Source organism: Streptomyces thermocarboxydus, assembly GCF_024760485.1.
Lineage (GTDB): Bacteria > Actinomycetota > Actinomycetes > Streptomycetales > Streptomycetaceae > Streptomyces > Streptomyces cellulosae.
On record NZ_CP058273.1, the window covers coordinates 1,797,004 to 1,910,849 of the forward strand.

101 protein-coding genes, 3 pseudogenes and 2 riboswitches (1 of these 106 running past the window's edge) are annotated in these 113,846 nt (G+C 72.5%); of the genes and pseudogenes, 36 read left to right on the top strand and 68 right to left on the bottom strand.

Annotation, left to right across the window (positions count from 1 at the left end):
• Nucleotides 1-10: 10 nt before the first annotated feature.
• The 4 genes from AY578_RS08415 to AY578_RS08430 all read right to left on the bottom strand — a co-directional run bounded on the left by AY578_RS08415 (nucleotide 11) and on the right by AY578_RS08430 (nucleotide 3,006).
• Complete coding sequence (locus AY578_RS08415; protein WP_028960767.1) at nucleotides 11-478, bottom strand: GNAT family N-acetyltransferase; 468 nt, start codon at nucleotides 476-478, stop codon at nucleotides 11-13.
• Nucleotides 475-1,419, bottom strand: coding sequence for an RluA family pseudouridine synthase (locus AY578_RS08420; RefSeq protein ID WP_136237761.1), 945 nt, complete (start codon nucleotides 1,417-1,419; stop codon nucleotides 475-477). The genes AY578_RS08415 and AY578_RS08420 overlap by 4 nt, the downstream gene beginning before the upstream one ends.
• A gap of 76 nt (nucleotides 1,420-1,495) precedes the next feature.
• Nucleotides 1,496-2,137, bottom strand: coding sequence for a signal peptidase II (lspA, locus tag AY578_RS08425; protein ID WP_028960769.1), 642 nt, complete (start codon nucleotides 2,135-2,137; stop codon nucleotides 1,496-1,498).
• 65 nt (nucleotides 2,138-2,202) lie between these two features.
• Entirely contained in the window at nucleotides 2,203-3,006 is an 804-nt protein-coding gene (locus AY578_RS08430) for a TraR/DksA family transcriptional regulator (protein WP_258902221.1), read from the bottom strand.
• A gap of 586 nt (nucleotides 3,007-3,592) precedes the next feature.
• Between AY578_RS08430 and ileS the strand changes: the two genes are divergently transcribed.
• Entirely contained in the window at nucleotides 3,593-6,769 is a 3,177-nt protein-coding gene (gene ileS / locus AY578_RS08435) for an isoleucine--tRNA ligase (protein WP_258902222.1), read from the top strand.
• 228 nt (nucleotides 6,770-6,997) lie between these two features.
• Here the strand turns inward: ileS and AY578_RS08440 are convergent, their stop codons facing one another.
• The 16 genes from AY578_RS08440 to rsmH form a co-directional block, all read right to left on the bottom strand.
• Nucleotides 6,998-8,143 carry a DivIVA domain-containing protein gene (locus AY578_RS08440; RefSeq protein ID WP_019521940.1) on the bottom strand — a complete coding sequence of 382 codons (1,146 nt, stop codon included), beginning with the start codon at nucleotides 8,141-8,143 and terminating at the stop codon, nucleotides 6,998-7,000.
• A gap of 55 nt (nucleotides 8,144-8,198) precedes the next feature.
• Nucleotides 8,199-8,486, bottom strand: a complete 288-nt coding sequence (locus AY578_RS08445; protein ID WP_019521941.1) for a YggT family protein — start codon at nucleotides 8,484-8,486, stop codon at nucleotides 8,199-8,201.
• A gap of 48 nt (nucleotides 8,487-8,534) precedes the next feature.
• A complete protein-coding gene (locus tag AY578_RS08450) occupies nucleotides 8,535-9,176 on the bottom strand; it encodes a cell division protein SepF (RefSeq protein ID WP_019521942.1) in 642 nt (213 codons plus the stop codon).
• A 128-nt stretch (nucleotides 9,177-9,304) separates the two neighbouring features.
• Complete coding sequence (locus tag AY578_RS08455) at nucleotides 9,305-10,024, bottom strand: YggS family pyridoxal phosphate-dependent enzyme (RefSeq protein ID WP_019521943.1); 720 nt, start codon at nucleotides 10,022-10,024, stop codon at nucleotides 9,305-9,307.
• Nucleotides 10,021-10,758 (bottom strand): peptidoglycan editing factor PgeF, encoded by a 738-nt coding sequence (gene pgeF, locus AY578_RS08460; RefSeq protein ID WP_161231722.1) that lies wholly within the window; start codon nucleotides 10,756-10,758, stop codon nucleotides 10,021-10,023. The genes AY578_RS08455 and pgeF overlap by 4 nt, the downstream gene beginning before the upstream one ends.
• Nucleotides 10,755-11,951 (bottom strand): cell division protein FtsZ, encoded by a 1,197-nt coding sequence (ftsZ, locus tag AY578_RS08465; RefSeq protein WP_019521945.1) that lies wholly within the window; start codon nucleotides 11,949-11,951, stop codon nucleotides 10,755-10,757. The genes pgeF and ftsZ overlap by 4 nt, the downstream gene beginning before the upstream one ends.
• Nucleotides 11,952-12,240: 289 nt before the next feature.
• Complete coding sequence (locus tag AY578_RS08470; RefSeq protein WP_028960773.1) at nucleotides 12,241-13,035, bottom strand: cell division protein FtsQ/DivIB; 795 nt, start codon at nucleotides 13,033-13,035, stop codon at nucleotides 12,241-12,243.
• A gap of 25 nt (nucleotides 13,036-13,060) precedes the next feature.
• Entirely contained in the window at nucleotides 13,061-14,155 is a 1,095-nt protein-coding gene (gene murG / locus AY578_RS08475) for an undecaprenyldiphospho-muramoylpentapeptide beta-N-acetylglucosaminyltransferase (RefSeq protein ID WP_019521947.1), read from the bottom strand.
• A 6-nt stretch (nucleotides 14,156-14,161) separates the two neighbouring features.
• Nucleotides 14,162-15,514, bottom strand: coding sequence for a putative lipid II flippase FtsW (ftsW, locus tag AY578_RS08480; RefSeq protein ID WP_019521948.1), 1,353 nt, complete (start codon nucleotides 15,512-15,514; stop codon nucleotides 14,162-14,164).
• Between the two features lie 86 nt (nucleotides 15,515-15,600).
• Nucleotides 15,601-17,043 carry a UDP-N-acetylmuramoyl-L-alanine--D-glutamate ligase gene (gene murD / locus AY578_RS08485; RefSeq protein WP_037778113.1) on the bottom strand — a complete coding sequence of 481 codons (1,443 nt, stop codon included), beginning with the start codon at nucleotides 17,041-17,043 and terminating at the stop codon, nucleotides 15,601-15,603.
• Nucleotides 17,025-18,095 carry a phospho-N-acetylmuramoyl-pentapeptide-transferase gene (gene mraY / locus AY578_RS08490; protein WP_006131287.1) on the bottom strand — a complete coding sequence of 357 codons (1,071 nt, stop codon included), beginning with the start codon at nucleotides 18,093-18,095 and terminating at the stop codon, nucleotides 17,025-17,027. The genes murD and mraY overlap by 19 nt, the downstream gene beginning before the upstream one ends.
• The gene (locus tag AY578_RS08495) at nucleotides 18,095-19,510 is read right to left on the bottom strand and encodes a UDP-N-acetylmuramoyl-tripeptide--D-alanyl-D-alanine ligase (protein WP_019521951.1); all 1,416 of its coding nucleotides are present in this window, start codon (nucleotides 19,508-19,510) and stop codon (nucleotides 18,095-18,097) included. The genes mraY and AY578_RS08495 overlap by 1 nt, the downstream gene beginning before the upstream one ends.
• Before the next feature lie 4 nt (nucleotides 19,511-19,514).
• A complete protein-coding gene (locus tag AY578_RS08500) occupies nucleotides 19,515-21,035 on the bottom strand; it encodes a UDP-N-acetylmuramoyl-L-alanyl-D-glutamate--2,6-diaminopimelate ligase (protein ID WP_019521952.1) in 1,521 nt (506 codons plus the stop codon).
• A 171-nt stretch (nucleotides 21,036-21,206) separates the two neighbouring features.
• Entirely contained in the window at nucleotides 21,207-22,994 is a 1,788-nt protein-coding gene (locus AY578_RS08505; protein WP_258902223.1) for a peptidoglycan D,D-transpeptidase FtsI family protein, read from the bottom strand.
• Nucleotides 22,976-23,638, bottom strand: coding sequence for a cell division protein FtsL (ftsL, locus tag AY578_RS08510; RefSeq protein ID WP_258907280.1), 663 nt, complete (start codon nucleotides 23,636-23,638; stop codon nucleotides 22,976-22,978). Before ftsL ends, AY578_RS08505 begins: the two co-directional genes overlap by 19 nt.
• A 103-nt stretch (nucleotides 23,639-23,741) precedes the next feature.
• On the bottom strand, nucleotides 23,742-24,698 hold the full coding sequence (rsmH, locus tag AY578_RS08515) for a 16S rRNA (cytosine(1402)-N(4))-methyltransferase RsmH (protein WP_026243384.1): 957 nt from the start codon (nucleotides 24,696-24,698) through the stop codon (nucleotides 23,742-23,744).
• Nucleotides 24,699-25,110: 412 nt separating this feature from the next.
• On the opposite strand from rsmH, the gene AY578_RS08520 reads away from it, so the two are divergent.
• The 4 genes from AY578_RS08520 to AY578_RS08535 all read left to right on the top strand — a co-directional run bounded on the left by AY578_RS08520 (nucleotide 25,111) and on the right by AY578_RS08535 (nucleotide 30,734).
• A complete protein-coding gene (locus AY578_RS08520; protein ID WP_026243385.1) occupies nucleotides 25,111-25,653 on the top strand; it encodes a beta-class carbonic anhydrase in 543 nt (180 codons plus the stop codon).
• A 259-nt stretch (nucleotides 25,654-25,912) separates the two neighbouring features.
• Nucleotides 25,913-26,980 (top strand): AAA family ATPase, encoded by a 1,068-nt coding sequence (locus tag AY578_RS08525; RefSeq protein ID WP_037778117.1) that lies wholly within the window; start codon nucleotides 25,913-25,915, stop codon nucleotides 26,978-26,980.
• On the top strand, nucleotides 26,980-28,344 hold the full coding sequence (locus AY578_RS08530) for a DUF58 domain-containing protein (RefSeq protein WP_136237767.1): 1,365 nt from the start codon (nucleotides 26,980-26,982) through the stop codon (nucleotides 28,342-28,344). The genes AY578_RS08525 and AY578_RS08530 overlap by 1 nt, the downstream gene beginning before the upstream one ends.
• Nucleotides 28,341-30,734, top strand: coding sequence for a transglutaminaseTgpA domain-containing protein (locus tag AY578_RS08535; protein ID WP_019521959.1), 2,394 nt, complete (start codon nucleotides 28,341-28,343; stop codon nucleotides 30,732-30,734). The genes AY578_RS08530 and AY578_RS08535 overlap by 4 nt, the downstream gene beginning before the upstream one ends.
• Before the next feature lie 320 nt (nucleotides 30,735-31,054).
• Here AY578_RS08535 and AY578_RS08540 read toward each other — a convergent pair whose 3' ends face one another.
• The 3 genes from AY578_RS08540 to AY578_RS08550 form a co-directional block, all read right to left on the bottom strand.
• Nucleotides 31,055-31,459 carry an SCO2097 family morphological protein gene (locus AY578_RS08540; RefSeq protein ID WP_026243386.1) on the bottom strand — a complete coding sequence of 135 codons (405 nt, stop codon included), beginning with the start codon at nucleotides 31,457-31,459 and terminating at the stop codon, nucleotides 31,055-31,057.
• A 287-nt stretch (nucleotides 31,460-31,746) separates the two neighbouring features.
• Nucleotides 31,747-32,517 carry a methyltransferase gene (locus AY578_RS08545; RefSeq protein WP_019521961.1) on the bottom strand — a complete coding sequence of 257 codons (771 nt, stop codon included), beginning with the start codon at nucleotides 32,515-32,517 and terminating at the stop codon, nucleotides 31,747-31,749.
• Nucleotides 32,518-32,630: 113 nt separating this feature from the next.
• Complete coding sequence (locus AY578_RS08550) at nucleotides 32,631-33,197, bottom strand: SAV_6107 family HEPN domain-containing protein (RefSeq protein WP_019521962.1); 567 nt, start codon at nucleotides 33,195-33,197, stop codon at nucleotides 32,631-32,633.
• Nucleotides 33,198-33,265: 68 nt separating this feature from the next.
• On the opposite strand from AY578_RS08550, the pseudogene AY578_RS08555 reads away from it, so the two are divergent.
• The 4 genes and pseudogenes from AY578_RS08555 to AY578_RS08570 all read left to right on the top strand — a co-directional run.
• Nucleotides 33,266-33,886, top strand: a pseudogene (locus AY578_RS08555) (ATP-binding cassette domain-containing protein); the annotation flags it as partial.
• 518 nt (nucleotides 33,887-34,404) lie between these two features.
• The gene (locus AY578_RS08560) at nucleotides 34,405-36,489 is read left to right on the top strand and encodes a YhgE/Pip family protein (RefSeq protein WP_019521964.1); all 2,085 of its coding nucleotides are present in this window, start codon (nucleotides 34,405-34,407) and stop codon (nucleotides 36,487-36,489) included.
• Nucleotides 36,490-36,524: 35 nt separating this feature from the next.
• Nucleotides 36,525-37,154, top strand: coding sequence for a TetR/AcrR family transcriptional regulator (locus tag AY578_RS08565; RefSeq protein ID WP_019521965.1), 630 nt, complete (start codon nucleotides 36,525-36,527; stop codon nucleotides 37,152-37,154).
• A 452-nt stretch (nucleotides 37,155-37,606) separates the two neighbouring features.
• Nucleotides 37,607-39,091, top strand: coding sequence for a phytoene desaturase family protein (locus AY578_RS08570; RefSeq protein WP_136237772.1), 1,485 nt, complete (start codon nucleotides 37,607-37,609; stop codon nucleotides 39,089-39,091).
• 51 nt (nucleotides 39,092-39,142) lie between these two features.
• Here the strand turns inward: AY578_RS08570 and AY578_RS08575 are convergent, their stop codons facing one another.
• The 5 genes from AY578_RS08575 to AY578_RS08595 all read right to left on the bottom strand — a co-directional run bounded on the left by AY578_RS08575 (nucleotide 39,143) and on the right by AY578_RS08595 (nucleotide 43,869).
• Complete coding sequence (locus AY578_RS08575; protein ID WP_019521967.1) at nucleotides 39,143-40,090, bottom strand: SCO2102 family sporulation regulator; 948 nt, start codon at nucleotides 40,088-40,090, stop codon at nucleotides 39,143-39,145.
• Between the two features lie 56 nt (nucleotides 40,091-40,146).
• Nucleotides 40,147-41,070, bottom strand: a complete 924-nt coding sequence (gene metF, locus AY578_RS08580) for a methylenetetrahydrofolate reductase [NAD(P)H] (protein WP_051101571.1) — start codon at nucleotides 41,068-41,070, stop codon at nucleotides 40,147-40,149.
• 126 nt (nucleotides 41,071-41,196) lie between these two features.
• On the bottom strand, nucleotides 41,197-41,856 hold the full coding sequence (thiE, locus tag AY578_RS08585) for a thiamine phosphate synthase (RefSeq protein WP_136237773.1): 660 nt from the start codon (nucleotides 41,854-41,856) through the stop codon (nucleotides 41,197-41,199).
• A 344-nt stretch (nucleotides 41,857-42,200) separates the two neighbouring features.
• Nucleotides 42,201-42,566, bottom strand: coding sequence for an Rv2175c family DNA-binding protein (locus AY578_RS08590; protein WP_019521970.1), 366 nt, complete (start codon nucleotides 42,564-42,566; stop codon nucleotides 42,201-42,203).
• Nucleotides 42,567-42,633: 67 nt separating this feature from the next.
• Nucleotides 42,634-43,869 carry an NAD(P)/FAD-dependent oxidoreductase gene (locus AY578_RS08595; protein ID WP_136237774.1) on the bottom strand — a complete coding sequence of 412 codons (1,236 nt, stop codon included), beginning with the start codon at nucleotides 43,867-43,869 and terminating at the stop codon, nucleotides 42,634-42,636.
• A 95-nt stretch (nucleotides 43,870-43,964) separates the two neighbouring features.
• Nucleotides 43,965-44,076: riboswitch (TPP riboswitch) on the top strand.
• Between AY578_RS08595 and thiO the strand changes: the two genes are divergently transcribed.
• From thiO to AY578_RS08620, 5 genes are all read left to right on the top strand, one after another.
• Nucleotides 44,074-45,240 (top strand): glycine oxidase ThiO, encoded by a 1,167-nt coding sequence (gene thiO, locus AY578_RS08600; protein ID WP_019521972.1) that lies wholly within the window; start codon nucleotides 44,074-44,076, stop codon nucleotides 45,238-45,240. (Overlaps the previous riboswitch by 3 nt.)
• Entirely contained in the window at nucleotides 45,237-45,458 is a 222-nt protein-coding gene (gene thiS, locus AY578_RS08605) for a sulfur carrier protein ThiS (RefSeq protein ID WP_093767983.1), read from the top strand. The genes thiO and thiS overlap by 4 nt, the downstream gene beginning before the upstream one ends.
• A gap of 2 nt (nucleotides 45,459-45,460) precedes the next feature.
• On the top strand, nucleotides 45,461-46,255 hold the full coding sequence (locus AY578_RS08610) for a thiazole synthase (RefSeq protein ID WP_019521974.1): 795 nt from the start codon (nucleotides 45,461-45,463) through the stop codon (nucleotides 46,253-46,255).
• Between the two features lie 131 nt (nucleotides 46,256-46,386).
• Nucleotides 46,387-48,312: a Stk1 family PASTA domain-containing Ser/Thr kinase gene (gene pknB / locus AY578_RS08615; protein WP_019521975.1), complete on the top strand. Its 1,926-nt coding sequence runs from the start codon at nucleotides 46,387-46,389 to the stop codon at nucleotides 48,310-48,312.
• 49 nt (nucleotides 48,313-48,361) lie between these two features.
• Nucleotides 48,362-49,240: a deoxyribonuclease IV gene (locus AY578_RS08620; RefSeq protein ID WP_210634360.1), complete on the top strand. Its 879-nt coding sequence runs from the start codon at nucleotides 48,362-48,364 to the stop codon at nucleotides 49,238-49,240.
• Nucleotides 49,241-49,252: 12 nt separating this feature from the next.
• Here the strand turns inward: AY578_RS08620 and AY578_RS08625 are convergent, their stop codons facing one another.
• On the bottom strand, nucleotides 49,253-49,900 hold the full coding sequence (locus tag AY578_RS08625) for a sulfite oxidase-like oxidoreductase (RefSeq protein ID WP_258902226.1): 648 nt from the start codon (nucleotides 49,898-49,900) through the stop codon (nucleotides 49,253-49,255).
• Nucleotides 49,901-50,085: 185 nt separating this feature from the next.
• Here AY578_RS08625 and bfr point away from each other — a divergent pair, with 185 nt between their 5' ends.
• Nucleotides 50,086-50,604: a bacterioferritin gene (bfr, locus tag AY578_RS08630; protein ID WP_019521978.1), complete on the top strand. Its 519-nt coding sequence runs from the start codon at nucleotides 50,086-50,088 to the stop codon at nucleotides 50,602-50,604.
• Nucleotides 50,605-50,631: 27 nt separating this feature from the next.
• On the opposite strand, the gene AY578_RS08635 is transcribed toward bfr, so the two are convergent.
• Both AY578_RS08635 and AY578_RS08640 read right to left on the bottom strand, forming a co-directional pair.
• A complete protein-coding gene (locus AY578_RS08635) occupies nucleotides 50,632-50,871 on the bottom strand; it encodes a (2Fe-2S)-binding protein (protein WP_019521979.1) in 240 nt (79 codons plus the stop codon).
• A 154-nt stretch (nucleotides 50,872-51,025) separates the two neighbouring features.
• On the bottom strand, nucleotides 51,026-52,381 hold the full coding sequence (locus AY578_RS08640) for a class II 3-deoxy-7-phosphoheptulonate synthase (protein ID WP_026243387.1): 1,356 nt from the start codon (nucleotides 52,379-52,381) through the stop codon (nucleotides 51,026-51,028).
• A gap of 179 nt (nucleotides 52,382-52,560) precedes the next feature.
• On the opposite strand from AY578_RS08640, the gene AY578_RS34030 reads away from it, so the two are divergent.
• Entirely contained in the window at nucleotides 52,561-52,617 is a 57-nt protein-coding gene (locus AY578_RS34030) for a trp operon leader peptide (RefSeq protein WP_078493144.1), read from the top strand.
• Nucleotides 52,618-52,724: 107 nt separating this feature from the next.
• A pseudogene (locus AY578_RS08645) lies at nucleotides 52,725-54,607 on the top strand (phenazine-specific anthranilate synthase component I).
• On the opposite strand, the gene AY578_RS08650 reads toward AY578_RS08645, so the two are convergent.
• From AY578_RS08650 to AY578_RS08670, 5 genes are all read right to left on the bottom strand, one after another.
• Nucleotides 54,559-55,554, bottom strand: coding sequence for a 2-hydroxyacid dehydrogenase (locus AY578_RS08650; protein ID WP_019521982.1), 996 nt, complete (start codon nucleotides 55,552-55,554; stop codon nucleotides 54,559-54,561). The pseudogene AY578_RS08645 and the gene AY578_RS08650 sit on opposite strands and share 49 nt — an antisense overlap.
• Before the next feature lie 441 nt (nucleotides 55,555-55,995).
• Complete coding sequence (locus tag AY578_RS08655) at nucleotides 55,996-57,024, bottom strand: 6-phosphofructokinase (RefSeq protein ID WP_137206993.1); 1,029 nt, start codon at nucleotides 57,022-57,024, stop codon at nucleotides 55,996-55,998.
• A 128-nt stretch (nucleotides 57,025-57,152) separates the two neighbouring features.
• Entirely contained in the window at nucleotides 57,153-57,830 is a 678-nt protein-coding gene (locus AY578_RS08660; RefSeq protein WP_019521984.1) for a response regulator, read from the bottom strand.
• Entirely contained in the window at nucleotides 57,827-59,065 is a 1,239-nt protein-coding gene (macS, locus tag AY578_RS08665) for a MacS family sensor histidine kinase (protein ID WP_161107013.1), read from the bottom strand. Before macS ends, AY578_RS08660 begins: the two co-directional genes overlap by 4 nt.
• Before the next feature lie 37 nt (nucleotides 59,066-59,102).
• On the bottom strand, nucleotides 59,103-59,927 hold the full coding sequence (locus tag AY578_RS08670) for a lysophospholipid acyltransferase family protein (protein ID WP_026243388.1): 825 nt from the start codon (nucleotides 59,925-59,927) through the stop codon (nucleotides 59,103-59,105).
• A gap of 219 nt (nucleotides 59,928-60,146) precedes the next feature.
• Between AY578_RS08670 and AY578_RS08675 the strand changes: the two genes are divergently transcribed.
• Entirely contained in the window at nucleotides 60,147-60,944 is a 798-nt protein-coding gene (locus AY578_RS08675; protein WP_019521987.1) for an alpha/beta hydrolase, read from the top strand.
• Entirely contained in the window at nucleotides 60,937-61,539 is a 603-nt protein-coding gene (locus AY578_RS08680; protein ID WP_019521988.1) for a hypothetical protein, read from the top strand. The genes AY578_RS08675 and AY578_RS08680 overlap by 8 nt, the downstream gene beginning before the upstream one ends.
• Before the next feature lie 72 nt (nucleotides 61,540-61,611).
• On the opposite strand, the gene AY578_RS08685 is transcribed toward AY578_RS08680, so the two are convergent.
• From AY578_RS08685 to AY578_RS08710, 6 genes are all read right to left on the bottom strand, one after another.
• The gene (locus AY578_RS08685) at nucleotides 61,612-62,370 is read right to left on the bottom strand and encodes an endonuclease/exonuclease/phosphatase family protein (protein WP_136237783.1); all 759 of its coding nucleotides are present in this window, start codon (nucleotides 62,368-62,370) and stop codon (nucleotides 61,612-61,614) included.
• Between the two features lie 96 nt (nucleotides 62,371-62,466).
• Entirely contained in the window at nucleotides 62,467-63,420 is a 954-nt protein-coding gene (locus AY578_RS08690; protein ID WP_019521990.1) for an ROK family glucokinase, read from the bottom strand.
• Between the two features lie 115 nt (nucleotides 63,421-63,535).
• A complete protein-coding gene (locus tag AY578_RS08695; RefSeq protein ID WP_028960791.1) occupies nucleotides 63,536-64,120 on the bottom strand; it encodes a DUF5304 domain-containing protein in 585 nt (194 codons plus the stop codon).
• Nucleotides 64,121-64,178: 58 nt separating this feature from the next.
• A complete protein-coding gene (locus tag AY578_RS08700) occupies nucleotides 64,179-65,333 on the bottom strand; it encodes an ArsA family ATPase (protein WP_258902228.1) in 1,155 nt (384 codons plus the stop codon).
• A 98-nt stretch (nucleotides 65,334-65,431) separates the two neighbouring features.
• A complete protein-coding gene (locus tag AY578_RS08705; RefSeq protein ID WP_019521993.1) occupies nucleotides 65,432-65,875 on the bottom strand; it encodes an SRPBCC family protein in 444 nt (147 codons plus the stop codon).
• Nucleotides 65,876-66,017: 142 nt separating this feature from the next.
• The gene (locus tag AY578_RS08710; protein ID WP_026243389.1) at nucleotides 66,018-66,815 is read right to left on the bottom strand and encodes a metallophosphoesterase family protein; all 798 of its coding nucleotides are present in this window, start codon (nucleotides 66,813-66,815) and stop codon (nucleotides 66,018-66,020) included.
• Nucleotides 66,816-67,111: 296 nt separating this feature from the next.
• On the opposite strand from AY578_RS08710, the gene AY578_RS08715 reads away from it, so the two are divergent.
• A complete protein-coding gene (locus AY578_RS08715; RefSeq protein ID WP_258902229.1) occupies nucleotides 67,112-68,908 on the top strand; it encodes an AMP-dependent synthetase/ligase in 1,797 nt (598 codons plus the stop codon).
• 114 nt (nucleotides 68,909-69,022) lie between these two features.
• Here AY578_RS08715 and AY578_RS08720 read toward each other — a convergent pair whose 3' ends face one another.
• Complete coding sequence (locus AY578_RS08720; RefSeq protein ID WP_258902230.1) at nucleotides 69,023-70,165, bottom strand: glycosyltransferase family 4 protein; 1,143 nt, start codon at nucleotides 70,163-70,165, stop codon at nucleotides 69,023-69,025.
• A 121-nt stretch (nucleotides 70,166-70,286) separates the two neighbouring features.
• Here AY578_RS08720 and AY578_RS08725 point away from each other — a divergent pair, with 121 nt between their 5' ends.
• Nucleotides 70,287-71,522: a glycosyltransferase 87 family protein gene (locus AY578_RS08725; RefSeq protein ID WP_258902231.1), complete on the top strand. Its 1,236-nt coding sequence runs from the start codon at nucleotides 70,287-70,289 to the stop codon at nucleotides 71,520-71,522.
• A 492-nt stretch (nucleotides 71,523-72,014) separates the two neighbouring features.
• Here the strand turns inward: AY578_RS08725 and AY578_RS08730 are convergent, their stop codons facing one another.
• The 5 genes from AY578_RS08730 to AY578_RS08750 all read right to left on the bottom strand — a co-directional run bounded on the left by AY578_RS08730 (nucleotide 72,015) and on the right by AY578_RS08750 (nucleotide 77,391).
• The gene (locus tag AY578_RS08730) at nucleotides 72,015-73,208 is read right to left on the bottom strand and encodes a lipoprotein (protein WP_037954014.1); all 1,194 of its coding nucleotides are present in this window, start codon (nucleotides 73,206-73,208) and stop codon (nucleotides 72,015-72,017) included.
• Between the two features lie 33 nt (nucleotides 73,209-73,241).
• On the bottom strand, nucleotides 73,242-74,255 hold the full coding sequence (locus AY578_RS08735; protein ID WP_019521999.1) for a C40 family peptidase: 1,014 nt from the start codon (nucleotides 74,253-74,255) through the stop codon (nucleotides 73,242-73,244).
• Nucleotides 74,256-74,467: 212 nt separating this feature from the next.
• Nucleotides 74,468-75,508 (bottom strand): C40 family peptidase, encoded by a 1,041-nt coding sequence (locus AY578_RS08740; RefSeq protein WP_028960797.1) that lies wholly within the window; start codon nucleotides 75,506-75,508, stop codon nucleotides 74,468-74,470.
• A 232-nt stretch (nucleotides 75,509-75,740) separates the two neighbouring features.
• Nucleotides 75,741-77,084, bottom strand: a complete 1,344-nt coding sequence (locus tag AY578_RS08745) for an NYN domain-containing protein (RefSeq protein ID WP_019522001.1) — start codon at nucleotides 77,082-77,084, stop codon at nucleotides 75,741-75,743.
• A 67-nt stretch (nucleotides 77,085-77,151) separates the two neighbouring features.
• A complete protein-coding gene (locus AY578_RS08750) occupies nucleotides 77,152-77,391 on the bottom strand; it encodes a hypothetical protein (RefSeq protein WP_019522002.1) in 240 nt (79 codons plus the stop codon).
• Nucleotides 77,392-77,546: 155 nt separating this feature from the next.
• On the opposite strand from AY578_RS08750, the gene AY578_RS08755 reads away from it, so the two are divergent.
• Nucleotides 77,547-78,284, top strand: a complete 738-nt coding sequence (locus AY578_RS08755) for a rhomboid family intramembrane serine protease (protein ID WP_258902232.1) — start codon at nucleotides 77,547-77,549, stop codon at nucleotides 78,282-78,284.
• Nucleotides 78,281-78,562 (top strand): Lrp/AsnC family transcriptional regulator, encoded by a 282-nt coding sequence (locus AY578_RS08760; protein WP_019522004.1) that lies wholly within the window; start codon nucleotides 78,281-78,283, stop codon nucleotides 78,560-78,562. The genes AY578_RS08755 and AY578_RS08760 overlap by 4 nt, the downstream gene beginning before the upstream one ends.
• 94 nt (nucleotides 78,563-78,656) lie before the next feature.
• Here the strand turns inward: AY578_RS08760 and AY578_RS08765 are convergent, their stop codons facing one another.
• From AY578_RS08765 to ctaE, 6 genes are all read right to left on the bottom strand, one after another.
• On the bottom strand, nucleotides 78,657-80,045 hold the full coding sequence (locus AY578_RS08765; protein ID WP_028960799.1) for an aminotransferase class V-fold PLP-dependent enzyme: 1,389 nt from the start codon (nucleotides 80,043-80,045) through the stop codon (nucleotides 78,657-78,659).
• A gap of 175 nt (nucleotides 80,046-80,220) precedes the next feature.
• A riboswitch (SAM riboswitch) is annotated at nucleotides 80,221-80,337 on the bottom strand.
• Between the two features lie 72 nt (nucleotides 80,338-80,409).
• Entirely contained in the window at nucleotides 80,410-81,474 is a 1,065-nt protein-coding gene (trpD, locus tag AY578_RS08770) for an anthranilate phosphoribosyltransferase (RefSeq protein ID WP_019522006.1), read from the bottom strand.
• Nucleotides 81,475-81,622: 148 nt separating this feature from the next.
• Complete coding sequence (qcrB, locus tag AY578_RS08775) at nucleotides 81,623-83,260, bottom strand: cytochrome bc1 complex cytochrome b subunit (RefSeq protein WP_019522007.1); 1,638 nt, start codon at nucleotides 83,258-83,260, stop codon at nucleotides 81,623-81,625.
• Nucleotides 83,257-84,315: a cytochrome bc1 complex Rieske iron-sulfur subunit gene (qcrA, locus tag AY578_RS08780; RefSeq protein ID WP_026243390.1), complete on the bottom strand. Its 1,059-nt coding sequence runs from the start codon at nucleotides 84,313-84,315 to the stop codon at nucleotides 83,257-83,259. Before qcrA ends, qcrB begins: the two co-directional genes overlap by 4 nt.
• Complete coding sequence (gene qcrC, locus AY578_RS08785) at nucleotides 84,312-85,124, bottom strand: cytochrome bc1 complex diheme cytochrome c subunit (protein ID WP_028960800.1); 813 nt, start codon at nucleotides 85,122-85,124, stop codon at nucleotides 84,312-84,314. Before qcrC ends, qcrA begins: the two co-directional genes overlap by 4 nt.
• 81 nt (nucleotides 85,125-85,205) lie before the next feature.
• Complete coding sequence (gene ctaE, locus AY578_RS08790; protein WP_026243391.1) at nucleotides 85,206-85,817, bottom strand: aa3-type cytochrome oxidase subunit III; 612 nt, start codon at nucleotides 85,815-85,817, stop codon at nucleotides 85,206-85,208.
• Between the two features lie 217 nt (nucleotides 85,818-86,034).
• Between ctaE and AY578_RS08795 the strand changes: the two genes are divergently transcribed.
• Nucleotides 86,035-86,436 carry a response regulator gene (locus AY578_RS08795; protein ID WP_019522011.1) on the top strand — a complete coding sequence of 134 codons (402 nt, stop codon included), beginning with the start codon at nucleotides 86,035-86,037 and terminating at the stop codon, nucleotides 86,434-86,436.
• 74 nt (nucleotides 86,437-86,510) lie between these two features.
• Here AY578_RS08795 and AY578_RS08800 read toward each other — a convergent pair whose 3' ends face one another.
• The 4 genes from AY578_RS08800 to ctaC all read right to left on the bottom strand — a co-directional run bounded on the left by AY578_RS08800 (nucleotide 86,511) and on the right by ctaC (nucleotide 91,048).
• Nucleotides 86,511-87,797, bottom strand: a complete 1,287-nt coding sequence (locus tag AY578_RS08800) for a L,D-transpeptidase (protein ID WP_215048371.1) — start codon at nucleotides 87,795-87,797, stop codon at nucleotides 86,511-86,513.
• A gap of 130 nt (nucleotides 87,798-87,927) precedes the next feature.
• Nucleotides 87,928-88,326: a cytochrome c oxidase subunit 4 gene (locus AY578_RS08805; protein ID WP_019522013.1), complete on the bottom strand. Its 399-nt coding sequence runs from the start codon at nucleotides 88,324-88,326 to the stop codon at nucleotides 87,928-87,930.
• Nucleotides 88,323-90,059 carry an aa3-type cytochrome oxidase subunit I gene (gene ctaD / locus AY578_RS08810; protein WP_006136606.1) on the bottom strand — a complete coding sequence of 579 codons (1,737 nt, stop codon included), beginning with the start codon at nucleotides 90,057-90,059 and terminating at the stop codon, nucleotides 88,323-88,325. Before ctaD ends, AY578_RS08805 begins: the two co-directional genes overlap by 4 nt.
• A complete protein-coding gene (gene ctaC, locus AY578_RS08815) occupies nucleotides 90,056-91,048 on the bottom strand; it encodes an aa3-type cytochrome oxidase subunit II (protein ID WP_019522014.1) in 993 nt (330 codons plus the stop codon). Before ctaC ends, ctaD begins: the two co-directional genes overlap by 4 nt.
• A 275-nt stretch (nucleotides 91,049-91,323) precedes the next feature.
• Here ctaC and AY578_RS08820 point away from each other — a divergent pair, with 275 nt between their 5' ends.
• Entirely contained in the window at nucleotides 91,324-92,712 is a 1,389-nt protein-coding gene (locus AY578_RS08820; RefSeq protein ID WP_161231490.1) for a cysteine desulfurase/sulfurtransferase TusA family protein, read from the top strand.
• Between the two features lie 13 nt (nucleotides 92,713-92,725).
• Here AY578_RS08820 and AY578_RS08825 read toward each other — a convergent pair whose 3' ends face one another.
• Nucleotides 92,726-93,700, bottom strand: a complete 975-nt coding sequence (locus AY578_RS08825; RefSeq protein ID WP_019522016.1) for a carbohydrate kinase family protein — start codon at nucleotides 93,698-93,700, stop codon at nucleotides 92,726-92,728.
• Nucleotides 93,701-93,830: 130 nt separating this feature from the next.
• Here AY578_RS08825 and AY578_RS08830 point away from each other — a divergent pair, with 130 nt between their 5' ends.
• Together AY578_RS08830 and AY578_RS08835 are read left to right on the top strand one after the other, a co-directional pair.
• Nucleotides 93,831-94,040 carry a hypothetical protein gene (locus AY578_RS08830; protein ID WP_019522017.1) on the top strand — a complete coding sequence of 70 codons (210 nt, stop codon included), beginning with the start codon at nucleotides 93,831-93,833 and terminating at the stop codon, nucleotides 94,038-94,040.
• A 143-nt stretch (nucleotides 94,041-94,183) separates the two neighbouring features.
• A complete protein-coding gene (locus tag AY578_RS08835; protein WP_215048369.1) occupies nucleotides 94,184-96,043 on the top strand; it encodes a hypothetical protein in 1,860 nt (619 codons plus the stop codon).
• A 340-nt stretch (nucleotides 96,044-96,383) separates the two neighbouring features.
• Here the strand turns inward: AY578_RS08835 and erpA are convergent, their stop codons facing one another.
• Entirely contained in the window at nucleotides 96,384-96,740 is a 357-nt protein-coding gene (gene erpA / locus AY578_RS08840) for an iron-sulfur cluster insertion protein ErpA (protein ID WP_019522019.1), read from the bottom strand.
• A gap of 296 nt (nucleotides 96,741-97,036) precedes the next feature.
• Between erpA and nadA the strand changes: the two genes are divergently transcribed.
• The 3 genes and pseudogenes from nadA (at nucleotide 97,037) to AY578_RS34035 (ending at nucleotide 99,019) form a co-directional block, all read left to right on the top strand.
• A complete protein-coding gene (gene nadA, locus AY578_RS08845) occupies nucleotides 97,037-98,221 on the top strand; it encodes a quinolinate synthase NadA (protein WP_019522020.1) in 1,185 nt (394 codons plus the stop codon).
• A gap of 187 nt (nucleotides 98,222-98,408) precedes the next feature.
• Nucleotides 98,409-98,465, top strand: a pseudogene (locus AY578_RS33815) (hypothetical protein); the annotation flags it as partial.
• A 164-nt stretch (nucleotides 98,466-98,629) separates the two neighbouring features.
• Nucleotides 98,630-99,019 carry a WD40 repeat domain-containing protein gene (locus tag AY578_RS34035; RefSeq protein WP_370879044.1) on the top strand — a complete coding sequence of 130 codons (390 nt, stop codon included), beginning with the start codon at nucleotides 98,630-98,632 and terminating at the stop codon, nucleotides 99,017-99,019.
• A gap of 65 nt (nucleotides 99,020-99,084) precedes the next feature.
• Here AY578_RS34035 and AY578_RS08855 read toward each other — a convergent pair whose 3' ends face one another.
• The 5 genes from AY578_RS08855 to AY578_RS08875 all read right to left on the bottom strand — a co-directional run bounded on the left by AY578_RS08855 (nucleotide 99,085) and on the right by AY578_RS08875 (nucleotide 105,526).
• On the bottom strand, nucleotides 99,085-102,204 hold the full coding sequence (locus AY578_RS08855) for an efflux RND transporter permease subunit (protein WP_136237793.1): 3,120 nt from the start codon (nucleotides 102,202-102,204) through the stop codon (nucleotides 99,085-99,087).
• Between the two features lie 159 nt (nucleotides 102,205-102,363).
• Nucleotides 102,364-103,053: a response regulator gene (locus AY578_RS08860; RefSeq protein WP_019522022.1), complete on the bottom strand. Its 690-nt coding sequence runs from the start codon at nucleotides 103,051-103,053 to the stop codon at nucleotides 102,364-102,366.
• A gap of 22 nt (nucleotides 103,054-103,075) precedes the next feature.
• Nucleotides 103,076-104,299: a sensor histidine kinase gene (locus AY578_RS08865; RefSeq protein ID WP_019522023.1), complete on the bottom strand. Its 1,224-nt coding sequence runs from the start codon at nucleotides 104,297-104,299 to the stop codon at nucleotides 103,076-103,078.
• 133 nt (nucleotides 104,300-104,432) lie between these two features.
• On the bottom strand, nucleotides 104,433-104,714 hold the full coding sequence (gene pspAA, locus AY578_RS08870; RefSeq protein ID WP_028960806.1) for a PspA-associated protein PspAA: 282 nt from the start codon (nucleotides 104,712-104,714) through the stop codon (nucleotides 104,433-104,435).
• Nucleotides 104,715-104,734: 20 nt separating this feature from the next.
• On the bottom strand, nucleotides 104,735-105,526 hold the full coding sequence (locus AY578_RS08875; RefSeq protein ID WP_019522025.1) for a PspA/IM30 family protein: 792 nt from the start codon (nucleotides 105,524-105,526) through the stop codon (nucleotides 104,735-104,737).
• 270 nt (nucleotides 105,527-105,796) lie between these two features.
• Here AY578_RS08875 and AY578_RS08880 point away from each other — a divergent pair, with 270 nt between their 5' ends.
• Entirely contained in the window at nucleotides 105,797-106,435 is a 639-nt protein-coding gene (locus tag AY578_RS08880; protein WP_078504466.1) for a DUF3043 domain-containing protein, read from the top strand.
• 86 nt (nucleotides 106,436-106,521) lie between these two features.
• Entirely contained in the window at nucleotides 106,522-107,199 is a 678-nt protein-coding gene (locus tag AY578_RS08885) for a methyltransferase domain-containing protein (RefSeq protein WP_258902234.1), read from the top strand.
• Between the two features lie 41 nt (nucleotides 107,200-107,240).
• On the opposite strand, the gene AY578_RS08890 is transcribed toward AY578_RS08885, so the two are convergent.
• A complete protein-coding gene (locus AY578_RS08890) occupies nucleotides 107,241-107,489 on the bottom strand; it encodes a hypothetical protein (protein ID WP_136237795.1) in 249 nt (82 codons plus the stop codon).
• A gap of 116 nt (nucleotides 107,490-107,605) precedes the next feature.
• Here AY578_RS08890 and AY578_RS08895 point away from each other — a divergent pair, with 116 nt between their 5' ends.
• On the top strand, nucleotides 107,606-108,805 hold the full coding sequence (locus AY578_RS08895; RefSeq protein WP_019522029.1) for a bifunctional adenosylcobinamide kinase/adenosylcobinamide-phosphate guanylyltransferase: 1,200 nt from the start codon (nucleotides 107,606-107,608) through the stop codon (nucleotides 108,803-108,805).
• 16 nt (nucleotides 108,806-108,821) lie between these two features.
• On the opposite strand, the gene AY578_RS08900 is transcribed toward AY578_RS08895, so the two are convergent.
• The gene (locus tag AY578_RS08900; protein ID WP_028960807.1) at nucleotides 108,822-109,871 is read right to left on the bottom strand and encodes a class I SAM-dependent methyltransferase; all 1,050 of its coding nucleotides are present in this window, start codon (nucleotides 109,869-109,871) and stop codon (nucleotides 108,822-108,824) included.
• Between the two features lie 223 nt (nucleotides 109,872-110,094).
• Between AY578_RS08900 and cobT the strand changes: the two genes are divergently transcribed.
• Nucleotides 110,095-111,159 (top strand): nicotinate-nucleotide--dimethylbenzimidazole phosphoribosyltransferase, encoded by a 1,065-nt coding sequence (cobT, locus tag AY578_RS08905; protein WP_136237797.1) that lies wholly within the window; start codon nucleotides 110,095-110,097, stop codon nucleotides 111,157-111,159.
• Between the two features lie 502 nt (nucleotides 111,160-111,661).
• Here the strand turns inward: cobT and AY578_RS08910 are convergent.
• Nucleotides 111,662-112,402: a hypothetical protein gene (locus AY578_RS08910; RefSeq protein ID WP_136237798.1), complete on the bottom strand. Its 741-nt coding sequence runs from the start codon at nucleotides 112,400-112,402 to the stop codon at nucleotides 111,662-111,664.
• 60 nt (nucleotides 112,403-112,462) lie between these two features.
• Between AY578_RS08910 and AY578_RS08915 the strand changes: the two genes are divergently transcribed.
• Nucleotides 112,463-113,272, top strand: coding sequence for an adenosylcobinamide-GDP ribazoletransferase (locus AY578_RS08915; protein WP_258902235.1), 810 nt, complete (start codon nucleotides 112,463-112,465; stop codon nucleotides 113,270-113,272).
• Between the two features lie 85 nt (nucleotides 113,273-113,357).
• Nucleotides 113,358-113,846 carry the 5' portion of an RDD family protein gene (locus AY578_RS08920; RefSeq protein ID WP_210634329.1) on the top strand. 117 nt of this gene lie beyond the right edge of the window, so only the first 489 of its 606 coding nucleotides appear in the window; the start codon lies at nucleotides 113,358-113,360; its stop codon lies beyond the right edge, outside the window.

Here is a 113,846-nt window from a genome sequence, read left to right on the forward strand (position 1 = left end):
GATGCCCCGGCTACAGTGCGCGCCGCATGGCCCGGTGCGGCATGCCCGCGTCGGGGAACTCCGGCCCGTAGGCCTCGTAGCCGAGCCGCTCGTAGAAGCCGAGGGCGTGGGTCTGGGCGTGCAGGTCGACGCCGGTGAGCCCGCGCTCCCGGGCGGCGTCCTCGACGGCCCGTACGAGCGCGGCGCCGACGCCGAGGCCGCGGGCCCGCCTCAGCACCGCGAGGCGGCCGAGGGAGCCGACGGCCGGGTCGCCGCCGTTCTTCGCCGCGGCGGCGGCGCCGTGCAGCAGCCGGGCCGTGCCGAGGGGGGTGCCGTCGGCGTCGAGGGCGAGCAGGTGCACGGCGTCCGCGTCGTGGGCGTCGTACTCGATGTCCTCGGGGACGCCCTGCTCGGCGACGAAGACCTCCTTGCGGACCGCGAAGCAGGCCTCGCGGTCGGCGGGGTCCTCCGCGGCCCGGACCGTGACGGCCGGGCTCATGCCCAGGTCTCCTCGCGGACCTGGTCGAGCGCCTGCTGGAGGTCGTCCGGGTAGTCGCAGGAGAACTCGACCCACTGCCCGTCGCCGGGGTGCTCGAAGCCGAGGCGGACGGCGTGCAGCCACTGCCGGGTGAGCTTCAGCCGCTTGGCGAGCGTGGGGTCGGCGCCGTAGGTGAGGTCGCCGACGCAGGGGTGGCGGTGGGCGGCCATGTGCACGCGGATCTGGTGCGTGCGGCCGGTCTCCAGCTTCACGTCGAGCAGGGAGGCCGCGCGGAACGCCTCGATCAGGTCGTAGTGCGTGACGGACGGCTTGCCCTCGGCGGTGACCGCCCACTTGTAGTCGTGGTGCGGGTGGCGGCCGATGGGGGCGTCGATGGTGCCGCTGGTCGGGTCCGGGTGGCCCTGGACGAGCGTGTGGTAGCGCTTGTCGACCGTGCGCTCCTTGAACTGGCGCTTCAGCGACGTGTACGCGTACTCGGACTTGGCGACGACCATCAGGCCGGAGGTGCCGACGTCGAGGCGGTGCACGATGCCCTGGCGCTCGGCGGCGCCGGAGGTCGAGATGCGGTAGCCGGCGGCGGCGAGGCCGCCGATCACGGTCGGTCCGGTCCAGCCCGGGGAGGGGTGGGCGGCGACGCCGACGGGCTTGACGATCACGACCACGTCGTCGTCGTCGTGCACGATCTCCATGCCCTCGACCGGCTCGGCGAGGACCTGCACCGGGGCGGGCGCCTGCGGCATCTCCACCTCGAGCCAGGCGCCCCCGCTGACCCGCTCGGACTTTCCGACCACCGACCCGTCGACCGTGACCTTCCCCGCGGCGGCGAGCTCGGCCGCCTTGGTACGGGAGAAGCCGAACATGCGGGAGATGGCGGCGTCGACGCGCTCGCCCTCCAGGCCGTCGGGCACGGGCAGGGTACGGATCTCGGGAATCGTGCTCACCCGTCGAGTATGCCGGACGGGTGAGTCGGTCCCGCACCGGAGTGACGGGACCCTCAGTCCTCGCGGGGCCGCGCGGTCAGTCCTTGTGGACCGTGCCGTCCGGGTCGAGACCCCGGAAGGACAGCAGCACGATCAGGATGCCGCCGCACACGATGGCCGAGTCGGCCAGGTTGAACACGGCGAAGTGCTTGGGCGCGATGAAGTCGACGACCGCGCCCTCGAAGACGCCCGGCGAACGGAAGATCCGGTCGGTGAGGTTGCCGAGGGCGCCGCCGAGGAGCAGGCCGAGGGCGATCGCCCAGGGCAGGCTGTAGAGCTTGCGGGCGAGGCGGAAGATCACCACGATGACCGCGGCCGCGATGACCGTGAAGATCACCGTGAAAGCCTCACCGAAGCCGAAGGCCGCGCCCGCGTTGCGGATCGCCTCGAAGCGCAGCCAGTCGCCGACGATCTCGATCGGCTCGTGGTGCTCCAGCTTGGCGACCACGATCATCTTGCTGACGAGGTCGAGGAGGTAGGCGAAGGCGGCGACGGCGAACAGCACGGCGATCCGCCGCCTGCCGCGGGGCCGCTCCGCCTCCTCCGTCGTACCGTCGGCGCCGGCCGGCTCCGAACCGTCCCGGTCCCGCAGGTTCCGGTCCTCGGTGTCCCGGTCCTGCCCGTCCCGGTCCGTGTCCGGGGTGTCCGGCGTACCGATGATGCGCTCCGCCTCTGCCACGTGAGTCCCTCAGCCTAGGTCCTTGACTGAGGACGAGGGTACGGCACGGTCTGCGGGGCCGCTCCTCAGTACCGGCGCTCCTGCTTCTGCTTGCACTCGACGCACAGGGTGGCCCTCGGGAAGGCCTGCATCCGGGCCTTGCCGATGGGATTGCCGCAGTTCTCGCACAGGCCGTAGGTGCCCGCGTCGAGCCGCTGGAGCGCCCGCTCGAACTGGTCGAGCATCTCGCGCGCGTTCGCCGCGAGGGCCAGTTCGTGCTCGCGGGTGATGTTCTTGGTGCCGGTGTCGGCGTCGTCGTCGCCCGCGCCGTCGCCGGAGTCCCGCATCAGGCCCGCCAGCGACCGCTCGGAGGAGCTGATCTCCTCGCGCAGCCGCAGCACCTCCGACATCAGCTCGGCCCGCGCCTCCTCCACCTCTTCGTCGGTCCACGGCTCCTCACCGGGACGCACCGCGAGCTCGCCCGGCTCCACCGCGCCGTGCCGCGCCTTGGGCACCGCGGTCGCCGCCGCCGTGGCCGGACCAGGGGTCTTCTTCGCACCCACCGTCGTCACTCCCGTCTGCGCCGCGGCCTCGGCCGCGTCCGCGTCGTCGGCCGCGCTGTGCCCGGCCCTGTCCTGAGCGGACCCGCTGGTCCTGGCCGCACCGTTCCCCTCGGGGGCGCCCCGGCGGCGGCCCGCACCCCTGCCCGCGGCGGCCTTCTTCCCGGCGGTCCCCCGTGCCGGCTTCTTGCCGGCGAGCTTCTTCGCGGTGGCCTTGCGGCCTCCGGCCTTCGCGGTGGCACCCTTCGACGCCGTCGCCCCGGACGCGGCCTCGGCCGCACCGGCCTCCGTCTCGGCGGCCTCGGCCGCCGCACCCTTCTTCGCCACCATGGCCGCGGCCCCTTCACATATTGTGATCTTGCGCGCGAATCGTGCTGGGACGATAAATCGACTCAAGGCCCGCGGCAACGGGGCGCACCGCCCGGTCACCTCGTCCCGCGCACGCCGCGCGGCGACCTGCATGCGTTGTGCCCAGCTACCCGCCGGGTATGCCGCCCGCACGCACGTCCCGGCGTTCCGGACGGGCGTACCGCTCCATTCGGGGCATTCCCGGGCGTACCGCCGCGGGAAAAGCGGTCGGCCGCCCGCGCCGCCGCGCCGTACACTGGGCGGAGCGAAAAGCGTGGATGGGGACGAGTAGCGGCGTAGGCAGCCCAGAGCGACCCGGGGACGGTGTGAGCCCGGGGGCGAGCGCGACGTGAAGATCACCCCGGAGCCGCCGGAAGAAAGCCGCAGCGAGCGCAGCGGCGAGTAGAACCGGCATCGCGACCCGAATGAGGGGGCTCACCGGAGCGCAGGGCGCACCGGGGGGCCAAGGAGGGTGGTACCGCGGGAGCGCGCCGCACACGGCGTCCACAGCAAGTGGCTCTCGTCCCTCCGGTCGGAAGGCAGCAAGTCCGCCGGAGGAAGCCCGCTGATGACAACGCCGACGTACCGCCCGGTACCCGCCCAGGTCGACCTGCCCGCGCTCGAGCACACGGTGCTCAAGTTCTGGGACGAGCAGAAGATCTTCGCCAAGAGCCTGGACCAGTCCGAGGGCCGCCCCGAGTGGGTGTTCTACGAGGGCCCGCCCACCGCCAACGGCATGCCCGGCGCCCACCACATCGAGGCCCGCGTCTTCAAGGACGTCTTCCCCCGCTTCCGCACCATGCGCGGCTACCACGTGGCCCGCAAGGCCGGCTGGGACTGCCACGGCCTCCCCGTGGAGCTGGCGGTGGAGAAGGAGCTGGGCTTCTCCGGCAAGCAGGACATCGAGGCGTACGGCATCGCCGAGTTCAACGCCAAGTGCCGCGAGTCGGTGACCCGGCACACGGACGCCTTCGCCGAGCTGACGACCCGCATGGGCTACTGGGTCGACCTCGACGACGCCTACCGCACCATGGACCCGGAGTACGTCGAGTCCGTCTGGTGGTCGCTGAAGGAGATCTTCAACAAGGGCCTGCTGGTCCAGGACCACCGCGTCGCCCCCTGGTGCCCCCGCTGCGGCACCGGCCTGTCCGACCACGAGCTGGCCCAGGGCTACGAGACGGTCGTCGACCCGTCGGTCTACGTCCGCTTCCCGCTGACCTCCGGCCCGCTGGCCGGCGAGGCCGCCCTGCTGGTGTGGACGACCACCCCGTGGACCCTGGTGTCCAACACGGCGGTCGCCGCCCACCCCGAGGTCACCTACGTCGTCGCGACGAACGGCGAGGAGAAGCTGGTCGTCGCCGAGCCGCTGGTCGAGAAGGCGCTCGGCGAGGGCTGGGAGACCACCGGGCAGACCTTCACCGGCGCCGAGATGGAGCGCTGGACCTACCGGCGCCCCTTCGAGCTGGTGGAGTTCCCGAGCGTCAGCGAGGGAACCAATGAGCACAGCCCCGCGGAAGCCCACTACGTGGTCAACGCCGAGTACGTCACCACCGAGGACGGCACGGGCCTGGTCCACCAGTCCCCCGCCTTCGGTGAGGACGACCTCAAGGTCTGCCGCTCCTACGGCCTGCCCGTGGTCAACCCGGTCCGCCCCGACGGCACCTTCGAGGAGGACCTGCCGCTGGTCGGCGGGGTCTTCTTCAAGAAGGCCGACGAACAGCTCACCGAGGACCTTCAGCAGCGCGGCCTGCTCTTCCGGCACCTGCCGTACGAGCACAGCTACCCGCACTGCTGGCGCTGCCACACCGCGCTGCTCTACTACGCGCAGCCGTCCTGGTACATCCGCACGACGGCCATCAAGGACCGGCTGCTCGAGGAGAACGAGAAGACCAACTGGTTCCCGGACTCGGTCAAGCACGGCCGGTACGGGGACTGGCTGAACAACAACATCGACTGGGCGCTGTCCCGCAACCGCTACTGGGGCACCCCGCTGCCGATCTGGCGCTGCGAGGAGAACCACCTCACCTGCGTCGGCTCGCTCACCGAGCTGACCGAGCTGACCGGCACCGACCAGTCGGGGCTCGACCCGCACCGCCCGTACATCGACGAGGTCACCTTCGGCTGCCCGCAGGACGGCTGCGGCGCCACGGCGACCCGCGTGCCCGAGGTCATCGACGCCTGGTACGACTCGGGCTCGATGCCGTTCGCGCAGTGGGGCTACCCGTACAAGAACAAGGAACTCTTCGAGTCCCGGTACCCCGCGCAGTTCATCTCCGAGGCCATCGACCAGACCCGCGGCTGGTTCTACACGCTGATGGCGGTCGGCACGCTGGTCTTCGACAAGTCGTCGTACGAGAACGTGGTCTGCCTCGGTCACATCCTCGCCGAGGACGGCCGCAAGATGTCCAAGCACCTGGGCAACATCCTGCAGCCGATCCCGCTCATGGACCAGCACGGCGCGGACGCGGTGCGCTGGTTCATGGCGGCCGGCGGCTCCCCCTGGGCGGCCCGCCGGGTGGGCCACGGCACCATCCAGGAGGTCGTCCGCAAGACGCTCCTCACGTACTGGAACACGGTCGCCTTCCAGGCCCTGTACGCCCGTACGTCGAGCTGGGCGCCGAGCGAGGCCGACCCGGCCCCGGCCGACCGCCCGGTGCTGGACCGCTGGCTGCTGTCCGAACTGCACGCCCTCACCGACCAGGTGACCCAGGCGCTGGAGAACTACGACACCCAGCGGGCCGGCAAGCTGCTGTCCGCGTTCGTCGACGACCTCTCCAACTGGTACGTCCGCCGCTCCCGCCGCCGCTTCTGGCAGGGCGACAAGGCCGCGCTGCGCACCCTGCACGAGGTCGTGGAGACGGTGACCAAGCTCATGGCCCCGCTGACCCCGTTCATCACCGAGCGGGTGTGGCAGGACCTGATCGTCCCGGTCACGCCGGGCGCGCCGGAGTCGGTGCATCTGGCGTCGTGGCCGGAGGCGGACCTGTCCGCCGTCGACCCGGAGCTGTCCCGCCAGATGGCGCTGGTGCGCCGCCTGGTGGAGCTGGGCCGCGCCACGCGCGCCGAGTCGGGCGTCAAGACGCGTCAGCCGCTGCGGCGGGCGCTGATCGCGGCGGCCGGCTTCGACGCCCTCGGCCCGGAGCTGCACGCGCAGATCACGGAGGAGCTGAACGTCGAGTCGCTGGCGCTGCTGTCCGAGGTGGGCGGCTCGCTGGTGGACACCACGGCGAAGGCCAACTTCCGCGCGCTGGGCAAGCGGTTCGGCAAGCGGGTCCAGGACGTGGCCAAGGCGGTCGCCAACGCGGACGCCGCGGCGCTGTCCCAGGCCCTGCGCGAGGGCACGGCCTCGGTGGAGGTCGACGGCGAGACGATCACCCTCTCCCCGGACGAGGTGATCATCACGGAAACGCCGCGTGAGGGCTGGTCGGTGGCGTCCGACGCGGGCGCCACGGTCGCCCTGGACCTGGAGATCACCGAGGACCTGCGCCGCGCCGGTCTGGCCCGTGACGCGATCCGGCTGATCCAGGAGGCCCGCAAGAACAGCGGCCTGGACGTGGCCGACCGGATCGCCCTGCGCTGGACGTCGGACGACGCCGCCACGACGGCCGCGCTGACCGAGCACGCGGAGCTGATCTCCGACGAGGTGCTCGCCACGGACTTCGCCCAGGGCGAGGCGGACGACACCTACGGCGCCCCGTTCACGGACGAGGGCCTGTCCCTGACGTTCCGTCTGCGCAAGGCGTAGCCGGCGTCACACGCCGAAGGCCCGGTCCCCCGGAGGGCGTTCTCCGGGGGACCGGGCCTTCGGCGTTGCGTGCGTCGGACATGTCCGCCGCATCCGAACAAACGGAGCGAACCATCGGGAACCGGTGGGAACACGCGTAGCACAAGGGCGGGGCCCCGGGTTGGTGTACCCGGGGCCCCGCCCTGAACGCTGCCGACTGCTACGCCGTACTCATGACCGCGAGGGCCGTCAGTTGTCGTCCTCGTCGATCAGGAAGCCACGCATCGGCGAGGGCGCCTGACCCATCGGCGACGGGCCCTGCGGACGGACCGGAGCCATGGGCTGGGTCATCGCCGGCTGCATCTGCTGCTGACCGCCGTACGACGGGCCGGACTGGCCGGGGCCGCCGCCCATCGTCTGGTTGCCGCCGTAGGACGGGGCACCCGCGCCGGCCGGAGCCATCGAGGGCGCCGGGGACGGCGGCAGGGACGGAGCGGCGCTCGCGGGCTGACGCGGCGGGGCGAGCGAGTCGTCCGCCTGCGTCTCCAGCTGGCGCAGCTGCGACTCCAGGTAGGACTTCAGCCGCGTGCGGTACTCGCGCTCGAAGCCGCGCAGGTCCTCGACCTTGCGCTCCAGCGTGGCGCGGGCGGACTCCAGGGAGCCCATCGCGACGCGGTGCTTCTCCTGCGCGTCCCGCTCCAGGGCGTCGGCCTTGGCACGGGCGTCACGCTCGAGGCCCTCGGCACGCGAACGCGCCTCGCCCACGATCTTGTTGGCCTCGGAACGGGCCTCCGCGATCGCCTGGTCGGCGGTCTGCTGGGCCAGCGACAGGACGCGCGCGGCGCTGTCGCCACCGGGACCCCCCTGACCGGGGAGACCGGGACCGCCCATGGGACCGCCCATCGGGCCGCCAGGGCCCATCTGCCCCTGCATCGGGCCGCCCTGGCCCATCGGCCCGGGACCCTGGCCCATGGGGCCGGGACCCTGCGGGCCGCCCTGTCCGCCGGGGCCGGCGGGCAGCTGGGGAGCACCGCTCGGCAGCTGGGGCGGGCCACCCATGGGGCCGCCCATCTGCTGCTGCGGCGGGCCCGATATGCCGGCGGGCACCGGAGCGCCGGGACCTCGCATGCCCTGCTGAGGCATGCCGGGAGGCGGACCCTGCTGTTGCTGCTGGTCCTGCTGCTCCGGAGGCTTGCGCATGTTCTGCTGGTTCTGCGCCGCGGCACGCGTGGCGGCGGCCAGCTTGGCGCGCAGGTCCTCGTTCTCGCGCAGCAGGCGCGTCAGTTCGGCTTCGACCTCGTCGAGGAAGGCATCGACCTCGTCCTCGTCATAGCCTTCTCGGAGGCGGACGGTCGTGAACTGCTTGTTCCGCACGTCCTCGGGGGTCAACGGCATCTCTTCACCTCAACGTAGTCATCGGCAGTCGGCAAGACCGTATCGTCCAGCCTCATCACACAAACCTCTGTGCGACGGAGATGAGGATCCAGACGATGATCATCAGGACGAAGAAGGACAGGTCGAGCGCCACGCCCCCGAGACGCAGCGGCGGGATGAACCGCCGCAGAAGCTTCAGCGGTGGATCGGTGACAGTGTAGGTGGCCTCCAGAACGACCACCATCGCCTTGCCGGGTTGCCATGAGCGGGCGAACTGGAACACGTAATCCATGACCAAACGGAAGATCAGCACGATGAGGAACACCATCAGCGCGATGTAGATCACCTGCGCGAACACGCTCATGGCCTGCTTTTCCCTCTCCCCTGTACCGCTCTTGTCCGGTCCTGCGTCTCAGCTCTGGTTGAAGAACCCGCCCTCTGCGATGCGGGCCTTGTCCTCCGCCGTGACATCGACGTTAGCAGGCGACAACAGGAACACCTTCTGCGTCACCCGCTCGATACTGCCGTGAAGACCAAACACCAAACCCGCTGCAAAGTCGACAAGTCGCTTCGCGTCTGTGTCATCCATCTCAGTCAGATTCATGATCACCGGGGTGCCCTCACGGAAGTGTTCCCCGATGGTACGGGCCTCGTTGTAGGTCCGGGGATGAAGCGTGGTGATCCGGTAAGGCTCTCGTTCCGACACGACCTTGGGCATGATCACCGGTGCGTTCTTCTCCAGGCTGGCGCGTTCTTGTGTGATGGATGCCACGGGCGCGATCCGCGCCGGGCGTGGCGATTCCGCGGGCAGCGAAGCGGAACGGGAGACCGGTTCGCGGGGCGCGGGCGGGTGGACGACTCGTACCTCTTCGTCCCTTTGTGGCTGATGTGTTCCGTGGGGCTGGTGCGACGGCTCGCGCCGCCGGTGGTCCCGCTCCGGCTCCGGGTCGAGTTCCGGTTCGAAATCGTCGTCTGGGTCGAATCCGCGGCCGTCGTACCCATCGTCCTCCACGAGGCCGAGGTAGACCGCCATCTTGCGCATCGCGCCGGCCATGCTCCGAGTCCTCCGCTCTGTGGTGGATCCGCTGACGACCGCCAAGTGCCCGCGATCCACTGGGTCCTTGCTCCGCTGTTGGGCGGAAATGACCATATTTTCTGCTGTGGTCCGACTTCTTGGCGACGTTACCCGAGCCTGGGGCGGACTCCGAGTACCGCACTGCCGACGCGCACATGTGTCGCTCCGGCGGCCACGGCCTGTTCGAGGTCCGCACTCATCCCTGCCGACACCATGTTCGCAGCCGGATGAGTCCGGCGCAGGTCGGTCGACAAATCCATCAACCGCTCGAAGGCCGCCTGTTGGCGGCCTGCGTACTCCCCGGTGAGCGGCGCGACGGTCATCAGGCCGTCGAGCCGCAGCCCTTGGGCGCCGGCCACCAGGTCGGCCAGCTCCGCGACACCGGAGGGCGCCACGCCGCCGCGCTCGCCCCGGCCGTCGACGCCGGCGTCGAACGCCACCTGGATGAGGCAGCCGATCTCGCGCCCGGCACGGACGGCCTCCTTGGAGAGCGCCGACACAAGACGGGCACGGTCGACAGACTGCACGACATCGGCATAACCGACCACTGAACGCACTTTGTTGGTCTGAAGTTGACCGACAAAATGCCACACAAGGGGCAGATCCGCACAGGCCGCCGCCTTCGGGGCGGCGTCCTGGTCGCGGTTCTCGGCGACGTGCCGCACGCCCAGTCCGGAGAGGATGCGCACGTCGCTCGCGGGCCAGGTCTTGGTGACCACGATGAGCGTCACCTCGTCGCGGTCGCGACCGGCCGCGTCGCAGGCGGCGGCGATCCGCTCCTCCACTCTCGCCAGATTCGCGGCGAGTTCGTCCTTACGGTCCGTCATGTCCTCGGGTCCAGCCACACATAACTCGCGAGCCGCCCGGTGGTGCGGTCGCGACGGTACGAGAAGTGATCGTCCGACTCCCGTGTGCACACGGGCGAACGCCCGGCGCCCAAGACGCCCAGCCGCTCGAGTTGCGCGTGCACACCCGCGACGACGTCGACCGCGGGGGTGCCCCAGCTGGTCTCCGCGTACGCGGCCGGCTCGACCGCGGCCACGTCGGAGCGCATCTGCTCCGGCACTTCGTAGCACCGGCCGCACACCGCGGGTCCGGTGCGCGCGACGATCCGGGCGGGGTCGGCGCCGAGTTCCGTCATGGCCCGTACGGCGGCCGGGACGACCCCGGCGACCAGTCCGGGCCGGCCCGCGTGCGCCGCGGCGGCGACACCCGCGACGGGGTCGGCCAGCAGCACGGGCACGCAGTCGGCGGTGAGCACGGCGAGGGCGAGTCCGCGCCGCGCGGTGACGACCGCGTCCACCTCGGGCACCGGACGGTCGCCCCACGGCTCGTCGACGACGACCGCGTCGGCCCCGTGCACCTGGTTCATCCAGACCACGCGGGCCGGGTCCACGCCGAGCGCCTTGGCGGCCAGTTCGCGGTTGGTCCGCACGTTCCCGGGGTCGTCGCCGACCGCGCCCCCGAGGTTGAGCTCCTCATACGGAGCGGCGCTCACCCCGCCCCACCGGTCGGTGAAGCCGAAGTGCGCGCCGCTCACGCTCTCGCGCTGTCCTATCACTTCAGGAAGTCCGGGACGTCCAGTTCCTCGGCCGCGCTGTCGTAGCTCCGGGACGGCGGGACGGGGGGCTGGACGGCGGGGATGTCGGCCACGGGCTCGGGGGCCGGGGCCGGCTCCGCCTCCTCCTTCGGCGTGACGCTGCCGAGCGACCCGAAGGACGGGCGGCTCTCCGGGCGTCCCGCCGGGGCGGGCTCCTCGCGCTTGACCGAGGAGGAGCCGAGGACGTTGTCCCGCTTGGCGGGCGGCTGGCCGCCGTCGAAGCCGGCGGCGATGACGGTGACCCGCACCTCGTCGCCGAGGGCGTCGTCGATCACGGCGCCGAAGATGATGTTGGCCTCGGGGTGGGCGGCCTCGCTGACCAGCTGGGCGGCCTCGTTGATCTCGAACAGGCCGAGGTCGGAACCGCCGGAGATGGAGAGCAGCACACCGCGGGCGCCGTCGATGGACGCCTCGAGCAGCGGCGAGGAGATGGCCATCTCTGCCGCGGCCACCGCGCGGTCGTCGCCGCGGGCCGAGCCGATGCCCATGAGGGCCGACCCGGCCTCGGACATGACCGACTTGACGTCGGCGAAGTCGAGGTTGATGAGGCCGGGGGTGGTGATGAGGTCGGTGATGCCCTGCACACCGGAGAGCAGGACCTGGTCGGCCGACTTGAAGGCGTCGAGAACCGACACCTGGCGGTCCGAGATGGACAGCAGCCGGTCGTTGGGGATCACGATGAGGGTGTCGACCTCTTCGCGAAGCTCCGCGATGCCGTCCTCGGCCTGGTTCGCGCGGCGCCGTCCCTCGAAGGTGAACGGGCGCGTGACCACGCCGATGGTGAGGGCACCGAGGGAGCGGGCGATGTTGGCCACGACGGGCGCGCCGCCGGTGCCGGTGCCGCCGCCTTCACCGGCCGTCACGAAGACCATGTCGGCCCCCTTGAGGACCTCCTCGATCTCCTCGCGGTGGTCCTCGGCGGCCTTGCGGCCGACGGCCGGGTTCGCTCCGGCGCCGAGTCCGCGGGTGAGTTCACGGCCGACGTCGAGCTTGACGTCGGCGTCGCTCATCAACAGCGCCTGCGCGTCGGTGTTGATGGCGATGAACTCGACGCCCTTGAGACCGACCTCGATCATCCGGTTGATGGCATTGACACCACCGCCGCCGACACCGATGACTTTGATGACTGCGAGGTAGTTCTGCGGTGCTGCCACGTCGAAGGCCTCTCGCCTCGAGTTACGTGTCGCCGGGGCGCCGGAGCAACTGCTGCCCCCGCGATCCGACGACTGATGCCGAATGGGACGGTCCGTATCGCCGACCCGAACCCTAACGTTGAAGTTTAGGGTTACCAGTGTGTCTGTTCCCTGGAGTCTTCTGAACAGGACACTAAGTCGACACGTGGCGCACGTTCAACGAACACGCCGAACCTCCCGTTTTTCTTTTCACCCTATGTGATCAGCCGTGTCGCTGCCCAACCAGGGTGCTGGCCTGCGCAGATGTGCGTCAACTCCCTGATGACGCCGGGGCGCTGGGAACGCTGACGTCGAAGTGCCGTGCGTCCGGCTCCGCTTTCATCAGCGCGACGAGGGCCCGGGCCTTCTGCGCCCCCTTCTCGCTGCTTCCCCAGTCGACCGTACGGCCGTCCGTGAGTTCCAGCGAGATGGCGTCGTAGGAACGGACCTTGACGCTGCGCGTTTCCGGCGCGAGGGACTTGGGGACGGCGCCGGCCACGCGTACCGCCTCACGCACCAGACGGTCCTCGCCGAATCGCCGGAGACTCGCCGCGGCGGAACCGGAACGGGAGAGGTCCATTTCCAGCGCGGGCACGCCCTTGGGCGCTTTCTCGACGGTGGCGAACCGCACGCCGTCGTCGTCGACTTCGACGAACTCGTCGCCCTTGTGGACCAGGAGGACGGGGGTGCGTTCGGTGACCCGGAGCTTGATCTCGTCGGGCCAGGAACGGACCACGTCGACGGTGTCGATGCGGGGCAGCTTCTCGGCGGCCCGCCTCTCGATGGCCCCGGTGTCGACCGAGACGAGCTGTTCGCCGAGCGGCACGTCGGCCGCCTCGCGGACCTGGTCCTGCGTCAGGACGTCGGTCCCGGACACCGAGACGCGTTCCACGCGGACCAGATCGGAGCCGTACAGCAGCCAGAAGGCGCCGCTGCCGAGGAACAGGAGGACGACCGCCGATGCGATGATCAGACGAAGACGCCGTCGCCGTACGGCTCGTACGGGCGGCGGGCCGGACGACTCCCGCTTGCGTTCACCGCGCTCGGCGGTCGTCGATCCGGCCACGCTCTCTGCCTTCCGTCACATGCCTCTACCTGTGGGCACGGGCGGCGACCGCCTCGTACACCATGCCGACGAGCAGCTCGTCGGCGTCCCGGCGGCCGAACTCGCTTGCGGCGCGGGACATCTCGTACAGCCGGTGCGGGTCGGCGAGCACGGGGAGGACGTTCTGCTGCACCCACTCCGGGGTGAGCTCCGCGTCGTCGACCAGCAGTCCGCCGCCCGCCTTCACCACCGGCTGGGCGTTGAGCCGCTGTTCGCCGTTGCCGATGGGCAGTGGGACGTAGGCGGCCGGGAGCCCGACGGCGGAGAGCTCGGCGACGGTCATCGCGCCCGCGCGGCAGAGCATCATGTCAGCCGCCGCGTACGCGAGGTCCATCCGGTCCAGGTAACTTACCGGGATGTACGGGGGCATGCCCGGCATCTGCTGCACGTGCGGCAGTTCGTTCTTCGGGCCGACCGCGTGCAGGATCTGGATGCCGGCCTGCTGGAGCCACGGGGCGACCTGCTGGACGACCTCGTTGAGCCGGCGGGCGCCCTGCGAGCCGCCGGACACCAGCAGCGTCGGCAGGTTGGGGTCGAGCCCGAACGCGGCGCGCGCCTGCGGGCGCATGGCGGCCCGGTCCAGGGTGGCGATGGTGTGCCGCAGCGGGATGCCGATGTAGCGCGAGTTGCGCAGCTTGCTGTCCGGGGTGGCGACGGCGACCTGGGCCGCGTACCGCGAGCCGATCTTGTTGGCCAGGCCGGGGCGGGCGTTGGCCTCGTGGATGACGATCGGCACGCCGAGCCGCTTGGCCGCGAGGTAGCCGGGCAGGGCGACGTAGCCGCCGAAGCCGACCACGACGTCGGCGCGGGTGCGCTCCAGGATCTGCTCGGTCGCCTTGATGGTGCCGCGCAGCCGGCCCGGGACGGTGATCAGCTCGGGGGTCGGCTTGCGTGGCAGCGGGACGGCGGGGATCAGCGCCAGTTCGTACCCGCGCTCGGGTACGAGACGGGTCTCCAGGCCGCGCTCCGTGCCCAGGGCCGTGATGCCCACGGACGGATCCTGCCTGCGCAGCGCGTCCGCGAGGGCGAGCGCGGGCTCGATGTGGCCCGCGGTTCCTCCGCCGGCGAGTACGACATGCACCGAAATTCACCGCTCTCCGGACGGACGCGCCCCCGGGGCACGCCGTCGCATCGTGTTCCATCTCCGGGGCCGCCGAGGACCCCCGATCCGCTTTCTACCAAAGCGGGGTTGCCGCATCGCAAGCGCCATCCGCGCAGCGGGGTCCTCACGCGCGAAGGCGATGAGCAGCCCGATGGCGAACATGGTCGGCAGCAGGGCGGACCCGCCGTAGGAGAACAGCGGGAGCGGGACTCCGGCGATCGGCAGCAGACCGAGCACCGCACCGATGTTGATCACGGCCTGCGCCGTGATCCAGGTGGTCACGCCTCCCGCGGCATACCTGACGAAGGAGTCCTCCGTGCGTCCGGCCACGCGGATACCCGCATAGCCTAGAGCGGCGAACAGGGCGAGCACCGACAGCGTCCCCGCCAGGCCCAGTTCCTCACCGGTGACGGCGAAGATGAAGTCCGTGTGCGCTTCGGGCAGTTCGCCCCATTTCTCCAGACTCGCGCCGAGCCCGGAGCCGAAGATCCCGCCGGAGGCCAGGGCGTAGATGCCGTGCACGGCCTGCCAGCAGTCGACGGGGCCGGTCTGCGGCTCGGTGGCGCCGAGGCAGGCGAGCCGGGCCATGCGGTTCTCGCTGGTGCGGATGAGGATCGCGCCGAGCAGCGCGGCGACCCCCAGCACCCCGGCGAACAGCCGGGTCGGGGCGCCCGCCAGCCACAGCAGGCCGAAGAGGATCGCGGTGAGGATGATGGCGGTGCCCATGTCCCCGCCGAGCATGATCAGCCCGAGCAGCATGAACGCGGCCGGCACCAGCGGCACCAGCATGTGCTTCCACTGGGCCAGCAGCCGCTTGTCCTGTTTGCGGGCTAGCAGGTCGGCGCCCCACAGCACCAGCGCCAGCTTGCCGAACTCGCTGGGCTGGAGCTGGAAACTGCCGCCGAGCGAGAGCCAGTTCTGGTTGCCGTTGACCGCGACTCCTATCCCCGGCACCTGCACCAGGGCCATCAGGAACACGGCCACCGCGAGGATGGGGTAGGCGAGCGCCCGGTGCAGCTTCACCGGCATCCGGGACGCCACCAGCAGCAGCACGGCCCCGATCACGGCGGCCAGCAGCTGCTTGCGGAAGAAGTACGAACCCGGCAGCGACATCTGCAGCGCCGTGATCTGGGAGGCCGAGTAGACCATCACCAGACCCAGCACGGTGATCAGCAGACTGCCGCCGAGGATGACGTAGTACGCGGTCAGCGGCCGGTCCCAGGCCCTGCGCGCCCGGGTCACCAGCGTGGTCAGGGGGTTCTCACGCGGGGGGCGGGGCACGACGGGGCGCCGGGCGGCCCGCTGGACGGGCGGCCGGCCCGTACGGCTACTGGACATCACGACCTCCGCGGTACGCCGGCCAACAGGTTACGGACGGTCCCACGCGTCCCTCCCAAGGTCGCCCGGCGCCGGGGCGGCCGGGGTCAGGCGCCGAGCTCGCGCACCGCCTGGGCGAACGCGTCACCGCGCTTGTTGTAGTTGGCGAACATGTCCATCGAGGCGCAGGCCGGGGCGAGCAGCACCGTGTCACCGGGGCGTGCCAGCCGCCGCGCCTCCTGGACGGCCTGGAGCATCGCCCCAGTGTCGGTCCGCCCGAGGTCCACCACGGGGACTTCCGGGGCGTGTCGCGCCAGGGCTTCGCGGATCAGGGCGCGGTCCCGGCCGATCAGCACGGCGCCGCGCAGCCGCCCGGCGGCCCCCGCGACGAGTTCGTCGAAGGTGGCGCCCTTGGCGAGCCCGCCGGCGATCCAGACGACGGAGTCGTACGCGGCCAACGAGGCCTGCGCGGCATGCGTGTTGGTGGCCTTGGAGTCGTCCACGTAGGCCACGCCGTCCACGTCCGCCACGTGCGCGATGCGGTGGGCGTCCGGGGTGAAGTTCCGCAGCCCCTCCCGCACGGCGGCCGCGGGCACCCCGTAGGCGCGCGCGAGGGCCGCCGCGGCAAGGGCGTTGGCGATGTTGTGCGGGGCGGCCGGCTTCACGTCGGCGACCTCGGCGAGCTCCTGGGCGTTCTTCTGCCGGTTCTCCACAAAGGCGCGGTCGACCAGGAGGCCCTCGACGACGCCGAGTTGGGAGGGACCGGGGGTGCCGAGGGTGAAGCCGACCGCGCGGCAGCCCTCCTCGACGTCGGCCTCGCGGACGAGGTCCTCGGTGGCCTTGTCGGCCACGTTGTAGACGCAGGCGACGCGGTTGCCCTCGTAGATGCGGCCCTTGTCCTTGGCGTACGCCTCCATGGAGCCGTGCCAGTCGAGGTGGTCGGGCGCCAGGTTGAGGACGGCGGCGGAGTGGGCGCGCAGCGAGGGCGCCCAGTGGAGCTGGTAACTGGACAGCTCCACGGCGAGCACGTCGTACTCCTCGTCGCCGAGGACCGCGTCGAGCAGGGAGACGCCGATGTTGCCGACGGCGGCGGTGCGCAGGCCGGCCGCCTCCAGAATGGAGGCGAGCATCTGCACGGTGGTGGTCTTGCCGTTGGTGCCGGTGACCGCGAGCCAGTCGGCCGCGCCCGGCTTCCTGAGCCGCCAGGCGAGTTCGACGTCGCCCCACACCGGCACCCCGGCCGCGTCCGCCGCCGCGAAGAGCGGGTGGTCCGGCCTCCAGCCGGGGGCGGTGACGATCAGCTCGGTGCCTTCGGGAAGGCCCGCGGCGGAGCCGCTGTCAGGTGCCGTGCCGTCCCCGAGGCGGACGGTGACGCCGAGCGCCTCCAGTTCCGCGGCCTGCTCGCGGGCCCGGGCGTCGTCGCCGTCGTTGATGACGGTGACCTTCGCGCCGAGTCCGTGGAGCACCTTGGCCGCCGGGACGCCGGAGACGCCCAGTCCCGCGACGGTGACGTGCTTGCCCTGCCAGTCGGTCACTTGTCCGCTGCCCATCCCGCGTAGAAGAGGCCGAGTCCGACGATCACACAGATGCCCTGGATGATCCAGAAGCGGACCACCACAAGGACTTCGGACCAGCCTTTGAGTTCGAAGTGATGCTGGAGCGGCGCCATCCGGAAGACCCGCTTTCCGGTGAGCCGGAACGAGCCGACCTGGATGACCACCGACATCGTGATGAGGACGAACAGGCCGCCGAGGATGGCGAGCAGCAGCTCGGTGCGGGAGCAGATCGCGAGACCCGCGAGCACGCCGCCGAGCGCCAGCGAACCGGTGTCGCCCATGAAGATCTTGGCCGGGGAGGTGTTCCACCACAGGAAGCCCAGGCAGGAACCCATGAGCGCGGACGCCACGACGGCGAGGTCCAGCGGGTCGCGCACCTCGTAGCAGGCGCCCGGGTTGGTCAGCGTCTCGCCGTTGGCGCAGGACTCCTGGAACTGCCAGACGCCGATGAAGGTGTAGGCGCCGAAGACGAGCACGGAGGCGCCGGTCGCGAGGCCGTCCAGACCGTCGGTGAGGTTCACGCCGTTCGACATCGCGAGGATCATGAACAGCGCCCAGATCACGAACAGCACCGGGCCGATGGTCCAGCCGAAGTCCGTGATGAACGACAGCTTCGTGGAGGCGGGGGTCTGCCCGCGGGAGTCCGCGAACTGCAGGGACAGCACCGCGAAGGCGACGCCGACGATCAGCTGGCCGGCCATCTTCGCCTTGGCCCGCAGGCCCAGCGAACGCCGCTTGACGATCTTGATGTAGTCGTCGAGGAAGCCGACGAGGCCCATGCCGACCATCAGGCCCAGCACCAGCACGCCGGAGTACCGCGGCGACTCGCCGCTGATCACCTTGGAGAGGAAGTAGGCGGCGACCGTCGACAGGATGAAGGCGATGCCGCCCATCGTCGGCGTACCGCGCTTGCTGGCGTGCTCGCGCGGGCCGTCGTCGCGGATGTACTGCCCGTATCCCTTGCGGGCGAGCAGCTTGATCAGCAGCGGCGTGCCGATCAGCGTCAGGAAGAGGCCAATGACTCCTGCGAACAGGACCTGATTCATCATCGGGCGGCGACCTCACCCTCGGCACCGGTCTCGAGCAGCGCCTGCGCCACGCTCTCGAGCCCGACCGAACGGGACGCCTTCACGAGTACGACATCCCCCGGGCGCAATTCGCTGCGCAACAGGTCGACCGCCGCCTGTGCGTCGGACACGTGCACCGACTCCTCACCCCACGAACCCTCGTTATATGCGCCCAGTTGCAGCCAGGCGGCTTCCCTGCCCCCGACCGCGACGAGCTTGCTGACGTTGAGCCGGACGGCGAGCCGTCCGACCGCGTCGTGCTCGGCGAGCGCCTCGTCCCCGAGCTCGGCCATCTTGCCGAGCACCGCCCACGTACGGCGCCCCTTGCCCATGGCCGCCAGCGCACGCAGCGCGGCCTTCATGGACTCGGGGTTCGCGTTGTAGGCGTCGTTGACGACCGTCACGCCGTCCGGTCGCTCGGTGACCTCCATGCGCCAGCGGGAGAGGGAGCCCGCCTCGGAGAGCGCGCGGGCGATCTCGTCTGCGGACATGCCCAACTCGTGGGCGACGGCGGCCGCGGCGAGCGCGTTCGACACGTGATGCTCACCGTACAGGCGCATGGTCACATCGCTTGCACCGGAGGGTGTGTGAAGCCTGAAGGAAGGCTGTCCGCTGTCCGTGAGTCGCACGTTCTCGGCGGAGACGTCCGCTTCGCCGGACTCTCCGAAAAAGATCACCTTCGCCTTCGTACGGGAGGCCATGGCGCGGACGTAGGGGTCGTCCGCGTTGAGGATCGCGACGCCCCCCTCCTCGGCCGGCGGCAGCGACTCGACGAGCTCGCCCTTGGCCTCGGCGATCTGCTCGCGGCCGCCGAACTCGCCGATGTGCGCGGAGCCGACGTTCAGCACCATGCCGATCCTCGGCGGGGTCAGTCCGGTGAGGTAGCGGATGTGGCCGATGCCCCGCGCCCCCATCTCCAGCACGAGGAACCGCGTCTCCTCGGTGGCGGTGAGCGCGGTCAGCGGCAGCCCGATCTCGTTGTTGTGGGAGCCGGGCGTGAAGACGGTGGGGGCCTTGCCGCTCAGCACCTGGGCGACGAGGTCCTTGGTGCTGGTCTTGCCGGCCGACCCGGTGAGGGCGACAAGGGTGGCGCCGAGCCGGGCGACGACGTGCCGGGCGAGGGCCCCGAGGGCGGCCTGGACGTCCTCCACGACGATCGCGGGCACCCCGACCGGCCGGGAGGCGAGCACGGCCACCGCGCCCGCCTCGACGACCTGGGCCGCGAAGTCGTGGCCGTCCACGCGCTCGCCGACGAAGGCGACGAAGAGGCTGCCCGGACCCGCCTCCCGCGAGTCCCGGACCACCTCGCCGGTGACCAGGACGGAGGGGTCCGGTATGTCGTGCGTCTGCCCGCCGACGACTTCTGCGATCTCGGCGAGGGAGAGGGCGATCACAAGTTCATCCCTGGGTCTTCTTGATGGCTTCGCGAAGCACCTGGCGGTCGTCGAACGGACGCACCACCCCGGCGATGTCCTGTCCCAGCTCGTGGCCCTTGCCGGCGACCAGCACCGTGTCGCCGGGCTCGGCCCGGGCGACGGCGGCGGCGATCGCGGCGGCACGGTCCTCGAAGACCTGGACCTCGCCGCGCTGGTGGGCGGGCACCGAGGCCGCGCCCTGGAGCATCGCGGCGAGGATCGCCAGCGGGTCTTCGGAGCGGGGGTTGTCGGAGGTCAGTACGGCGGTGTCGGCGAGCCGCGCGGCGGCCGCGCCCATCGGCTCCCGCTTGGTGACGTCACGGTCGCCGCCGCAGCCGAGCACGACGTGCACCCGGCCCTCGGTGACCTTGCGCAGGGCGCGCAGCACCGACTCCACGGCGTCCGTCTTGTGGGCGTAGTCCACGACCGCCAGGTACGGCTGGCCCTCGTCGACGCGCTCCAGGCGGCCGGGCACGCCCGGCACGGCGGCGACGCCGTCGGCGGCGGCCTGCGGGTCGAGTCCGGCGGCGGCCAGCGCGACGATCGCGGCCAGGGAGTTGGCCACGTTGAACGGGCCGGGCAGCGGGGCGCGGGCGGTGATCCGCTCGTCCTTGGGCCCGACCACGGTGAACGTCGAGTCCAGCGGGCCGACGTGGACGTCCTCGGCGCGCCAGTCGGCGTCCGGGTGCCCCTCGGCGGAGTAGGTGACGACCGGGACGCCGGCCTCCTTGACCAGGCGGCGGCCGTACTCGTCGTCCACGTTGACCACGCCGAGCCGGCTGCGGGCGGGCGTGAACAGCTGCGCCTTGGCCTGGAAGTAGTCCTCCATCCCGGAGTGGAACTCCATGTGCTCCGGGCTGAGGTTGGTGAAGACGGCGATGTCGAAGACGCAGCCGTCGACCCGGCCGAGGACCAGGGCGTGACTGGAGACCTCCATGGCCACGGCCTCGGTGCCGCGCTCGCGCATGACCGCGAACAGCGCCTGGAGGTCGGTGGCCTCGGGTGTGGTGCGCTCGGACTTGATGCGCTCGTCGCCGATGCGCATCTCGACCGTGCCGATCAGTCCCGTGGAGCGGACGGTCCGCAGACCGCCCTCGACGAGGTAGGCGGTGGTGGTCTTGCCGGAGGTGCCGGTGATGCCGATCTGCAGCAGATCGCGACCGGGGTGGCCGTAGATGGTGGCCGCCAGTTCGCCCATCTTCGCCCGCGGGTCGTCCACCACCAGGGCGGGCAGCCCGGTCGCGGCGACGCGTTCGGCGCCGGCCGGGTCGGTGAGCACCGCGGCTGCCCCGAGGCCGGCGGCCTGGGTGACGAAGTCCGCGCCGTGGACGCGGGCGCCCGGGAGCGCGGCGTACAGGTCGCCGGGCCGGACGGCGCGGGAGTCGTGGGTGATGCCCGTGACCTCGGCGGCCTGCGCGGGTGCGGGGACACCCAGCTGACCGGCGAGTTCCGCGAGGGATGTGGCGGAGACCTGGTCCGGACGGGGCGGTCCCGGATATGTCACGGGTTGGCCCTTCTGGGTGGTTTGGGACTGATCAGCGTGTGGCACGGCGGTGAGCGTACCGGGCGTACCGCTCGGCGGGCCAAGCGAGGGGCCGCGGGGGCTCTGGTTCCCGGGGTCGGGGGTGATCGTTGTCACGAGGTGGTTCCTGGTGGCTCGGTGCTCGGTACGGGGTCAGGGCTTGAAGGTGACCGGCAGGGCGGCCGGGGCGGCTCCGGTGGGCGGGACCTGGAGGGTCTTCAGGGAGAACTCCATGACCTGCTTGAAGACGGGGCCGCAGATCTGGCCGCCGAAGTAGCTGCCCCGGGTGGCGTTCTGGATGACGCAGTAGACGGTGACCCGGGGCTTGTCGGCGGGTGCGAACCCGGCGAAGGACGAGGTGTAGCCGTGGTACTTGCCGGTGGCCGGATCCACGCGGTTCGCCGTACCGGTCTTGCCCGCCACCCGGTACCCCGGAATGCGCGCCTTGGTGCCGGTGCCCTCCTCGTCGTCGACGACCGACTCCAGCATCTGCGCGAGGGTCTTCGCCGTCTTCTGGCTCACCACCCGCTTCTTCTCGGGCTCGGGGGCCGGCGTGAAGCGCCCGTCGGGCCCCTTGGAGCCGCGGACGAGGGTGGGCTCGACGCGGACGCCGCCGTTGGCGATGGTCGAGTAGACGGAGGCGGCCTGCATCGCGTTGATGGACACGCCCTGGCCGAAAGGAATCGTGTACTGCTGCGAGGTGGACCACTGGTCCGGCGGGGCCAGGATGCCCTTGGTCTCGCCCGGGGAGCCCAGCCCTGTGTGGCTGCCGAGGCCGAACTTGCGCAGGTAGTCGTAAAGCACCTTGTTGGCCTGGGCCTGGGTCCTGCCAAGCTGGCCGGTGGCGAGGATGGTGCCGATGTTGCTGGACTTGGCGAGGACGCCGTTGAGCGTCAGGTACCAGGTCGGGTGGTCGATGTCGTCCTTGAACAGCCGGTCGCCGCGGTGCAGCCGGTTGGGCACCACGACATGGGTGCCGGGGGTGGCGGCGTTCTCCTCCAGCACGGCCGCCATGGACAGCACCTTGGCCGTGGAGCCCGGCTCGAAGGCGTCCTGGAGGGCCGCGTTGCCGAGGGTCCTGGGGTCGGCGGCGGACAGGTCGTTGGGGTCGAACCCGGGGGCGTTGGCCATGGCCAGGACCTCGCCGGTGCGGGTGTCCTGCACGATGACGTAGCCGCGGTCGGCCGCGGACTCCTCCACCTGCTGGGTGATGGCGTTCTGCGCCGCCCACTGGATGTCGCGGTCGATGGTGAGCTCGATGTCGTCGCCGGGCACGGCCGGGGTCTCCGTGGAGCCCGCGGTGGGCACCAGACGCCCGCCGGACTGGGCGTAGCGGATCTTGCCCTCCTCGCCGGCCAGCCGGTCCTCCAGCTGGAGCTCGACGCCGCCGCTGCCCTTGCCCTCGGCGTTGACCCAGCCCAGTATCCCGGCGGCGAGCTCGTTGTTCGGGTACACGCGCTTGCTGGTGGGCACGGAGAAGACGCCGGCCAGCACGTTGACCGTCGACCTGTCGGTCTCGGACTTGGTGGCCAGGGCGGCCTTGAGGTCCTTGATCTGCTTCCAGACCTGCGGCGTCTGCCGCCCGGCCAGCTTCACGTAGCGCAGCGACGGGTTGTCCGGCCGCAGCTTGCGGACCAGGTCCTCCTGGTCGGCGCCGAGGATCGGGGCCAGCAGCGCCGCGGCCTGCTCGGGCCCGTCGTCGATCTTCAGCTCGTCCGGGGCGAACATCGTGGGGTCGGCGGTGATGTCGTAGGCGTCCTCGCTGGTGGCGAGGGCCACGCCGTTGCGGTCGGTGATCTCGCCGCGCTCGGCGGCCAGCACCTGGCCCACGTAGCGGTTGCGCTCGGCCTTGCCCGCGTAGGTGCTCGCGTCGACGGCCTGGACCTGCACCAGGCGGACGACGAAGGCGAGCATGACGAGGGTCAGGCCGACGCCGACCATGCGCAGCCGGGGGCGCGGGCTGCCCAGCCGGATGGTCTTCGGGGTCCCGGGGCGCGGTCCGCCGGGCCCGCGGACCGGGCGGGCGCCGGGGCCGGTGCGGCCGCGGGCGGCCGAGGACGGCCGGGCGGGTCCGGCACCCTGCGGCGGGGCGGTTGCCTGTCGGACACTTCCGTCACCTGCCGGGGGTCGGGCGTGCGGGAACGGGGCGCGGACTGCGGCGACGGCGGGGCCGTCGCCGTGGCCAGCGCCTCGGGCGCGAGGACCAGGGGCGCGCGGACGGCGGAGGCCGGGCTGGGCACGCCCTTGACCTTGCCGTCGGGGTCGAGGAAGGCGGGGTCGCCGCCGGGCACCATGCCGAGCTCGCGGGCGCGGCGCTGGAGGGCGTCGGGGGCGGAGTAGCCGTCGATGTCGCGCTGCAGGGCCTGCTCCTCGTCCGTGAGTTCCTTGGTCTCCCGCTGGAGGTCGTCGAGGCGGAAGGCGCCCTCGCTGAGCGCGGAGTTCAGCACCAGCAGGCCGATGAGACCGCCGCCGAGGAGCAGGACCACGAGCAGCACGAAGGGGGTGCGGGCCGCCTGAGCGCGGCCGGTGGGCAGCAGGTGCGCGAGCCGGGCCGCCCTCCCCCGCAGCTCGGGCCGCCCCTTCAGTTCGGGTTTCCTGGTCACTCACGCTCCCCTGGGTCCGCTCGTCCCGCCCGTCCGCCCGGCCGGCGCCCGTCGCGGGGCCGGCCCGTGCCTCACCGGAGCCGCCTCACCCGACGTCCTCCCGGATACGCTCCGCGCCGCGCAGCCGCGCGGGGGCCGCGCGGCGGTTCTCGGCGATCTCCTCCTCGGTGGGAAGTTCGGCACCGCGCGTGAGCAGCTTGAGCCGCGGCTGGTACTGCTCGGGGACGACCGGCAGGCCGGGCGGGGCGGTGGTGGCGGCGCCCGCCGCGAACACCTGCTTGACCAGCCGGTCCTCCAGCGAGTGGTACGACAGCACGGCGATGCGGCCGCCGACGTCCAGCGACTTCACGGCCGCGGGGACGGCGCGCTCCAGCACCGACAGCTCGCCGTTGACCTCGATCCGCAGGGCCTGGAAGGTGCGCTTGGCCGGGTTGCCGCCGGTGCGCTTGGCGGCCTGCGGCAGGGCGTCGCGGATCAGTTCGACCAGGCGGGCGCTGGTGGTGAAGGGCTCCTTCTCGCGCTCGCGGACGACGGCGGACACGATCCGCTTGGCCTGCTTCTCCTCGCCGTAGGCGCGCAGGATGCGGACCAGCTCGCCGGGCGGGTAGGTGTTGAGGACCTCGGCGGCGCTGACGCCGGTCGTCTGGTCCATCCGCATGTCGAGGGGGGCGTCCTGGGCGTAGGCGAAGCCGCGGCCGGCCTCGTCGAGCTGCATCGAGGACACCCCGAGGTCGAACAGGACGCCCTGGACGCGCGGGATGCCGAGGCGGCCGAGGACGTCGGGGAGCTCGTCGTAGACGGCGTGCACCAGGGTGGCCCGGTCGCCGTAGGGGGCGAGCCGCTCGCCGGACAGGCGCAGCGCCTCCTTGTCGCGGTCCAGGGCGACGAGCCGGGCCTCGGGGAAGCGGGCGAGCAGCGCCTCGCTGTGGCCGCCGAGGCCGAGCGTGCAGTCGACGACCACGGCGCCGGGCCGCTCCAGGGCGGGCGCCAGCAGGTCCAGGCACCGCTGGAGCATCACCGGGACGTGTCGACTCTCGCTCAAGGGGCCCTCTCAGATCCGGCGTGACGCTCACGCACCGCCGGTTCCCCGCCCTCCCCGGTGAGGGGGCGGCCGGCGCCGGAGGCGTCGGCCGGGCGGCGGCGGGAGAAGGCCGAGCCGTACGTACGCGCCGCGCACGCGGGAGATCCCCTGGTCGGCGCCGGGGGATCCGGGGAAGTCACTGCAGCGGGCAGTCTCACCTCCCGCTTCGCGTCACTTTAGTCCACGGTCCGGCCCGGTCAATCAACCGGACTGCGCGTCGCGGCCCGCGCGGGTCAAGAGGCGGATCGGGCACATCACCCGTAGGCAGGGGGTCACACCACTCCTGTGGGTTACCTCACACCAAGCGCCGCTGACGTTCTTTGTCCCCTCTCACAACGGGCTCGACGCCCCGGTGACCAGTACCGTCAGGAGTATGACGACTTCTGCATCCGCGCCCGCAGGTTCCGGAAACGCCGTCCCGGGCACCGTGACCGACCGTCTGATCGAAGCCAACGAGCGCTACGCCGCCGCGTTCACCGACCCGGGCATGGACGCGCGTCCGGTGCTCCACGTCGCCGTGGTCGCCTGCATGGACGCCCGCCTCGACCTGCACGACGCGCTCGGCCTGTCGCTGGGCGACTGTCACACCATCCGCAACGCCGGCGGCGTGGTCACGGACGACGTGATCCGCTCCCTCACCATCAGCCAGCGGGCGCTGGGCACCCGCAGCGTCGTCCTCATCCACCACACCAACTGCGGTCTCGAGTCCCTCACCGAGGAATTCCGGCACGAGCTCGAGATGGAGGTGGGACAGCGTCCGGCGTGGGCCGTCGAGGCATTCCGGGACGTGGACCAGGACGTCCGCCAGTCGATGCAGCGGGTGCGGACCTCGCCGTTCCTGCTGCACACCGACGACGTGCGCGGATTCGTCTTCGACGTGAAGACGGGTCTGCTGCGCGAGGTCGACCCCGCCTGACCCGGCCGCCCGCTGGGGCCGGCCCCACCCCGGAGAGCCGTCGAACGTCGTAAGAGCTGACATATCGCTGTCAGTTGTCCACAGTCGAGTGACACGAATCGGTAACGGCAGCAAGAATGCGGAAGTGGTGTCCCGCGGAACTTTCCCCGCGTGGCGCCCGTGATTCGGGGTGGGCCGGTCCGCTGGGCACGGGATCGGCCGGCACATTTGGGGAACCCCCCGCTCATCGCCGAGCGCGGGAAAGGCCGAGGAGGGCCGGGTGACGACCTATGACGATCGTGCAAGCCATGGGGGCGCCCCCGACCGGGCATACGGGGCGGTCGGGGAGGACCTGACCGCCGTCGTGGAGCGCGTGCGCGGTTCGGTGGAAGGCGTGATCGAGGGGAAGCCCGAGGTCGTACGGCTCTCGCTGACCGTGCTGCTCGCCGAGGGACATCTGCTCATCGAGGACGTCCCGGGCGTCGGCAAGACGATGCTGGCGAAGGCCCTGGCACGGTCGATCGACTGCTCGGTGCGCCGTATCCAGTTCACACCGGACCTGCTGCCCTCGGACATCACCGGTGTGTCCATCTGGGACCAGCAGCGCCGTGACTTCGAGTTCAAGCCGGGCGCGATCTTCGCGCAGATCGTCATCGGCGACGAGATCAACCGCGCCTCGCCTAAGACGCAGTCCGCGCTGCTGGAGTCGATGGAGGAGCGCCAGGTCACCATCGACGGCAAGACCTACGAACTGCCCAGCCCGTTCATGGTGGTGGCGACACAGAACCCGGTCGAGATGGAGGGCACCTACCCGCTGCCGGAGGCCCAGCGCGACCGCTTCATGGCCCGTGTCTCGGTCGGCTACCCGAGCGCGGAGGCCGAGCTGCAGATGCTCGACGTGCACGGCGGGGTCTCCCCGCTGGAGGACCTCCAGCCGGTGGCGCACGCGCACGAAATCGTGAAGCTCGTCGAGGCGGTCCGCGGCGTGTACGTGGCCGAGCCGATCCGGCGGTACGCGGTCGACCTGGTCGCCGCCACCCGTACGCACCCCGACCTGAGACTCGGCGCGTCGCCGCGTGCGACGCTGCATCTGCTGCGGGCCACGAAGGCGGCGGCGGCCCTGGCGGGCCGTGACTACGCCCTGCCGGACGACGTGCAGGCGCTCGCCGTCGCCGTGCTCGCCCACCGTCTGCTGCCCACCGCGCAGGCCCAGCTCAACCGCCGCACCGCCGAGCAGGTGGTGCAGGAGATCCTGCAGCGCACCACGGTGCCCGCGGCGGCCGGCCGGCCCGCCGGGTTCGGCCTGGGCCGCGGAGGCTACGGCCAGCAGCCGCCCCGGAGGCTGTGATGAGCACCGCCGGCGCGGTCCACGCCGACGACGACCGGGGCGACCGGAGCGGGCTGAGGACCGCCCTGGCGGGGCTCACCACCCGGGGGCGCTCCTTCCTGGCGGCCGGCATCGCGGCCGCGATCTGCGCGTACGTGCTCGGGCAGAGCGACCTGCTGCGGGTCGGCCTGCTGCTGGCGGTGCTGCCGCTGGTGTGCGCGGCCGTCCTCTACCGCACCCGCTACCGGGTCGCGGGCAGCCGCCGCCTCTCCCCCGGCCGGGTGCCGGCGGGGTCCGAGGCGCGCGTGCACCTGCGCATGGACAACGTCTCCCGGATGCCCACGGGCCTGCTGATGCTCCAGGACCGGGTGCCCTACGTGCTCGGCCCGCGCCCGCGGTTCGTGCTGGACCGGATGGAGGCGGGCGGGCGCCGTGAGGTGTCCTACCGGGTCCGCTCCGACCTGCGCGGCCGCTACCCGCTGGGCCCGCTCCAGCTGCGGCTGTCCGACCCGTTCGGGATGTGCGAGCTGAACCGCTCGTTCTCCTCGTACGACACGCTGACGGTGACGCCCCGGGTGGAGGCGCTGCCGCCGGTGCGGCTGAGCGGGGAGTCCAAGGGGTACGGCGACGGGCTGCAGCGCTCGCTGGCGCTGGCCGGCGAGGACGACGTGATCCCCCGCGGCTACCGCTACGGCGACGACCTGCGCCGCGTCCACTGGCGCTCCACCGCCCGCTACGGCGAGCTGATGGTGCGCCGCGAGGAGCAGCCGCAGCGCGCCCGCTGCACGGTGCTGCTGGACACCCGTGCCATCGCCTACGAGGGCGCCGGACCGGACTCGGCGTTCGAGTGGGCGGTGTCGGGCGCGGCCTCGGTGCTGGTGCACATGCTGGAGCGGGGCTTCTCGGTGCGGCTGCTGACGGACACCGGCGACTCGATGCCCGGGGAGGGCGCCGAGGGCTTCTCCGGGGTGCACCAGGAGTCGGCGGACGCGGCCGGGCTGATGATGGACATGCTGGCCGTGGTGGACCACTCCGACGAGGAGGGCCTGTCCCGCGCCTACGACGTGATGCGGTCCGGCAGCGAGGGGCTGCTGGTGGCGTTCCTCGGCGACCTGGACGACGAGCAGGCCGCGGTGCTGGCCCGGATGCGGCAGCGCAGCGGGGGCGCCGTCGCGTTCCTGCTGGACAGCGACGACTGGCTGGGGGAGCCGTCCGACGTGCCCGGACCCGGGGAACGGCCGGCCGAGGAGCATCTGCGGATGCTGCGCGAGTCGGGATGGACGGCCGTGGCGGTGGAGCGGGGCGCCTCGCTGGAGCGGTTGTGGCGGCAGGCGGACCGTGAGCGCTCGGGCCTGGTGGCGGCCGGCGGTGGGGAGGGATCGTGATCAGCTCACTGGCCAGGCTCACGGTGCGCGCGTGGGCGGCCACCCTGCTCGCGGCCTGCGCCTTGCTGCCGCTGGTGGAGTCGACCATGTGGATCCTTCAGGCGGCGCTGCTGCTGGGCGTGCAGGCGGGCGTGGGCGCGGCGGCGCGGCGGGTGCCGCTGGCGCGGCCGCTGACGGTGGCGGCGCAGGTCGTCGTCACGCTGATGCTGCTCACGCTGATGTTCGCGCGGGAGCAGGCCGTCGCCGGGCTGATACCCGGCCCGGACGCGCTGCGCTTCTTCGGGCAGCTCCTCGAGCAGGGCGGCCAGGACGTCAACCGGTACGCGATACCGGCGCCGCTGAGCGACGGCATCCGGCTGATGCTGGTCGGCGGGGTGCTGGTCATCGGGCTGCTGGTGGACACGCTCGCGGTGACGTTCCGCAGCGCGGCCCCGGCCGGGCTGCCGCTGCTCGCCCTGTACTCGGTGGCCGCGGGCCTGACGGACAACGGCATCGAGTGGCTGTGGTTCCTGCTGGCCGCGGCCGGCTATCTGCTGCTGCTGCTCTCCGAGGGCCGGGACCGGCTGTCGCAGTGGGGCCGGGTGTTCGCCGGGCCGCCCCGCGGCCGGAGCCGGGAGACGCCCGGCGGGCCGGCGCCCGCCCGGTTCGGTCACCGGATCGGGGCGGTGGCGCTGGGCATCGCCCTGGTGGTGCCGCTGGCGCTGCCCGCGATGGACGGCGGCCTGCTCGGCCCGGACGGCCGGGGCGTGGGCGCGGGCGTCGGCGGGGGCGGCACGATCTCCGCGGTGAACCCGCTGGTGTCGCTGCGCGACTCGCTGAACAACGACGACGACCGCGCGGTGTTCTCGGTGCGCACCGAGATGGAGAACACCTCGGACCTGTATCTGCGCATCGTGTCCCTGGACGACTTCGACGGCACCACGTGGAAGCCGTCGAAGCGGGCGATCACCCAGGTGCCCGAGGGCTTCCCGGCCCCGCCGGGACTGGGCCCGGACGTGGAGTTCACCGAGGTCGGCACGTCGGTCTCGGTCGCGAACTGGTACGGCCAGACGTGGCTGCCGATGCCGTATCCGCCGAGCCGGGTGAGCGTGCGGGGCGACTGGCGGTACGAGCCGGTCGGCATGACGCTGGTCGGCGACCACGGGCAGAACACGCGCGGGCTGACGTACGAGGTGCGCAGCCTGGACGTGCGGCCCACGGCGGAGCAGCTGGCCAAGGCCCCGGAGCCGCCGGCCGATCTGCTGCGTGAGTACACCGAACTGCCCGACTCGCTGCCCTCCGTGGTGGCCGAGACCGCCCGTGACGTGACGGACGGCGCGAAGAGCGACTACGACCGCGCGGTGATGCTGCAGGACTACTTCACGCTGGGCGGGAACTTCCAGTACGACACCCAGGTCGAGGTCGGCAGCGGCGCGCAGGCGATCGCCCGCTTCCTGAAGGAAAAGCGGGGCTTCTGCGTCCACTACTCGTTCGCGATGGCGTCCATGGCGCGGTCGCTGGGCATTCCGGCGCGGATCGCGGTGGGCTTCGCGCCCGGGACCCCGCAGGCCGACGGTACGGTGTCGGTCGCGATGCGGGATGCGCACGCCTGGCCCGAGCTGTACTTCGAGGGTGTGGGCTGGACGCGGTTCGAGCCGACACCGACGCGGGGCTCGACGCCGGACTACACCGTGCCGGACGTCCAGGACAACGGTCCTGCGGATCCGGCCCGGCCGTCGCAGGCCGCGCCGGCCGACCCGTCGGCGCAGCCGTCGCAGAGCACCGACTGCCGGGCGGACGGCAGCGACCCGGGCTCCTGCGAGAGCGAGTCGCCCGAGGCGGCCCTGGCGGCGGGCGGCGACGGCCCGAAGTGGCACGTGGTGCTGCTGTGGGCGCTGGCCGGGCTGCTGGTGCTGGCTCTGCCGCTGTCGCCGATGCTGTGGCGGACGCGGATGCGGGCGGTCCGGCTGGACGGCCGCGGTCGCGGCCGCGCGGAGGAGGACGTCGCTCCGCGGGTGCTGGCCGCCTGGGAGGAGCTGACGGACACCGCCTGGGACCACGGGATCCTCCCCGACGAGTCGCTGACCCCGCGGGGGGCGGCCGACCGCATCGTGCGGACGGGCGAGCTGGAGGGGGAGGCCGCGGCGTCGGCGCGGAGGCTGGCGGGGGCGGTGGAGCAGGTGCTGTACGCGCCTCGGCCTCGGCCGGTCGTGGGGCTGGCGGAGGACGTGCGGCTGGCCGCCGGGGGGTTGCGGGACTCGGCGTCCCGGGCGAGGCGTCTGCGGGCGCTGCTTGTGCCTCGGTCGGCCGTGCGGGTGGTGTGGACGGCGTCCGACCGCTGGGCGTCCCTCCGGGACCGCGTGATCGCCCTCCGCCCGGACTGGCACCTGCCTACGCGCCAGCGCGGCTGAGGTCGGACGGCGGCGAGCAGACGGCCACCGGCCGCTCGCGCAGTTCCCCGCGCCCCTGAAGGGCCGCGGGGAACTGCGCGAGAAACCACAACGCACCCGCAGGTGCAAACAGGGAACGCGAGGCACCCACCCCAGGGCCGCGGGGAACTGCGCGAACAACCACAACGCACCCGCAGGGCCAACTCACGGGTACGAACCCACCCCAGGGGCGCGGGGAACTGCGCGAAGTACTCGCCACGCACCCGCAGGAACCCGCAGGGACGACTCAGGGGTGCCCACCCGTACCGGTGAACACCCCTGAACCGAAATCTTCGTGGGCCTCAGTGACCGCCCTGCTCGTCACGCCTCCGCTGCCACCGCTCCTCGATGCGGTCCATCATCGAGCGCCGAGCTCTCCCCTGCCGGCCCGCCCGCGGAGCCGCCCCCGCGGCCCCAGCGGCCTGCTCACCCGGCTTCGGCGCCTTGCGCCACCCGGTCACCGCCAGTACCGCGCACCCCAGCATCACGAGGAAGCCCACGACGCTGAGCCACACCTGCTGGGCGACCATACCGGCCATGAGGAGCGCAATACCTACGAGGAAGCCCGCGACCGCCTGGTAGACCCGTCGCCGGGTGTACGTACGCAGCCCGCTTCCCTCGAGCGCCGTCGCGAACTTGGGATCTTCGGCGTACAGCGCTCGCTCCATTTGCTCGAGCATGCGCTGCTCGTGCTCCGAGAGCGGCACGGAGTCCTCCTCATCGTGCAGTCGCCGGGGCGACCCGGGGGGTCCCTTCAGGATAGGCAGGGAATCGCCCCCGTGAAACCCGCCCCTCTGCGCCAATTGCCGACCGGTGTCCGCCATCACGCACCGGTCCGCTGAGGCTGTCATTCCCCGGCGGCCGACCCGTCATGCCGGGCGGTCTCCCTCGATCATACGGCTCCGAGCCGCCATTCGGGGGGCCTGTGGCACAGTCCATGCGCCCCGGGGCCGCCGGACGCGCCCCTGATCAGCGACGTGTCACGGACGGCCGCTCACGCCTCGTCGGCCTCGCCCGCCTCGGCGAGCACGTGAAGCTGCGTGGCCACGGAGTGGAACGCGGCGAGCTCGGCCGCGGCGGCCTCCAGCTTCAGCAGCGCCTCCTGCGCCCCGGGCTCGGTGTCGACCAGGACGCCGGGGACGAGGTCGGAGAAGATGCGGACGCCGTGCACCGCGCCGACCTCAAGGCCGGCGCCCCGCACCAGCTCCGTGAGCTGCTCGGCGGTGAAGCGGCGCGGCACGGGGTCGCCCTCGCCCCATCGGCCGTTCGGGTCGCCGAGGGCCTGACGGGCCTCCGTGAAGTGGCCGGCGAGGGCGCGGGAGAGGACCGCCCCGCCCAGGCCGGCGGCGAGCAGGCTGAGGACGCCGCCGGGGCGCAGGGCGGCCACCGTGTTGCGCACGCCCTCGGCCGGATCGTCGACGTACTCCAGGACGCCGTGGCACAGCACGACGTCGTAGCCGCCGCGCTCGGCGACGTCGAAGAGGCCGCTGGCGTCGCCCTGCACGCCCCGCACCCGCTCGGCGACGCCTTCCTCGGCGGCGCGGCGCTCGAGGGCGAACAGGGCGTTGGGGCTGGGGTCGACGACGGTCACCCGGTGCCCGAGCCGGGCCAGGGGCACGGCGAAGTTGCCGCTGCCGCCGCCGGTGTCGAGGACGTCCAGGGCCTGCCGTCCGGTGGCCTTGACCCTGCGTTCCAGGGCGTCCTGGAGGACGTCCCAGACAACGGCGGTACGGAGAGCGGCGCGGGGGCGCATCGGGTCCGACACGGTGGTGACTCCTCGGCGGGGCACCGCCTGGGGTGGGGCGGGGCGATCGGTTTCAGGCGCTGTCCACCCTATGGCCTGATCGGCGGCCCGCCGTCACCCGGTGGCCCGGCGTCTCAGCCCGCGTCGGGCAGGTCGCCGCGCGGGGCCGTGTCAGGACCTCCGTCCTGGTCGGGGCGGGGAGGGGGCAGCACCGGCTGGAGCACCAGCATCCGCTCGACCAGGCGGAGGAACATCGCCACGTCCCGGATCAGGTCGTCGGCGTCCCGCACGGTCGCCGCGCCCTGGATGCCCGCCTCGGCGCGGGCACGGCGCCGGGCACCGGAGGCGAACAGGGCGCTCCACTCGGTGAGTTCGGGCGCGATTTCCGGGAGCACCTCCCACGCGCTTCGTATCTTCGCCCGGGCCCTGGGCGAGGTCTCGGGCCTGCCCCGGGCGGCGAGGACGGCGGCGGCGGTGCGCAGGGCGGCCAGGTGGGCCGTCGCGTAGCGCTCGTTGGGGGTGTCGAGGACGGCGGCCTCGTCGAGTCCGGCACGGGCCTGGGCGAGCAGGTCGAGGGCGGCGGGCGGGGCCGCGGCGCGGCGCAGCACCGGGTGGATGTCGCTCGCCGGGCCGTTGTTCAGTGAGGGGGCAGGGCCGGCTGCGCGGCGCCGGCGGGCGGCGGCTGCGGACGAGTGGGCCATGACGAACCTCCTGTCGTCTTCGTGACGGCACGCCATGAGGCGAGTGCCGTATGCGCACATCGTGCGGTATGGCACTGACAATCCGTTCTGACCTGCGACGTTGCTTCGTTCTCCCGTTCGAGCTAACTTTTGCACTGACCAGTCAGTTCAAAAAACTGTTCCCGCACGCTCCAGGGGGATTCGTGGACGATCCGAGCGGACTCGACGTCGTGGCCGACGGCCTCGGCCTGAAGGGGCCGCGGGGGTGGGCCTTCCGCGACGTGTCGGTCGACGCGGGGCCCGGCGCGCTGATCGCGCTGACCGGGCCGTCCGGCAGCGGCCGCACCTGTCTGCTGCTCGCGCTCACCGGCCGGATGAAGCCGACGGAGGGTCGGGCCGTCGTCGGCGGTCTCGAACTGCCCCGGCGCATGGCCGCCGTACGCCGCCGCAGCGGCCTGGCGCACGTCGCCGGGGTGACCGACCTCGAACCGGCGCTCACCGTGGCCGAGCATCTGCGTGAACAGGAGCTGCTGCGGCGGCGGTTCGGGGACGCGCTGCCCCGGCCCCGGCAGCTGCTGCGTCCGCGCGCCGAGCGGCGGCGGGAGCGGCGCCGGCACATCGACGAGGCGCTGGCCGCCGCCGGGCTCGACCTGGCCGCCCTGCCCAAGGGCGAGCGGACCGCGGTGCGGGACCTGGAGCGGGTGGAGGCGCTGCGGCTGTCGCTGGCGCTGGCCCTGCTCGGGCGTCCCCGGCTGCTGGGGATCGACGACACCGACCTGAAGCTGTCGGCCGCCGAGCGGGACGAGGTGTGGGAGCTGCTGCGGTCCGTCGCCGGCACGGGGGTCACGGTGCTGGCCGTGTGCAGCGAGCCGCCGTCCGACGCGGTGGTCGTCCGCACGGACGCGGCCCGGCCCGGCGACGGCGCGGGGACGGGCGGACCCGCCGCCCCTGCCTGCGGGAAGCCCGACGGAACAGCACAGGCCGATCCCACCGACGCCGAAGGACCCGCGGACGAGGCCGGCCCCTCGGACGGCGCACAGCCCGTCGGCGAGGGCGGCGGCGGTGAGGGGCAGGCCCGCAGCCGAGCCCGCGGACGGCGGGTCCGACGGCCCACCCGGGCCCACCGCCGAAGCCCGCGACCCGGCCGACCGGGCCGACGAGCCCCGGCCCACCGCCGAGCCCGCCGGCCGTCTCGCCCACTCCCACCCCGAGAAGGAGACCCCCGCCGATGCGATCGCCGCGACTGGCCGCTCTTGAGCTGCGGCGTTTCGGCCGCGGCACCCTCCCCCGCGCCGCGCTCGTCGCCCTGCTGGTGCTGCCCCTGCTGTACGGCGCCCTGTATCTCTGGTCGTTCTGGGACCCGTACGGCCGGCTCGACCGGATCCCCGTGGCCCTCGTCAACGAGGACCGGGGCGCGACCGCGAACGGCAAGCGGATCACGGCCGGCGACGACATCGCCGAGGGCCTGCACGACAGCTCCGCCTTCGACTGGCGGGAGGTGAGCGAGGAGGAGGCGCAGCGCGGGGTCGAGGACGGCACGTACTACCTGTCGCTCACCGTGCCGGCGGACTTCAGCCGCCGTGTCGCCTCCAGTGCGGGCGACTCCCCCGAGACGGGCGCCCTCCAGGTGCGCACCAACGACGCGAACAACTACATCGTCGGGCAGATCTCCCGGACGGTCTTCGGCGAGGTGCGGCGGGCCGCGTCCACCAAGACCTCCCGGTCCTTCCTGGACCAGATCTTCGTCTCCTTCTCCGGCCTGCACGGCGAGACGGTGAAGGCGGCGCAGGGCGCCGACAAGCTGAACGGGGGCATCGGCAAGGCGGAGAAGGGCTCCAAGGACCTCGCCGCCGGTCTGAAGGACGCCCGCGCGGGCAGCGGCAAGCTGTCCAAGGGCCTGAAGGACCTGCACAAGGGCGCGGGCTCCCTGGAGGACGGCTCCGGGAAGGTCGCGGACGGCACGCAGAAGCTCGCCGACAAGGTGAACGCGCTCAACGCGGAGGCGGGCCCGTTCCTGAAGAGGAACGAGAAGGCCATCGGGGAGACGGCGCGCTTCGTCGCGGACACGGCGGGGCGGCTGCGGGACGACCTGGACGCGCTGGCGGAGAAGGCGCCCGCCGCCGCGAAGGACGCCCGTGAGGCGTCCGGCACCCTGGACACGCTGTACCGCGAGCGCTGCGAGGACGCCGTCCTGCCCGACCCGGCCTGCCCGGAGCTGAAGAAGGCCAAGGAGGCGGCGGCGACCGCCTCGTCCGTCGCGGACGACGTCAGCGGTCTGGTCACCGGGCACCGCGCGGAGCTGAAGAAGCTCGACGGGCACCTCGCCACCCTGGAGAAGCAGGCGCGTGCCCTCGCCGACCGGGCCCCGCACCTCTCCGAGGACCTCGAGGACGCCGTCAGCAAGATCAACAAGCTGAACAGCGGCGCCGGGAAGGTCGCGGCGGGCGCGAAGAAGCTCAACAAGGGTCTCGCCACCGCCGAGACGGGCGCCCGGGACCTGGACAAGGGCGTCAGCAGGCTGAAGACGGGCGCGGACGACCTGAGCGGCGGCCTCTTCAAGCTGGTCGACGGCTCCGAGCAGCTGGCCGGCGGTCTGCACGAGGGCGCCGAGCAGATCCCCGACTACGACAAGGCCGAGCGCGACGAGCGCACCGAGGTGATGGCCGACCCGGTCCGTCTGATCTCCCAGGACCTGCACAAGGCGCCCAACTACGGCACCGGTTTCGCCCCGTACTTCATTCCGCTGTCGCTGTGGGTGGGCGCGATGGTGGCGTACATGCTGATCGCGCCGATGAACCGGAGGGCGCTCGCGGCAGGGGCCTCCGCGTGGCGGATCGCGCTTGCGGGCTGGCTGCCGGTGGTGGCGATCGGGGTGCTGCAGACGGTGGCGCTGATGTCGGTGCTGCACTGGGGGCTGGGGCTGCAGATGGCGCGGGCGGCCGGGACGGTGGGCTTCCTGTTCCTGGTGACGGCGTGCTTCGCGGCGCTCGTGCAGTGGCTCAACGCCCGCTTCGGAGCGGCCGGCCGGATCCTGGTGCTGGCGCTGCTGATGCTCCAGCTCACCTCGGCGGGCGGCACGTACCCCGTGCAGACCAGTCCGGACTTCTTCAACGCGCTGCACCCCTTCCTGCCGATGACCCATGTCGTGGAGGCGCTGCGGCGGCTGATCTCGGGCGGCGGGCTCGGTCCCGTGTGGACGGCCTGCGCGGTGCTGGCGGCCTTCACGGCCGGCGCGCTCGCGCTGACCGCGCTGTCGGCCCGCCGCCGGCAGGTGTGGACGCTCGACCGGCTGCACCCGGAGCTGAGCCTGTGAACCGGCCGGCCGGAGCTCCTGTGAGAATCAGGGCCATGGAACGCAGCAGCACCACGCCGGGCGGCAGCGCCCGCCGCGAGGCCACCCGGCAGAAGCTCTACGAGGCGGCCGTCACGCTCATCGCCGAGCAGGGGTTCTCCGCCACCACCGTGGACGAGATCGCCGAGCGGGCGGGCGTCGCGAAGGGCACCGTCTACTACAACTTCGCGAGCAAGTCGGTCCTCTTCGAGGAGCTGCTGCGGCACGGGGTCGGTCTGCTGACCGACTCGCTGCGGGAGGCGGCCGAGCGGACGGAACGGGAGGGCGGGAGCAAGGTCGACGCCCTGGACGCCATGATCCGGGCGGGGCTGGTCTTCATCGACCGCTACCCGGCCTTCACACAGCTGTACGTGGCGGAGCTGTGGCGTACCAACCGGGCCTGGCAGTCCACGCTGATGGTGGTGCGGCAGCAGGCCGTGGCGGTGGTCGAGGGGGTGCTGCGCGAGGGCGTGGCGGCCGGGGAGTTCAGCGAGGAGATCGACGTGCCGCTGACGGCGGCGGCGCTGGTCGGCATGGTGCTGGTGGCGGCGCTGGACTGGAAGTCGTTCCAGCCGGAGCGGTCCCTGGACGACGTGCACGCGGCGCTGTCGCGGCTGCTGCAGGGCCGGGTCAGCGGCCGCGGCTGACCCGCACGGGCGCCGGACACGCGAAGGCGCCGGTCCGTCGGTGGCCGCGTCCCCCGCGGCCACCGGCCGGGCCGGCGCCTCCCTGTTCCCCCGTTGCTCCCCCGTGATCCCCCGTACGTCCCCCCGTGGAACCCCCGTTGCGGTCGTTCCCCCGGGTTCCCCCGTGCCTCGCTCCCGCCGACGACGCCGGCGGAAGGAGCGGATCGCGGGCCGGTCCCCGTTCCGGCGCCCCGTGTCGCCGGTGCCGTGGGCCCGGGCCCCCTCTCCGTGGTCTCCACTCTTCCGTTCCCGCTGGTCCGGGCCCATCCGCCGCCGTACTCATCTCACCGGCTAGGTACGGGTACTCACTCCTGGGCTCCCGGGCCCACCACGGCGCGCGCCCGCACGGTCACGCTGCGGGGGCGCGGATACTCGGGGACGGGCCCTGACCGGCGGCGGATAAAGTCCCTGGCATGGCACGGATTGCGGTGATCGGCGCCGGCGTGGGCGCGCTGGCGGCCGCCGCCCGGCTGGCCGTCGCGGGCCACCGGGTGGCGGTGTACGAGCGGACGGAGACGTACGGCGGTGCGCTGCGCCGCCGGGAGCGGGACGGGTTCGTCTTCGACACGGGCCCCGGGCTGCTGCCGCTGCCGGCCGTGTACCGGGACCTGTTCGTGAAGACGGGCCGGGAGCCGCTGGAGGAGTGCGTCGAGCTGGTGCAGGCCGACCCGTCGTCGCACCACGTCTTCGCGGACGGCACCCGGGTGTCCCTGCCGAACGCCTCCCGCGCGGGCGTGGTCGCGGCGGTGGAGGAGGCGCTGGGCGCGGACGCGGCTCGGCGCTGGGGCGACTTCCTGGTGCGGGCCCGCGAGGCCTGGGACCGGGCGCGCCGCCCGCTCCTCGAGGAGCCGCTGTGGCCCAACTGGGAGGTGCTGGCCGGGCGCGAGCCCTATCCGGCGGTCCCGCACCGGCGGCTGCTGCGCCTGCGCACGGCGGCCACGCTCGCGGAGGTCGGCGAGTGGGAGCTGCGCGACCCGCGGCTGCGGGCCCTGTTGGAGAGCCACGCTCTGGCGTTCGGCCTGGACCCGCGGACGACGCCGGCGAGCGCGGCGGTGCTGCCGTACATGGAGCACGCCTTCGGCACCTGGTACGTGCGCGGCGGGCTGCGGGAGCTGGCGCGGGCGATGTACGAGCGGTGCCTGGCCCGCCGGGTGGAGTTCCACTTCGGCGCGGAGGTCACCGCGGTACGCGAGAAGGACGGCCGGGCGGCGGGCGTCGAACTCGCCGACGGCACGGCGGTGGAGGCGGACCTGGTGGTCGCGGGGGTCGGCCCCGGGGTGCTGGAGCGGATGTGCGGCACGCGGCTTCGCGGGGAGGGCGAGGTGCCGGCCCGGCGGGAGGGGGCGAGCCGGACGACGGTCCTGCTGGCGCTGCGCGGCGCCCGCCCGGAGGGCGCCCCGCACCGCACGGTGGTGCACACCCGGGACCGTGACGCGGAGCTGGACGCGCTCGCCGGCGGCCGACTGCCGGGCGAGCCGACGGTGACGGTGCTGCGTCCTGACGACCCGGCGCTGGTCCCGGACGCCGGGCACGAGGCGGTGACCGTGACGGCGATGACGCCCGCGGGGGCGGACGGCGCCGAGGAGTTCGCGGAGCGGATGGTGACGGCCGCCGAGCGGGCCGTGCCGGATCTGCGGGACCGGCTGCTGTGGCACGAGGTGCGCACACCTCAGGACGTCGAGCGGGAGACGGGCGCGGAGGGCGGCGCGGTGCCGGCGCCGGCGCTCGCGGCGGCCGACGGCCGGTTCCTGCACGCGTCCAACACCACGCGTCTGCCGGGGCTGTTCACCGTCGGCGGCTGGTCGCACCCCGGCGGCGGGCTGCCGCACGCCGGGATGTCGGGGGCGCTGGTCGCCGGACTGATCGTGGAGGGGCCCAACTTCCGCGGCTCGCAGTGAACGCGGGCCGGGGCGCGGGCGGTTGAGGGGTCCCCTCGGCCGCCCGCCCGCTCAGTAGCGGTACTGCTCGTCGTACCCGTTGCCCTGCGTGCCCTGTTGCTGGCCGCCGTCCTGGTACGGGTACTGCTGCTCCGGCGGGAGCTCGCCGCCGTACGGGTCGTCGGCGCCGCGCTGCTGCGGCACCCACAGGCCGCCGGCCGGGGTCTCGCCGCCGTAGCCGCCCGTCGCGTACGGGTCCTGGGCAGCGTAGCCCTGCTGGGCGTACTGCTGGTCCGTGTAGCCCGTGTCATAGGCGCCGCCGCCGTAGGTGGCGTTGCCGATGTACGGGTCGGAGTACGCGGCGTACTGCTGGCCCGTGTCGTAGCCCTGCTGCTGCCCGTAACCGGAGTAGTCGTAGGCGTAATTGGGGTCGGCGGTCTGCGCGGTCGCGGCGTACTGGTCCTGGCCGGCGTACTGGTCCTGGCCCGCGTACTGGTCCTGGCCCGCGTAGCCCTGGTCGCCGTAGACGCCGTAGGAGCCGGTGTCGTCGGGCAGCGGCTGCGGTTCGTAGACGGCGGAGGACTCCGCGGGCGTCTGACGGTCGGCGGCGGGGGTGAAGACGTCGTCGCGGTCGTAGTCGTCGTCGGCGCCGTAACCGGGCGTCACCGGGCCGGTGTCGAACGCGTCGGCGCGGTCGCCGGACGCCTCGAGGTCGGTGACCTCCAGCGTCGGCTCGTCGCGGCGCCCCTTCACGGCGGACAGCATCGGCGCGTTGACCGCCCAGCCGGCCTGGAAGCCGCGGCGGAACGACAGCGTGACGTAGGTCTGCCCGACGGCGAAGGCGGCGGCGCCCAGCCCGATCACCACCACGGACGGGATCAGCACGCCGAACACGACGCCGAGGAACCCGACGAAGGCGAGCAGCCGCCAGCGCAGGCGCGCCTTGTACTGCAGCAGCACCTCACCCAGCAACCACAGCGCGACGATGCCGAACGCGATGTAGAGGACCGTCCAGCCCATGTACGCCCCTCTCCCAGTGGTCGCTACGCAGTGTGTCGTATGCGCGTGCGACCGGTCTAGGCCTGCGGCGGGTGGTGCAGGCCCAGGTTCTCGTAGATTTCCAGCGTCGCCGTGGAGTTGTTGAGCGTGATGAAGTGCAGACCGGGCACTCCCTCGGCCAGCAGCCGCGCGCAGAACTCCGTGGCGAAGTCGATACCGATGGAGCGTACCGCCGCCGGATCGTCCTTCGCTGCGAGGATCCGCTCTTTCAGGGCGTCGGGGAACACCGCATTACTGAGCTTTGGCAACCGTTCCAGCATCTTCACGCTGGTCACGGGCATGACCTCGGGAATCACGGGCGTCTCGCAGCCCGCCGCGTCGACTCGGTCACGCAGCCGCAGGTACGACTCCGGCTGGAAGAACATCTGGGTGATCGCGTAGTCCGCGCCGGCCCGGCACTTGTCCACGAAGTGGGCCACGTCGGTGTCCCAGTCCGCGGACCTCGGGTGCATCTCGGGGAAGGCGGCGACGCCCACGCAGAAGTCGCCCGACTCCTTGATGAGCCGCACCAGTTCGGCCGCGTAGGTGAGGCCCTGGGGGTGCGGGACCCAGTCGCCCATCGGGTCGCCGGGCGGGTCGCCGCGCACGGCGAGCATGTTGCGGATCCCGGCGTCGGCGTACTGGCCGATGATGTTGCGCAGTTCGGCGACGGAGTGCTCCACCGCCGTAAGGTGCGCGACCGGGGTGAGGGTGGTGTCGGCGGCGATCTGCTCGGTCGCCTTCACCGTGCCGGCCCGGGTGGAGCCGCCCGCGCCGTAGGTCACGGAGACGAAGCTGGGGGCGACGGCCTCGATCCTGCGGAGCGCGTTCCAGAGGTTGCGCTCGCCCTTCTCCGTCTTGGGGGCCCAGAACTCGAACGAGTACGTCCGCTTCCCCGTCGCAAGCATGTCGCGCACGGTGCGTGCGCGGTCCGTTCTGGTGGATGCGGTTCCGAGGGCCATACGGGCAGCGTAGCCACGGGTGGGCGGGGTCCCAACCAGAAGCGGGATATTTGTCTGATTTGCCGACTTGCTGTCCACAGTGTGGACAGAGTTGAGACGCGTCGGCGGTTTTCGGGGCGGTGCTGGTCAGCCCGCGTCCGCGGCCTCGCGTACGCGCCTGGCCAGCTCGGCGGCCGCGGCGCCCGGGTCGTCCGCCTCGGTGAGGGCGCGGACCACGACCACTCTGCGGGCGCCGGCGTCCAGCACCTGGTCGAGGTTGGCCAGGTCGATGCCGCCGATCGCGAACCAGGGGCGGTCGGTGGAGAGCTTGGCGGTGTACCGGACGAGGTCCAGGCCGGGGGCGGGACGGCCGGGCTTGGTGGGGGTGGGCCAGCAGGGGCCGGTGCAGAAGTAGTCCACGCCGGGCTGGACGGCGGCCGCGGCGGCCTCGTCCTCGGCGTGGGTGGAACGGCCGATGAGTATGCCGTCGCCGAGGATCGCCCGGGCGGCGGGCACGGGGAGGTCGCCCTGGCCGAGGTGGAGGACGTCGGCGCGGGCCGCGTGGGCGACATCGGCGCGGTCGTTGACCGCGAGCAGTCTGCCGTGACGGGCGCAGGCGTCGGCGAAGACCTCGAGGTGCTCGAGCTCTTCGGCGGCCTCCATGCCCTTGTCGCGGAGCTGGACGATGTCCACGCCGTGGGCGAGGACGGCGTCCAGGAAGTCGGGGAGGTCGCCTTGGCGCTTGCGGGCGTCGGTGCAGAGGTAGACGCGGGCGTCGGTGAGGTGGGTGCGTGGAGCGTGGGTCATGGGTTCCCCCCGGGGTTGGGTCGCGCTGCGGGCGGGCTCGTCGGCGGAACCCTATGTCGTGCCTGGCGGCACGTGGGATCCGGGAGCGGCGGCTCGCGCCGCTCCCGGTCGGGGGTCCCTAGGGGTGCGTGGGGCTGAGCGCGCAGTTCCCCCGCGCCCCTTGGGGCGTTCGTTCCCTGCGGGTGCGTGGGGGCTGAGCGCGCAGTTCCCCGCGCCCCTCAGGGGGTCACCGGAACGTCGGTCGGACCGTACGGGCCCGGCGTCGCGCGATTCTGCCCCTGCGGGTACGTGGGGGTCGGGCGCGCAGTTCCCCGCGCCCCTCGGGGCGTCACGGGGAACGTGCGTCAGACGGCCAGGGCCTGGGCCCTGCGCTTCACCTCCGTGCCGCGGTTCTCCGCGAGGGCCTGCGCGGGGGTGCCCGGCAGGCTGGGGTCGGGGGTGAAAAGCCACTCCAGCATCTCTTCGACCGTGAAGCCGTCGTCCCGCAGGAGCGTCAGGGTCCCGGTCAGGCCCTTGACGATCTTGTCCCCGTCGATGAAGGCGGCGGGGACGTGCAGCGCGCGGTTCTCACCCCGGCGTACGGCGATGAGCTGGCCCTCCTTGACCAGCTGCCGGACGCGCGTCACCTCGACGCCGAACTTCTCGGCGATGTCGGGGAGGGTGAGCCAGGCGGGGACGAGAGCATCGATCTTTGCGTCAATCTCGGTCACGGGACAAGCCTGCCACCTGCCACCGACAGTCGGAAGCCAGCCCCGTCCCGGCGCGCGGGCGCGTCGGTCAGAGCGTCGCCGACTTCAGCGGCCGCGCCGGGTCCGCGACCCGCTCCGAGTCCAGCGCCGCGCCCGACTCGATCAGCCGCCGCCCCTGCGCCAGGTCCCGGGGCCGCCCCACCGCGAGCAGCGCGACCAGCCGGTCCTCGCGCAGCCAGCACACGCTCCACGCCGGGCCGGCCGGGTCCCCGCGCCACACCGTGCGGTCGGCGTGCGCGTGGTGCCCGGCGTACTGCACGAACCGCCCGAACTGCTCGGACCAGAAGTACGGCACCGGGTCGTACACCTCACGCTCCTCGGGCCCGCCGACGATGTTCGCGGCGACCGTGCGGGGCCCCTGGAGGGCGTTGTCCCAGTGGTGGACGAGGAGGCGCTCGCCGTAGCGGGCGGAGGGGAAAGACGCGCAGTCGCCGACGGCGTACACGTCGGGCAGGGAGGCCGCCAGATACTCGTCGGCGAGGACCTCGCCGTGCGGGCCGAGGGCGATCCCGGACCCGGCCAGCCAGGCGGTGGCGGGGCGGGCGCCGATGCCGACGACGACCGCGCCGGCGGGCAGCCGGGTGCCGTCGTCGAGGAGCACGGCGCCGGGCTCGACGCGCTCCACGCGCGCGTGGGTGCGCAGCGTGACGCCGGCCTCCGCGTACCAGGCGGTCATCGGCGCGGTCACCTCCGCGGGCAGCACGTCCGCCAGCGGCCGTTCCTCGGCCTCGACGACGGTGACCGCGCAGCCCGCCTCCCGGGCGGCCGTGGCGAACTCCGCGCCGATCCAGCCCGCGCCCACCACCACGATGTCGTGCCGCTCGGCGAGCACCGGCCGCAGGCGTACGGCGTCGTCCAGGGTGCGCAGCAGATGCACGCCGGGCACGCCCTCGGCGCCGGGCAGCCGCAGCGGTTCCGCGCCGGTGGCGATCACCAGCACGTCGTACGGGACGGGCCCGGCCTCGGTGTCCAGCTCGTGGTCGCCGGCGCGCAGTCCCGTCACCTCGCAGCCGAGCCGCAGCTCGATCCCGAGCTCCTCGAAGTCCACGTCGAAGGCCGAGCTCTCGGCGGTGCCCAGCAGCACCGCCTTCGACAACGGCGGCCGGTCGTACGGCTGGTGGGGCTCCGCGCCGATCAGTGTCACCGCGCCGGTGAAGCCCCGCTCCCGCAGCGCCGCGGCGGTCTGCACGCCCGCCATGCCCGCGCCCGCCACCACGACCCGGCGCGGCGCGGCCCGTCCCGGTTCCTGCGTCTGCTCGCTCACCCGCTCACCATAGACACCCGTGCCCGCCGCGCCGGACCGCTGCCGCGCGGGGTCCCTTACGGGTGCGGCGCGGCGCGGGCTAGGGTGGCCCGCGTACACGCACTCGCGGGAGCCCGGACGCACCGGGCTGAGAGGGAGGCTGGCGGCCTCCGACCGTACGAACCTGATCCGGGTCATGCCGGCGAAGGGAGGGGCTGGACGCCCATGTCGCGCACGCGTACCTCAGACGTCCTCGTCGTCGGGGGCGGGATCATCGGTCTGGTGACGGCCTGGCGGGCCGCGCAGGCCGGTCTCGCCACGACGGTCGTGGACCCGCAGCCGGGCGGCGGCGCCGCCCGGGTGGCGGCCGGGATGCTGGCCGCCGTCACCGAACTGCACCACGGCGAGCAGACGCTCCTCGGCCTCAACCTGGCCTCCGCCCGCCGCTATCCCGACTTCGCGGCCGAGCTGTCCGACCGCACCGGCCAGGACCTCGGCTACCGCCGCTGCGGCACCCTCGCCGTGGCGCTCGACGCCGACGACCGCGCCCATCTGCGCGAGCTGCACGCCCTGCACGAGCGCTCCGGGCTCGACTCGCAGTGGCTGACCGGGCGGGAGTGCCGGCGCCTGGAGCCGATGCTCGCGCCGGGGGTGCGCGGCGGGCTGCGGGTGGACGGCGACCACCAGATCGACCCGCGCCGGCTGGCGTCCGCGCTGCTGACCGCCTGCGAGCGGGCCGGTGTCACGCTGCACCGCGCCTGGGCCGAGCGGCTCACCGTCCGCCGTGACCGCGCCGCCGGCGTGGTCACGGCGGACGGCGACGAGCTGGGCGCGGGCCAGGTGGTGCTGGCCGGCGGCAGCTGGAGCGGGCGGCTGGCGGGCGTGCCCGCGGAGGTGCTGCCTCCGGTGCGTCCGGTGAAGGGGCAGGTGCTGCGACTGACCATGCCGGACCGTCCCGGGCCGTTCCTGAGCCGCACGGTGCGCGCGGTGGTGCGCGGCAGCCACGTCTACCTGGTGCCGCGTGAGAGCGGCGAGCTGGTGATCGGCGCGACCAGCGAGGAGATGGGCTGGGACACCACGGTCACCGCGGGCGGCGTCTACGAGCTGCTGCGCGACGCCCACGAGCTGGTGCCGGGACTCACCGAGCTGCCGCTCACCGAGACGCTCGCGGGACTGCGCCCCGGCTCCCCCGACAACGCGCCGCTGCTCGGCCCGACCGGCCTCGACGGGCTGCTCCTCGCCACCGGGCACCACCGCAACGGCGTGCTGCTGACGCCGGTCACCGGCGACGTCATGGCGCGGGTGCTGACCACCGGCGAGCTGCCCGACGAGGCCCTCCCGTTCACCCCCCGGCGCTTCGGCGCCCCCGTCCTCGCGGAGCAGTCCGTATGAACGCCCCGGTCACCACGGTCACCGTCACCGTCAACGGCGAGCCCCGGGAGTTCCCGCCCGGCACGGCCCTCGACCTCGTCGTCAGGTCGCTCACCGCGGCGCCCTCCGGGGTGGCCGCCGCCCTCAACGAAACCGTCGTCCCACGCGCGCAGTGGCCCGCCACCCCCCTGTCCGAAGGGGACCGGGTGGAGGTCCTCACCGCCGTCCAAGGAGGCTGACCATGGCCGACGATCCCCTCGTCCTCGGCGACCGGACCTTCACGTCCCGGCTGATCATGGGCACCGGCGGGGCGCCGAGCCTCGACGTGCTGGAACGGGCCCTGGTGGCGTCCGGCACGGAGCTGACGACCGTCGCGATGCGGCGGGTGGACCCCTCGGTGCAGGGGTCGGTGCTGTCGGTGCTGCGGAAGCTGGGCGTGGAGGTGCTGCCGAACACCGCCGGCTGCTTCACCGCCGGGGAGGCCGTGCTCACCGCGCGGCTGGCCCGGGAGGCACTGGGCACGGACCTGGTGAAACTGGAGGTCGTGGCGGACGAGCGCACCCTGCTGCCGGACCCGGTGGAGCTGCTGGACGCGGCGGAGACCCTGGTCGACGACGGGTTCACGGTGCTGCCGTACACCAACGACGACCCGGTGCTGGCGCGGAAGCTGGAGGATGTGGGCTGCGCCGCCGTGATGCCGCTGGGCTCGCCGATCGGCTCCGGCCTCGGCATCCGCAACCCGCACAACTTCGAGCTGATCGTGGAGCGCGCGGGCGTGCCGGTGATCCTGGACGCGGGCGCCGGCACGGCGTCGGACGCGGCCCTGGCGATGGAGCTGGGCTGCGCGGGCGTGATGCTGGCGTCCGCCGTGACCCGGGCCCAGGAGCCGGTGCTGATGGCGACCGCGATGCGCGCAGCGGTGGAGGCGGGGCGGCTCGCGCGGCGGGCGGGGCGCATCCCCCGGCGCCACTTCGCGCAGGCGTCCTCGCCGGTCGAGGGCCGGGCGGAGCTGGACCCGGAACGGCCCGCGTTCTGACGGCGGACGGCAGCGTTCCGGCCCGCGTGCCCACCGTGCTTCGGACGCGGTCGGGTAACACAGGTCACAGCTCCGCTCCAACGGCGGTTGAACGGGCCGGGGCTGTCACCACGGACTCGTAGACTCGCTGCGTGGACACGACCCTTCAGGACCCGCTGGTCGGGCAGACGCTCGACGGCCGCTACCGCGTCGAGGCGCGGATCGCCGTCGGCGGGATGGCCACGGTCTACCGGGCCCTGGACACCCGCCTCGACCGCATCCTCGCGCTCAAGGTGATGCACCCCTCGCTGGCCTCCGACGCCAGTTTCGTGGAGCGCTTCATCCGCGAGGCCAAGTCCGTCGCCCGGCTGGCCCATCCCAACGTCGTCCAGGTCTTCGACCAGGGCACCGACGGGGGGTACGTCTACCTGGCGATGGAGTACATCCCGGGCTGCACCCTGCGGGACGTGCTGCGGGAGCGCGGGGCGCTGCAGGCGCGGGCCGCGCTGGACATCCTGGAGCCGGTGCTGGCCGCGCTGGGCGCCGCCCACCGCGCGGGGTTCGTGCACCGCGACATGAAGCCGGAGAACGTGCTGATCGGGGACGACGGCCGGGTCAAGGTCGCCGACTTCGGGCTGGTCCGCTCGGTGGACACGGTCACCAACAGCACGGGCACGGTGCTGGGCACCGTGTCGTACCTGGCCCCGGAGCAGATAGAGCACGGCACCGCCGACCCCCGCGTCGACGTGTACGCCTGCGGCATCCTGCTCTACGAGATGCTGACCGGCGAGAAGCCGCACGACGGTGACTCCCCCGCGATCGTCCTCTACAAGCACCTGCACGACGACGTGCCGCCGCCCTCCTCGGTGGTGCCCGGCCTGGCGCCCGCGCTGGACTCGCTGGTCGCGGCGGCGACCGCGCGCGACGCGGGGGCCCGCCCGGCCGACGCGGTGGCGCTGTTCGCCCTGACCCGCGAGGGGCGCGGCCGGCTCACCGACGAGCAGCTCGACGCGCTGCCCCCGCAGGCGCTGTCCGCGGAGCACGACAACGCCGACGACCGCACCAGCGTCATCCCGCGCTCGCTCACCGTGCCGCGTCCCCTCCCCGTGAACGAGGACGACGACGCGGACCAGGTGCACCGCACCAGCCGCTTCCGGTCCCCTCCCCCGCTGCCGCCCCGGCGGCGCACGGCCGTGCGCCGCGGCCCCGCCGCGATCGTCGTGGCGGTACTGCTGGTGCTCGGCCTGGGCGCGGGCATCTGGTACATCAACTCCGGCCAGTTCACCAAGGTCCCGCCGGTGCTGTCGAAGACGGAGCAGCAGGCCCGGGACCGCCTCGCCGAGGCGGGGCTCGAGGTCGGCGAGGTCAAGGAGGAGTACAGCGACACCGTCGAGCGGGGCAAGGTGATCGGCACCGACCCGGCGGCCGGCGCCCGCGTCCGCGGCAGCGCCTCGGTGTCCCTGACCGTGTCCAAGGGCCCGCAGACGGTCCGCGTGCCCGACCTGGACGGCTACCGGCTGGACAAGGCGCGCTCGCTGCTGGAGGACGAGGGCCTGAAGCCGGGCATGGTGACCCGCGAGTTCAGCGACACCGTGCCCAGGGACGCGGTGATCTCCACCGAGCCGGGCAAGGGCACCAAGGTCCGCGCGGGCACGGCGGTGAAGCTGACCGTGAGCAAGGGCAGCCCGGTGGACGTGCCCGACGTCACCGGCGACGACCCGGAGGACGCGCGCGCCGAGCTGGAGGAGGCCGGGCTCAAGGTGGAGATCGCCGAGGAGCGGGTCCACTCCGAGCACGACGCCGGCAAGGTGGCCCGGCAGACCCCGGGCGCCGGCGGTGAGGTCGCGGAGGGCGACACCGTCACCCTCACCCTGTCCAAGGGCCCGGAGATGGTCGAGGTGCCGGACGTCGTCGGCGACAGCGTGGACGAGGCCCGCGAGAAGCTGGAGGGCGCCGGGTTCGGCGTGAAGGAGGACCGCGGGCTGCTGGGCCTGTTCGGCGACACCGTCAAGGACCAGTCGGTGGACGGCGGCGAGACGGCGCCCAAGGGCTCCACGATCACCCTCAAGATCAGGTGACGGAGGGGGGCCGTCCGGGGGACACACGCGTCCGTGACACCCTTGACGGGTGAAGAGTCACCCGTCCGGCCCCGTCCGCAACCCGATCGGCAGCCACGTCCCCGTGGCCGGCGGTCTGCACTCCGTCGGCCTGTCCTACGCCCGTGACCTGGGCGCGGAGACCGTGCAGGTCTTCGTCGCCAACCCGCGCGGCTGGGCCACCCCGGTGGGCAACCCCCTCCAGGACGAGGCCTTCCGCGCGGCCTGCGCCGAGGCCTCCGTCCCGGCGTACGTGCACGCCCCGTACCTGATCAACTTCGGCTCACACACCGAGGCGACCGTGGAGCGGTCCGTGGAGTCCCTGCGGCACTCGCTGCGCCGCGGCCGGGAGATCGGCGCGCTGGGCGTGGTGGTGCACACCGGCAGCGCGACCGGCGGCCGTGACCGCGCGGTGGCGCTGAAGCAGGTACGGGAGCACATGCTGCCGCTGCTGGACGAGCTGACCCGGGACGACGACCCGTACCTGCTGCTGGAGCCGACCGCCGGCCAGGGCGCCTCGCTGTGCTCCCTGGTCGAGGACCTGGGCCCGTACGTCGAGCAGCTGGACGCCCATCCGAAGCTCGGCGTCTGCCTGGACACCTGCCATGTCTTCGCCGCCGGGCACGACCTGGCGGGACCCGGCGGCGCGCACCGCGCCCTGGACGAGCTGGCCGCGACCGTCGGCACGGGACGGCTGAAGCTGATCCACGCCAACGACTCCAAGGACGTCGTCGGCGCCCACAAGGACCGGCACGCCAACATCGGCGCGGGACACATCGGCGAGGACCCGTTCCGGGACCTGATGACGCACCCGGAGACCGCGGGCGTACCCCTGATCATCGAGACGCCCGGCGGCAAGGAGGGACACGCGGCGGACGTGGAACGGCTGAAGAAGCTCCGCGACGGCTGACGGCCCCGCGTCCTACAGCTCGGGGCCCTCCCCGGGCTCCTCCTGGTAGGAGTAGCGCTGCTCCTTCCAGGGGTCGCCGACGTTGTGGTAGCCGCGCTCCTCCCAGAAGCCCCGGCGGTCGGCGGTCATGTACTCCACGCCGCGGACCCATTTCGGGCCCTTCCACGCGTACAGGTGCGGCACGATCAGGCGCAGCGGGAAGCCGTGCTCGGCGGTGAGCAGCTCACCGTCCTTGTGGGTGGCGAACAGTGTGCGCTCGGACGTGAAGTCCTCGAGCCGCAGGTTGGAGCTGAAGCCGTACTCCGCCCACACCATCACATGGGTGACGTCCTGGGCGGGCGGGGCGATCTCCACCACTGTGCGCGCCGGGATCCCGCCCCACTCCGCGCCGACCATGCTGAACTTGGTCACGCAGTGCAGATCGGCCTCGACCGTCGTGTACGGCAGCGCCGTGAACTCCTCGTGGGTCCAGCCGTGCTTCTCGCCGTCGGCGGTGGCGCCGAAGACCCGGAACTCCCAGCGCTCCGGGCGGAACTTGGGGACCGGCCCGTAGTGGGTGACCGGCCAGCCCTTCTGAAGCCGCTGTCCCGGCGGGAGCTGGAGATCCGCCGCTCCTCGTGTCGCGCGCTCCTCCGATTCGCGTTCCGCCGGCTGACCCATGTCTCCATCCTGACAGACCGGTGGCCATGCTCCTGAACCGGGCCCCGCACAATCGGCCATTCAGGGCCAGAACGGACCAAGCGTGGGATTACTTACTAAGTCAAGACTTACTGGAAGATCTTCCGCGCCGATGCAATCATGCGCCCCGACCCGCACATTCCCCCCACGCGGAAGGAGCCCGTGCCATGCAGGGCGATCCCGAGGTCATCGAGTTCCTCAACGAGCAGCTGACCGCCGAGCTCACGGCGATCAACCAGTACTTCCTGCACTCCAAGCTCCAGGACCACAAGGGCTGGTACAAGCTCGCCAAGTACACCCGCGACGAGTCCTTCGACGAGATGCGTCACGCGGAGCTGCTCACCGACCGGATCCTGCTGCTGGACGGCCTGCCGAACTACCAGCGGCTGTTCCACGTCCGCGTAGGGCAGACCGTCACCGAGATGTTCCAGGCCGACCGCGAGATCGAACTCGAGGCGATCGACCGGCTCCGCCGCGGCGTCGAGGTCATGCGCAACAAGAACGACATCACCTCGGCCAACATCTTCGAGGCCATCCTGGCCGACGAGGAGCACCACATCGACTACCTGGACACCCAGCTGGAGCTGATCGACAAACTGGGCGAGGCGCTCTACCTGTCGACGGTGATCGAGCAGACCCAGCCGGACCCCTCGGGCCCCGGGACGCACGGGTTCAAGACGCCCTGACGGCGCCGGGGAACCCGCGAGGCGCGCCTAGGCGGCTTCCGGGACCTCCGTCGCGACCTCGGCCACGAGCGGCTGCCCGCCCTGGTCGATGACCTGCCGCCGGGGACAGGCGCCGCGGCCGAGCAGCGCCTGGATGCGCCGGACGCAGCCGCCGCAGTCCGTGCCGGCCTTGCAGGCGGAGGCGATCTGCCGGGGCGTGCAGGCACCGGCTTCCGCGTGGCTCTTCACCTGTTCCTCGGTCACGCCGAAGCAGCTGCAGACGAACACGCGGGTCACCTCCCGACGAAGATCTGGGTCGTGCCGTACCGACCCTCCGTCGGTGAGGCAAACCTAACCTTACCTGCGCCCTTCGCGGGCACGAAAGGGGGGTGGGGCGCCGTCCCGTGTGAGACACGCCCCACCCCCGACTTCGATCAGCCGGTCACTGGTCGCGGTACATCTCCGCAACCAGGAACGCCAGGTCGAGCGACTGGCTGCGGTTCAGCCGCGGGTCGCACGCCGTCTCGTAACGCTGGTGCAGGTCGTCGACGAAGATCTCGTCGCCGCCGCCCACGCACTCGGTGACGTCGTCGCCCGTGAGCTCCACATGGATGCCGCCCGGGTGGGTGCCCAGCTCCTTGTGGACCTCGAAGAAGCCCTTCACCTCGTCGAGCACGTCGTCGAAGCGGCGGGTCTTGTGCCCGGAGGCGGCCTCGAAGGTGTTGCCGTGCATCGGGTCCGTCACCCACGCCACGGTCGCGCCGGACGCGGTCACCTTCTCCACCAGCTCCGGGAGCTTGTCGCGGATCTTGTCCGCGCCCATCCGGACGATGAACGTCAGCCGGCCGGGCTCCCGCTCCGGGTCGAGGCGGTCGATGTACTGCAGCGCCTCCTCGGCCGTCGTGGTCGGGCCGAGCTTGATGCCGATCGGGTTGCGGATCCGCGAGGCGAACTCGATGTGCGCGTGGTCCAGCTGCCGGGTGCGCTCACCGATCCACACCATGTGCGCGGAGACGTCGTAGAGCTGACCCGTGCGGGAGTCCACGCGGGTGAGCGCCGACTCGTAGTCGAGCAGCAGCGCCTCGTGCGACGAGAAGAACTCGACGGTCTTGAACTCCTCCGGCTCCGCGCCGCAGGCCCGCATGAAGTTCAGCGCCTGGTCGATCTCCCGCGCTAGCTGCTCGTAGCGCTGGCCGGACGGCGACGACTTCACGAAGTCCTGGTTCCAGGCGTGCACCTGGCGCAGGTCGGCGTAACCGCCGGTGGTGAAGGCGCGCACCAGGTTGAGCGTGGAGGCGGACGCGTTGTACATCCGCTTCAGCCGCTCCGGGTCCGGGATCCGGGCCTCCTCGGTGAACTCGAAGCCGTTGACCGAGTCGCCCCGGTACGTCGGCAGCGTCACACCGTCACGGGTCTCGGTCGGCTTGGAGCGCGGCTTGGAGTACTGCCCGGCGATCCGCCCGACCTTCACGACCGGCACGGAGGCGGCGTAGGTGAGGACGGCGCCCATCTGGAGCAGCGTCTTGAGCTTCGCCCGGATGTGCTCGGCGGACACCGCGTCGAACGACTCGGCGCAGTCGCCGCCCTGAAGGAGGAACGCCTCGCCTCGGGCGACCGCCGCCATACGGGCTCGCAGCTGGTCGCACTCGCCGGCGAAGACCAGCGGCGGATACGACTCGAGGTCCGCGATCACATCGCGCAGAGCCTCGGCATCGGGGTACTCGGGCTGCTGCGCCGCGGGCAGGTTTCGCCATGTCGCCTGTGCGGCGACGCTCAGAGAATCAGCGTTCACGGTCACGAGCTCCACAGTACGCGGTCACTTCGGGTGCCTTTGGCCTCGCTCATCCAGTGAGACGGCTCCGTCCGGCCTCGCGGACCGGACCGGATCCGCCGTCCCCGCCGGGGGGTGGAGGGAGCGACCTGGGCAACGACGCCGAGGCTCACGCGTCACGGTTGTCATCGTGTAGCGTGCTTTCCATGTTCGCGCACTCGACCCGTACCTGGTGGTGGACCGCTCATCCGGCGGCCCACTGACTGCGCGTACGCAACCGACTTCGCGAAGGCCGCCCGAGGGGCGGCCTTCGGTGGTTTCCGGGGCCGTTCCTCACCGCTCACGACAGCGACGAAACGAGGAACGCCCCATGGACCTGGCACGGCTCCCGCACGACGACCGCCCCTTCGCCCTGCTGCGCCGCCGCACCCCCGGCCACGACCACGACACGGTGGAGCTGCTGATCGGCCCGGTCGCCTCCCGTGACCGTCTGGCCGACCTGCCCGACGAGGGTCTGGCCCTGGTGCCCTTCCGGCAGATCCGCGAGCGCGGCTTCGACGTCCGCGACGACGGCACCCCGCTGCTGGTGCTGACGCCCGAGGAGCGTCACGAGATCCCGCTCGACGAGGCGCTGGCGGCGCTCCCCGCGCACGACGTGCGGGTCGAGGGCGGCGGCTTCGACGTCGGCGACGAGGAGTACGCGCGGATCGTCGGCCGGGTGCTCGACGAGGAGATCGGACGCGGCGAGGGCGCCAACTTCGTGATCCGCAGAACGTACGAGGGTGAGATCCCCGGGTTCGGACGGGCCGACGCCCTCGCGCTGTTCCGGCGGCTGCTGGAGGGCGAGCGGGGCGCGTACTGGACGTTCGTCGTCCACACCGGGGAGCGCACTCTCGTGGGTGCGAGCCCGGAGGTGCATGTGCGCGCGTCCGGCGGGACCGTCGTGATGAACCCGATCAGCGGGACGTACCGCTACCCCGCCGAGGGCCCCACCCCCGAGCACCTGCTCCGCTTCCTCGCCGACGGCAAGGAGATCGAGGAGCTGTCGATGGTCGTCGACGAGGAGCTCAAGATGATGTGCACCGTCGGCGACCGGGGCGGCGTGGTGATCGGCCCCCGGCTGAAGGAGATGGCGCACCTCGCGCACACCGAGTACGAATTGCGCGGCCGGTCCTCGCTGGACGTGCGCGAGGTGCTGCGGGAGACGATGTTCGCGGCGACCGTCACCGGCTCGCCGGTGCAGAACGCATGCCGGGTGATCGAGCGGCACGAGGCCGGCGGACGCGGCTACTACGCGGGCGCGCTGGCCCTGATCGGCCGGGACGAGGGCGGCGCCCAGACGCTGGACTCCCCCATCCTGATCCGCACCGCCGACATCGACGCGGCCGGGCGGCTGCGGGTGCCGGTCGGCGCCACGCTGGTACGCGGCTCGGACCCGGCCGGCGAGGTCGCCGAGACCCACGCCAAGGCGGCCGGGGTGCTGGCCGCGCTGGGCGTGCGCGCCCGGGGCGGCCGCGTGCGGAGGCGGTGCGGCCGAGGCTGGCGGAGGACCCGCGGGTGCGGGCCGCGCTGGACGGGCGCCGGGCCTCGCTCGCGCCGTTCTGGCTGCGGATGCAGGAGCGGTCGGACGCGCTCACCGGGCACGCCCTGGTGGTGGACGCGGAGGACACCTTCACCGCGATGCTCGCCCATGTGCTGCGGGCGGCCGGCCTGGAGGTCACCGTGCGCCGTTACGACGAGCCCGGACTGCGGCAGGCGGCGCTCGCGCACGAGGGCCCGCTGGTGCTGGGCCCCGGGCCCGGCGACCCCTCGGACACGGCCGACCCCAAGATGCGGTTCCTGCGCGGGCTGACCGCCGAGGTGATCGCCGGCAACCGGCACGGCGTGCTCGGCGTCTGCCTCGGCCATGAGCTGATCGCGGCCGAGCTGGGCCTGGACATCGTCCGCAAGGAGGTGCCGTACCAGGGGGCGCAGACGGAGATCGACCTGTTCGGGCGGCCGGAGACGGTCGGCTTCTACAACAGCTTCGTGGCGACGTGCGACGAGGAGGCCGCGCGGGAACTGGCCGCCCACGGCGTCGAGGTGAGCCGCGCGGCGAACGGCGAGGTGCACGCGGTGCGGGGTCCCGGTTTCGCGGGCGTGCAGTTCCACCCCGAGTCGGTGCTGAGCCTGAACGGCGCGGCCGTGGTGCGGGAGCTGATGGGTCAGCTGCGCGGCACCAGCACGTTCCCGGAGCGGCGGCCGGCGAGGTAGTCGAGGACGTTCTCCAGGGTCGTCGCGACGATCTGGCCGACCGCGTCCACGGTGTAGTACGCCTGGTGGGACGTGACCAGGACGTTGGGGAAGGTGACGAGGCGGGCCAGGGTGTCGTCGTCGACGGCCTCCAGGGACTTGTCGAGGAAGAACAGGCCCGCCTCCGCCTCGTACACGTCCAGGCCGACGCCGGTGAAGCGGCCGGCGCGCAGCTCGTCGACGAGGGCGGCGGTGTCGACCAGGCCTCCCCGGCTGGAGTTGACGAGGATCGCGTCGTCCCGCATGGACTTCAGCGCGGTCGCGTCGATGAGGTGCCGGGTCTCCGGCAGCAGCGGCACGTGCAGGCTGACCAGGTCGGACTCGGCGAGCAGCCGCTCCTTCGGTACGTACGTCATGCCCAGCTCCCGGCAGGCCGGGTTCTCGTGGACGTCCCAGCCGAGCAGCCGCATGCCGAAGCCGTGGGCGATGCGGGCGAACGCCTCGCCGATCTTCCCGGTGCCGAGCACGCCGGCGGTGCGGCCGTGCAGGTCGCGGCCCATCAGCCCGTTCAGGCGGAAGTCGAAGTCGCGGGTGCGGGTGGAGGCGCGGACGATACGGCGGTTGACCGCCATGGCGAGGGTCCAGGCGAACTCGGCGACGGAGTACGGGGAGTAGGAGGAGACGCGGGCGACGGTGATGCCGAGGCGTTCGGCGACGTCGAGGTCGACGTTGTTGAAGCCGGTGGAGCGCTGGGCGACCATCCGGGTGCCGCCGGCGGCGAGGTTCGCCAGGACGTCGGGGCCGAGATCGCAGTTGACGCTGGTGGAGATGATCTCGTGGCCGGCGGCGATGGGGGCGGTGTCGTTGGTGAGGAAGACGTCGAGGGGGTGGACGGGGTGGTGGCCGGCGAAGGCGCGGGTGATGAGGGGCTTTTCGTCTGCTTGGACGCCGAAGGCGAGGATCTCCACGGGGCCCCTCCGGGGGTTTGGGATGGTTTGCTTCCCTGCTCCGTGAGGATACGGGGCCGTGGGTGAGGGTGCCTTGGGCCGATCGGGTCCGTGCGCGGTGTCGGTGCGGGGCGGGGGTGTTGCGCAGCCCGGCGCTCGCGGGGTGCCGCCGCGCCCACCCTCCCCCATTCGCCCCAGCGGCACGACTGCCCGCGGCCGGGGCGGCGGAAGCGCCCCTCAGGGGCGCGGGGAACTGCGCGACCAGCCCCCGACGGGCCGCACCCGGCGGACGACAACGCGAGGCACCCCGTCAGCCGCAGGTACGACGCTGAAGCCAAGGCTCTCCGAGAGGGGCCGCCTGCGCCCACCCTCCCCCACTCTCGGCTTCGCTCGAGCGGGAGGTACCCCCATCGCCCCAAGCGGCACGACTGCCCGCAGTCGGCGGCACCCCGCGGCCAGGCGTCAGCCGAAGAAGACCCCCACCTCCTCGTAGAGGGACGGCGGCACCGTCTTCAGCTGGGCCGTCGCGTCCGCTATCGGGACGCGGACGATGTTCGTGCCCTGGAGGGCGACCATCTTGCCGAAGTCCCCGTCGCGGACGCAGTCGATCGCGTGGAGGCCGAAGCGGGTGGCGAGCCACCGGTCGTACGCGCTGGGGGTGCCGCCGCGCTGGACGTGGCCGAGGACCGTGGTCCTGGCCTCCTTCCCCGTCCGTTTCTCGATCTGCTTGGCGAGCCATTCGCCGACCCCGGACAGCCGGACGTGTCCGAAGGCGTCCAGGGACTGGTCCTTGAGCACCATGTCGCCGTCACGCGGCACGGCCCCCTCCGCGACGACCACGATCGGCGCGTACGAGGCGCGGAACCGTGAGGTCACCCACGCGCACACCTGGTCGACGTCGAAGGGGTGCTCGGGGATGAGGATGACGTTGGCGCCGCCGGCGAGGCCCGAGTGGAGGGCGATCCAGCCGGAGTGGCGGCCCATCACCTCGACGACCAGGACGCGCATGTGGGACTCGGCGGTGGTGTGCAGCCGGTCGATGGCCTCGGTGGCGATGCCGACGGCGGTGTCGAAGCCGAAGGTGTAGTCGGTGGCGGACAGGTCGTTGTCGATGGTCTTCGGCACGCCCACGCAGGGGACGCCGTACTCGTCGGCGAGGCGGGTGGCGACGCCGAGGGTGTCCTCGCCGCCGATGGTGACGAGGGCGTCCACGCCGAGCGCGGCGAGGTTGTCCTTGATCCTGCGGATGCCGTCCTGCTCGTTGAGGGGGTTGGTCCGTGAGGAGCCGAGGACGGTGCCGCCGCGGGGCAGGATGCCGCGGACGGCGGGGATGTCGAGGGGGACGGTGACGCCGTCGAGGGGACCGCGCCAGCCGTCCCGGAACCCGGTGAACTCGTAGCCGTACTCCTGTACGCCCTTGCGGACGACGGCCCGGATGACGGCGTTGAGCCCGGGGCAGTCGCCGCCTCCGGTCAGTACTCCGACCCGCATGGAAGTGTCCCTTCGCCATGGCCGACGGAATGCCGTTCGTTCCCACCTGGCACGGTAAGGGTGACCGGGGTCACATCGACATGGCCGGGACGGTAAATACCGGAAAGAGCAGACGTGTTGGAGCGCGCCTACTCGTCGTCCAAGCCGCGTTCGATGGCGTAGCGGACGAGTTCCACGCGGTTGTGCAGCTGGAGTTTGCCGAGGGTGTTCTGGACGTGGTTCTGCACGGTCCGGTGGGAGATGACGAGGCGTTCGGCGATCTGCTTGTAGCTCAGGCCCTTGGCGACCAGGCGCAGCACCTCGGTCTCGCGGTCGGTGAGGCGGGGCGCCTTCTGCTCGTCGCCGCCGGCGGCGGGCGCGGCCGGTTCGGAGGCGAGGCGGCGGTACTCGCCGAGGACCAGTCCGGCGAGGCCCGGGGTGAACACCGGGTCGCCGTCGGCGGTGCGGCGGACGGCGTCGCGCAGTTCCTCGGTGGAGGCGGACTTCAGCAGGTAGCCGGTGGCGCCGGACTTCACGGCCTCGAGGACGTCGGCGTGCTCGCCGCTGGCGGAGAGCACCAGCACGCGGACGGAGGGGTGGGCGGCGACGACCTCCTTGCACACCTGCACACCGGGCTTGCCGGGCAGGTTGAGGTCGAGGACGAGGACGTCGGGTGCGGCGGCCTTGGCGCGGCGTACCGCCTGGTCGCCGTCGCCGGCCGTGGCGACGACCTCGAAGCCGGACTCGGAGAGGTCGCGGGCGACGGCGTCCCGCCACATCGGGTGGTCGTCGACCACCATCACCCTGATCGGTGCCGTCCCGGTCATCGCTGTTCCGCCTTCCCCCGTGGGTCGTTCGTCTGCTGCTGGTGCTTCGGCACCCGGAGTTCGACCTCCGTGCCCTGGCCGGGCACCGAGATCACGTCGGCGCTGCCGCCGAGGTCGCGCAGCCGGCCCCGGATGGACTGGGCGACACCGAGCCGCCCCTCCCCCTCGGCCTGGGCGAGGCGTCCCTCCGGGATGCCGGGGCCGTCGTCGCGGACGGTGACGATCACCTCGTCCGGTTCGTCCTCGACCAGGATCCAGGCGCGGGCCTGCTCCCCGGCGTGTCGGCGGACGTTGTCGAGGGCGGCGCCGACGGCGGCGGCCACCTCGCGCGCGGCCTCGGGGGCGAGCGTCACGGGCGCGCCGGGTTCGGCGAGGCTGACCCGGGACCCGGCGTGCGGGGCGAGCAGGGATCGCAGGTCCACCGGCCCGTCATGGTCCGGCTCGGCCTCCTCCACGCTGCGTACGACGGCGCCCTGGGCGGCGTCCTCGGAGGCGCGGGAGACGGGGACGAGTCCGCCGGAGACGAGGGTGCGCAGCGCCACCTCCTGCTCACCGGCCATCCGGCCCAGCTCGGCCGCCTCGCCGCCGATGACGGCGCCGCGCCGCTGCACCATCGCCAGGACCTGGAGGACGCTGTCGTGGATGTCCCGGGCGAGGCGCTCCCGTTCCCGGGTGGCGGCCTCGATCTCCAGGGCGCGGGCGAGGGTGCGCTCGGAGGCGCGGGCGACCTCGACGACGTAGCCGATGGCGATGGAGGCGACCCAGACGAGGACGACGTTGTGCACGGTGTCGCGGGCGGGGGTGCCGCGCTCGACCAGGTTGGCGACGGCGACGAGGGTGGAGGCGAGGGCCGCCCAGCGCCAGCCGCCCTTGATGGCGAAGGCGAGCACGGAGCCGGCGGTCCATATGGACGGCAGGGTGGGCCCGCCGTCGTGGACGCGCTGGGCGGCGTCGGCGAGCGGGGTGATGAGGATGCCGGTGAGCGCGACGGTGAGGTCGGCGGCGAGGAACGGCTTGGTGCAGGCGGCGGCGCTCGCGACCTTGGGGAGGGTGGCGAGGGTCCACACGCCGAGCACGGCGAAGTAGGCGACGGCGAGCCAGGGGCGGGCGAAGCCGTCGTGGGCGGCGGCGAACAGGCCGATGGCGTAGATCATGGTCAGGACGCGGTAGCCGGTGAGCGCGCGCCACAGCGGCTGCTCGACCGACATGCGCATGACTCTGTCGCGCTGGGCCATGTTCCCCCCACTCCCCCTGGTGCGTGCCCGGGCCCCGCTACCGCTCGGACGGCCCCCCGGCCTGTTCCCGGTCCGTCTGTTCCAGGGACGCCCTGAGCTTCTCCGCCTGTTCCTTGTCGGCCCGGGCGACGGCGGCCCTGGCGGCCTTCTCCGCTTCCCTCTCGGCCTTCTCGGCTTCCTTCTCGGCCTTGGCCGCCTCGGCGAGCTGCCGCTTCATGGCGGTGGCGTACATGTCGACGTACTCCTGGCCGGACAGCTTCATGATCTCGTACATGACCTCGTCCGTCACCGCGCGGAGCACGAAGCGGTCGTGCTCCATGCCCTGGTAGCGGGTGAAGTCGAGGGGCCTCCCGATCCGGATGCCCGGGCGCATCAGCTTGGGCATGACCTGGCCCGGGGGCTGGATCTTCTCCGTGTCGATCATGGCGACCGGGATGACGGGCGCCCCGGTGGCGAGCGCCACGCGCGCCAGGCCGCCCGGCTTGCCGCGGTAGAGGCGGCCGTCGGGCGAGCGGGTGCCCTCGGGGTAGATCCCGAACAGCTCACCGCGCTCCAGCACCTCTATGCCGCTCTTGATCGCCGCCTCGCCGGCGCCGCGCGCCCCGGAACGGTCCACGGGGAGCTGGCCGACGCCCTTGAAGAAGGCCGCCGTCATCCTGCCCTTGACGCCCGGGGTGGTGAAGTACTCCGCCTTCGCGATGAACGTGACCTTGCGGTCGAGCACCGCGGGGAGGAAGAAGGAGTCCGAGAACGACAGGTGATTGCTGGCCAGAATGGCGGGGCCCTCGGCGGGGATGTTCTCCAGGCCCTCCACCCAGGGCCTGAAGGCGAGCTTCAGCGGCCCTCCGATGGCGACCTTCATCGTGCCGTACAACAACCGAGTGCCTCCTGTGCGTGTTGTTCAGACCATATCCCGGAGCGCCGCCGAAGGCCCCGACGGCCCTGGTCGGTGTCAGTGCGGTCGCGTACGGTGAAGGTCCTGCAATCCCTGTGCCGGTCCCGCGCCGGCCGAGACGACGTGCCGGACCGTCCACGAATGGCGGAAAAGTCCCAGGAAGTCCCAGGAAACAGGAGGCCGAAGGTGCCGCTGCTGCCCGGAGCCGAGCCGTTCCGCCACGAGGGCGGGGAGACCGCCGTCCTCCTCTGCCACGGCTTCACCGGTTCGCCGCAGTCCATGCGCCCGTGGGCGGAGCATCTCGCCGGGCGCGGGCTGACGGTGTCGCTGCCGCTGCTGCCCGGGCACGGTACCCGCTGGGAGGACCTGGGGGTGACCGGCTGGCAGGACTGGTACGCGGAGGTGGACCGCGAGCTGCGGCTGCTGCGGGACCGCTCCGCGCGGGTGTTCGTGGCCGGGCTGTCGATGGGCGGCGCGCTGGCGCTGCGGCTGGCGGCGCGGCACGGGGACGCGGTGAGCGGGGTGATGGTGGTCAACCCGGCGAACAGGGTGCACGGGGTGGCGGCGCACGCGCTGCCGGTGCTGCGTCATCTCGTCCCGGCGACGAAGGGCATCGCGAGCGACATCGCCAAGCCGGTGGTCCGGGAGCTGGGGTACGACCGGGTGCCGCTGCACGCGGCGCACTCCCTGCGGAACTTCTTCCGGCTGGTCGACCGTGAGCTGCCGCAGGTCACGCAGCCGCTGCTGCTGATGCGCAGCCCGCAGGACCATGTGGTGCCGCCGGCGGACTCGGCGCGGATCCTGTCCCGGGTGTCGTCGGCGGACGTCACGGAGGTCCTGCTGGAACAGAGCTACCACGTGGCGACGTTGGACCACGACGCGGAGCTGATCTTCCGGGAGAGCACCGCGTTCATCGGCCGGCTCGCACCCGGCGCCGTCAGGGAGCCCGGTCTCGGCAAGGAAGGGACGACCGCAGGTGGCTGAGCACGACTCGGACCGTGAGGGCCGCGAGCCGGAGGAGAGGGGCGTCCCCTTCGACGAGGCCGCCGCGTGGGAGGCGATCGTCGCCGGGTACGGCGAGGAGCCGCCGGACCCGCCGGGCGCCAAGCCGTTCAAGTCGGTGGAGGACCTGGCGTTGCTGGAGTCCGAGACCAACGACCCGGGCGACGACGACGGGGTGGACGGCGCGGGGACCAAGGCGCCGCCGCGAAAGGCGGAGGAGGAGCCGCCGGCCAGGCCGCTGGGCGGCTCGGTGGCGTTCGCGCCGGGGGTCGGCCCGCGGGACTACAGCGTGGCGGAGCCGGCGGAGGAGGACCTCGACGAGAGCGACGAGGGGCACTTCGTGCCGCCGGAGCCGCCGCCGCTGCCGGAGGCGGACGTGACCTCCAAGTTCGCCTGGCTGGGGGTGCTGGGCGCCCCGGTGCTGCTTCTGCTGGCGATACTGCTGGGCTGGGAGATGACGTGGTGGCTGACCACCGCGTGCATCGGAGGCTTCCTGGGCGGTGCGGTCACCCTGGTGATGCGGATGCGCACGGACGACGAGGACGACGGGGACCCGGGCCGGGGCGCGGTGGTCTGACCGCGCTCACACAGCCGCCGGGACCTTGAGGACGACGGGGACCCGGGCCGGGGCGCGGTGGTCTGACCGCGCTCACACGGCCGCCGGGACCTTGAGGGCGGCGAGGACGGGCAGGTGGTCGGTGGCCGCCCGCAGATCCGCCTCGGTGACGCCGGGCTGGTCGTACGGCACGCCGCAGCCCAGTACCTCGACGCCCTTGGTGACGAACAGGGCGTCGATGCGTTTGGGCGGTTCGGTGTGCGTCCAGGTGTGCTCGCCGCCCCAGGGCGCGGCGGTGCGGCAGTCGGTCAGGGTGCCGGCCAGCCGCCGGAAGGTGCGCCCGGCGGGCTCGTCGTTGAGGTCGCCGCCCGCGACGGCGTGGTCCACGCCCATCCCGGCCAGCCGGTCGAGGAGCATCCCGCCCTGCTCGTACCGCTCGTCCTTGTCCAGCGACAGATGGCAGCTGAGCACGCCGAGCCGGGCGCGGCCGAACCGTACGACGGCGGTGGCGAAGCCGCGCCGGTGCCGGCCGGGGGTGAGCGGCAGCAGTACGTCCTCGGTGCGTTCGACACTCGCGCGCAGGGAGCACAGCAGGGCGGGTCCGGCGGCGGTGGCGCCGCCGGAGAGGAGCACCAGTCCGGAGTCGGAGGCGAGCCGGGCGAGTTTCTTGCGCCAGCGGAAGAACCGCGGCGCCTCCTGGAGCAGCACCAGGTCGGGCGCGCAGGCGCCGATCACCCGGGCGAGGGCGGCGGTGTCGTCCTTCATCGAGCGGATGTTGTAGCTGAGCACCCGGACGACGGCCGAGCCGTCGGCGTCGGTGCGGGACCCTGGCAGCAGTTCCGTCGTCGCCATGCCGATCAAGATACGCCGCGGGGACGCCCGGGGAACGGCGACGCCCGCCGTTCCCCTCGGGGGTCGGGCGGGCGCCGGCCGGGTGCCGATGGGCCGTCACATGACGGGGTCGGGCTCGCGGGCGAGGTCGGCGGCGCCGACCAGGCCGGCCTTGTTGCCGAGCTGGGCGCCGAGGACGTCGGCGACGGGGCGCCAGTTCCCCCCGACCAGCCAGCGGCGGTACGACTTGCGGATCGGGCCGAGGACCAGTTCGCCCTCGTCGGAGAGGCCGCCGCCGACGATGAACGCGGACGGGTCGAACAGGGAGGCCAGGTCGGCGAGGCCCGCGCCGACCCAGCGGGCCAGCTCGCGGTAGGAGTCGACGGCCACCCGGTCGCCCTGGCGGGCGGCCATGGAGACGTGCTTGCCCTCGATGCCCTCGGGGGTGCCGTCGCCCAGGGAGAGCAGCGTCTGGGCCTGCTCGGGAGTGGCGTTGGCGCGCTGCTTGGCGTAGCGGACGAGGGCGCGGCCGGAGGCATACTGCTCCCAGCAGCCCTGCGAGCCGCAGCCGCACAGCAGTCCGTCGGGCACCATGCGGATGTGGCCGAACTCGGCGGCCACGCCGAAGTGGCCGCGGCGCAGCTTGTTGCCGATGATCACACCGCCGCCGAGGCCGGTGCCGAGCGTGATGCAGATGACGTTGCGGTGGCCCTTGCCCGCGCCGAACTTGTACTCGCCCCAGGCCGCCGCGTTGGCGTCGTTCTCCACGACGACCGGGAGGCCCACGCGGGCCTCGACCTTCTCCTTGAGCGGCTCGTTGCGCCAGTGGATGTTGGGGGCGAAGTAGACCTCGGAACGCTGGCGGTTGACGTAACCGGCCGCGCCGATGCCCACGCCGACGATGTCGTGTCCGACGCGCGCTCCGTCCACCGCGGAGGCGATGGCGTCCACGATCTCCTCGGGCGTGCCCGGGGTCGGCACCTTGTGGGTCGAGAGGATGGTGCCTTCCTCGTCGACCACGCCGGCCGCGATCTTCGTGCCGCCGATGTCGACGCCGATGGTGAGTCCCATGAATCCCTCAGTTTCGGTCGAGCCCCGCTACGCCAACGGTACCCGAGGCGACGGGCGCGCCGTCCCTGTGTCCGCAGGCCGGGCGGCCGGGAGCTCCGAGGGGTTCCGGGGGCGCTCAGTCCAGGTCGATGCGCTCGCCGGTGCCGGGGTCGTCTCCGGGGTCGCGGCGCTCCGAGGGGTCGCGCGGCGGGGTGTCGCGCGCCGTCCAGCGGCGCTCCTGGTCCTGCACGGCGGAGCGGTAGGCGGCGAGGAGTTCGCTGCCGGCGGCGGCGAGGTGGTCGAAGACGTCCGGGTTGCGTTCGATGACGGGTTCGACGGCGGCCTTCGCCTGCTGCACGACCTGGCGGACGACCTGCTGGGCGGCGGGTCCCGCCACCGCGCCGAGCAGCGGCGTCTGGAGGCCGGAGAGTTTGTCGGCGACCGCGTCGACGAGTTTCCTGAACTCCTCGGCGGCGGAGCCGGGGGGTGTGCCGTGGCGTGCGCGGCGGCGGGCCCGCTCGGCCTCGAGGTCCTCGGCGGCGGCGGTGGCCCAGGCGTCGGCGTGGACCTCGGAGGGCGCTTCGGCGGGCGCCTCGGCGCGGTCGTCCCGGGCGTCGCCGGCCGGGACGTCGTCCGTCCGGGCGTCGTCGGCCCGCTTGCCGAAGGTCTCGTCCCCGGCCTCGTGCCCGGTGTCGTCGGGCGGGGGGAGCTGTTCGCTCATGACGGACTCCTTGACTGCGGGTGGCCTTCTCGACGGTACCCGAACGGCCGTCGCGGCTTCACCGGCTGCGCGGCCAGAGCTCCGGATCGGGCCGGAAGCGGACGCGCAGTTCGCCCTCGCGCAGGGCGGCGCCGTCGACGGTGCAGCGGCGCAGCGCGGAGGGCAGCGGGACGACGCGGCGGAACGGCCCGGCGGTGACGGTCAGTTCGTCGCCGCGCCGGACGAGGTCGAGGGTGTCGCGGCGGGCGCCGGGCAGGGGGAGGTGCCAGACCAGGACGCCGTCCTCGGCGATCCGGTCGGCGACCGGCCAGCGGACCGGACCGGCGGGCGCGGGGGCGGCGGGCGCCGCGAGGGCGGCCAGGTCGTCGGCGCCGCGGGGGTCGCGGCCGAGGTGGGCGACGGGGTGCACGGTGTGCTCCTCGCGCCATGCGTCGAGCGTCTTGCGCTGCTGGGCGACGGGTCCGGCGAGCCAGCCGGCCGCCTCGCCCTCCGGCAGGACGCGGTTGGCGACGACCGCGTCCAGGCGCAGCCCGCGCAGGGCGACGCCGAGGGCGGCGGTGCGCAGGGCCTCGGCGCCTGCGGGTCCCGGTTCGGCGACGAGGCGTACGGCGGTGCCGCGGTCGGCGAGGAGGGCCTCGACGGCGGCGAGCTGGAGGTCGAGGCGGGCTGCCGTCTCGTAGATCCAGTCCGCGGGCATCGGGACGCCCGCGAGCCGTCCGAGCACCGGGCGCAGGGCGCGGGCGGCCTGCCGTTCGGGCGGCAGCAGCCGGCGCAGGACGCGGCGGAGTTCCTCGGGCAGGGCGAGGAGGGCGAGCGCGCGGGGGGTGGCGGGCAGGTCGACGACGAGGAGGTCGCAGGCGTCCTCGGAGGCGGCGGCGTCCCGCAGGGCGCGCAGCACGGCGAGTTCCTCTGCGCCGGGGAGGGATCCGGTCTCCTCGGGCTCCAGGCGGGAGGCGCCGAGCAGGTCGAGCGCACCGCCCGCGCGCTCCTGCAGCGCGGCGAGGTCGGCCCGGAACCCCGCGTCGGGGTCGAGTCGCCGCACGGTGAGCAGCCCGGGCACGTCCGCGTCCCCGAGCACCGGTCCCAGGGTGTCCCCCGCATCGGTCCCCAGCAGCAGCGTGCGGGCGCCCTCGCGGGCGGCGGCGAACGCGGTGGCGGCCGCGACGGTGGTGCGGCCGCTGCCGCCGGGGCCGGTGATCAGGAGGGTGCGCATGAGGCCGAACGCTACCGGGACCTACCGTGGCGGGGCTCCGCCCCGGACCCCGCTCCTCGGACGCCGGAGGGCTGATTCCACACCCCGCCGCTGGTGTCCTACTTCGCGCCGGACTCCACGCGCTTCTTCAGGCCCGCCAGGGCGCGGTCGATGATGACCTTCTCCGCCTTGCGCTTGATCATGCCGAGCATCGGGATCTTGACGTCGACGGTGAGGCGGTAGGTGACCTCGGTGGTGTCCGCGCCGGCGGGGGTGAGGACGTAGGAGCCGTCGAGGGAGCGGAGCATCTGGGACTTCACCAGGGTCCAGGAGACCTCGTGCGGGCCGCTCCAGGTGTACGCCAGGGTCTGGTCGTCCTTGATCGCGCCGGCGTCCATGACCAGACGGACCTGCTCCGCGCGGCCCTCCGCGTCGGTCTTGAGGACCTCCGCCTCCTTCACCTCTCCCGTCCACTCGGGATAGCGGGCGAAGTCGGAGATCACTCCCATCACGTCGGCCGGTGCCGCCTCGATGGTGATGCTCGAGCTGGTGTGTTCCGCCATCGCCGTGGCTCCTCCAGATGCGGGCCGGTAGGTCGTCCTCGCCGTGCGCGGGCCGGACGGCCCACGCGCGTGCAGCGGAAGGCTACCGCGCACCGCCCGTACCGAGATCACCCGACCTGGGCGCAGGCGTCCGGAGAGCGTCTCAGAACTCCAGCGCCCAGGGCCGGCCGGTGGACGCGAAGTGCCCCACGTTGACGCATTCGGTGGAGCCGATCCGCATCCGCCGTACCAGCGGCTGGTGGACGTGTCCGAACAGCGAGTAGCGGGGCCGGGTCCGCCGGATCGCCTCCAGCAGCGCCGTGCTGCCCCGCTCGAAGCGGCGGGCGACGGTGTCGTAGACCAGCTCCGGGACCTCCGGCGGGATGTGCGTGCACAGCACGTCGACCTCGCCGACGGCCTCGATCTTCGCCGCGTACTCCTCGTCGTCGATCTCGTACGGCGTGCGCATCGGGGTGCGCAGGCCGCCGCCGACGAAGCCGAAGGTCCAGCCGCCGATCTCCACCCGCTGCCCGTCGAGCACGGTGGTGCCGGGCCCGGCGTACTCCCGCCACAGGGGCGGCACGTCGACGTTGCCGTAGGTGGCGTACGTCGGAGTGGGGAAGGCGGAGAACAGCTCCGCGTACTGTTTCCGCACCGCCGTCTCGATGGCCGTCGCGCGGTCGACGCCGATGCCGGCCCACAGCCCGCGCTGGAAGTCGCGCGCCTCCTCGAAGCGGCGGGCGGTGCGCAGCTCCACGATGCGGTGGGCGTTCTCCGTGCCGAACAGGTCGGGGAAGATGCCGCGCGAGTGGTCGGCGTAGTCGAGGAACAGCACCAGGTCACCGAGGCAGACCAGGGCGTCGGCGCCGTCCCTGGCACGCGCGAGGTCCGCCGCGTTGCCGTGAACGTCGCTGACCACGTGGACGCGGGTGCGCGGGCCGCCGCCGGGTGAGGATGCCATGGCGATCAAGCCTAATCGTGTGCGGCATACGTGAACAATGGCGGCCCTACCTGCGGTTACTGGCTCGCCGGTTCAGCTGTGGACTACTGTGCGCAATGAAACACCAACCTGTGTGACGCAGCGAACATCTGGCAGGGACCCCCTGTCGTGACAGCCATACCGGCGGGTAACGTCCGGGCAGTCCAGTCGTGCTCGGGATTTCAACCAGTGAATTCGCGAGCACCCGCCCGAGCCTTGGACCGCACCGTCGCATCGCACAACGTCGTGGCGCCGGCGCCCTAAGAGGAGCAGCAGTCTTGCGCGAGTTCAGCCTTCCGGCCCTTTACGAGGTCCCCGCGGACGGCAATCTGACCGACATCGTCCGTAGAAACGCCGCGCAGCATCCTGACGTCGCCGTCATGGCCCGCAAGGTCGGCGGGACGTGGCAGGACGTGACGGCCGCCACCTTCCTCGCGGAGGTGCGGGCCGCGGCCAAGGGCCTGATCGCGGCGGGTGTGCAGCCCGGCGACCGGGTCGGCCTGATGTCCCGTACCCGCTACGAGTGGACGCTGCTCGACTTCGCGATCTGGAGCGCCGGCGCGATCACCGTGCCGGTGTACGAGACCAGTTCGGCGGAGCAGGTGGCGTGGATCCTCGGCGACTCGGGCGCCACCGCCTGCCTGGTGGAGCTCGACGCCCACACGGCGACCGTGGAGTCCGTGCGCGACCGGCTGCCCGCGCTGAAGAACATGTGGCAGATCGAGGGCGGCGGCCTGGAGGAGCTGGGCCGTCTCGGTGCGGACGTCGCCGACGACACGGTCGAGGAGCGCTCCTCGGTCGCCAAGGCCGACGACCCGGCCACCATCGTCTACACCTCCGGCACCACCGGCCGCCCCAAGGGCTGCGTGCTCACCCACCGCAGCTTCTTCGCGGAGTGCGGCAACATCGTGGAGCGGCTGCGTCCGCTGTTCCGCACCGGCGAGTGCTCGGTGCTGCTGTTCCTGCCGCTCGCCCATGTCTTCGGCCGGCTGGTGCAGATCGCGCCGATGATGGCGCCGATCAAGCTGGGCTGCGTCCCCGACATCAAGAACCTCACCGACGAACTGGCCGCGTTCCGGCCGACGTTGATCCTCGGTGTGCCGCGCGTCTTCGAGAAGGTCTACAACTCGGCGCGCGCCAAGGCGCAGGCGGACGGCAAGGGCAAGATCTTCGACAAGGCCGCGGACGCCGCGATCGCCTGGAGCCAGGCGCTGGACTCCCCGTCGGGCCCGTCGTTCGGCCTCAAGGTCAAGCACAAGGTCTTCGACAAGCTGGTCTACAGCAAGCTGCGCGCGGTGCTGGGCGGACGCGGCGAGTACGCCATCTCCGGCGGCGCCCCGCTCGGTGAGCGCCTCGGCCACTTCTTCCGCGGCATCGGCTTCAGCGTGCTGGAGGGCTACGGCCTGACCGAGTCCTGCGCGGCCACCGCCTTCAACCCGTGGGACCGCCAGAAGATCGGCACGGTCGGCCAGCCGCTGCCGGGCTCGGTGGTGCGTATAGCGGACGACGGCGAGGTGCTGCTGCACGGCGAGCACCTGTTCAAGGAGTACTGGAACAACCCGGGCGCGACCGCCGAGGCGCTGGCCGACGGCTGGTTCCACACCGGGGACATCGGCACCCTGGACGAGGACGGCTATCTGCGGATCACCGGCCGGAAGAAGGAGATCCTGGTGACGGCCGGCGGCAAGAACGTCGCCCCGGCGGTCATCGAGGACCGCATCCGGGCGCACGCGCTGGTCGCGGAGTGCATGGTGGTCGGCGACGGACGGCCGTTCGTGGGCGCGCTCATCACCCTCGACGAGGAGTTCCTGGACCGCTGGTGCGCGGAGCACGGCAAGCCGGAGGGGTCGACGGCGGTGTCGCTGTGCGACGACCCGGATCTGCTGGCGGCGATCCAGGAGGCGGTGGACGACGGCAACGCGGCGGTGTCCAAGGCGGAGTCGGTGCGGAAGTTCCGGGTGCTGCCGGCGCAGTTCACGGAGGAGTCGGGGCATTTGACGCCTTCGCTGAAGCTGAAGCGGAATGTCGTGGCGAAGGATTACGCGCACGAGATCGAGGCGATCTACGCGAAGTAGCGCCAACTGGGGTGCCTGTGCTCGCCATTGGCGGGTGCGGGTGCGTGGGGGTTGGTCGCGCAGTTCCCCGCGCCCCTGTAACGCGAGAGCCGCCCTTCGAGGGCGGCTCTCGCGTTACAGGAGTGTTTTCAGCTTGTCGGCGAGGAGGTCCCAGCGCCACTTCTCCTCGACCCACTCCCGGCCGCGGCGGCCCATGCGGTCGCGGAGTTCGGGGTCTGCGAGGAGGGTCGTGATGCGGTCGGCCGTCTCGGTGGGGGACGTGCCGGGGACCACCCAGCCTGTTTCGCCGTCGAGGACCGCGTCGGGGGCGCCTCCGGAGTCGCCGGCGACGACCGGGAGGCCTGTCGCGGAGGCTTCCAGGTAGACGATGCCGAGGCCCTCCACGTCCAGGCCGCCGCGGCGGGTCCGGCAGGGCATCGCGAAGACGTCGCCCGCGCCGTAGTGGGCGGGCAGCTCGGACCAGGGGACGGAGCCCGTGAAGCGGACGGAGGCGGCGACGCCGGTGTCGGCGGCGAGGCGGCGCAGGTCCTTCTCGTAGGGGCCGCCGCCGACGATCAGCAAGGCGGCGTCCGGCTCGGCGGCGAGGATCGCGGGCATCGCCCGGATCAGCGTGTCCTGGCCCTTGCGCGGCACGAGACGCGAGACGCACACGACCACCGGGCGGTCCGTCAGCCCGAGCCGGGCGCGCACCTCGTCGCCGCCGGAGCCGGGGTGGAAGGTCTTCTCGTCGACCCCGGGCGGCAGCTGCACCATGCGCGCGGCGGCCTCCGGGGTGAGGGCGCGGGCGATCCGGGAGCGGGTGTACTCGCCCAGGTAGGTGATCGTGTCCGTGGACTCCCCGATGCGGCGCAGCAGCTGCCGTGCGGCGGGCAGCTGGGCCCAGCCGGCCTCGTGGCCGTGGGTGGCGGCCACGATCCGCTCGGCGCCCGCCCGGCGCAGCGCCGGGGCCATCAGGCCGAGCGGCGCCGCCGCCCCGAACCACACCGACGTGCAGCCGTGCTCGCGCAGCAGCCCCACGGCCCGCCGGGTGGCGGCCGGGGTGGGCAGCAGCATCGTCGTACGGTCACGGACGACGGTGAAGGGCTGCTCGGCGTCGAAGGCCGCGGTGGCCTCGACGCCCTCCCGGGTGCGCTTCCAGGTGGAGGCGTAGACGACCACGCGCTCCGGGTCCAGGCGCAGCGCCATGTTGTGCAGGAAGGCCTGGATGCCGCCGGGACGGGGCGGGAAGTCGTTGGTGACGATCAGGGTCTTGTGCATCGCCGCCGACCCTACCGAACGGTTGTCGCGCGTCCGCCACGGCGCTGCTCGGTGGCATGTGCACCGGCTTCCGGGACATCATGGCCCCTCATCGACCGCACACCGGACGGGCAGGAATCACGTGGAACCGACGGCCGCACGGGGGTCTCTGGCCGGACTGCTGGGGATCTGGGGCGTGACGCGCGCGGCACTGCTGCTGTGTGTGCTGAAGGTGGTGGTCTTCCCGGGCCCGGACGTCACCAGCGACGTGTCGGTGATCTACCGGGGCTGGTACGACGTCCTGGTCACCGGAACGTTTCCGCAGGAGGACGTGACCTGGCAGTACCCGCCCGCCGCGGCCCTGGCGGTCCTCTCCCCCGCCGTGCTGCCCTTCCTGGAGTACGCCACGGCCTTCTTCGTACTGGCGCTGGCGGCCGACGCGGCGACGCTGGCGCTGCTGCTGCGCGGGGCGCGCGGCGGGGGCCGCTCCCGGCGCGGGGCGTGGCTGTGGGTGGCGGGCGTGCCGCTGCTCGGTCCGACGGTGTACGCCCGCTACGACGTGATGGTGACGGCGGTCGCGGTGGCCGCGCTGCTGGCGGCCGGCCGGCATCCACGGGTGGCGGGCGCGCTGATGGCGTTCGGGGCGCTGCTGAAGGTGTGGCCGGCGCTGCTGCTGCTCGCGGTGCGCAGGCGGGCCGTGTGGGTGTCGGCGGCGGTGACGGGCGTGGTGGTGGCCGGGCTGTTCGCGGTGTCGATGCCGGGCGCGTTCGCGTTCCTGGGTTTCCAGCGGGACCGGGGCACGGAGGTGGAGTCGCTGGGGTCGCTGGTGTTCCATGTGGCCCGGCACCACGGCTGGGACGGCGAGGTGCTGCTGAACTACGGCTCGGTGGAGTTCCTCGGTCCGTACGTGAGCTGGGTGTCGACGGGGGCGTTGTTCCTGACCGGGGCCGCGCTGGCATGGCTGGTGCTGTGGCGGCTGCTGGCGACCCGGTTCGCCCCGCACACGGCGGCGGACGCGGCGTTCACGGCGGTCCTGCTGTTCACGGTCACCAGCAGGGTGATCAGTCCGCAGTACATGGTGTGGCTGGTGGGGACGGCGGCGGTGTGCCTGTGCTTCCGGGAGAGCCGCATGGGGCGTCCGGCGGTCCTGGTGCTGGTGGCGTGCCCGGTGACGATGCTGGAGTTCCCCCTGTGGTTCGCCCACGTGGTGGCGAGCGACGCCCTGGGCGTCACGTTGCTGGCGCTCCGCAACGGCCTCCTGGTGGTGGCGTCGCTCATGGCAGCCCGCACCTTGTGGCGAGCGACGGTGCCGGCCCGGAGGGAAATCCCCTCAGCGCCGGACCCGTCCCGGGCGGAACGAACGCGAGTGCCTTCGTAACGCCCTGAAGGGGCGCGGGGAACTGCGCGACAGCCACGGAGGCCCCGCACCCGGCGTTGAACGGGCGCCGCTGCGCCCACCCTCCGCCACTCACGGCTTCGCTCGAGCGCGAGGTACCCCCACCGCCCTGGGGGCACCTCCCAGACCCTTAAGGCACTGGGAGAGGCACGACTGCCCGCAGCGACGGCGGCAGCCGGCCCGCAGCAGCGGGGGTGCGCTGTCAGCGGCCGCGGCTTCAGGGGCGCGGGGAACTGCGCGACCAGCCACCGACGGGCCGCAGCTGGCACCCACCAATGACGAAGCCACGCGTCCGTCGCCGCGGGCGACCGGGCTGAGCGCCGTGACGAAAATGCCGCGCCGCGGGGGTGCCGCTTCGCCCACCCGTGCCGCCCCAAGGGGCACGACTGCCCGCAGCGGCGGAGACGCCCTTCAGGGGCGCGGGGAACTGCGCGACCAACCCCCACCGCCCCCACCCGCCGACGACACCCCGCCTCACTCCGCCAGCGCGCCCCGCACGAAGTCCCGCCACCGGAGTGTGAACTCCTCCGGCGTCACCCCCAGCACACGCCCCATCGCATCCTCGACAGCCCCTTCCCGCCCCTCATGCGCCCCCACCGCGCGATAGAACTCCCCCAGCTTCTCCTCGCCCCACCGCTCCGCGATCATCCTGCACGCCAGCCAGCTCCCCTCGTACGCCCGCGCCAGCCCCTCCGCGTCCCCGGTGAAGCCGAAGTCACCGTCCTCGGGCAGCGCGTCCGGCACCTCCCCCCGCCCCACGGCGTGGGCCAGTTCCGGCGCGGCCTCGGCGGCGGTGCGGCCGGAGCCGCGGTAGCCGACCCAGTCGGCGTACCCCTCGGAGAGCCACAGCGGTGTCGCCGCCGAGGTGTGGGCGCGGGTGGCGACATGGGCGGTCTCGTGGGTGAGGACGACCTGCCGCCCCGAGTCGCCCAGCAGCCCGAAGGCATCCGGGTTCACGATCACCCGGTCCGCGGGCGCCCGCGGCCCGCCTCCCGTCGCCCCGGTGGTGACGGCCGCGATGCCCCGGTAGGAGGACGGGGGCGAGCCCAGGAGGCCCGCCATGTCCTCCAGGGTCTCCGGGACGAGGACGACGACGCCGCGGTCCCACGCGGAGCGCCAGGCGTCGGAGACGGCGGGCACGGCGCGGTCGGCGAGGGCGGCGTAGTCGCGCAGGGTCTCCTCGGACTGCCCGACGCCCAGCACCAGACTGTGCTCGCCGCGCACGGCCTGCGCGCGGCCCTGGTCCCAGAGCTGCTGGCCGGACTTCTCGGCGGGGCGGTCGGACTCCACCGACCAGTGCCCGTCGCGGTCCCGGCTGAGGCTCAGGGTGCGGGCGGTGACGACCGGGGAGCGGTCGTGGCCGTCGACCCGGTAGCTGAGGTCGGCGGCGGCGGTGGCGTGGTCGCCGGTGCGGTCCAGGGCGGTGAGGCGGTAGGACCAGTCGGCGAGGGGCACCGCGCGCAGGTTGTCGAAGCCGTCGCGGGTGCCGGTGCGGGCGAAGGCGGCGGCGTCCCGGTCGAGGACGGCCTCGGCGCGCCGGTCGAGGAGGGACTGCACCTCCGCGCGGGCGGCGTCCACGGCGGGGCCGCCGCCGCATCCCACGAGGGCGGCGAGCAGCAGGCACAACGCCGCCACCGCCGCCTGCGAAACCCGCGTTCGACCGGCCACCGTTCCGAGGGTACGGGCGCGGGACCGCGGGAGTCAGACCCTGGTGACCGAGGAGACCGGCATCATGCCGACCGGGTCGTAGCGCACGGGCGCGCCGGGGTACGGGGCGTGGATCACCTGGCCGTTGCCCATGTACATCGCCACGTGGGAGGCGTCGGCTCGGTAGAGGACCAGGTCGCCGGGGCGGGCCTCGGACAGCGGGACCTGCCGGCCGGCGTACCGCTGGGCCTGCGAGGTGCGCGGCAGCGCGACCCCGGCCTGCGCGTAGGCCCACTGCGTGAGACCGGAGCAGTCGAAGCCGTGGGGGCCGTTGGCGCCCCACACGTAGGGCCTGCCGAGGGCGGAGCGGGCGGCGGCGACGGCGGCGGCCGCGCGGCCGGAGGCGGGGGCCTCTCCGGGGCCGAGGAGGTCGGTGCGGCCTGAGCGGGAGGCGCGGTCCCAGGCGGCGCGTTCGGCGGCCGGGAGGGAGTTGAGCAGCCGGCGGGCCTCGGCGAGCTTGTGCTCCACGGTGCGTTTGTGGGTGGCGGCGGCCTTGCGGCTGCGTTCGAGGGCGCCGAGCCTCTTGGAGGCCTCGGCCCGGTCCTGGGACAGCGAGCGCAGGGTGCCGCGGAGCTTCCTCAGTTCGGCGGTCTGGTGGACGCCGATGCGGTCGAGGACGGACGCCTTGCGGAGGTAGTCCTCCGGGTCCTCGGAGAGCAGCAGGGAGAGGGCGGGATCGAGGCCGCCGGAGCGGTACTGGGAACCGGCGAGCGAACCCAGCGCCTCCCGCATGGAGTTGACGCGCTGCTGTTTGCGGGCGATGCCGTCCTGGGCGTCGGCGATCTCCCGGCGCAGGGCACCGGCGCGCTCGTCGGCCGCGTTGTAGGCCTCGGTGGCCTTCTCCGCCTCGCGGTAGAGACGGTCGACCTCGGCCCGGGTGTCCTCCTGGGGTGCGGCCGTGGCCGGTACCGCGCCGAGGGCGGTGGCGGCCGCGGAGAGCAGGCCCAGGGCGAGGGCGGTGCTCCGCTCGGACCCTGAGGACGGTGCGGTACGGCGATGGGACCCCACGGGAAGTCGCGCTCCTTCCGCTGGCGGACAGGGAAACGCGGCAGACAGTAGCCGTCGGGGCGGCCCGCGGAGCCACGGCCAGGGCGGCACACACGGTGACGCCCCGCCGTTGACCTGGGTCGCGGCGGGGCGTGGGGGTGGTGCGGGGCCTCCGGGAATCCCCCGAACGGGGGCACCCGGGGGCGATGTCCGGCAGGGCGGACCCCGGTGGGTCAGACGCGGACGCCGAACATGAAGGGGCCGCCGATGGTGTTCATCGACTCGTAGCGCACGACGGTGCCGGTGCGGGGGGCGTGGATGATCTGGCCGTTGCCCGCGTAGAGGCCCACGTGGTGCAGGTCGTTGAAGAAGAACACCAGGTCGCCGACCTTGAGCTGGTCCACCGAGTAGATCTTGGTGCCGGCGCCGGTCTGGGCCTCGGAGGTACGCGGGATGCCGACGCCGGCCTGCGCGTACGCCCAGGAGGTCAGGCCCGAGCAGTCGAAGGAGGACGGGCCGGTGGCGCCGTAGACGTACGGGGTGCCGAGCTTGCTCTGCGCGGCGGCGAAGGCGGCGGCGGCGCGGCCGGAGCCGGCCGGGACGTTGCCCGAGAGGGCGTCACGCATGCTGTCGCGGGTGGCGCGGTTCTGCTCCTCGGCGAGCTTCGCCTTCTCCTCGGCGGTGAGGGTGTTGAGCAGCTTCTGCGCGGAGGCCAGCTTGGCCTGGACCTCCTTCTTCTTCTTGCCGAGCTCGGCCCGGGTCGAGGAGAGGTCCTTGAGCTTCTCGGCGGCCTCGGCGCGCTGCTGGGCCAGTTCGCGCTGCTTCTCCTGGATCTTCTTCAGCGAGTCGACCTGCTGGGCGCTCAACTGGTCCAGGGTGGACGCCTTGTCGAGGTAGTCGTCCGGGTCGGCAGAGAGGAAGAGCTGGACGGAGGGGTCGATGCCGCCGCTGCGGTACTGGGCGCTGGCCATCGAACCGAGGCCGTCGCGCAGGTCGTTGAGCTCCTGCTGCCCCTTGGCGACGTTGTCCTGGATGGTGGAGATCTCCTTCTGGAGCTTCTCCTGCTTCTCCTTGGCCCCGTTGTACTTCTCGGTGGCCTGCTCCGCCTGCTCGTAGAGCTTGTCGACCTTGGCCTTGACCTCGTCCTTGCTCGGCTTCTCGCTGGGGGCCGCGTTGGCGGCCTGCGAGCTCATGACGACGGCAGCAGCGGCAGCGGTGGTGAGCACGGTCACGCGTGCGCGGCTCGGCTGCTTGGGACGACGGTGGGACGCCACGGAGACGAGCTCCTTCTCGGGAGAGTGATCGCGCGAGCGAGGGTTCGAAGGCAGACCCTAGTGATTCTCTTGTGATCAGTTCAAATCCCCGGGCACAAAATCTCCGCTACAGCGCGTTTATTACGTGACAACTCACCTGCAGTGACGCCGTCCTGACGCTACGTTGCGTGAGGGTTCCGTCAATTCAGGCATTGAGCCTGTACGTTACACGAGGGACGGAAGTGCTCAGATACTAAGAAAGCCTTTTGAGGAGCACGGCGGACGCGACGGGGCGCGCGCCGGCGCGTGCGACCCCGTCGGCGACCTCACGGTCGGTGGAGGCGACGATGACGGGCCGCCCCGGCGGCTCGGCGCGCACGAGCTGGCGGATCAGCTCGTCGGCGGTGACGCCCGGCTTGGAGAACAGCACCCGCACCCCGCGCGGCGGCGCCAGCAGCACCGGCGCGGCCAGTTCGGCCCCGTCGAAGACGCAGGTGACCTCGGCGCCGGTCTGGGCGGCGAGCTGCGCGAGCTGGCCGAGCAGCCGCAGCCGCTGCTTCTCCAGCGGCATCTGCGGATAGCCGGTCTTGGTGACGTTGTAGCCGTCGACCACCAGATGCGCCTGCGGCAGGGCGAGGAGCTGGTCGAGGACGGCCGGGTCGTCCTCGGACAGCGCGCGGGCGGCGATGTCCTTGGGGGTCATCCGGCCCGGCTCGACGGCGTCCACGGTCTCCGCGGGCCGCACGGAGACGGGAGGCAGCGCCAGTTCGCGCCGCAGCCCCTGGGCGGCGTCGAGGACGGTGTCGAGCAGCAGCCGCACACGCATGTCCTCGACGCTGCGGCCTTCACGGGCGGCACGGCGGGCGGCCTCCAGGGCGGCCTCGGTCTCCCCGAGCCGGGCCTTGAGGCGCCGGGACTCGCTCTCGGCGGCGGACACCTGGGCCTGGCTCTCGGCGCGCACCGCGTCCATCTCGCCGCGCAGCTTGCGCAGGGCGGCCTCGCCGCGCTTGACGTCGGCGAGGGCGGACCGCAGCTTGCGGTGCAGGGAGTCGGTCTCCTTCTTCGCCGCGTCCAGCTCGGCGCGCAGCCGCTCGGTCTCGGAGCGGGTGTGCTCGCGGGCGCGGTCCAGTTCGGCGCGCAGCCGCTCCAGCTCGGCGCGGGTCTCCTCGTCGGCGCGCTCGGCGTCGGCGCGCTGCGCCTCCTCGCCGGCGGCGGTGACCAGCTTGACCCAGCCCGGCGGGCGGAGCACGTAGGCCGCGGCCGCCACATCGAGCGGGTCCGCGGCCGGGGGCGGGGAGCCGGAGTCCAGGGCGCCGGTCAGTTCCGGCTCGGCCTCTCTGAGCTTCTCCCCGATCCGCTGCCGGAACAGCGGATCGGTCTCCAGCGCCGCGGCCATCGCGTTCCCGGCGAACTTGGCGCGGCGGGTCGGGGTGAACCGGGCGTACTGCCGCAGCTGCGCGGGAAGCTCGGCGACGGTGAGCCCGCCGAAGCCGTCCGCGACGATCTGGACGACCCTGCGGCGCACCCCGTCGGGCAGCGGACGGTCGAGCACCTCGGCGGCGCCGTCCTGCGGCCCCCCGCCCGTGGTCTCCACCATCCGTCACACCCCAATGCCTGTGTGCGGCCCCGTCCGCGGGGTCGCCGTCAGCGGGGCCCGCCCCTTGTCAGGAGCCGGCGCCCGGCCTGTCCACGAGTTCCACCTGGTCCACGGCGTTGCACCAGCGGCACCGCACCGACTCGATCGTCTCATCGAGCACCTCGCGCTCCTCGACCTTGGGCTCTCCGGCCAGATCGAGGTGCACGTACTCGACGACCTTCGACGAGCGGGTGACGTCGAAGCGGGTGAGGTTGCCGCAGAGGGTGCAGCGCCACCGCGTCGAGTCCGTCGGCAGGGGAACCGTCATCGTGGCTGTTCGCCTTTCTCCAGTGTCCTTGACGCACCGGGCGGCCGGTGCGTGTGGCTCGTAACCCTACGGCCTGCCGGGCCCGCGCCGCCCGCCCGTCCACGGCGGCGAGGCGATTCGCGCGGGTGCGTCCGGTTACGTCATGCTCTGTACCCATGATCCGCAACTGGACCGCGTCGGCGGCCGGGGCGCTGAGGACCACGCCCGCCCCGGTCACCCGCACCCTGATCGTGCTGTGCTGCCTGGTCTTCCTGATCGGGCCGGCCTCGGAGCTGCACCCGGGGCACGGTTCCGGGGACGAGCTGCTCGCCGCGCAGCGTGACTACTTCCGCCGCTGGGGCGTGATCCCCGCAGACCTGTTCGACGGGTCCCCCGCGGCCGCCCTCACGCCCGCCACGGCGCTCTTCGTGCACGGAAGCTGGGTGCATCTGCTGGGCAACATGCTGTTCCTCCACGTCTTCGGGCCGATGACCGAGGCACGGCTGGGCCGGGTGCGGTTCACCCTCTGCTACGCCGGCTGCGGCTACCTCGCCCTGCTGGGGTACGCGGCCGCCAACACCGGCTCCGAGCGGTCCCTGGTCGGTGCCTCGGGGGCGATCTCGGCGCTGCTCGGAGCCTTCCTGTTCCTGTTCCCCCGCGGGCGGGTCACCAGTCTCCTGCCGTTCGCCTTCTTCCTGCCGGTACGGCTGCCGGCGTGGGCGGTGCTGCCGTTCTGGGCGGCGCTGCAGTGGGCGGCGGCCGGGCGCTCCGCGGAGGGCGGGCCGGGGGTGGCGTACCTGGCGCACCTGGTCGGGTTCGCGCTGGGCTTCGGCTGCGCATGGGTGTGGCGCGGCGGGGCGACTACAGTGAAGTCCGCCCCTGCTCCGGCCCCCGAGGGAGAGAACCAGCCGTGATCACCGCGATCGTCCTCATCAAGACCAGCGTGGACCGGATCCCCGAGATCGCGGAACAGATCGCCGCGCTGGACAGCGTCAGCGAGGTCTTCTCCGTCACCGGCACGTACGACCTGATCGCGATGGTGCGGGTGCGGGAGCACGAGGATCTCGCCGAGGTGATCCCCGGCAGGATCAGCAAGATCCCTGGTGTCGAGGGCACGGACACGCATGTGGCGTTCCGGACCTACTCGCAGCACGATCTCGAGGCGGCCTTCGCCATCGGGCTGGACAACTGACCGTCCCGGGGCTCCGCCCCGGACCCCGCTCCTCGAATGCCGGAGGGGCTGATTCAGCCCGTCCGGCGTTCGAGGACGTGGCCCTCGGACGAGGTCACGCCCGCCCGGACGGGTCCGGCACGCACCGCCCGTCCACCGTCCGGTACGTCCACCGCGCTCCGTCCCGCACCAGCTCCCGCACCGCCCGCACGAACCGTGCGACATGCTCTTCCGGCGTCCCGGCGCCGAGACTCACACGGATCGCGTTCAGCGCCCCCGCCTCCGGCGCCCCGCACTCCCCCGCGCCGCCCGTGTCGCCGCCCAGCAGCCTCCGCACCAGCGGGTGCGCGCAGAACAGCCCGTCCCGGACGCCGATGCCGTACTCGGCGGACAGCGCCGCCGCGAAGTGGGAGCTGTTCCAGCCGTCGACCACGAAGGACAGCACCCCGACCCGGGGCGCGTCATCGCCGAACAGGGACAGGAAGCGCACTTCCGGCACGTCCGCCAGCCCCTCCCGCACCGCGCGCACCAGCACGTCCTCCCGCTCGGCCAGCGCGTCGAACCCCGCCTCGGTGAGCGCCTTGCAGGCGGAGGCGATGGCGTAGGCGCCGATGACGTTGGGCGAGCCGGCCTCGTGGCGGGCGGCGGTCTCGTGCCACTGGACGTCCACTCCCCCGTCCTCGCGCCGGGCGACCGTACGGCTGGCGCCGCCGCCGGCGAGGTACGGCTCGGCCGCGCGGAGCCAGTCGGCGCGGCCGGCCAGGACGCCGGAGCCGAAGGGCGCGTACAGCTTGTGCCCGGAGAAGGCGACCCAGTCGACGCCGAGGTCCCGCACGGACACCGCGCGGTGCGGGGCGAGCTGGGCCGCGTCGAGGACGATGCGGGCGCCGTGCGCGTGCGCGGCGGCGGCGAGTTCGCGGACCGGCCACAGCTCGCCGGTGACGTTGGAGGCGCCGGTGACGCAGACCAGGGCCGGGCCGTGGGGGTCGCGGTCGGCGAGGGCGCGCTCCAGGGTCTCCACGGCCTGCGCGGGGCTGTCGGGGGCGTCGAGGAACGTCACCCGGCCCGCTCGCCGCCACGGCAGCAGCGCCGCGTGGTGCTCGGTCTCGAACACGAAGACCTCGCAGCCGTCGGGGAGGGCGGCGGCGAGCAGGTTGAGGGAGTCGGTGGTGGAGCGGGTGAACACCAACTGGTCGTCGGCGCGGCAGTCGAGGAACTCGGCGACGGTCCGGCGGGCGTTCTCGAACAGGTCGGTGGAGAGCTGGGAGAGGTAGCCGGCGCCGCGGTGGACGCTGCCGTAGTAGGGCGCGTAGGCGGCCACGTCGTCCCAGACGCGCTGGAGGGCGGGGGCGCTGGCGGCGTAGTCGAGGGCGGCGTAGGTGACCTCGCCGCCGGTGACGAGAGGGACGGCGACGTCCCGGCCGAGGACGGGCAGCGGGGCGCAGACGGACGGCTCGGCGGCGACGGTGGAGGTTTCGGCGACGGTGGCGGCAGCAGCAGGCATGACGGAACTCCCGTAGGCAGGGGGATTCCTCGCGCGAGCGGGCGGCCCGACAACGGCGCGCGCTCCAGCGCGGAGGTGAAAGTGAAAAGGGGATGCGGAAGCGGGGCTCGGAGCCCTAACTCATTCGCTTGCTCACAGAGAACTCCTCGACGACCAGGACCCCTGGTGTGCGAGGGGTCCGCGCTTGCCGTGAGCCCTGCTGCTCACGGCCTGGTCTTCACCCGGGGCACCCCGCCACGGACGGAGGGTTGCCGGACAGCCGGCCGGGGCCTGATGGCTGTCACTCATGACCTGAGAGGGAACGTACGTGAGGTGACGGCCGTCCCGCAACCCGTATCCGGATGGCGGGACGGCCGTACCGCGTCTACGCGTTGGTGGCGGCGACCCAGCGGTCGAGGACGCGCCTGGCGGCGCCGGAGTCGATGGACTCGGCGGCCTTCTCCATACCGGCGCGGATCTGCTCGGTGAGCGTGCCGCTGCCGGGCTCCAGGGCCACCAGCGCCGCCGCGGAGTTCAGCAGCACCGCGTCCCGTACGGGGCCGCGTTCGCCGTCGAGGAGGCGGCGGGCGACCTCGGCGTTGTAGGAGGCGTCGGCGCCGCGCAGCGCCTCCACCGGGACCAGCTCGACGCCGACGTCACGCGGGTCGAAGGTCTCCTCGGTGACCTTGCCGTCGCGGACCACCCACACCCGGGAGGTGCCGGTGGTGGTCAGCTCGTCCAGGCCGTCGTCGCCGCGGAACACCAGGGAGGAGTGGCCGCGTCCGGCGAACACCCCGGCCATGATGGGCGCCATCCGGGCGTCGGCGACGCCGACCGCCTGCGCCTTCACCTTCGCCGGGTTGGCGAGCGGGCCGAGGAAGTTGAACACGGTGCGGACGCCGAGCTGGCCGCGGGCGGCGGCCACATGGCGCAGCGCCGGGTGGAACTTCACCGCGAAGCAGAAGGTGATGCCGGCCTCCTCGGCGACCTCGGCGACCCGGCGCGGGGTGAGTTCGAGGTTGACGCCCAGCTTCTCCAGCACGTCGGAGGCGCCGGATGCGGAGGACGCGGCGCGGTTGCCGTGCTTGACGACCTTCGCGCCGGTGCCGGCGACGACGATCGAGGACATGGTGGAGATGTTGACCGTCTTGGCGCCGTCGCCGCCGGTGCCGACGATGTCGACGGTGGCGCCGGGCACCTCGATGACGTTGGCGTGGTCGTAGAGCGCCCGTACGCAGCCGGTGATCTCGTCGACGGTCTCGCCCTTGGCCCGCAGGGACACCGCGAACCCGGCGATCTGCGCGTCGGTCGCCTCGCCGCGCATGATCAGGTCCATCGCCCAGGCGGCCTCGTCGGCGGTCAGGTCGCGGCCGTCGAGCAGGGTGTTCAGCAGGGCGGGCCAGGAGCGGCCCGCCGCGGTGTCGCCTCCAGCGGGGGTCACAGCGCTCATGGTCGCTCCTGACGGTCGTAACGGGTCGTCGGGGACCGGAAAGGTCCCGCACCCACCCTATCCAGCCCGGGACACGGCGAAGGGCCCCCGTCCGCAGAACGGACGGGGGCCCTTCGCTGTCGTGTGGCGACGTGTGGAGCCTCGGGGATCAGTGGTGGCCGTGGCCGCTCGTGATCTCCTTGTACTCCTCGACGGTCGGCTTCGGGATCTGCGACTCCTCGCCGTAGAACCCCTTGCTGAGCTTCGCGCGCAGCTTCTCGGTGGCCTTCACCTTGCGCCGGACGCCGTTCTCGTCGACCTCCGGGCCGAGCTCGAGCGGCTTGGGCTGCTCGTGCGCGGTGAGGGTGTACAGCTGCTCCTGGCTGAGCGGCTCGTGGACCTCGATGAACTCACCGTGCGGCAGGCGCTTGATGATGCCCGACTCGCGGCCGTGCAGCACCTTCTCCTTGTCCCGGCGCTGCAGGCCGAGGCAGATCCGCTTGGTGACGACGAACGCCACCACCGGGGCGACGAAGAACGCGACCCGGACGAACCAGGTGATGGCGTTGATCGACAGGTGGAAGTGCGTGGCCCAGATGTCGTTGCCGCCGCCGACGAGGAGCACGAAGTACAGCGTGATCCAGGCGACGCCGAACGCGGTGCGCGTCGGGGCGTTGCGCGGGCGGTCCAGGATGTGGTGCTCGCGCTTGTCGCCGGTGACCCAGGACTCGATGAACGGGTACACCGCGATGGCGACCAGGACCAGCGGGAAGATCATCAGCGGGATGAACACGCCCAGGACGAGCGTGTGACCCAGGAAGTTGATCTCCCAGCCCGGCATGACACGGATCAGGCCCTCGGAGAAGCCCATGTACCAGTCCGGCTGGGCGCCGGTGGACACCATGTCCGGGCGGTACGGGCCGAGCGCCCAGATCGGGTTGATCGTGGCGATCGCCGAGACGGCCGCGAGCACACCGAAGACCAGGAAGAAGAAGCCTCCGGCCTTGGCCATGTACACCGGCAGCAGCGGCATGCCGACCACGTTCTTGTTGGTCTTGCCGGGGCCCGCGAACTGCGTGTGCTTGTGGTAGAAGACCAGGATCAGGTGCGCCACCACGAGGCCGAGCATGATGCCCGGCAGCAGCAGGACGTGGATCGAGAAGAACCGGGCCACGAAGTCGTCGCCGGGGAACTCGCCGCCGAAGAGGAAGAACGAGATGTACGTGCCGACGATCGGCACGGACAGGATCGCGCCCTCCATGAAGCGGATACCGGTGCCGGAGAGCAGGTCGTCCGGGAGCGAGTAGCCGGTGAAACCGGTGAACATGCCGAGGACGAACAGCAGGAAGCCGAACAGCCAGTTGATCTCACGCGGCTTGCGGAACGCGCCGGTGAAGAACACGCGCATCATGTGCACGAACATGCCGGCCAGGAAGACCAGGGCCGCCCAGTGGTGGATCTGCCGGATGAGCAGACCGCCGCGGACGTCGAAGCTGATGTCCAGCGTCGACTTGTAGGCCTCACTCATCAGCTGGCCCTGCAGCGGGATGTAGCTGCCGTGGTACTCCACCTCGTTCATCGACGGGTGGAAGAACAGGGTCAGGTACACACCCGTGAGGATGATGATGAGGAAGCTGTAGAGGCAGACCTCGCCCAGCATGAACGACCAGTGGTCGGGGAAGATCTTGCGCATGTTGGCCTTGGCCAGGGAGTAGATCCCCAGCCGGCCGTCGGCCCAGTCGGCGACCCGCTCGCCGGCCGGCGCCTTCCCGCGTGCGCGGGATTCGGTGCTCGTCGTAGTACTCATCCGCGCTCCCAGAAAGCAGGGCCGACGGGCTCGTCGAAGTCGCCGAGCGCCTCGAGGTAACCCTCGTCGTTCACGCCGATGCGCAGCTGCGGCAGCGGGTGACCGGCGGGACCGAAGATCACCTTGGCACCGTCGGAGAGGTCGAAGGTGGACTGGTGGCAGGGGCACAGGGCGTGGTGCGTCTGCTGCTCGTACAGGGAGATCGGGCAACCGACGTGGGTGCAGATCTTCGAGTAGGCCAGGATGCCCTCGTGCGACCACTCCAGCGAACGCTTGTCCTTGATGTCGTCCGGCTGGATGCGGACCAGCATCAGGGCGGCCTTGGCGATCTCCGTCTGGAACTCGTGGTCGTGCTCCTCCAGGCCCTCGGGCTTGGCGAAGGTCAGCGAACCCACGACCAGGTCCGACGGACGCAGCGGCTCGTTGGTGTTCATGTTGACGAGCAGCTTGCCCTTGGACCACAGGGTGTGGCGCAGCTTCGTGCCGGGCAGCGGGCCGAGGTCACGCAGCAGGACCACGCCGGAGAGCGGGAACAGGGCCAGCGCGCCGAACATGGTGTTGCGGATCAGCTTCCGGCGGCCGAGCGCCGACTCCTTGGCGCCCTGGCGGAAGTCGTCCATGACCTTCGCGCGGGTCTCGGGAGCGGCCTCGATCGGGTGACGCTCGTCGGCCAGCTCATGGTCCGACATCAGCGTGCGGGCCCAGTGGACCGCGCCGGCGCCGATGCAGAACAGGGCGAGGCCGAGCGTCATGCCCAGCGCGAAGTTCAGCGCGCTGATGTGACCGATCGGCCAGATGAAGACCGACTTGTCGACCGGGATGGTCACGTACGAGGCGATGAAGCCGACGGTGGCCAGCATCGACACCGTGAACAGCAGGGCGACCACACGCTCGGACCGCTTGGCGGCCCGCTCGTCGATGTCCTGCACCCGCGGCTCGTGGGGCGGGAGGCCCGGGTCTGCGAACGGGTTCTGCTCGTCCGCGAGCTTCACCGCGCCCTGGCTGGTGTCCTGCGCTGCGGGCAGGTTCTCTTCGGGAATGTCTTGGCTACTCATGACTTCTTGGCCTTTGCGGTCCGAGCGGCGACCCAGACGGCGACCGCGATCAGCGCGCCGAGTCCGAAGACCCAGGCGAACAGACCCTCGGAAACGGGGCCGAGGCCGCCCAGCGACAGGCCGCCGGGGCTCTCGGTCTCATCGCCGTTGACCGCGTTCAGGTACGCGATGACGTCCTTCTTGTTCTGCTCCGACAGCGTGGTGTCGGGGAAGGAGGGCATGTTCTGCGGGCCGGTGAGCATGGCCTCGTAGATGTGCTTGGGCGCGACGCCCTCCAGGCTCGGGGCGTACTTGCCGTGCGTGAGCGCACCGCCCTTGCCGGTGAAGTTGTGGCACTGCGCGCAGTTGTTGCGGAACAGCTCGCCGCCCTTGGCCGCGTCGGCGCCCTCGGGGCCGTACTGCTCCTCGGTCGGGACGGCCGGGCCGGCGCCCAGGGAGGCGATGTACGCCGCCAGCTGGTCGATCTCGGCCTGGGAGTAGATGTTCTTCTTCCGCGGGACCTGCGCGCCCTGCGAGGTGGCGGCCGGCATACGGCCGGTGCTCACCTGGAAGTCGACCGCCGCGGCGCCCACGCCCACCAGGCTCGGGCCGTCGGACGTGCCCTGACCGCCGGTGCCGTGGCAGCTCGCGCAGCCGACGGTGTAAAGCTTCTTGCCCTCCTCGATGGTGAGGGACTGGGCGGTTTCGTCGGCCTGCGCCTTGTCCGCGGGTGCGAACACGGCGTACAGCCCCCCGGTGCATGCCAGCGCGAGGAGTAGGACGACGAGCGCCGCCAGCGGATGGCGTCGTCGTGCGGAGAGCTTTTTCACGGATTACCCCGGTGTCAGGATCTTCTGCGTCGATGCTTCTGTTGGGTGCGCTGCGGTCAGCGCGCGCGGATGAGGGCCCGCCTACTTGATCATGTAGATCGTGGCGAAGAGGCCGATCCAGACGACATCGACGAAGTGCCAGTAGTAGGACACGACGATGGCCGCGGTCGCCTGCTCGTGGGTGAACCTCCGGGCCGCGTAGGTCCGGCCCAGGACCAGCAGGAAGGCGATCAGGCCGCCCGTCACGTGCAGGCCGTGGAAGCCGGTGGTCAGGTAGAAGGCCGAGCCGTACGGGTCGGAGGAGAGGGACAGTCCCTCGTGCTTGACCAGCTCGGTGTACTCGAAGACCTGGCCGCCGATGAACACCGCGCCCATGATGAAGGTGACGATGAACCAGCCCCGGAGCTTCTTCACGTCACCGCGCTCGGCGGCGAAGACGCCGAGCTGGCAGGTGAGCGAGGAGAGCACCAGGATCGTGGTGTTCGTCGCCGAGAACGGGAAGTTCAGCAGGTCGGCCTTCTCCGACCAGAAGTCGGGTCCGGTCACCGATCGCAGGGTGAAGTACATCGCGAAGAGGGCCGCGAAGAACATCAGCTCGGAACTCAGCCAGATGATGGTTCCGACGCTGGTGAGGTTCGGTCGGTTGACCGACGGGTGCGCGTGCCCGGTGTCTACTGTCGTTGCTGTCGCCACGCCGACATTATGTCGGTCGCTTATCCCGCCCTCACTCCCGGGGGTGCCGTTCGGTGTGTTCGCCCCTCCTGGACTGCCCGTATGGCCCATGGGAGCCCCTTTCGAAGCCGTGTCCGAACCGGTGTTGACGGGCGGTCCGAGGGGGTAGCATCCGCGCCATCGGTACCCGAAGTTCCCGACAGAGCCGTGCCCTCTCTCTCTTACGCGTGGAGGAACAATGCAGGCGACCGCCACGGTGCTGGTCTACAGCGACGACGCCAACACCCGGGAGCAGGTGCGGCTCGCCACCGGGCGGCGGCCGGCACCGGACGTGCCCCTCGTGGAGTTCGTCGAGTGCGCGACGCCGGCGGCCGTGCTCACGGAGCTGGACCGGGGCGGCATCGACGTGTGCGTGCTGGACGGCGAGGCCGTGCCCATGGGCGGCATGGGGCTGTGCCGGCAGATCAAGGACGAGGTCTTCAACGCCCCGCCGGTGCTGCTGCTGATGGGGCGCCCGCAGGACGCCTGGCTGGCGACCTGGAGCCGCGCGGAGGCCGCGGTGACGCTCCCGGTGGAGCCGGTGGAGTTCGCGGACGCCCTGGCTTCGCTGCTGCGCCGGAAGGCGCTGGCGGGCGCCTGAGGCCTCCGCGCGGGCCCGCGCGGCCGACGGGGCCGCCGGTCCGCCCGTGGGCGGTCGCGGCGGCCCTGCGTGTTTCATACGGCCGCGGGCCGCAGCCGTGCCGCCTGCTGTGCGGTGTCGGGGGTCTTCCCGCTGCCCGTGAGGGCGCTGCCCTCACGCCACTTGTCCCAGGTCACGTTCCAGTCGCCGAAGCCGTTGCCGAACGGCTCCATGGTGTCGCCCTCCGAGTTCACGACCTCCACCAGGTCGCCCGGGCGGAAGGTGTCGAAGAACCACTCGGCGTTGGCGGTGCTCATCCCGACGCAGCCGTGGCTGACATTGGCGTAGCCCTGCGAGCCGACCGACCAGGGGGCGGCGTGCACGTACTCGCCGCTCCAGGTGACCCGGGTGGCGAAGTGCACATCCAGGTCGTAGGACTCGGAGGAGCCCTCGGCGATGCCGACGGTGGTGCTGCGCATGCGTACGAAGCGTTCCTTGGCGAGCACCACCTTGACGCCGTTGCGGGTCTCGAAGCCGGGCTTGCCGGTGGTGACGGGGATCTGCTTGATCTCCTCGCCGTTCTTGTAGACCGTCAGCTGGTGGGCGGCGGCGTCCGTGACGGCTATCACGCGGTCGCCGGTGCGGATGGTGAGCGGTTTGGCCGCGTCGCCGCGCAGCCGGTCGCCGACCTTGATGCCCTCCAGGTTGCTGCGCACCCGGACGGTGGCGTTGGCCGGCCAGTACTCCTTGGGCCTGAAGTGCAGCTTCTTGTCGTCGACCCAGTACCAGGCGCCGCTGACGGACGGCGTGGAGTCGACCTTCAGGCCGCGTTCCACGACAGCCCGCTGCGCGGGGTCCTTGACCGGTTCGCTCAGCTCCGCGACGAGCGGCTGTCCGACGCCGTACGTGCCCGCCTCGGGGCCGAAGGTGACGCCCAGTCGCTTGGCGGCGCCGGGTTTGCCGGTGGTGAAGGTGAGGACCTTGCGGCCGGGTCTGCCGTCCTCGTCCTCGGTGCTCACCCGGACCGTGTACTCGGCGGAGGCGGCCAGCGCGGTGGTGCTGTGCCAGCGGCTGCCGTCGGCGGCCAGTTCACCCGCCAGGTGCCGTCCGGAGGCGTCCACGACGACGACGTCGGTGATGCGCCCGTCGGAGTCCTCTGCGGTGATCTCGAGGGGCTTGTCGGGGTCGGCGGGCTTGCCCTCGTCGAGGGAACCGCTGAAGGAGATCTGGTCCGCCGCGTCGTACGGCTCGGCGGACAGCGGGCTGCCGTCTGAGGAGCAGCCGGTGACGCCCGCGCCGAGGGCCGCCACCAGCAGCGCGCAGCCGGCGAGGCGGGCCCGCGGGGCGCCCGGGCCGGTGCGGGGGGACTCTGTGTCTCTCATGGCCTCACGTTAGGGAGCCGGGCGGCCCCCGGCTCACCGGGCGGCCCGAACGGGTGAGGCGGATGCGGCAGAAGCGGGAGCCCGGACCCTCCTGACGGAGTGTCCGGGCTCCCGGGTGCCTCGCGGCGTGCTACTGGGTGCGGTTCTCACCGCGGTAGTACTCGAAGACCCATCCCCACAGGCCGATCAGCAGGAGCGGCGCGGAGAAGTACATCAGCCACCAGCCGATCGCCACGCCGAGGAAGGCGAAGGCGCCGCCCGCGGCCAGGGCCAGGGGCTGCCAGCTGTGCGGGCTGAAGAACCCGACCTCGCCGGCGTCGTCGGCGACGTCCGCCTCCTTGTTGTCCTGGGCGCCCACGTCGACCCGCCGGGCGGTGAAGCCCAGGTAGAAGCCGATCATGATGCTCAGGCCGAAGGACAGGACGAGGGCAGTGGTGCCGACCGGCTCCTTCGACCACACGCCGTAGACCACGGCCATGGCCAGGAAGAAGAGGCTCAGCCACATGAACATCTTGCCCTGGATCTTCACTTGCCGGCCTCCTTGCCGCCGGAGAGGGCCTTCTCGCCGTGACCGGCGTTCTCGAGCTCGTCGAGCGCGGCGATCTCCGGGTGGTGCAGGTCGAACGCCGGGGATTCACTGCGGATCCGCGGCAGGGTGAGGAAGTTGTGCCGGGGCGGCGGGCAGGAGGTCGCCCACTCCAGGGAGCGGCCGTAGCCCCACGGGTCGTCGACCTCGACCTTCTTGCCGTACTTGGCGGTCTTCCACACGTTGTAGAAGAACGGCAGCAGCGACATGCCGAGGAGGAACGAGGCGATCGTCGAGACCGTGTTCAGGGCGGTGAAGCCGTCCGCGGCCAGGTAGTCCGCGTACCGGCGCGGCATGCCCTCGACGCCCAGCCAGTGCTGGACCAGGAAGGTGCCGTGGAAGCCGATGAACAGCGTCCAGAAGGTGATCTTGCCGAGCCGCTCGTCGAGCATCTTGCCGGTGAACTTCGGCCACCAGAAGTGGAAGCCGGCGAACATCGCGAACACCACGGTGCCGAACACCACGTAGTGGAAGTGCGCCACCACGAAGTACGAGTCGGACACGTGGAAGTCCAGCGGCGGCGAGGCCAGGATGACGCCGGTCAGACCGCCGAAGGTGAACGTGATGAGGAAGCCCAGCGTCCACAGCATCGGCGTCTCGAAGGACAGGCTGCCCTTCCACATGGTGCCGATCCAGTTGAAGAACTTCACACCGGTCGGGACCGCGATCAGGAAGGTCATGAAGGAGAAGAACGGCAGCAGCACACCGCCCGTGACGTACATGTGGTGCGCCCACACCGTCACCGACAGACCCGCGATCGCGATGGTCGCGCCGATGAGGCCCATGTAGCCGAACATCGGCTTGCGGGAGAACACCGGGATGATCTCGGAGACGATGCCGAAGAACGGCAGCGCGATGATGTACACCTCGGGGTGACCGAAGAACCAGAAGAGGTGCTGCCACAGCAGCGCTCCGCCGTTCGTCGAGTCGAAGATGTGCGCCCCGAACTTGCGGTCGGCCTCCAGGGCGAACAGCGCGGCGGCCAGCACCGGGAAGGCGAGCAGCACCAGCACACCGGTGAGCAGCACGTTCCAGGTGAAGATCGGCATGCGGAACATCGTCATGCCGGGGGCGCGCATGCAGATGATGGTGGTGATGAAGTTGACCGCGCCGAGGATGGTGCCGAAGCCGGAGAGGGCGAGGCCCATGATCCACATGTCGGAGCCGATGCCCGGCGAGCGGACCGCGTCCGACAGCGGCGAGTAGGCGAACCAGCCGAAGCTGGCGGCGCCGTCCGGCGTCAGGAAACCGCCGACCGCGATGAGCGAGCCGAACGAGTAGAGCCAGTAGGCGAACATGTTCAGCCGCGGGAACGCCACGTCGGGCGCGCCGATCTGCAGCGGCATGATCCAGTTCGCGAAGCCGGCGAACAGCGGCGTCGCGAACATCAGCAGCATGATCGTGCCGTGCATCGTGAACGCCTGGTTGAACTGCTCGTTCGACACGATCTGCAGGCCCGGGCGGGCCAGCTCGGCGCGCATCACCAGGGCCATCACGCCGCCGATGACGAAGAAGACGAACGACGTCACGAGGTACATCGTGCCGATCGTCTTGTGGTCCGTGGTCGTCAGCCACTTGACCACGACGCTGCCACGGTTCTGGCGCCTGACCGGCAGTTCGTCCTCGTAGTGGGACCCAGCTGCCGCGGCACCCTTGGGTTCGTTGAGGATGCTCACAGGATGTTCGACTCCCGGTTCTTCTCGGGGCCGGACTGCTCGATGCCCGCGGGCACGTAGCCCTTCTGCCCCTTCTTCGCGAGGTCCTTCAGGTGCTGCTCGTACCGCTCGGGGGAGACGACCTTCACGTTGAACAGCATCCGGGAGTGGTCGACGCCGCAGAGTTCGGCGCACTTGCCGAGGAAGGTGCCCTCACGGTTGGGGGTCACCTCGAAGGCGTTGGTGTGGCCCGGGATGACGTCCTGCTTCATCAGGAACGGCACCACCCAGAAGGAGTGGATGACGTCACGCGAGGTCAGCACGAAGCGGACCCGCTTGCCCTCGGGCAGCCACAGGGTGGGGCCCGGGTTGTTGGTCTGCGGGTTCCGGGTTCCGGGGATGCCGCAGTCGTAGACACCGCCGGCGTCGGCCGGGAAGGCCTCCTTGTAGCGGTCCGGAATCGCGTCGAGTTCCTTGGACGTCTTGGCGTCGCCCGTGGAACCCTCGACGTTCTCGACGTAGTTGAAGCACCAGCTCCACTGGAAGCCGACCACGTTCACCGTGACGTCGGGCTTCTTCTCGAGCTTCAGCAGCTCGGATTCGTCGCGCGCGGTGAAGTAGAAGAACACCGAGACGATGATGAGGGGGACCACCGTGTACAACGCCTCGATGGGCATGTTGTACCGGGTCTGCGGAGGTACCTCGACCTTGGTGCGGCTGCGCCGGTGGAAGAAAGCACTCCACAGGATCAGGCCCCACACCAGCACGCCGACGGCGAGCGCGGCCGCCCAGGACCCCTGCCACAGGGAGAGGATCCGGGGAGCCTCTTCCGTCGTGGGGGTGGGCATGCCAAGGCGGGGGAAGTCCTCCCATGTGCAACCGGTGGCGGTCGCCAGGACCAGGCCCGCGGTCAGTGCCTGCAGCAGCTTCCGCCGCATCGGGCGCCGCGGCTTGGGGGTACCGCCCACGCCTTCCAGGCCGTGGGGGAGGTCGGAGCCGTTGGGACTCACGTAGCGCCTTCCCGAGAGTCTCGCCCGCGCTGTTCGGCTGCGGCCTGGCCTTCTCGCTGGTCGGTCGCCGCCCTGCGTCGGGCAGGGGTTTGGATGTTTATGCGGACCAAACCCTAGCCGACGCTCTCCGAGGGGTCGCGGGGAGGGGTGCCGTACGCGCCGCGGGTTACATCGAGCGCCCCATCTGCCCGGGGGTACGGGGGTCGTGGCGGCTGCGGCGTCGTCGTGGTCGGTCGCGCGGTTCCCCGCGCCCCTGAGGGGGTTAGCGTTGGCGTGTGTCCTACTTCGACGCCGCTTCCGCCGCTCCTCTTCATCCCGTTGCCCGTCAGGCGCTGATGGCGTCCCTGGACGAAGGGTGGGCGGATCCGGCGCGGTTGTACAAGGAGGGGCGGCGGGCGCGGCTGTTGCTGGACGCCGCCCGGGAGGCGGCCGCGGAGGGGGTGGGGTGCCGGCCCGACGAGCTGGTGTTCACCCCGTCCGGGACGGCGGCGGTGCACTCCGGGATCGCGGGGGCGCTGGCCGGGCGGCGGCGCACCGGGCGTCACCTGATCGTGTCAGCGGTCGAACACTCTTCTGTACTCCATGCGGCGGACGTTCACCGGGACGGCGGCGGCACGGTCACCGAGGTCCCGGTGGACCGCACGGGTGCCGTACGCCCGTCCGAGTTCACCGGGGCGCTGCGGCCGGACACCGCGCTGGCCTGTCTGCAGTCCGCCAACCATGAGGTGGGCACCCTCCAGCCGGTGGCCGAGGCGGCCGAGGCGTGCCGGGCCGCCGGGGTGCCGCTGCTGGTGGACGCGGCGCAGTCGCTGGGCTGGGGGCCGGTGGAGGGGGCCTGGTCGCTGCTGGCGGCGAGCGCCCACAAGTGGGGCGGGCCGCCGGGGGTCGGTCTGCTGGCGGTGCGCAAGGGGGTGCGGTTCGCGCCCCAGGGTCCGCGGGACGAGCGGGAGTCGGGACGGGTGCCCGGGTTCGAGAACCTTCCGGCGATCGTGGCCGCGGCGGCGTCGCTGCGGGCGGTGCGGGCGGAGGCCGCCCAGGAGGCGGCCCGGCTGCGGGAACTGACGGAGCGGATCCGGGCGCGGGTGCCGGAGCTCGTTCCGGACGTGGAGGTGGTCGGGGACCCGGAGCGGCGGCTGCCGGGCGTGGTCACCTTCTCGTGTCTCTATGTCGACGGGGAGACCGTGCTGCACGAGCTGGACCGGGCGGGCTTCTCGGTGTCGTCCGGCTCGTCCTGCACCAGCTCCACCCTGACGCCCAGCCATGTGCTGAAGGCGATGGGGGTGCTCAGCGAGGGCAACGTCCGGGTGTCTCTGCCGCCGGGCACGAAGGAGGAGGACGTGGAGCGCTTCCTCGACGTGCTGCCGGGCGTGGTCGCCGGGGTGCGGGAGAAGCTGGGCGCGCCGGTGTCCCGTACGGAGGCCGTCACCGAGGAGCGGGAGGAGGCCCTGGTGGTGGACGCGCTGGGGCGGCGCTGCCCGATCCCGGTGATCGAACTGGCCAAGGTGATCGGCGACGTGCCGGTGGGCGGCCTGGTGCGGGTCCTCGCCGACGACGAGGCGGCCCGGCTGGACATCCCCGCGTGGTGCGAGATGCGCGGCCAGGAGTACGTCGGCGAGCAGCCGGCGGACCGGGGCGCGGCCTATGTGGTCCGCCGGCTGTCATGAGGTGTGACCGGGGTCAGCGCAGGTGCTCGCGCACCTCGGTGGCGGCGTCGTCGCCGTAGGCCTTGGTGAAGCGCTCCATGAAGTGGGCGCGGCGCAGCCGGTACTCCTGGGTGCCGACCGTCTCGATGACGAGGGTCGCCAGCATGCAGCCGACCTGCGCGGCGCGCTCCAGCGAGACGCCCCACGCGAGGCCGGACAGGAAGCCGGCGCGGAAGGCGTCGCCGACGCCGGTCGGGTCGGCCTTGCGCTCCTCGTCGGGGCAGGCGACCTCGACGGCCGGTTCGCCGGCCCGCTCGATGCGCACGCCACGGGCGCCGAGGGTGGTGACGCGGTGGCCGACCTTGGAGAGGATCTCCTCGTCGGTCCAGCCGGTCTTCGTCTGGATGAGGCCCTTCTCGTACTCGTTGGAGAAGAGGTACGTGGCCCCCTCCAGCAGTATCCGGATCTCCTCCCCGTTCATACGGGCGATCTGCTGGGAGAAGTCGGCGGCGAACGGGATGCCCCGCGACCGGCACTCCTCGGTGTGCCGGAGCATCGCCTCCGGGTCGTCGGCGCCGATGGACACCAGGTCGAGGCCGCCCACACGGTCGGCGACGGTCTTCAGCTCGATCAGACGGGCCTCGCTCATCGCGCCCGTGTAGAAGGAGCCGATCTGGTTGTGGTCGGAGTCCGTGGTGCACACGAAGCGGGCGGTGTGCAGGGTGTCCGAGATACGGACGGAGTCGGTGTCGACGCCGTGCCGCTCCAGCCAGGCGCGGTACTCGTCGAAGTCGAACCCGGCCGCGCCGACCAGGATCGGGCGGGTGCCGAGCTGGCCCATGCCGAAGGCGATGTTCGCGGCCACCCCGCCGCGACGCACGTCGAGGTTGTCGACCAGGAAGGACAGCGAGACCGTGTGCAGCTGGTCCGCGACGAGCTGGTCGGCGAAGCGGCCGGGGAAGGTCATGAGGTGGTCGGTGGCGATGGAGCCGGTGACTGCGATGCGCACGGCGTGGATTCTCCTGAGGGAGGGGGGTTTGACACTTCACGCTACCGGGTGGGGACGGCCCGTAGAAGCAGCCGAAACTACCCGATAGTAGCTCTTTCTTCGCGGCCGTCGGCGTGCATACGGTGCGGACATGACGAACATCAAGGTCCACGGCTCCGCTCCGGTCGACCTCGAGGGCGACCTGACCTCGCTGCGCGGCGACTGCGCCCGGATGGTCCCCCACTGGGCGGCGCCCGAGCGGACGGCGTCCCGGCCCGTGTCACCCTCCCTGATCCACGGGGTGGACGTGCCGCCCTCCTCGGCGCGGATGCTCGACGCGATGTCCGACTACGGCGACTGAGCGAACGAGGGGAACCGCGCGCTCCCCCACTGCGTCCCATCGCTGTCCCCCGTAGAGGGGATGCGGGATACGAACCCTCAGCAGCCCCGGTGCGACCGGGCAGGGTCCGCATGGGACAGCTGTGCAGGCGAAGGAGCGATGCGGTGAACACCGAGCGACCCGACCACGACGACGAGCCGCGCCCCGTCTCGGGCGACGCGCCCGACACGGAGGGCGCGCGGCCGCGCACCACCTCCTCCTCGGAGGCGGCCGCATCGGACTCCGGCGCCGCGGGGACGCGGGGCGCGGACGAAGAGGCTTCTCAGCCGGAGGGCGACGAGGACGGGGGCGCGGACGCCACGTCCACGGACACCGGTGCGGGTGAACCGGAGGCGGCCGACCGGCCCAAGGACACCACCGGGGGCTCCGAGACCTCCGAAGCGTCCGGAGCCTCCGAAGCCTCCAAAGCCTCCGAGAAGACGGAGCCGGCCGCCGACGACGCCTCCGACGGCGCCCCGGCCGACGACCACGCCTACGCCGGCCCCGAGCCCGTCGTAGGCGCCGGCCACGACGGGGACCCCGGGTCCGAGAGGCCCGCGCGGCGGCGGACGCCGGCGTTGGTCGCCTCCGTCGCCGCCGCCGTGCTGCTGGTCGGCGGTGGTGGGGCGTACCTCGCCGCCGGGGCGGCCGGGGACTCCGGGGGCGGCTCGGCACCGGGGGCGAACGGCGACGCCACTCCCCCGCCGCTCGCCCTGGACGGCTACTCCGAGAGCGGCCCGAACGGCATCGCGCCGGGCGAGCCCAACCCGTACGGCGCGACCTACCGCGCCGAGGGCGCCCTCCCCGCCGGCCCGGACGCCGCGCCCGTGTTCCACGCGCGGGGCCAGGTCACCGAGGACCAGGTCGTCGCCCTGGCCGAGGCGCTGGGCGTCGAGGGCAAGCCGGTCGCCGAGGGCGGCTCCTGGCGCATCGGCGGCCAGGACGGCTCCGGCCCGGCCCTGCGCGTCGACAAGCAGGCCCCCGGCGCCTGGACCTTCAGCCGGAACATCCCCCGCAGCGACAACTGCAAGGGCGCCACCTGCAAGGCCCCGACCGGCGCCAAGACGGCCGCGGTGAGCGAGGCCGCCGCGAAGAAGGCCGCCGCGCCGGTGCTGAAGGCGTTGGGCCAGGACGACGCCAAGCTGGACGCGAGCCAGGTGCTGGACGGCAGCCGCGTGGTGAACGCCGACCCGGAGGTCGGCGGGCTGCCGACGTACGGCTGGACGACCGGGGTGGTCGTCGGGGCGAGCGGCGAGGTCGTCGGCGGCAGCGGGCGGCTCGCGGAGCCGGTGAAGGGCGACGAGTACCCGGTGGTGAGCGCCCGTGAGGCGCTGGACGCGATGAACGGGGCGCCCGGCGCCGGCGACCGGGTGGACATCGGCGGCTGCGCCGGTCCCGTACCGCTGGACGAGGGGCAGCAGCAGGAGGAGCCCTGCGCCCCTGCTACCAAGCAGCAGCCGGCCGGCGACACGGTGTCGGTGGACAAGGCGGTGTTCGGGCTGGCCGCGCACTCGGTGGACGGGCGTCCGGCGCTGGTGCCGTCGTGGCTGTTCGAGGTGCGCCCGGCGGGCTCGGACAACCCGTTCACGGTGACGCATCCGGCGGTGGAGCCCACGTTCCTCGCCGCGCCGGCCGGGTCCGGAGAACCGTCGCGCCCCGGTGACGAGCCGACGTCGGCACCGGCCACCCGTGAGGTCGAGGTGGAGGGCTACCGTGCCGAGGGCGACGAGCTGACCGTGACGTTCACGGGCGGCGTCTGCGCCGACTACAAGGCGACGGCGAGCGAGAGCGGGGGCGAGGTCACCGTGCGGGTGACCGAGACGCCCTGGCCGGACAAGGTGTGCATCCTGATCGCCAAGCAGTACGAGCAGACGCTGAAACTGGACGCCCCGCTCGGCGACCGCCACGTGGTGACGGCGGACGGCGAGCCGGTACCGCTGCACAAGGACGGCGCCCGCCTGCCGGCACCGTCCGGCGCCCGCTGAGGCCTGTCCGGCGGATCGCGTCGTGGGAGAGGCGCGGCGCCTCGCGACCTAGGTGAGCGGGTTTTGATGCCTCCGGCTGCGAGGCGGAGGAGGAAGTCGACGCGGCGAGAACCCCTTTCGCTCGAGCGAAGCCGAGCGGGGGGGCGGCCAGCGACGACAACGCCGCTGGGGGTACCCCCATGCCCGTTCAGGGCAGCGGGGAGGGTGTGCCAGACCCCGCGTCCCCGGCATGATTCCGCCGGACAGGCCCTGGGCGGCATCGCGTACGACGAAGGCGGCGGTCCCGTGGTCACGGGGCCGCCGCCTTCGTCATGTGGTCCGCCGGACGGACCGGTGAGGCTCAGCTGAAGGAGTCGCCGCAGGCGCAGGAACCCGTGGCGTTCGGGTTGTCGATCGTGAAGCCCTGCTTCTCGATGGTGTCGACGAAGTCGATGGTGGCGCCGCCCAGGTACGGGGCGCTCATGCGGTCGGTGACGACCTTCACACCGCCGAAGTCCTTCACCACGTCGCCGTCGAGCGAGCGCTCGTCGAAGAAGAGCTGGTACCGCAGGCCGGAGCAGCCGCCGGGCTGGACGGCCACGCGCAGCGCGAGGTCGTCACGGCCTTCCTGGTCGAGCAGGGCCTTGACCTTGGACGCGGCGGCGTCGGTCAGGACGATGCCGTCGGTCACGGTGGTGGTCTCGTCCGATACGGACATCTACATCTCTCCCGGGTTGTACGGAGACTGCTTGCCGACGGTTGCAACCGACGGGGCCGCGGATTCATTCCGGGCCGGGTGCGTCTTTTCCTCGGCTCCCTCCTCATGCTCGCACACGCCGTGCGGAGCGGAAACCGTCGCTTGCCGGGGCTCGCCGGAGCTCGCCGGGAATGAACGGGCGGCCGCCGGGATTCACGTCACATGGACGCTATGGCCATCGTCAAAGTGACGTGAACCGGTTATGATAGATAACGTCATTTCGACGAGAAGTCGCCAGAACAGAAAGGGTGCGTGCCGTGACCACCGCCCAGACCCAGGAGCTCGACGTCCAGCCGACTCCCCTCGCCCTGCTGCTCCTCGGCCGTGAGGCCGACCCGAGGAGCGAGCGCGGAGTGGAGTGCCCCGGCGACCTCCCCTCGCCGTCCGACCCGGACCTGGTGGAGCGCGCCCGCGCGGCCAAGGAGAAGCTCGGGGACAAGGTCTTCGTGCTCGGCCATCACTACCAGCGGGACGAGGTCATCCAGTTCGCCGATGTCACGGGCGACTCCTTCAAGCTGGCGCGGGACGCGGCCGCGCGCCCCCAGGCCGAGTACATCGTGTTCTGCGGTGTGCACTTCATGGCCGAGTCCGCGGACATCCTCACCGGCGACGACCAGAAGGTCGTCCTCCCCGACCTCGCGGCCGGTTGCTCCATGGCGGACATGGCCACCGCCGAGCAGGTCGCCGAGTGCTGGGACGTGCTGACCGAGGCCGGGGTCGCCGAGCAGGTCGTCCCCGTCTCGTACATGAACTCCTCCGCCGACATCAAGGCCTTCACCGGCAAGCACGGCGGCACGATCTGCACCTCGTCGAACGCCAAGCGGGCCCTGGACTGGGCGTTCGAGCAGGGCGAGAAGGTCCTCTTCCTCCCCGACCAGCACCTGGGCCGCAACACGGCGGTGCGGGACATGGGCATGTCCCTCGAGGACTGCGTCGTCTACAACCCGCACAAGCCGAACGGCGGTCTGACCGCCGAGGAGCTGCGCGCCGCGAAGATGATCCTGTGGCGCGGCCACTGCTCGGTGCACGGCCGCTTCAGCCTGGACTCGGTGAACGAGGTCCGCGAGCGCATCCCGGGCGTCAACGTGCTGGTGCACCCCGAGTGCCGTCACGAGGTCGTCGCCGCGGCGGACCACGTCGGCTCGACCGAGTACATCATCAAGACGCTGGAGGCGGCCCCGGCCGGTTCCAAGTGGGCCATCGGCACCGAGCTGAACCTGGTCCGCCGCCTGGCGAACCGTTTCGCGTCCGAGGACAAGGAGATCGTGTTCCTCGACCGCACGGTCTGCTTCTGCTCGACGATGAACCGCATCGACCTCCCCCACCTGGTGTGGGCCCTGGAGTCCCTCGCCGAGGGCACCCTGGTCAACCGCATCGAGGTCGACAAGGAGACGGAAGCCTTCGCGAAGCTGGCCCTGGAGCGCATGCTGGCGCTGCCGTAGCGGCGGCGAGGACCTCGCGTACACGCGGGCCGGGACGGATGACCGTCCCGGCCCGCGTGTCGTGGATTCGGGGCCTCATCACCCGATCGGCTGCTCTGCCGGTCCCCCACAGCCACCCGGCGGGCTGCTGGCACGGCTCGTCGTGACCGTACTGCCGGCGCAGCGCTGCCAGGGCGCGGACGGGGGCGTGTGCCCGTACCGAGGGCTCGCCGCGTACGGGACGGACGACGCCGGGTGGTTCTTCGGCCGGGAGCGGGCCACGGCCGCGCTGGTCCAGGTGGTGACCGCGCGGCTCGGGGCGGGGCCCGCGGACGGCTCGCCGGTCGCCGCGTTCGACGACCGGGGAACGTCGGCGTACGGCGGACCCGCGCCGGGCCCGTCGCCGAGCGGTCCGCGCACACGCGCGCGGTGCAGTCGCCGGCGTTCCGCCCCGGCGAACGCGGCCTTCTGGTCACCGGGTCCGACGACCGCACGGCCCGGCTGTGGCGGCTGCCGGAGCACGGCTCCCGCCACCGGCCCGTACAGGTCCGTGAGTTCGCCGGTCACGTCGACAGCGTGCACACCGTCGCCTTCATCGACCGGGACACCCTGGTCACCGGGCGCCTCCGGCAGATACAGCCACTACAACGGCTACAAGGTCGACATCGCCCTCCGCTCCTGCGTGAACGAGTACATCGCCGACCGCTTCCGCTACCTGGGCAGGCGGAGCGACGGCGCCCGCCGGTACCGGTTCCCTGGCGGCAACCCCTACGCCCGCGAGGGCGACCACTGGGACATCACCTACTACCACGCGTCTGAGGCCGGACGCGAAAGGGCGCCCCCGTGGAGTCCACGGGGGCGCCCCTGTGCCGGCGGACGGCGCGTCAGACCTGCGCCGGAGTCTCCGTGTCGGAGGCCGGCTGCGGCTGGGAGACCGCCTCCCGCTTCGCCGCGCGCTTCAGGGCGCGGCGCTCCTTGCGGAGTTCCAGAAGGGCGTAGAGCGTCGGGACCAGGAGCAGGGTGAGCAGGGTCGACGTGATCAGGCCGCCGATCACCACCACCGCGAGCGGCTGGGCGATGAAGCCGCCCTCGCCGGTGACGCCGAGCGCCATCGGGAGGAGGGCGAAGATCGTCGCCAGGGCCGTCATCAGGATGGGCCGCAGACGGTGGCGGCCGCCCTCGAGGACGGCGTCGATGACGCCGTAGCCCTGTGCGCGGTACTGGTTGATCAGGTCGATCAGCACGATCGCGTTGGTGACCACGATGCCGATCAGCATCAGCATGCCGATCATCGCCGGGACGCCCATCGGGGTGCCGGTGACCAGCAGCAGGCCGATCGCGCCGGTTGCCGCGAACGGCACCGACACCAGCAGGATCAGCGGCTGGGCCAGCGAGCGGAACGTGCCGACGAGCAGCATGAACACGATCGCGATGGCGGCCAGCATGGCCAGGCCCAGGTTGACGAAGGCCTCGTCCTGGTCCGCGGTCACGCCGCCGATCTCGGCCGTCGCGCCCGCGGGCAGCGTCAGCTCGTCGATCTTCGACTGGAGCGCCCTGCCCACGGCGCCCGTGTTGTCGCCGACCGGGCGGGCGGTGACGGTGGCCGCGCGCCGGCCGTCGATGCGGGTCATGGAGACCGGGCCGTCCACCTGCCGGACGGTGGCGATGTCATCCAGCTTCACCGGGCCGAGGCGCAGGTTGCGCAGTTCCTCGACGGTCGTGGCGGGGCGGGCCGAGCGGATCACGACGTCCCGTTCGGCGTCGCCGAGCACGGCCTTCGCGGCCGGGGTGCCCTTCACCGACTGGGTGACGGCCATCCCGAGGGTCTGGGCGTCGAAGCCGGCCGCGGCGGCCTTGTCGTTGGGCGTGACCGAGATGCGGGGCACGCTCTGCGCCAGGTCGCTGGTGACGTCGGTGACGTCGTCCAGGGAGGCCACCGCCTCGCGGACCTGCTCGGCCGCCTTGTTCAGCACCTGCGCGTCGGCCGCCTTGACGACCACGCTGAGGTCCTGGCTGCCGAAGCCGTCGCCGGCCGTCACCTTGGTGGTGCCGATGCCGTCGAGCTGGGCGAGACCCTTCTCGATGCGGTCCAGGACGTCGTCGGAGGACGCGGAGTCCTCCAGCATCACCTGGTGGCTGGCCTGGTTGGTGTCGGTGCCGCCGCCGAAGGCCGCCATGAAGCCGGACGAGCCGACGGTCACCTGGTGGTCCTTGACGCCCTCGGTGTCCGAGAGCAGCTTCTCGACCTTCTTCGCCTGCGCGTCGGTGGCGGCCAGGCTGGTGCCGGGCCTCAGCTTCTGCGTGACGGTGAGGACCTGCTGCTCGCCCGGGTCGAAGAAGTTGGTCTTCAGCAGCGGGGCCATGGCGAGGGTGACGACCAGCACGGCCACGGCGATGGCGACGCTGGTCAGCCGTCGCCGGGTGGCGAAGCGCAGCACGGGCACGTAGGCACGCTGGAGGCGGCTCTCGGCCTCCTTCTCCTCGGCCTGCCTGCGGGCCTCCTCGGCGTCCTGCGGGGTGCCCTTCGGGGGCCGCAGGAACCAGTACGACAGCACCGGCACGACCGTCAGCGACACCAGCAGGGACGCCAGCAGCGCGGCGGTGACGGTGAGGCTGAAGGAGCCGAACAGCTCGCCCACCATGCCGCCGACCAGGCCGATCGGCAGGAACACGGCGACGGTGGTGAGGGTGGAGGAGGTGACCGCGCCGGCCACCTCACGCACCGCGTTCATGATCGCGGAGTGGCGTTCCTCGCCGTAGCCGAGGTGCCGCTTGATGTTCTCCAGGACCACGATGGAGTCGTCGACGACCCGGCCGACGGCGATGGTCAGGCCGCCGAGGGTCAGCATGTTGAGCGACAGGTCGCGGGTCCACAGCACGATCAGCGCGAGCACCACCGACAGCGGGATGGACACCGCGGTGACGAGGGTGGAGCGGACCGACGCGAGGAAGACGAGGATCACCAGCACGGCGAAGAGCAGGCCGAGCGCGCCCTCGGTGGTGAGGCCGTCGATGGCCTTGGAGACCGCGGGGCCCTGGTCGCTGACCACGGTGAGGGTGGCGCCGTCGCCGAGGTCCTCGCGCAGGCCGGGCAGCTTCTTCTCGACGGCCTCGGAGATGGCGACGGCGCTGCCGTCGTGGTCCATGGTGGCCATCACGGCGAGGCTGGGCCGGCCGTTGGTGCGGGTGAGGGAGTCGGAGCGCGCCTCCTCCTGCCGGACGGCGGCCACGTCGCCGAGGCGGACGGGCTTGCCCTGACCGGGGGCGGCGGTGACCATCAGGTCCTGGATCTGCCGGACCGAGGTGAAGCCGCCGCCGACCTGGACGGTGCGGTTGGCGCCGTTCTCGTCGAAGGAGCCGGCCGGGACGGTGGCGCCGCCGGCCTGGAGGGCCTGGGCGAGGGAGGCGCCGGTCAGGCCGGCCCTGGCGAGCTTCACCTCGTCGGGGACGACGGTGACCTGGAGGTCCCGCACACCGTCCACCAGGACCTGGCCGACACCGTCGATGCTCTTCAGCGCGGGCACCACCGTGCGGTCCAGCTGGTCGGCGAGCGCCTGCTGGTCCTGGTCGGAGGTGACGGCGAGGACCACGGCCGGGAGGTCGTCCGTGGATCCCGCGACGACCTGCGGGTCCACCCCGGACGGCAGCCGGGCGCCGGCCCGGTTGACGGCCTGCTGCACGTCGGCGACGAGCTGCTGGGTGTTGTTGCCGTAGTCGAAGGACGCCATGATCACGGCGTTGCCCTCGCTCGCCTTCGAGGTGACGCCGGAGATGCCGTCGACGGCCTCCAGGCTGTCCTCGATGGGTTCGACGACCTGCTTCTCCACCACGTCCGGGGAAGCGCCCTGGTAGGGCGCGATCACGGAGACCATGGGCAGTTCGATGGTGGGCAGCAGCTGCTGCTTGAGCTGGGGTATCGCGATCGCCCCGAACACGAGCGCGATGATCGACATCAGTCCGATCAGCGCCCGTTGCGCGAGGCTGAATCTGGACAGCCAGGACATGGGTCAGGATCTCTTTTCCGTCGAGCGGCGAAAGTCCGGCAGACGGGCGCGCGCACAGTAGGCGGCCCGCTCTACACCCTGGGCCATGACCTCGTGCCGGTCCGTGGTCCCGAGGTCCGATTCTTCACGCGGCCCGTACTCCCGCCGCAGTACTCCCGGCTACGCCTGGTCCGTCCTCGGACGGACCAGCCCCGACTCGTAGGCGATGACCACGAGCTGGGCCCGGTCGCGGGCGCCCAGTTTCGCCATGGCCCGGTTGACGTGGGTCTTCACGGTGAGGGGGCTGACCTCGAGGCGTTCGGCGATCTCGTCGTTGGAGTGGCCGCCGGCGACCTGGACCAGCACTTCCCGCTCCCGCACGGTGAGCGAGTCGAGCCGCTCGGCGCGCTCGGGGTCGAGGTCGGGTCCGGGCGGGCCGTCCTGGGCGAGGAAGCGGGCGATCAGGCCCTTGGTGGCCTGCGGGGACAGCAGCGCCTCTCCCCCGGCGGCGATGCGGACGGCGTTGAGCATCTCCTCCGGCTCTGAGCCCTTGCCGAGGAAGCCGGAGGCGCCGGCCCGCAGCGACTGCACCACGTAGTCGTCGACCTCGAAGGTCGTCAGTATGACCACCCGCACCCCGTCGAGGGCGGGGTCGGCGCTGATCTCGCGGGTGGCGGCGAGCCCGTCGGTGCCGGGCATGCGGATGTCCATGAGGACCACGTCGGGCCGGTGTGCGCGGGCCAGCCGGACGGCCTCGGCGCCGTCGGACGCCTCGCCGACGACCTCCATGTCCGGCTCGGAGTCGACGAGCACACGGAAGGCGCTGCGCAGCAGTGCCTGGTCGTCGGCGAGCAGGACGCGGATCGTCATGCGGGCTCCAGCGGGGCGTGGGTCACGGGCGGCCGCCGGGAGCGGCGGAGGTGCGGGGCTCGACGGGCAGGATCGCATGCACGCGGAAACCGCCGCCGAAGCGGGGGCCTGTGGTGAGGGTGCCGCGCAGGGCGGTGACGCGTTCGCGCATCCCGAGCAGTCCGTGCCCGCCGCCGGGGGCGGGGTCGTGTCCGTCGTCGCTGCCGTCGTCGAGCACGGTGACCTCGATGTGCGGTCCGACGCGTACGACGCTGACCTCGGCGCGCGCGCCGGCCCCGGCGTGTTTCTGCACGTTGGTCAGCGCCTCCTGGACGATCCGGTACGCGGCCAGGCCGACGGCGGCGGGCAGTTCGGTGCCCTGGTCGGCGCGGGCGACCTCGACGCGGAGTCCGGCGTTGCGGAAGGTGGCGGCGAGTTCGTCGAGGCGGTCGAGGCCCGGGGCGGGTTCGGTGGGCGCCTCGGGGTCGCCGGACTGGCGCAGCAGGCCGACGGTGGCGCGCAGTTCGCCGAGGGCGTGGCGGCTGGCCTCGCGGACGTGGGCGAGGGCCTCCTTGGCCTGGTCGGGGCGCTTGTCCATGACGTGGGCGGCGACGCCGGCCTGGACGTTGACCAGGGCGATGTGGTGGGCGACCACGTCGTGCAGGTCGCGGGCGATGCGCAGGCGCTCCTCGGCGACGCGGCGGCGGGCCTCCTCCTCGCGGGTGCGTTCCGCGCGTTCGGCGCGCTCGCGGATGGCCTGGACGAAGGCGCGGCGGCTGCGGACGGCGTCGCCGGCGGTGGCGCCGATGCCGGTCCAGGCGAGGATCGCCAGGTTCTCCTGGGCGTACCAGGGCAGAGGTCCTGCGGCCATGGCGGTGCCGGTGAGGACGGTCATGGTGAGCAGGCCGAGCCGCCAGGTGGTGGGGCGGTCGGTGGAGGCGGCGACGGTGTAGAGGGCGATCACCGCGCACATGGCGACGGGGGCGCGCGGGTCGCCGGTGACGGATTCGACGACGGAGAGGCCGCCCGTGACGCCGAGCACCGTGCGCGGGGCGCGGCGGCGGAAGACGAGCGCGGCGGCGCCGAGCGCCATCAGGACCAGGCTGAGCGGGTCGGGTGTGCGCAGGCCCCAGCTGACCCCCTTGGGGTCGTGCGGTTCGACGAAGGACCCGGCGACCATGCACAGCAGGACGCCGACGGCCAGCACCGTGTCCACGGCGGCCGGGTGGGCCCGCGCCCGGCAGCGGGCGCGTGTCAGGGTGCTCACGGCTGGTTGCGGTGACCGGGGCGGACGCCCGTGCGGCGCGGCCCCGGCTCCCCCCTCTCTGCGGACTGCCTTGTCGCGGACGGCCGGGACTGCCTTGTCGCGGACGGCCGGACCCGGTGGTTCCGGGGACGTGTCAGGTCCCCGGGATGAGGCCGTCGTCGGTGAGGAGGTCGCGGACCTCCTCGAGGGTGGCGTCGGGGGACGGGAGGATGAGGTCGGACGGCTCCAGGGAGTCGTCCGGCAGCGGCTCGCCCAGCTCGTGCACCTTGGCCAGCAGGGCCTGGAGCGTGGCGCGGAAACCGGGACCGTCGCCGTTCTCCATCTCGGCGAGCAGTTCCTCGTCGAGCTTGTTCAGCTCGGGCAGCCGGCTCTCCTCCAGTGTCAGCTGCCCCTCCCCCATGATCCGTACGATCATGTCGCCCTCCTCGGCGTGGGCTACTGCTTGTCGAAGCGCGGGGTGTCCTGCGGCTGCTGCTGGGTCTGCGGCTGCGCCTGACCCTGGCCGCCCTCGAGGGCCTGCCGGTCGCCGGAGGTGCCGCCGGCCAGCTCGGCCTTCATGCGCTGCAGTTCGAGCTCCACGTCCGTGCCGCCGGAGAGGCGGTCCAGCTCGGCCTGGATGTCGTCCTTGTGCATGCCGGACTGGTCGTCGAGGGCGCCGGAGGCGAGCAGCTCGTCGATCGCGCCGGCCCGCGCCTGGAGCTGGGCGGTCTTGTCCTCGGCGCGCTGGATGGCCAGGCCGACGTCGCCCATCTCCTCGGAGATGCCGGAGAACGCCTCGCCGATCCGGGTCTGCGCCTGGGCGGCGGTGTAGGTGGCCTTGATGGTCTCCTTCTTGGTGCGGAAGGCGTCCACCTTGGCCTGGAGGCGCTGTGCGGCCAGCGTCAGCTTCTCCTCCTCGCCCTGGAGCGTGGCGTGCTGGGTCTCCAGGTCGGTCACCTGCTGCTGGAGCGCGGCGCGGCGGGAGAGGGCCTCGCGGGCCAGGTCCTCCCGGCCCAGCGCGAGCGCCTTGCGGCCCTGGTCCTCCAGCTTCGACGACTGGGACTGGAGCTGGTTGAGCTGGAGCTCCAGGCGCTTGCGGCTGGTCGCCACGTCGGCGACGCCCCGGCGGACCTTCTGGAGCAGCTCCAGCTGCTTCTGGTACGAGTAATCGAGGGTCTCGCGCGGGTCCTCGGCCCGGTCAAGGGCCTTGTTCGCCTTCGCGCGGAAGATCATCCCCATACGCTTCATGACACCGCTCATGGGCTTCGCGCGCCCCCTTCTGACGGACTCCAGCTCCAGTGACTGCCTCAGAACCCACAGTACGGGCCCTGCATCCATTACCGCACTGTTCGGGGACGGATGCGCTCATCCCCAAGGACGACTGAGTACCCTCCTGATCCGGCGTAGGGAGTAGGTGCTTCCCGGGGTGGCGGCCGGCGGCCGTCCCGAAAGGCCCCCGCTACGTCCCCATCTGTCCTAGGAGAGACGTCCGGTGTTGCCGGATCGTTCCCCGCGGGGCTGTGGTCCAACCCCGGCCACCCCGTACCCTTGGGTTTTGTGTTCCGTAGCCGTGCCAAGGAAGAGAAGGCACCGGGCGCCGACAAGGCGACGGTGACCGGCTCCACTCAGACCCGTCACCCCGAGGCCCCCAAGGGCCGCCCCACACCCAAGCGCAGCGTGGCCCAGTCGCAGCGCCGCAGCGTGGCCAACACGACGATGTCGCGCAAGGAGGCCGCCAAGCGTCAGCGCGAGGAGCGCCGTGCCGCACTGGAGCGTCAGCGTCAGGCGCTGGCCAGCGGCGACGAGCGGTACCTGCCCGCGCGCGACAAGGGTCCGGTGCGCCGCTTCGCCCGTGACTTCGTGGACTCGCGTTTCCACATCGCGGAGTGGTTCCTGCCGATGGCCGTGGTCATCCTCGTGCTGAGCATGGTGCGGGTGGCGCAGCTGCAGAACATCGCGCTGCTGCTGTGGCTGGTCGTCATCGTGATGATCGTGCTCGACTCGGTCGTGACGGGCCTCCGCCTGAAGAAGGCGCTCGCCGAGCGCTTCCCCGACGAGAACCGCCGCGGCGCGGTGGCGTACGCGCTGATGCGCACGCTCCAGATGCGCCGGCTGCGGCTGCCCAAGCCTCAGGTGAAGCGCGGGGAGCGGCCCTGAGCACCACTCCGTTCGCGCACGGTACGACGGCGCCGGGTCCGCTGGGCGGGCCCGGCCGTCTGCGTGACGTCGTCCGTGAGGAGCTGGTGGCCCGCCAGCTGGAGGAGCAGATAGTCGCGCGCTTCCCGGTGGGGAAGCGGCTGCGGGTGCTCGACGTGGGCATGGGCCGGGGCGCGCAGGCGCTGCGGCTGGCCCGGGCCGGCCATCAGGTGACGGGCGTCGAGCAGGACGCGGCGTCGATCGCCGCGGTCCGGGAGGCGTTCGCCGGGGAGCCGGAGGGCATCCGGGAGCGGACGCGGATCATCGAGGGGCAGGCCGGGGACACCGGTGTGCATTTCCTGCCGGGCAGTTTCGACGTCGTGCTCTGTCATGGCGTGCTCATGGACGACGTGGAGGAGCCGGACGCGCTGCTCGCGGGTGTGGCCCGGATGCTGGCGCCCGGCGGGATGCTGTCGCTGCTGGTGCGCAACGGCGACGCGGCGGCGATGCGCGCGGGGCTGTCCGGCGACTGGGCGGGGGCGCTGGCGGCGTTCTGCCCGCCGACGGCGTCGTACGGGCTGAAGCGGCTGACGTCGACGCTCGCGGGGATCGGGGCGCCGCTGCACACCTGGTACGGCGTGCGGGTCTTCACGGACACGGCGGCGGACGACTCGGTGCCGCCGGACGACCTGGACGCGGTGCTGGCGGTCGAGGACCGGGCCGGGCGCACGGACCCGTACCGGGGGGTCGCGGCGCTGCTGCACCTGTGCGGGGTCCGGGGCTGACGGGCTCAGCCCCGGGGAACCGCGGTTCCGGCCGACTCGGCTCAGGCTTCTTCGCCGGCGCTCTCGGCCTCCGCGGCCGTGGTCTCGTCCGCGTGCAGGCTCATCGGGCCGTAGATCTCGGTGTCGTCCTCCAGCAGCCGCACCTGGTCGGCGCCGCCGTCCTGAAGGGCCTTCCAGTTCTCCCCGATCCAGGACTCCGCGTCCCCCTGCGTGGTGAACTCCTCCGGCGCCACCGCGGGCTCGACCTGCGTCCCGTCGGCCTTCTCGAACCGCCACGTCCATGCCGCCATGTACGCCTCCCAAGCGTGTGAGCTCACTGCACAGCAGAAGCCGGATCTTGGTCCGGCTCCTGACCAAGAGCGTAGTCGGACGGGCATCGGCTGTGGGGAAAGGCGAGAATCGGGGCGTGGAACTGACTCTGCTCGGCACCGGCGCCCCGGCGGGACTGCCCCGCCCCGACTGTCCCTGCGCGGCGTGCGCGTGCGCGCTCGGACCGGACGCGCGGGCGGCGACCTCGCTGCTGGTGGACGGCGCGCTGCTGCTCGACCTGACCCCCGGCGCGGCCTTCGCCGCGGCCCGTGCGGGGCGTTCGCTGGGCGGGGTGCGCCAGGTGCTGCTGTCGCACCCGCACGACGGCCCGGCGGTGGAGGTGCCGGCCGGGCTGCCGCAGCCGGGGCGGGTGCCGGACGGACGTGAGCTGGCGCTGCTGACGGGGCATCGGGTGCGGGCGGTGGCATTGGACGCGCCCGGCACCGGGTACGCGGTGACCGGCCCCGACGGGCAGCGGCTGCTGTATCTGCCGCCGGGCGGCGCCCCCGCGGGCCTGGAGGCGCCGGCCGAGCCGTACGCGATGGTCGTGCTGGACGTGGTGGGCCGCCCGGACGCGCTGGCGCGGCTGCGGGCGACGGGCGCGGTGGTGCCGACGACGGACGTGATCGCGGTGCACCTGGACCACGACGTGCCGCCGGGCCCCGAGGTACGGCGCCGGCTCGCGGCGGCGGGGGCGCGCGCCGTGCCGGACGGGACGACGCTGGAGGTCGGCGCGTACGAGGACGTGCCCGACGTGCCGCGCCGCACCCTGGTGCTGGGCGGGGCGCGGTCCGGCAAGTCGGTGGAGGCGGAACGGCGCCTGGAGTCCTTCCCCGAGGTGCTGTACGTGGCGACCGGCGGCTCGCGCAACGGGGACACGGAGTGGGCGGCGCGGGTGTCCGCGCACCAGGAGCGGCGGCCGGGGTCCTGGCGGACCGTGGAGACCTGCGACCTGGTGCCGCTGCTCAAGGACGACGGCCCGCCGCTACTCGTGGACTGCCTGTCGCTGTGGCTGACGGACGCGATGGACGCGGTGGGCGCCTGGGACGACGCGGAGTGGGCGGACGGCGGCGAACGCGCCCTCCGCGACCGCGTACGGGCCCTCACGGACGCGGTCCGCGAGACCCGCCGCACGGTGGTCGCGGTCTCCAACGAGGTCGGCTCGGGCATCGTCCCCGCCACCGCGTCCGGCCGCCGCTACCGCGACGAACTGGGCCGCCTGAACACGGCGTTCGCGACGGAGTGCGAGCAAGTGCTGCTGGTGGTGGCGGGGCAGGCGCTGGTGCTGCGGGGCTGACGCCACGACACCGGGGCTACGACTTCGGTTTGCGGGCGATCACGCGGTAGCTGTTGGCGAGCGGGGTGTGGCGGGCCAGGGGGGACAGGGCCAGGTCGGCCAGGCCCGCGGCGATCACCAGCGGGGTGCCGGCGCCCAGCACCGCGGTGCGCAGGCGTTGGTCGGCCGGGGAGGGCGGGATCGCCCGCCAGGGGGTGTCCGGGGCGGGGAGGGAGTGGGAGAGGGCGAGGGCCATGAGGCCGGCCAGGTCGTGGGGGACGTGGGCGGCGCGGTGGCCGGCGACGACGATCTCGCAGCCGCGCGCCTGGAGTTCCTCGCGGAGGTTGCGGCGGGGCAGCAGGTGCAGCCGGCGCGGCTGGTCGTAGGGCAGCCACCAGCGGCCGAACAGGGCGGCGTACACGCAGCGCGGGTCGAGGGTCTCGACGAGCAGGTGCCCGCCGGGGCGCAGGGCGTCGAGGGCGGCGTGGAGTTCGGCGCGCGGGTCGGTGGTGCGTTCCAGATGGTGCAGCAGGCTGACCACGTCGTAGCGGCCGGCCACCCGGGCCAGCACTCCCGGGTCGGTGAGCGGCCCCACGTGGGCCTCCTCGACCCGCCCGAGCTCACGGGCCCGCTCCACGCGCGTGGTGAGGTCGGTGCCGTCGAACGCGGTGTACGGGAAGAACTCCCGTGCGGTGTCCGGGAATCGGGCGAGGCCCGTGCCGACGTCCAGCCAGCTCTCCGGTTCGCCGTACGGCAGCATCGCGCGGGCCGTGGCGCGGCGGCGCCGGCGTACGGAGTGCAGGGCGAGGACCCGTTCGGTGGCGGGGTCGCGGGGGGCGCCGCGCACCGCGCGCCGGTAGAAGGCCAGGCCCTCGGGGGTGAGCCGGGGGTTCTGGAAGGTGTGGCCGCAGTCGCGGCACTCGTCGACGGTGAAGAGACCGGGCCGGTGCCGGCGCAGGTCCCCCGTTCTCAGCCGGGTGCGCAGCCGCGCCGACCCGCACCAGGGGCAGTCGGGGCGGCGCGGCTCGTGCACGCGGGCGGAGCCGTGCGGGGCGGGGAACGCGGTGTCGGGGGCGGTGGCGGACATGGGCGGCTCCCGGCGTGAGGTCGTACGGCACGCGGGTGGCGCGACGTGCGGGGACGGTCGGGGACGGACGGAGGGATCTCCGTGCATTCCCGAGCAAAACGTTACGTACGGGAGGGCCTCACGGGGTGGATCACGGCCGGGGTGGCGTGGTGGGGGTGAGGGCGCGAACGCGGGGACGACCGGCGCTCCGGGGTGTTCGGCGAGGGCCGGTACTGTTCGGCGAATGAGCTCGCTTAATCTCGACGACTTCACCGATCTGATCGAGCGTCCGGACGGCGGGGTGCGCCGTGACGCGGAGGAGCACCGGGCCCGTCTGGTGGTGCCGCCCGGGTCGCTGGGCCGCCTGGACGACCTGGGTGAGTGGCTGGCCGCGGCGCAGTCCTCGGTGCCGGTGCGGCCGGTGGAGCGGCCGCGGGTGGTGCTGTTCGCGGGCGACCACGGGATCGCGGAGCGGGAGGTCTCCGCGCGTCCGGCGGGCACCGCCGTGGAGCTGGTGCGGGACGTGCTGGAGGGCGGCCGTCCCGTGTCGGTGCTGGCGCGCCGGCTGGACGTGCCGGTGCGGGTGGTCGACATGGCGCTGGACTGCGACCCGGCGTCACTGCCCGAGGACGTCGTGCGCCACCGGGTGCGGCGCGGCAGCGGGGCGGTCGACATCGAGGACGCGCTGACCCTGGAGGAGGCGGAGGCGGCGTTCCGCGCGGGGATGGCCGTGGCCGACGAGGAGGCCGACTCCGGTACGGACCTGGTGGTGCTGGGCGACGTCAGCGTCGGCGGTACGACAGCGGCGGGTGTGCTGGTCGCCGCGCTGTGCGGGACGGACGCGTCGGTGGTGACCGGGCGCGGCGGCCTGCCGATCGACGACCTGGCGTGGATGCGCAAGTGCGCGGCGATCCGGGACGCGTTGCGGCGGGCGCGGCCGGTGCTGGGGGATCAGCTGCGGCTGCTGGCGACGGTGGGCGGGGCGGATCTCACCGCCATGACCGGTTTCCTTCTGCAGAGCGCGGTGCGGAAGGTGCCGGTGCTGCTGGACGGGGTGGTGACGGCGGCGTGCGCGCTGGTGGCCCAGCGGGTGGCGTTCCGGGCGCCGGACTGGTGGCTGGCGTCGCACGCGAGTGGGGAGCCGGGGCAGGCGAAGGCGTTGGATCGGATGGCGTTGGAGCCGGTGCTGCCGCAGGGGGTTGCGGTGGGGGAGGGTGCGGGGGCGTTGCTGGCGTTGCCGTTGGTGCAGGCGGCGGCGGCACTGGCTTCGGAGTTGCCGGTGCGGCCGGAGGCCGCGAAGGACGCGTAAGCCCCTTCGGGACGCGGGAGAGTAACGCCCCTGGGGCGCGGGAAGGTGGTGCGCCCTTCCGGGTCGCGGGGGAGGAACGCCCTGCAGGGGCGCGGGGAACCGCGCGAACGGGACTGGACCCAGGGCGCCTTCGAAGCCTAGGGAGGACCCTCACGCCTCGGGGGCTTCGCCCCCGAACCCCCTTCGAGCAGTTCCCCGCGCCCCTGGGGGCGATGACCCCTCCCCGCGTCCCCAGCGGCGGGTGAGCCTCACTCCCGTCCGCGCAGTTCCCCGCGCCCCCGGGGGCGATGACCCCTCCCCGCGTCCCCAGGGGCAGGTGGGCCTCGCTCCCGTTCGCGCAGTTCCCCGCGCCCCCGGGGGCGATGACCCCTCCCCGCGTCCCCAGGGGCAGGTGGGCCTCGCTCCCGTTCGCGCAGTTCCCCGCGCCCCCGGGCGATGACCCCTCCCGCGCCCCAGGGGCAGGTGGGCCTCGCTCCCGTTCGCGCAGTTCCCCGCGCCCCTTTCAGGGGCGGTCCGGCTTGCCGCCGAGCCAGTCCTGGACCGCCCGCGCCGGGCGCGACCAGCGGCGGTCGTGGTGGTAGGCACGGAGCAGCGCCTTCGCGCGGGCCCGGTGGCGCCGGCGGTAGAAGCGGCGGGCCCACGGCGAGCCCGGGCGGGCCAGCCGCAGGGACGCGACGAGCGCCACCACCGGCACGATCACCCCGAACCCCGCCATCCGCACCTTCCCCTTGCTCAGCGCGATCAGCGCGAACCCGAAGTTGAGCGCGATCCCCGTCAGCACCCCCGCGCGGTTCTGGAGTTCGTCCTCGGAGAGGTCGTTGACGCCGAACGGCGCGAACCCGGCCAGCAGCAGCACCACCAGCGCCGCCGTGACGACCACCATCTCCACGCTCTTGCGTCCGGCCTCGGACCAGTACACGTCGTCCAGGTGCAGGATCAGCGCGAACTCGTCCAGCACGAGCCCCGCCCCGATGCCGAACAGCACCGCGCTCAGGTACGGGCCGAAGCCGCGCCCCCCGCTCGCCACCGCGCCGAAACCGCCGACGACGGTGAGGATGACCCCGGGCACCACATGGTGGATGTGGACCGAGCCGGCGGTGACGTTGCCGAAGGGGCCCTTGCCGGCCCGGATCAGGCGGGTGACGATCCGCGTGATCACGAAGGTGAGGACGAACGCGGCCAGGGCGAGGAGCAGCGGGAGCTTGCCCGGCTCGATGATGTTCCGCTCCAGCCACTGTCCCATATGCGTACTTTATTCACGGCCGCACCCGGCGCCCTGGTGACCGCCGGGTAATCTGCGCCGGTGCCCGAGCCCTCCCCCGCGTCCCCCGCGTCCCCCGTCTCCGCCGCCGACGGCCTCCGCTTCGCCTTCGGCACCCTCACCGTGCTCCCGGCCGGGCTGACCCGCTGGGACCGTCCGGCCGCGCGGGCGGGCATGCTCTGCGCGCCCGTCGTCGGCCTCACCGTGGGGGTGCTCGCCGCCGCGACCGGGCTGGTGCTCCTGACGCTCGGGGCGGGACCGCTGCTCGCCGCCGTGGCCTCCGTCGCCGTGCCGGCCGCGCTGACCCGGGGGCTGCACCTGGACGGACTGGCCGACACCGCGGACGGACTGGGCAGCGGCAAGCCCGCCGAGGACGCGCTGCGGATCATGAAGCAGTCGGACGTCGGACCGTTCGGGGTGCTCACCCTGGTGTTCGTGCTGCTGGCGCAGGCGGCCGCGCTGGCGCAGGCGTACGGCGGTTCCTGGGCGCGGGGCGCGCTTGCCGCCGTGGTGTCGGCGGTCGCGGCGCGGGCCGCCCTCACCCTGGCCGCTCGCACCGGTGTGCCGGCGGCCCGGCCGGAGGGACTGGGCGCTGCGGTCGCGGGTGCGGTGCCGGTGCGGGGGCGCGGCGCCGTCGTGCTCCTGGCCGCCGGACTGCTCGCGGGCGCGGGCGCGGCGCTGGGGGCGTACGACGCGGTGCGCGCCGGACTCGCGGTGGTGGTGGCGGCCGGGGCGGCCGAACTGCTGCTGCGGCGCTGCGTACGGCGGTTCGGCGGGGTGACCGGCGACGTGTTCGGCGGGGTCGCGGAGACGGCGGCGACGACCGCCCTCGTCGTCATGTCACTGGGCTGAAACGATCGTCGCATCTCCCTGTGGACGCACCGCCCTCGCCACTAGCCTGTGGGGTCGAATCGGCAGACAAACGGGGGACGTTCCAATGTCGGCATTTCGTCGTGCCACGGCCTGGTTGATCGACTTCGCTCTGGTGGCGGCGCTGGCCTCGCTGCTGGCGGTGCTCACCTTCCACCGGATATCCGCGCTGGTGACCGACGTGCCCGAACTGGCCGCGCGCGGCGGCTTCGACCTGCTCACCTCGCGCGGGGACGTGCTGGACGCGTCCGCCGGTCTCGGCACGTCGCTGTGGGACAGGTCGGTGGGGTACGTGCAGCAGGCGTTCGGGCTGCTGGTCGTCGCCGCCTTCCTCTACCAGTGGGCGTGCCTCGCCCTCGCCGGGCGGACCGTCGGCAAGGGCCTGACCGGGCTGAAGGTCACCCCGCGCACACCGCGCAGGGCGGCGCTGCGCGCGGCGGTGACCACGGCCACCGACGTCGCCGTGTACGCGGTGGCGTGCGTGCTGCTGGTCGAGGGCGAGATCGTGCTGTCGGTGCTGGTGTGGCTGGTCGCGGTGGCGCTGTTCCTGCTGAAC

What these genes read in the sequence shown, in the direction of transcription:
- AY578_RS08445 (WP_019521941.1), bottom strand. Translation starts at nt 8,486, where the DNA reads ATGAGCGTGTTCGCGCAGGTGATCTACATCGCGCTGATGGTGTTCCTC.
- AY578_RS08440 (WP_019521940.1), bottom strand. Translation starts at nt 8,143, where the DNA reads ATGCCGTTGACCCCCGAGGACGTGCGGAACAAGCAGTTCACGACCGTC.
- AY578_RS08625 (WP_258902226.1), bottom strand. Translation starts at nt 49,900, where the DNA reads ATGGGTCAGCCGGCGGAACGCGAATCGGAGGAGCGCGCGACACGAGGA.
- pspAA (WP_028960806.1), bottom strand. Translation starts at nt 104,714, where the DNA reads ATGATCGTACGGATCATGGGGGAGGGGCAGCTGACACTGGAGGAGAGC.
- cobT (WP_136237797.1), top strand. Translation starts at nt 110,095, where the DNA reads ATGAGCTCGCTTAATCTCGACGACTTCACCGATCTGATCGAGCGTCCG.
- AY578_RS08700 (WP_258902228.1), bottom strand. Translation starts at nt 65,333, where the DNA reads ATGCGCACCCTCCTGATCACCGGCCCCGGCGGCAGCGGCCGCACCACC.
- AY578_RS08710 (WP_026243389.1), bottom strand. Translation starts at nt 66,815, where the DNA reads ATGGCATCCTCACCCGGCGGCGGCCCGCGCACCCGCGTCCACGTGGTC.
- AY578_RS08750 (WP_019522002.1), bottom strand. Translation starts at nt 77,391, where the DNA reads ATGACGGTTCCCCTGCCGACGGACTCGACGCGGTGGCGCTGCACCCTC.
- AY578_RS08670 (WP_026243388.1), bottom strand. Translation starts at nt 59,927, where the DNA reads ATGAAGGTCGCCATCGGAGGGCCGCTGAAGCTCGCCTTCAGGCCCTGG.
- AY578_RS08765 (WP_028960799.1), bottom strand. Translation starts at nt 80,045, where the DNA reads ATGCCTGCTGCTGCCGCCACCGTCGCCGAAACCTCCACCGTCGCCGCC.
- AY578_RS08900 (WP_028960807.1), bottom strand. Translation starts at nt 109,871, where the DNA reads ATGTCCGCCACCGCCCCCGACACCGCGTTCCCCGCCCCGCACGGCTCC.
- trpD (WP_019522006.1), bottom strand. Translation starts at nt 81,474, where the DNA reads ATGAGCGCTGTGACCCCCGCTGGAGGCGACACCGCGGCGGGCCGCTCC.
- macS (WP_161107013.1), bottom strand. Translation starts at nt 59,065, where the DNA reads ATGGCCCAGCGCGACAGAGTCATGCGCATGTCGGTCGAGCAGCCGCTG.
- qcrB (WP_019522007.1), bottom strand. Translation starts at nt 83,260, where the DNA reads ATGAGTACTACGACGAGCACCGAATCCCGCGCACGCGGGAAGGCGCCG.
- thiO (WP_019521972.1), top strand. Translation starts at nt 44,074, where the DNA reads ATGTCGCGCACGCGTACCTCAGACGTCCTCGTCGTCGGGGGCGGGATC.
- AY578_RS08890 (WP_136237795.1), bottom strand. Translation starts at nt 107,489, where the DNA reads ATGGCGGCATGGACGTGGCGGTTCGAGAAGGCCGACGGGACGCAGGTC.
- AY578_RS08755 (WP_258902232.1), top strand. Translation starts at nt 77,547, where the DNA reads ATGATCCGCAACTGGACCGCGTCGGCGGCCGGGGCGCTGAGGACCACG.
- thiS (WP_093767983.1), top strand. Translation starts at nt 45,237, where the DNA reads ATGAACGCCCCGGTCACCACGGTCACCGTCACCGTCAACGGCGAGCCC.
- AY578_RS08685 (WP_136237783.1), bottom strand. Translation starts at nt 62,370, where the DNA reads ATGGCGACGACGGAACTGCTGCCAGGGTCCCGCACCGACGCCGACGGC.
- AY578_RS08565 (WP_019521965.1), top strand. Translation starts at nt 36,525, where the DNA reads ATGGAACGCAGCAGCACCACGCCGGGCGGCAGCGCCCGCCGCGAGGCC.
- thiE (WP_136237773.1), bottom strand. Translation starts at nt 41,856, where the DNA reads ATGACCCACGCTCCACGCACCCACCTCACCGACGCCCGCGTCTACCTC.
- AY578_RS08550 (WP_019521962.1), bottom strand. Translation starts at nt 33,197, where the DNA reads ATGGCCCACTCGTCCGCAGCCGCCGCCCGCCGGCGCCGCGCAGCCGGC.
- AY578_RS08660 (WP_019521984.1), bottom strand. Translation starts at nt 57,830, where the DNA reads ATGACCGGGACGGCACCGATCAGGGTGATGGTGGTCGACGACCACCCG.
- AY578_RS08655 (WP_137206993.1), bottom strand. Translation starts at nt 57,024, where the DNA reads ATGCGGGTCGGAGTACTGACCGGAGGCGGCGACTGCCCCGGGCTCAAC.
- ileS (WP_258902222.1), top strand. Translation starts at nt 3,593, where the DNA reads ATGACAACGCCGACGTACCGCCCGGTACCCGCCCAGGTCGACCTGCCC.
- AY578_RS08570 (WP_136237772.1), top strand. Translation starts at nt 37,607, where the DNA reads ATGGCACGGATTGCGGTGATCGGCGCCGGCGTGGGCGCGCTGGCGGCC.
- bfr (WP_019521978.1), top strand. Translation starts at nt 50,086, where the DNA reads ATGCAGGGCGATCCCGAGGTCATCGAGTTCCTCAACGAGCAGCTGACC.
- AY578_RS08860 (WP_019522022.1), bottom strand. Translation starts at nt 103,053, where the DNA reads ATGACGATCCGCGTCCTGCTCGCCGACGACCAGGCACTGCTGCGCAGC.
- AY578_RS08560 (WP_019521964.1), top strand. Translation starts at nt 34,405, where the DNA reads ATGCGATCGCCGCGACTGGCCGCTCTTGAGCTGCGGCGTTTCGGCCGC.
- AY578_RS08610 (WP_019521974.1), top strand. Translation starts at nt 45,461, where the DNA reads ATGGCCGACGATCCCCTCGTCCTCGGCGACCGGACCTTCACGTCCCGG.
- AY578_RS08575 (WP_019521967.1), bottom strand. Translation starts at nt 40,090, where the DNA reads ATGGGCTGGACGGTCCTCTACATCGCGTTCGGCATCGTCGCGCTGTGG.
- erpA (WP_019522019.1), bottom strand. Translation starts at nt 96,740, where the DNA reads ATGTCCGTATCGGACGAGACCACCACCGTGACCGACGGCATCGTCCTG.
- AY578_RS08690 (WP_019521990.1), bottom strand. Translation starts at nt 63,420, where the DNA reads ATGGGACTCACCATCGGCGTCGACATCGGCGGCACGAAGATCGCGGCC.
- AY578_RS08745 (WP_019522001.1), bottom strand. Translation starts at nt 77,084, where the DNA reads ATGGTGGAGACCACGGGCGGGGGGCCGCAGGACGGCGCCGCCGAGGTG.
- AY578_RS08530 (WP_136237767.1), top strand. Translation starts at nt 26,980, where the DNA reads ATGAGCACCGCCGGCGCGGTCCACGCCGACGACGACCGGGGCGACCGG.
- AY578_RS08415 (WP_028960767.1), bottom strand. Translation starts at nt 478, where the DNA reads ATGAGCCCGGCCGTCACGGTCCGGGCCGCGGAGGACCCCGCCGACCGC.
- murD (WP_037778113.1), bottom strand. Translation starts at nt 17,043, where the DNA reads ATGGGCAGCGGACAAGTGACCGACTGGCAGGGCAAGCACGTCACCGTC.
- AY578_RS08875 (WP_019522025.1), bottom strand. Translation starts at nt 105,526, where the DNA reads ATGAAGCGTATGGGGATGATCTTCCGCGCGAAGGCGAACAAGGCCCTT.
- AY578_RS08430 (WP_258902221.1), bottom strand. Translation starts at nt 3,006, where the DNA reads ATGGTGGCGAAGAAGGGTGCGGCGGCCGAGGCCGCCGAGACGGAGGCC.
- metF (WP_051101571.1), bottom strand. Translation starts at nt 41,070, where the DNA reads ATGGCCCTCGGAACCGCATCCACCAGAACGGACCGCGCACGCACCGTG.
- AY578_RS08830 (WP_019522017.1), top strand. Translation starts at nt 93,831, where the DNA reads ATGACGAACATCAAGGTCCACGGCTCCGCTCCGGTCGACCTCGAGGGC.
- AY578_RS08720 (WP_258902230.1), bottom strand. Translation starts at nt 70,165, where the DNA reads ATGCACAAGACCCTGATCGTCACCAACGACTTCCCGCCCCGTCCCGGC.
- AY578_RS08795 (WP_019522011.1), top strand. Translation starts at nt 86,035, where the DNA reads ATGCAGGCGACCGCCACGGTGCTGGTCTACAGCGACGACGCCAACACC.
- AY578_RS08520 (WP_026243385.1), top strand. Translation starts at nt 25,111, where the DNA reads ATGACGACTTCTGCATCCGCGCCCGCAGGTTCCGGAAACGCCGTCCCG.
- AY578_RS08505 (WP_258902223.1), bottom strand. Translation starts at nt 22,994, where the DNA reads ATGGTCGGCGTCGGCCTGACCCTCGTCATGCTCGCCTTCGTCGTCCGC.
- AY578_RS08705 (WP_019521993.1), bottom strand. Translation starts at nt 65,875, where the DNA reads ATGGCGGAACACACCAGCTCGAGCATCACCATCGAGGCGGCACCGGCC.
- AY578_RS08910 (WP_136237798.1), bottom strand. Translation starts at nt 112,402, where the DNA reads ATGGGACAGTGGCTGGAGCGGAACATCATCGAGCCGGGCAAGCTCCCG.
- AY578_RS08855 (WP_136237793.1), bottom strand. Translation starts at nt 102,204, where the DNA reads ATGTCCTGGCTGTCCAGATTCAGCCTCGCGCAACGGGCGCTGATCGGA.
- AY578_RS08450 (WP_019521942.1), bottom strand. Translation starts at nt 9,176, where the DNA reads ATGGCCGGCGCGATGCGCAAGATGGCGGTCTACCTCGGCCTCGTGGAG.
- AY578_RS08800 (WP_215048371.1), bottom strand. Translation starts at nt 87,797, where the DNA reads ATGAGAGACACAGAGTCCCCCCGCACCGGCCCGGGCGCCCCGCGGGCC.
- mraY (WP_006131287.1), bottom strand. Translation starts at nt 18,095, where the DNA reads ATGAATCAGGTCCTGTTCGCAGGAGTCATTGGCCTCTTCCTGACGCTG.
- qcrA (WP_026243390.1), bottom strand. Translation starts at nt 84,315, where the DNA reads ATGAGTAGCCAAGACATTCCCGAAGAGAACCTGCCCGCAGCGCAGGAC.
- AY578_RS08695 (WP_028960791.1), bottom strand. Translation starts at nt 64,120, where the DNA reads ATGAGCGAACAGCTCCCCCCGCCCGACGACACCGGGCACGAGGCCGGG.
- AY578_RS08455 (WP_019521943.1), bottom strand. Translation starts at nt 10,024, where the DNA reads ATGACGGACCGTAAGGACGAACTCGCCGCGAATCTGGCGAGAGTGGAG.
- ftsW (WP_019521948.1), bottom strand. Translation starts at nt 15,514, where the DNA reads ATGTCCAGTAGCCGTACGGGCCGGCCGCCCGTCCAGCGGGCCGCCCGG.